This is a genomic window from Pseudoalteromonas lipolytica (genome assembly GCF_003515105.1).
GTDB lineage: Bacteria > Pseudomonadota > Gammaproteobacteria > Enterobacterales > Alteromonadaceae > Pseudoalteromonas > Pseudoalteromonas lipolytica.
In genome coordinates, this window is record NZ_CP032090.1 from 2746272 (window position 1) to 2861614 (window position 115343).

Annotated in this window: 96 protein-coding genes, 4 rRNA genes and 1 riboswitch (2 of these 101 cut by a window edge); of the genes, 33 read left to right on the forward strand and 67 right to left on the reverse strand. The window is 42.0% G+C overall.

What is annotated here, in order from left to right; translation table 11 throughout:
- The 10 genes from D0907_RS12370 to D0907_RS12415 form a co-directional block, all read right to left on the reverse strand.
- Positions 1-809, reverse strand: partial view of an FAD:protein FMN transferase gene (locus D0907_RS12370; protein ID WP_118844573.1) — the 5' portion only. The gene continues 223 nt to the left of window position 1, outside the view; only the first 809 of its 1032 coding nucleotides appear in the window; the start codon lies at positions 807-809; the stop codon falls past the left edge of the window.
- A gap of 115 nt (positions 810-924) precedes the next feature.
- Positions 925-2151 (reverse strand): NADH:ubiquinone reductase (Na(+)-transporting) subunit F, encoded by a 1227-nt coding sequence (gene nqrF / locus D0907_RS12375; RefSeq protein WP_036966491.1) that lies wholly within the window; start codon positions 2149-2151, stop codon positions 925-927.
- Positions 2152-2168: 17 nt separating this feature from the next.
- Positions 2169-2777, reverse strand: coding sequence for an NADH:ubiquinone reductase (Na(+)-transporting) subunit E (gene nqrE / locus D0907_RS12380; protein WP_016708692.1), 609 nt, complete (start codon positions 2775-2777; stop codon positions 2169-2171).
- A 10-nt stretch (positions 2778-2787) separates the two neighbouring features.
- Positions 2788-3420: an NADH:ubiquinone reductase (Na(+)-transporting) subunit D gene (locus tag D0907_RS12385; protein ID WP_036966488.1), complete on the reverse strand. Its 633-nt coding sequence runs from the start codon at positions 3418-3420 to the stop codon at positions 2788-2790.
- Entirely contained in the window at positions 3420-4172 is a 753-nt protein-coding gene (locus D0907_RS12390; RefSeq protein WP_036966485.1) for a Na(+)-translocating NADH-quinone reductase subunit C, read from the reverse strand. Before D0907_RS12390 ends, D0907_RS12385 begins: the two co-directional genes overlap by 1 nt.
- Positions 4165-5367 (reverse strand): NADH:ubiquinone reductase (Na(+)-transporting) subunit B, encoded by a 1203-nt coding sequence (locus tag D0907_RS12395; protein WP_036966483.1) that lies wholly within the window; start codon positions 5365-5367, stop codon positions 4165-4167. Before D0907_RS12395 ends, D0907_RS12390 begins: the two co-directional genes overlap by 8 nt.
- A 4-nt stretch (positions 5368-5371) precedes the next feature.
- Complete coding sequence (locus D0907_RS12400) at positions 5372-6715, reverse strand: Na(+)-translocating NADH-quinone reductase subunit A (RefSeq protein WP_036969071.1); 1344 nt, start codon at positions 6713-6715, stop codon at positions 5372-5374.
- Between the two features lie 349 nt (positions 6716-7064).
- The gene (gene fabV / locus D0907_RS12405) at positions 7065-8258 is read right to left on the reverse strand and encodes an enoyl-ACP reductase FabV (protein WP_118844574.1); all 1194 of its coding nucleotides are present in this window, start codon (positions 8256-8258) and stop codon (positions 7065-7067) included.
- A gap of 109 nt (positions 8259-8367) precedes the next feature.
- Positions 8368-8679 carry a BolA family protein gene (locus D0907_RS12410; protein ID WP_074989043.1) on the reverse strand — a complete coding sequence of 104 codons (312 nt, stop codon included), beginning with the start codon at positions 8677-8679 and terminating at the stop codon, positions 8368-8370.
- A 71-nt stretch (positions 8680-8750) separates the two neighbouring features.
- Entirely contained in the window at positions 8751-9338 is a 588-nt protein-coding gene (locus D0907_RS12415) for an alpha-ketoglutarate-dependent dioxygenase AlkB family protein (protein WP_075594431.1), read from the reverse strand.
- A 42-nt stretch (positions 9339-9380) separates the two neighbouring features.
- Here D0907_RS12415 and D0907_RS12420 point away from each other — a divergent pair, with 42 nt between their 5' ends.
- From D0907_RS12420 to D0907_RS12435, 4 genes are read left to right on the forward strand one after another with little or no spacing between them, the layout of a single operon-like run.
- Complete coding sequence (locus D0907_RS12420; protein WP_074989066.1) at positions 9381-10514, forward strand: methyltransferase; 1134 nt, start codon at positions 9381-9383, stop codon at positions 10512-10514.
- Positions 10515-10527: 13 nt separating this feature from the next.
- Positions 10528-11079: a YajG family lipoprotein gene (locus D0907_RS12425; RefSeq protein ID WP_036966471.1), complete on the forward strand. Its 552-nt coding sequence runs from the start codon at positions 10528-10530 to the stop codon at positions 11077-11079.
- Between the two features lie 2 nt (positions 11080-11081).
- Positions 11082-11699: a peptidylprolyl isomerase gene (locus tag D0907_RS12430; RefSeq protein ID WP_036966468.1), complete on the forward strand. Its 618-nt coding sequence runs from the start codon at positions 11082-11084 to the stop codon at positions 11697-11699.
- Between the two features lie 40 nt (positions 11700-11739).
- A complete protein-coding gene (locus D0907_RS12435) occupies positions 11740-13119 on the forward strand; it encodes an AmpG family muropeptide MFS transporter (RefSeq protein ID WP_118844575.1) in 1380 nt (459 codons plus the stop codon).
- 117 nt (positions 13120-13236) lie between these two features.
- Here the strand turns inward: D0907_RS12435 and D0907_RS12440 are convergent, their stop codons facing one another.
- The 4 genes from D0907_RS12440 to erpA form a co-directional block, all read right to left on the reverse strand.
- The gene (locus tag D0907_RS12440) at positions 13237-13476 is read right to left on the reverse strand and encodes a helix-turn-helix domain-containing protein (RefSeq protein WP_036966461.1); all 240 of its coding nucleotides are present in this window, start codon (positions 13474-13476) and stop codon (positions 13237-13239) included.
- A 503-nt stretch (positions 13477-13979) separates the two neighbouring features.
- A complete protein-coding gene (locus tag D0907_RS12445; protein WP_065978657.1) occupies positions 13980-17054 on the reverse strand; it encodes an efflux RND transporter permease subunit in 3075 nt (1024 codons plus the stop codon).
- Positions 17055-17056: 2 nt separating this feature from the next.
- Positions 17057-18154 (reverse strand): efflux RND transporter periplasmic adaptor subunit, encoded by a 1098-nt coding sequence (locus D0907_RS12450; protein WP_036966455.1) that lies wholly within the window; start codon positions 18152-18154, stop codon positions 17057-17059.
- 103 nt (positions 18155-18257) lie between these two features.
- Positions 18258-18596 (reverse strand): iron-sulfur cluster insertion protein ErpA, encoded by a 339-nt coding sequence (gene erpA / locus D0907_RS12455; RefSeq protein ID WP_036966451.1) that lies wholly within the window; start codon positions 18594-18596, stop codon positions 18258-18260.
- A 179-nt stretch (positions 18597-18775) separates the two neighbouring features.
- On the opposite strand from erpA, the gene D0907_RS12460 reads away from it, so the two are divergent.
- From D0907_RS12460 to D0907_RS12490, 7 genes are all read left to right on the forward strand, one after another.
- Entirely contained in the window at positions 18776-21148 is a 2373-nt protein-coding gene (locus tag D0907_RS12460) for a diguanylate cyclase domain-containing protein (RefSeq protein WP_051501723.1), read from the forward strand.
- Positions 21149-21353: 205 nt separating this feature from the next.
- Complete coding sequence (locus D0907_RS12465; protein WP_162898052.1) at positions 21354-22583, forward strand: transporter substrate-binding domain-containing protein; 1230 nt, start codon at positions 21354-21356, stop codon at positions 22581-22583.
- A 79-nt stretch (positions 22584-22662) separates the two neighbouring features.
- Complete coding sequence (locus tag D0907_RS12470) at positions 22663-24345, forward strand: chloride channel protein (RefSeq protein ID WP_036966445.1); 1683 nt, start codon at positions 22663-22665, stop codon at positions 24343-24345.
- A 20-nt stretch (positions 24346-24365) separates the two neighbouring features.
- Complete coding sequence (locus D0907_RS12475) at positions 24366-24800, forward strand: CopD family protein (RefSeq protein WP_036966443.1); 435 nt, start codon at positions 24366-24368, stop codon at positions 24798-24800.
- 105 nt (positions 24801-24905) lie between these two features.
- Positions 24906-25922, forward strand: coding sequence for an aspartate carbamoyltransferase (locus D0907_RS12480; protein ID WP_036966441.1), 1017 nt, complete (start codon positions 24906-24908; stop codon positions 25920-25922).
- Between the two features lie 72 nt (positions 25923-25994).
- Positions 25995-27275 carry a glutamate-1-semialdehyde 2,1-aminomutase gene (gene hemL, locus D0907_RS12485; protein ID WP_036966438.1) on the forward strand — a complete coding sequence of 427 codons (1281 nt, stop codon included), beginning with the start codon at positions 25995-25997 and terminating at the stop codon, positions 27273-27275.
- 519 nt (positions 27276-27794) lie between these two features.
- Positions 27795-30722 (forward strand): TonB-dependent receptor, encoded by a 2928-nt coding sequence (locus D0907_RS12490; RefSeq protein WP_118844577.1) that lies wholly within the window; start codon positions 27795-27797, stop codon positions 30720-30722.
- A 422-nt stretch (positions 30723-31144) separates the two neighbouring features.
- On the opposite strand, the gene mrcB is transcribed toward D0907_RS12490, so the two are convergent.
- From mrcB to D0907_RS12515, 5 genes are all read right to left on the reverse strand, one after another.
- Complete coding sequence (gene mrcB / locus D0907_RS12495; protein WP_118844578.1) at positions 31145-33469, reverse strand: penicillin-binding protein 1B; 2325 nt, start codon at positions 33467-33469, stop codon at positions 31145-31147.
- A gap of 94 nt (positions 33470-33563) precedes the next feature.
- Positions 33564-33725, reverse strand: a complete 162-nt coding sequence (locus D0907_RS12500; RefSeq protein ID WP_074989046.1) for a YqaE/Pmp3 family membrane protein — start codon at positions 33723-33725, stop codon at positions 33564-33566.
- 165 nt (positions 33726-33890) lie between these two features.
- The gene (locus D0907_RS12505; RefSeq protein WP_036966432.1) at positions 33891-35120 is read right to left on the reverse strand and encodes an ammonium transporter; all 1230 of its coding nucleotides are present in this window, start codon (positions 35118-35120) and stop codon (positions 33891-33893) included.
- A 9-nt stretch (positions 35121-35129) separates the two neighbouring features.
- On the reverse strand, positions 35130-35468 hold the full coding sequence (locus D0907_RS12510) for a P-II family nitrogen regulator (protein ID WP_036966429.1): 339 nt from the start codon (positions 35466-35468) through the stop codon (positions 35130-35132).
- 172 nt (positions 35469-35640) lie between these two features.
- Positions 35641-36879 carry a diguanylate cyclase domain-containing protein gene (locus D0907_RS12515; RefSeq protein WP_118844579.1) on the reverse strand — a complete coding sequence of 413 codons (1239 nt, stop codon included), beginning with the start codon at positions 36877-36879 and terminating at the stop codon, positions 35641-35643.
- 243 nt (positions 36880-37122) lie between these two features.
- Here D0907_RS12515 and D0907_RS12520 point away from each other — a divergent pair, with 243 nt between their 5' ends.
- From D0907_RS12520 to serA, 5 genes are all read left to right on the forward strand, one after another.
- Positions 37123-38640, forward strand: a complete 1518-nt coding sequence (locus D0907_RS12520) for a S10 family peptidase (RefSeq protein WP_118844580.1) — start codon at positions 37123-37125, stop codon at positions 38638-38640.
- A 117-nt stretch (positions 38641-38757) separates the two neighbouring features.
- Positions 38758-39309: a hypothetical protein gene (locus D0907_RS12525; protein ID WP_036966421.1), complete on the forward strand. Its 552-nt coding sequence runs from the start codon at positions 38758-38760 to the stop codon at positions 39307-39309.
- 13 nt (positions 39310-39322) lie between these two features.
- The gene (locus D0907_RS12530) at positions 39323-39919 is read left to right on the forward strand and encodes a 5-formyltetrahydrofolate cyclo-ligase (protein ID WP_065978660.1); all 597 of its coding nucleotides are present in this window, start codon (positions 39323-39325) and stop codon (positions 39917-39919) included.
- A gap of 67 nt (positions 39920-39986) precedes the next feature.
- Entirely contained in the window at positions 39987-40640 is a 654-nt protein-coding gene (gene rpiA, locus D0907_RS12535) for a ribose-5-phosphate isomerase RpiA (protein ID WP_065978661.1), read from the forward strand.
- 14 nt (positions 40641-40654) lie between these two features.
- A complete protein-coding gene (serA, locus tag D0907_RS12540) occupies positions 40655-41884 on the forward strand; it encodes a phosphoglycerate dehydrogenase (protein ID WP_065978662.1) in 1230 nt (409 codons plus the stop codon).
- Between the two features lie 457 nt (positions 41885-42341).
- On the opposite strand, the gene D0907_RS12545 is transcribed toward serA, so the two are convergent.
- From D0907_RS12545 to yaaA, 5 genes are all read right to left on the reverse strand, one after another.
- Positions 42342-43472 (reverse strand): alpha/beta hydrolase, encoded by a 1131-nt coding sequence (locus D0907_RS12545; RefSeq protein WP_118844581.1) that lies wholly within the window; start codon positions 43470-43472, stop codon positions 42342-42344.
- A 787-nt stretch (positions 43473-44259) separates the two neighbouring features.
- Positions 44260-44430, reverse strand: coding sequence for a hypothetical protein (locus tag D0907_RS21055; protein WP_162898053.1), 171 nt, complete (start codon positions 44428-44430; stop codon positions 44260-44262).
- A 77-nt stretch (positions 44431-44507) separates the two neighbouring features.
- The gene (locus D0907_RS12550; protein WP_118844582.1) at positions 44508-44906 is read right to left on the reverse strand and encodes a hypothetical protein; all 399 of its coding nucleotides are present in this window, start codon (positions 44904-44906) and stop codon (positions 44508-44510) included.
- Between the two features lie 529 nt (positions 44907-45435).
- Entirely contained in the window at positions 45436-46371 is a 936-nt protein-coding gene (locus D0907_RS12555) for a mechanosensitive ion channel family protein (protein WP_065978665.1), read from the reverse strand.
- A gap of 135 nt (positions 46372-46506) precedes the next feature.
- Positions 46507-47286 (reverse strand): peroxide stress protein YaaA, encoded by a 780-nt coding sequence (gene yaaA / locus D0907_RS12560; protein ID WP_036966396.1) that lies wholly within the window; start codon positions 47284-47286, stop codon positions 46507-46509.
- A 221-nt stretch (positions 47287-47507) separates the two neighbouring features.
- On the opposite strand from yaaA, the gene tal reads away from it, so the two are divergent.
- Entirely contained in the window at positions 47508-48458 is a 951-nt protein-coding gene (tal, locus tag D0907_RS12565) for a transaldolase (RefSeq protein ID WP_036966394.1), read from the forward strand.
- A 189-nt stretch (positions 48459-48647) separates the two neighbouring features.
- Positions 48648-48836, forward strand: coding sequence for a DUF3545 family protein (locus D0907_RS12570; RefSeq protein WP_036966391.1), 189 nt, complete (start codon positions 48648-48650; stop codon positions 48834-48836).
- A 30-nt stretch (positions 48837-48866) separates the two neighbouring features.
- Here the strand turns inward: D0907_RS12570 and ung are convergent, their stop codons facing one another.
- From ung to D0907_RS12650, 16 genes are all read right to left on the reverse strand, one after another.
- A complete protein-coding gene (ung, locus tag D0907_RS12575; protein WP_036966388.1) occupies positions 48867-49538 on the reverse strand; it encodes a uracil-DNA glycosylase in 672 nt (223 codons plus the stop codon).
- Entirely contained in the window at positions 49535-50356 is an 822-nt protein-coding gene (locus D0907_RS12580; RefSeq protein ID WP_227006808.1) for a cobalamin-binding protein, read from the reverse strand. Before D0907_RS12580 ends, ung begins: the two co-directional genes overlap by 4 nt.
- Positions 50357-50393: 37 nt before the next feature.
- On the reverse strand, positions 50394-50993 hold the full coding sequence (gene cobO, locus D0907_RS12585; protein ID WP_036966385.1) for a cob(I)yrinic acid a,c-diamide adenosyltransferase: 600 nt from the start codon (positions 50991-50993) through the stop codon (positions 50394-50396).
- Positions 50993-52477 carry a cobyric acid synthase gene (locus D0907_RS12590; RefSeq protein ID WP_075594444.1) on the reverse strand — a complete coding sequence of 495 codons (1485 nt, stop codon included), beginning with the start codon at positions 52475-52477 and terminating at the stop codon, positions 50993-50995. Before D0907_RS12590 ends, cobO begins: the two co-directional genes overlap by 1 nt.
- Positions 52477-53004, reverse strand: a complete 528-nt coding sequence (gene cobU, locus D0907_RS12595; protein WP_118844583.1) for a bifunctional adenosylcobinamide kinase/adenosylcobinamide-phosphate guanylyltransferase — start codon at positions 53002-53004, stop codon at positions 52477-52479. Before cobU ends, D0907_RS12590 begins: the two co-directional genes overlap by 1 nt.
- On the reverse strand, positions 53001-53795 hold the full coding sequence (locus tag D0907_RS12600; RefSeq protein WP_074989054.1) for an adenosylcobinamide-GDP ribazoletransferase: 795 nt from the start codon (positions 53793-53795) through the stop codon (positions 53001-53003). Before D0907_RS12600 ends, cobU begins: the two co-directional genes overlap by 4 nt.
- 3 nt (positions 53796-53798) lie before the next feature.
- Positions 53799-54860: a nicotinate-nucleotide--dimethylbenzimidazole phosphoribosyltransferase gene (gene cobT / locus D0907_RS12605; protein WP_118844584.1), complete on the reverse strand. Its 1062-nt coding sequence runs from the start codon at positions 54858-54860 to the stop codon at positions 53799-53801.
- Between the two features lie 3 nt (positions 54861-54863).
- The gene (locus D0907_RS12610) at positions 54864-55853 is read right to left on the reverse strand and encodes a FecCD family ABC transporter permease (protein WP_074989056.1); all 990 of its coding nucleotides are present in this window, start codon (positions 55851-55853) and stop codon (positions 54864-54866) included.
- Positions 55846-56679 (reverse strand): ABC transporter ATP-binding protein, encoded by an 834-nt coding sequence (locus D0907_RS12615; protein ID WP_074989057.1) that lies wholly within the window; start codon positions 56677-56679, stop codon positions 55846-55848. Before D0907_RS12615 ends, D0907_RS12610 begins: the two co-directional genes overlap by 8 nt.
- A gap of 168 nt (positions 56680-56847) precedes the next feature.
- A riboswitch (cobalamin riboswitch) is annotated at positions 56848-56915 on the reverse strand.
- Positions 56916-57224: 309 nt separating this feature from the next.
- Complete coding sequence (locus D0907_RS12620) at positions 57225-57842, reverse strand: histidine phosphatase family protein (protein ID WP_118844585.1); 618 nt, start codon at positions 57840-57842, stop codon at positions 57225-57227.
- A 55-nt stretch (positions 57843-57897) separates the two neighbouring features.
- Positions 57898-58326 carry an FKBP-type peptidyl-prolyl cis-trans isomerase gene (locus D0907_RS12625; RefSeq protein ID WP_118844586.1) on the reverse strand — a complete coding sequence of 143 codons (429 nt, stop codon included), beginning with the start codon at positions 58324-58326 and terminating at the stop codon, positions 57898-57900.
- A gap of 486 nt (positions 58327-58812) precedes the next feature.
- Positions 58813-58927 (reverse strand): 5S ribosomal RNA (gene rrf / locus D0907_RS12630).
- A 63-nt stretch (positions 58928-58990) separates the two neighbouring features.
- A 5S ribosomal RNA gene (gene rrf, locus D0907_RS12635) occupies positions 58991-59105 on the reverse strand.
- A 122-nt stretch (positions 59106-59227) separates the two neighbouring features.
- A 23S ribosomal RNA gene (locus D0907_RS12640) occupies positions 59228-62113 on the reverse strand.
- Positions 62114-62394: 281 nt separating this feature from the next.
- A 16S ribosomal RNA gene (locus D0907_RS12645) occupies positions 62395-63935 on the reverse strand.
- The 16S, 23S and 5S rRNA genes sit together here, the layout of an rRNA operon.
- A gap of 638 nt (positions 63936-64573) precedes the next feature.
- Positions 64574-65431, reverse strand: coding sequence for a tetratricopeptide repeat protein (locus tag D0907_RS12650; RefSeq protein ID WP_118844587.1), 858 nt, complete (start codon positions 65429-65431; stop codon positions 64574-64576).
- An 83-nt stretch (positions 65432-65514) separates the two neighbouring features.
- Here D0907_RS12650 and D0907_RS12655 point away from each other — a divergent pair, with 83 nt between their 5' ends.
- On the forward strand, positions 65515-66825 hold the full coding sequence (locus tag D0907_RS12655) for a M20 metallopeptidase family protein (protein ID WP_074988898.1): 1311 nt from the start codon (positions 65515-65517) through the stop codon (positions 66823-66825).
- An 11-nt stretch (positions 66826-66836) separates the two neighbouring features.
- Here D0907_RS12655 and D0907_RS12660 read toward each other — a convergent pair whose 3' ends face one another.
- From D0907_RS12660 to pomA, 4 genes are all read right to left on the reverse strand, one after another.
- A complete protein-coding gene (locus D0907_RS12660; protein ID WP_118844588.1) occupies positions 66837-68747 on the reverse strand; it encodes a DNA topoisomerase III in 1911 nt (636 codons plus the stop codon).
- 66 nt (positions 68748-68813) lie between these two features.
- Positions 68814-69290, reverse strand: coding sequence for a hypothetical protein (locus D0907_RS12665; protein ID WP_036966353.1), 477 nt, complete (start codon positions 69288-69290; stop codon positions 68814-68816).
- A gap of 129 nt (positions 69291-69419) precedes the next feature.
- Entirely contained in the window at positions 69420-70343 is a 924-nt protein-coding gene (locus D0907_RS12670; RefSeq protein WP_036966350.1) for a flagellar motor protein MotB, read from the reverse strand.
- A gap of 2 nt (positions 70344-70345) precedes the next feature.
- Positions 70346-71113 carry a flagellar motor protein PomA gene (gene pomA / locus D0907_RS12675; protein WP_036966347.1) on the reverse strand — a complete coding sequence of 256 codons (768 nt, stop codon included), beginning with the start codon at positions 71111-71113 and terminating at the stop codon, positions 70346-70348.
- Between the two features lie 271 nt (positions 71114-71384).
- On the opposite strand from pomA, the gene D0907_RS12680 reads away from it, so the two are divergent.
- The 4 genes from D0907_RS12680 (at position 71385) to D0907_RS12695 (ending at position 76885) form a co-directional block, all read left to right on the forward strand.
- Positions 71385-71627: an exodeoxyribonuclease VII small subunit gene (locus tag D0907_RS12680; RefSeq protein WP_036966344.1), complete on the forward strand. Its 243-nt coding sequence runs from the start codon at positions 71385-71387 to the stop codon at positions 71625-71627.
- Positions 71628-71679: 52 nt separating this feature from the next.
- Positions 71680-72519 (forward strand): (2E,6E)-farnesyl diphosphate synthase, encoded by an 840-nt coding sequence (ispA, locus tag D0907_RS12685; RefSeq protein WP_206770808.1) that lies wholly within the window; start codon positions 71680-71682, stop codon positions 72517-72519.
- An 88-nt stretch (positions 72520-72607) separates the two neighbouring features.
- The gene (gene dxs / locus D0907_RS12690; protein ID WP_065979736.1) at positions 72608-74470 is read left to right on the forward strand and encodes a 1-deoxy-D-xylulose-5-phosphate synthase; all 1863 of its coding nucleotides are present in this window, start codon (positions 72608-72610) and stop codon (positions 74468-74470) included.
- A gap of 234 nt (positions 74471-74704) precedes the next feature.
- The gene (locus D0907_RS12695; RefSeq protein ID WP_162898054.1) at positions 74705-76885 is read left to right on the forward strand and encodes a hypothetical protein; all 2181 of its coding nucleotides are present in this window, start codon (positions 74705-74707) and stop codon (positions 76883-76885) included.
- Positions 76886-76961: 76 nt separating this feature from the next.
- Here D0907_RS12695 and D0907_RS12700 read toward each other — a convergent pair whose 3' ends face one another.
- The 11 genes from D0907_RS12700 to glyA form a co-directional block, all read right to left on the reverse strand.
- Positions 76962-78074, reverse strand: a complete 1113-nt coding sequence (locus D0907_RS12700) for a hypothetical protein (protein WP_036966338.1) — start codon at positions 78072-78074, stop codon at positions 76962-76964.
- Between the two features lie 73 nt (positions 78075-78147).
- Positions 78148-81234, reverse strand: a complete 3087-nt coding sequence (locus tag D0907_RS12705) for a ligand-binding sensor domain-containing diguanylate cyclase (protein ID WP_065979734.1) — start codon at positions 81232-81234, stop codon at positions 78148-78150.
- A 33-nt stretch (positions 81235-81267) separates the two neighbouring features.
- A complete protein-coding gene (locus D0907_RS12710; RefSeq protein ID WP_036966334.1) occupies positions 81268-81753 on the reverse strand; it encodes a phosphatidylglycerophosphatase A family protein in 486 nt (161 codons plus the stop codon).
- Complete coding sequence (gene thiL, locus D0907_RS12715; protein ID WP_036966332.1) at positions 81750-82724, reverse strand: thiamine-phosphate kinase; 975 nt, start codon at positions 82722-82724, stop codon at positions 81750-81752. Before thiL ends, D0907_RS12710 begins: the two co-directional genes overlap by 4 nt.
- 44 nt (positions 82725-82768) lie before the next feature.
- Positions 82769-83179 carry a transcription antitermination factor NusB gene (gene nusB / locus D0907_RS12720; RefSeq protein ID WP_065979733.1) on the reverse strand — a complete coding sequence of 137 codons (411 nt, stop codon included), beginning with the start codon at positions 83177-83179 and terminating at the stop codon, positions 82769-82771.
- A gap of 15 nt (positions 83180-83194) precedes the next feature.
- Complete coding sequence (gene ribH / locus D0907_RS12725; RefSeq protein WP_036966328.1) at positions 83195-83659, reverse strand: 6,7-dimethyl-8-ribityllumazine synthase; 465 nt, start codon at positions 83657-83659, stop codon at positions 83195-83197.
- Between the two features lie 230 nt (positions 83660-83889).
- Positions 83890-85005 carry a bifunctional 3,4-dihydroxy-2-butanone-4-phosphate synthase/GTP cyclohydrolase II gene (gene ribBA, locus D0907_RS12730; protein WP_065979732.1) on the reverse strand — a complete coding sequence of 372 codons (1116 nt, stop codon included), beginning with the start codon at positions 85003-85005 and terminating at the stop codon, positions 83890-83892.
- Positions 85006-85047: 42 nt separating this feature from the next.
- A complete protein-coding gene (locus D0907_RS12735) occupies positions 85048-85701 on the reverse strand; it encodes a riboflavin synthase (RefSeq protein ID WP_036966322.1) in 654 nt (217 codons plus the stop codon).
- A 4-nt stretch (positions 85702-85705) separates the two neighbouring features.
- Entirely contained in the window at positions 85706-86845 is a 1140-nt protein-coding gene (gene ribD / locus D0907_RS12740; protein ID WP_036966319.1) for a bifunctional diaminohydroxyphosphoribosylaminopyrimidine deaminase/5-amino-6-(5-phosphoribosylamino)uracil reductase RibD, read from the reverse strand.
- Positions 86846-86847: 2 nt separating this feature from the next.
- Positions 86848-87297 carry a transcriptional regulator NrdR gene (gene nrdR / locus D0907_RS12745; protein WP_036966316.1) on the reverse strand — a complete coding sequence of 150 codons (450 nt, stop codon included), beginning with the start codon at positions 87295-87297 and terminating at the stop codon, positions 86848-86850.
- 108 nt (positions 87298-87405) lie between these two features.
- The gene (gene glyA, locus D0907_RS12750; protein WP_036966312.1) at positions 87406-88662 is read right to left on the reverse strand and encodes a serine hydroxymethyltransferase; all 1257 of its coding nucleotides are present in this window, start codon (positions 88660-88662) and stop codon (positions 87406-87408) included.
- Between the two features lie 294 nt (positions 88663-88956).
- Here glyA and D0907_RS12755 point away from each other — a divergent pair, with 294 nt between their 5' ends.
- Positions 88957-89325, forward strand: coding sequence for a hypothetical protein (locus tag D0907_RS12755; RefSeq protein ID WP_036966310.1), 369 nt, complete (start codon positions 88957-88959; stop codon positions 89323-89325).
- 35 nt (positions 89326-89360) lie between these two features.
- On the opposite strand, the gene thrC is transcribed toward D0907_RS12755, so the two are convergent.
- The 4 genes from thrC to D0907_RS12775 form a co-directional block, all read right to left on the reverse strand.
- Positions 89361-90644, reverse strand: a complete 1284-nt coding sequence (gene thrC / locus D0907_RS12760; protein WP_065979731.1) for a threonine synthase — start codon at positions 90642-90644, stop codon at positions 89361-89363.
- Between the two features lie 18 nt (positions 90645-90662).
- Complete coding sequence (gene thrB, locus D0907_RS12765; protein ID WP_074988905.1) at positions 90663-91589, reverse strand: homoserine kinase; 927 nt, start codon at positions 91587-91589, stop codon at positions 90663-90665.
- A 9-nt stretch (positions 91590-91598) separates the two neighbouring features.
- The gene (gene thrA, locus D0907_RS12770) at positions 91599-94016 is read right to left on the reverse strand and encodes a bifunctional aspartate kinase/homoserine dehydrogenase I (RefSeq protein ID WP_118844589.1); all 2418 of its coding nucleotides are present in this window, start codon (positions 94014-94016) and stop codon (positions 91599-91601) included.
- Between the two features lie 228 nt (positions 94017-94244).
- Positions 94245-94619, reverse strand: a complete 375-nt coding sequence (locus D0907_RS12775) for a response regulator (protein ID WP_036966301.1) — start codon at positions 94617-94619, stop codon at positions 94245-94247.
- Between the two features lie 235 nt (positions 94620-94854).
- Here D0907_RS12775 and D0907_RS12780 point away from each other — a divergent pair, with 235 nt between their 5' ends.
- Entirely contained in the window at positions 94855-96618 is a 1764-nt protein-coding gene (locus D0907_RS12780) for a sensor histidine kinase (protein ID WP_036966299.1), read from the forward strand.
- A 90-nt stretch (positions 96619-96708) separates the two neighbouring features.
- Entirely contained in the window at positions 96709-97617 is a 909-nt protein-coding gene (rdgC, locus tag D0907_RS12785) for a recombination-associated protein RdgC (RefSeq protein ID WP_036966297.1), read from the forward strand.
- 55 nt (positions 97618-97672) lie between these two features.
- Here the strand turns inward: rdgC and D0907_RS12790 are convergent, their stop codons facing one another.
- Positions 97673-98515, reverse strand: coding sequence for an HDOD domain-containing protein (locus tag D0907_RS12790; protein ID WP_036966295.1), 843 nt, complete (start codon positions 98513-98515; stop codon positions 97673-97675).
- A 269-nt stretch (positions 98516-98784) separates the two neighbouring features.
- Between D0907_RS12790 and D0907_RS12795 the strand changes: the two genes are divergently transcribed.
- Positions 98785-100488 (forward strand): dipeptidyl-peptidase 3 family protein, encoded by a 1704-nt coding sequence (locus D0907_RS12795; RefSeq protein ID WP_036966293.1) that lies wholly within the window; start codon positions 98785-98787, stop codon positions 100486-100488.
- Positions 100489-100571: 83 nt separating this feature from the next.
- Here the strand turns inward: D0907_RS12795 and D0907_RS12800 are convergent, their stop codons facing one another.
- Both D0907_RS12800 and D0907_RS12805 read right to left on the reverse strand, forming a co-directional pair.
- Complete coding sequence (locus tag D0907_RS12800; RefSeq protein ID WP_227006813.1) at positions 100572-101297, reverse strand: substrate-binding periplasmic protein; 726 nt, start codon at positions 101295-101297, stop codon at positions 100572-100574.
- An 86-nt stretch (positions 101298-101383) separates the two neighbouring features.
- Positions 101384-101788, reverse strand: a complete 405-nt coding sequence (locus D0907_RS12805; RefSeq protein WP_036966288.1) for an HIT domain-containing protein — start codon at positions 101786-101788, stop codon at positions 101384-101386.
- Positions 101789-101900: 112 nt separating this feature from the next.
- Here D0907_RS12805 and D0907_RS12810 point away from each other — a divergent pair, with 112 nt between their 5' ends.
- Together D0907_RS12810 and D0907_RS12815 are read left to right on the forward strand one after the other, a co-directional pair.
- Positions 101901-104126: a S9 family peptidase gene (locus D0907_RS12810; RefSeq protein ID WP_075594056.1), complete on the forward strand. Its 2226-nt coding sequence runs from the start codon at positions 101901-101903 to the stop codon at positions 104124-104126.
- Positions 104127-104276: 150 nt separating this feature from the next.
- Positions 104277-105914, forward strand: coding sequence for a methyl-accepting chemotaxis protein (locus tag D0907_RS12815; protein WP_036966284.1), 1638 nt, complete (start codon positions 104277-104279; stop codon positions 105912-105914).
- 272 nt (positions 105915-106186) lie between these two features.
- Here D0907_RS12815 and D0907_RS12820 read toward each other — a convergent pair whose 3' ends face one another.
- The 4 genes from D0907_RS12820 to D0907_RS12835 all read right to left on the reverse strand — a co-directional run bounded on the left by D0907_RS12820 (position 106187) and on the right by D0907_RS12835 (position 110926).
- Positions 106187-107710 (reverse strand): M17 family metallopeptidase, encoded by a 1524-nt coding sequence (locus tag D0907_RS12820; protein ID WP_075594055.1) that lies wholly within the window; start codon positions 107708-107710, stop codon positions 106187-106189.
- 95 nt (positions 107711-107805) lie between these two features.
- A complete protein-coding gene (locus D0907_RS12825) occupies positions 107806-109488 on the reverse strand; it encodes a carbon starvation CstA family protein (RefSeq protein WP_036966280.1) in 1683 nt (560 codons plus the stop codon).
- A gap of 108 nt (positions 109489-109596) precedes the next feature.
- On the reverse strand, positions 109597-110649 hold the full coding sequence (gene dinB / locus D0907_RS12830) for a DNA polymerase IV (protein WP_036966279.1): 1053 nt from the start codon (positions 110647-110649) through the stop codon (positions 109597-109599).
- A 70-nt stretch (positions 110650-110719) separates the two neighbouring features.
- Positions 110720-110926 carry a hypothetical protein gene (locus D0907_RS12835; RefSeq protein ID WP_075594054.1) on the reverse strand — a complete coding sequence of 69 codons (207 nt, stop codon included), beginning with the start codon at positions 110924-110926 and terminating at the stop codon, positions 110720-110722.
- A gap of 151 nt (positions 110927-111077) precedes the next feature.
- On the opposite strand from D0907_RS12835, the gene D0907_RS12840 reads away from it, so the two are divergent.
- The 3 genes from D0907_RS12840 (at position 111078) to D0907_RS12850 (ending at position 113622) form a co-directional block, all read left to right on the forward strand.
- Entirely contained in the window at positions 111078-111506 is a 429-nt protein-coding gene (locus D0907_RS12840) for an acyl-CoA thioesterase (protein WP_036966275.1), read from the forward strand.
- A 12-nt stretch (positions 111507-111518) separates the two neighbouring features.
- Entirely contained in the window at positions 111519-112571 is a 1053-nt protein-coding gene (locus D0907_RS12845; RefSeq protein WP_118844590.1) for an aldo/keto reductase, read from the forward strand.
- A gap of 136 nt (positions 112572-112707) precedes the next feature.
- The gene (locus D0907_RS12850; protein WP_083422886.1) at positions 112708-113622 is read left to right on the forward strand and encodes a hypothetical protein; all 915 of its coding nucleotides are present in this window, start codon (positions 112708-112710) and stop codon (positions 113620-113622) included.
- Here D0907_RS12850 and D0907_RS12855 read toward each other — a convergent pair.
- Entirely contained in the window at positions 113585-114196 is a 612-nt protein-coding gene (locus D0907_RS12855; protein WP_075594052.1) for a fumarylacetoacetate hydrolase family protein, read from the reverse strand. The genes D0907_RS12850 and D0907_RS12855 overlap by 38 nt on opposite strands.
- A gap of 317 nt (positions 114197-114513) precedes the next feature.
- Between D0907_RS12855 and D0907_RS12860 the strand changes: the two genes are divergently transcribed.
- Positions 114514-115343, forward strand: the 5' end (the start) of a protein-coding gene (locus tag D0907_RS12860) for a TonB-dependent receptor (RefSeq protein WP_244223130.1). Its footprint extends 2119 nt past the window's final position; the window shows 830 of its 2949 coding nt (coding positions 1-830); the start codon lies at positions 114514-114516; its stop codon lies off the right edge, out of view.

The window sequence follows — 115343 nt, forward strand, 5'->3', positions numbered from 1 at the left end:
ATTAAGTGGCTATAGGTTACCCCATCCATCTCGTAGAAAATGCGATAATCACCCGACGTTGCAATGCCATTCGTGCCCGGCTCAATCACTTTATGTACTTTGCGCACACCCGGCTCAGCGTCGGGTTGTTCGATAGCGATTTTCCAGGTGATATTATCTGGCTTGATACCAGACACACGAAGCTCGCCGCCAATTTCGACCATATAATTTTCTAAGCCATGGCTTTCAATTACTTGCGCAACCTTATCAATACCGTAGCCTTTTGCTGTTGCTGAAAATGACAATTCTAAGTCATCCACCGTCTTCAGAAGACCAGCATCGCTTAACTGAAGCTTATCAACACCAATTTTCGCGACCATATCAGCCAGCGCTTCATCGCTTGGGCGTTTAGTCGGTTTTTTATCTGGACCAAAGCCCCATAAATCAATTAGTGGACCCATCGTCACATCAAGGGTTTTTGTAGATTCACCCAAACGAATAGACTCCGCAACGACCTGACGAAAATCATCACTGATCGGCATAACCTGCCCTGCAGGCAAGCGATTAAATTGATTAATTTCTGAGTCTGGAATATACGTCGACATAGATTGATTAACCTCTTTCAACACTTGCTTAATTTCAGGGTGCAAATCAATCCCTTCTAGCTTAGAAGGTTCAGCAAATACTTTAATGTGGTATGTCGTTCCCATGGTCTTACCTTCAAGATAGAGCTCTTGGGCTTTATCTGCTTGGCTGCAACCAGCCATGAGTAAAGTAACAGTTAGTAGGAAAAAGGCCACAAAGCCTTGGCGATAAAACACTTTATTCATAGCAACTCACCTTTTGGATACCAATCGACAGTGGTATAGAAATAAAAAAGCCTCGTAACACGGTGTGCTACGAGGCTTGTATTCTAACCAAAACTAATTGTTTTGTGTATGGGTGTTAGCCACCGAAGTCATCTAATAAGATGTTTTCGTCTTCTACACCTAAGTCTTTAAGCATGTTGATAACAGCTGCATTCATCATTGGAGGACCACACATGTAGAACTCACAATCTTCTGGCGCTTCATGATCTTTCAAGTAGTTTTCATAAAGTACGTTATGGATGAAGCCTGTGTAACCTTCCCAGTTATCTTCTGGTTGTGGATCAGACAGTGCTGTATGCCATACAAAGTTATCATTTTCTGCTGCTAAGCCGTCGAAATCTTCAACATAGAACATTTCACGCTTAGAACGCGCACCATACCAGAAACTCATCTTACGCTTAGATTTTAAGCGCTTAAGTTGGTCAAAGATATGTGAACGCATTGGTGCCATACCTGCACCACCACCTACGAATACCATTTCTGCATCAGTGTCTTTCGCGAAGAATTCACCGAATGGACCAGAAATAGTAACCTTATCGCCTGCTTTAAGTGACCAAATGTACGACGACATTTTACCACATGGAAGGCTTAGGTCTCTTGGCGGCGGCGTAGCGATACGCACGTTAAGCATAATAATGCCTTCTTCTTCTGGGTAGTTAGCCATTGAGTAAGCACGAATTGTTTCGTCGTCTACTTTAGACTCCAGATCGAAGAAACCAAAGTGGTTCCAGTCGCCACGATATTCTTCAGGAATATCGAAGTCAGCGTATTTAACGTGGTGCGCAGGGGCTTCGATTTGAATATAACCACCGGCACGGAACGGAACTGATTCGCCATCAGGAATTTGTAACTTAAGTTCCTTGATAAACGTTGCTTTGTTATCGTTTGAGATAACTTCACAATCCCACTTCTTAACACCGAAAATTGACTCTTCAAGTTCAATTTCCATGTCGTTTTTAACATTAACCTGACACGCTAAACGGCAGCCTTCACGGGCTTCACCTTTAGAGATGTGATCAAGTTCTGTTGGTAAGATATCGCCGCCACCTTCTTTAATGTGTACACGACACTGGCCACATGAGCCACCGCCACCACATGCAGATGATACAAAAATACCTGAATCAGACAGCGCGCCTAATAGCTTGCTACCTGCAGATGTTTTAATAGCTTTTTCTGGGTCGCCATTAATACCGATGATGATATCGCCGCTTGCAACTAACTTAGATTTAGCACCAATGATGACTAAAACTAGTAGTACAACGATAGCGATGAAAACACCAACACCTAAGAAAATCTCATTCATGATTTATCCTCGCTACCTTAAAGTGAAATACCAGAGAATGACATAAAGCCAAGACCCATAAGACCAACAGTGATGAAGGTAATACCTAAACCACGTAAGCCATCAGGAACGTCTGAGTACTTCATTTTTTCACGGATACCAGCAAGTAATGTAATTGCTAGTGCCCAGCCCACACCTGAACCGATACCATAAACAACAGACTCGCCGAAGTTATAGTTACGCTCAACCATGAAAGATACCGCACCGAAGATCGCACAGTTAACTGTGATCAAAGGTAAGAAGATACCTAACGCGTTGTATAGTGCAGGGAAGAACTTATCTAATGCCATTTCAAGAATTTGTACAAGTGCTGCAATAACACCAATAAATGTCAAGAAACGTAAGAAGCTAAGGTCTGCTTCTGGGTAGCCAAGCCACTCTAATGCACCCGGTGCAAGAACAGCGTGGTAAACCAAGTTATTTACTGGTACTGAAATACCCAATACCACGATAACTGCCACACCTAGGCCGATTGATGTGGTTACTTTCTTTGATACTGCAAGGAAAGTACACATACCTAGGAAGAAGGCTAAAGCTAAGTTTTCAATGAAAACCGCTTTTACAAATAAACTAATATAATGTTCCACTGCTCGCCCCTTACGCTTTTGCTTCTACTTGGTCTTTCTTAACGGTACGAAGTACCCAAATGAATAAACCAATAATGAAGAATGCACTCGGTGGTAAAATCAATAGACCCATTGGTTGATACCAGCCACCATTTTGTACAAGTGGGATAATATCAACACCGAATAGTGAACCTTTACCGAATAACTCACGGATGAAACCAACCGTTAATAGCACGACTGAGTAGCCTAAACCATTACCGATACCGTCTAAGAAAGACATCAGTGGTGGTGATTTCATTGCGTATGCTTCCGCACGACCCATTACGATACAGTTAGTAATGATTAGACCAACGAATACAGATAGCTCTTTTGCAGTTGCGTAAGAGAATGCCTGTAAAACTTGGTCAACAACGATTACCAGTGACGCAATGATCGTCATTTGCACGATGATACGTACAGATGATGGGATCTGGTTACGAATACATGAGATAAAGAAGCTAGAAAACGCAGTTACAAGTGTCAATGCGATTGACATGATTAGTGCATTTTTTAAGCTTGATGTAACCGCTAGCGCAGAACAAATACCAAGTACTTGAAGTGCGATTGGGTTATTTGCGAATACCGGGCCAAATAGGACCGACTTCATTTCTTTAGTATCAGCCATTATTTCAACGCTCCTTCACGTACTTTCGCAAGGAATGGACCAAAGCCATGCTCGCCAGTCCAGAAGTCAACTGTATGATCAACACCGTTTGAAGTTAACGTTGCACCTGAAAGACCATCGATTTGATGTTCATTGCTCGCACCGCTCTTCATGATATTGATTGGTAACTCTTTACCTTGCCATTTAGCAGTCCATTGTGGGTTTTGAATCTCACCACCAAGACCAGGCGTTTCATTGTGCTTGAAGAAATTGATGTTCTTAACAGTTTCACCATCGCTCTCAAGCGCTAAGAAGCCATACATTACACCCCAAAGGCCGTAACCTTGGATAGGAAGAATGATTGCATCTGTAGAACCATCTGCTTTTTTCGAGATATAAACAGGTGAATTTTTCGTCATACGCTGGATACCCGCGATGTCTTTAATTCCTTCTGCTTTCAACGCAAAGCTACGCGCTTGGTCGAATTTAGATTTCTCGAAATCAAATGAGTTAGGATCAACACCCTCAACAAACTCACCTGTGCTCATGTCTACTACGCGTGCTTCAATTTTTGAGTTGAAGGTATCTGAAACAGTACCCGAAACTTCAATGTCTGCAGCCGCTAAGATATTACGCTGAATATCTTGTGTTTTGTTAGCTTGCTGTAAAGGACGAAGCTGAACTGAAGCAAACGATACGATGATTGCACACACTAAACATAGTGCAACAACAACGGTTAGCGTTTTGCCGATTGATTCGTTATTACTAGACATTACGTGCCAACCTCCGCTTGATATTAGCTTGCACTACAAAGTGATCGAATAATGGCGCAAATAAGTTAGCAAATAAGATTGCTAGCATCATACCTTCTGGGAATGCCGGGTTAACAACACGGATCATTACAACCATAAAGCCGATTAACGCACCGTAAGCGAACTTACCTTTGTCTGTGAATGATGCAGATACTGGGTCTGTTGCCATGAAGAACATACCAAATGCAAAACCACCCAATACTAAGTGCCAGTGCCAAGGCATAGCAAATACAGCGTTCGTTTCAGAACCAACCGTGTTTAGTAAGAATGACGTTGCAACCATACCTAGGAAAACACCTAGCACGATACGCCATGAAGCAATACGCACATAAATCAGGAATAAACCACCGATTAATAGTGCAAGTGTTGATGTTTCACCAACAGAACCTTGAATGAAACCGTAGAATGCATTCCACCATAGTTCCATGTTGCTGTAATCAAGTGAGCCAACAACTGCCTGACCTAGCATAGTTGCACCAGAGAATGAATCTACTGCTGTCCATACTGTGTCACCTGAAATTTGTGCAGGGTATGCGAAGAATAAGAACGCACGACCAGCAAGCGCAGGGTTTAGGAAGTTACGACCTGTACCACCAAAGATCTCTTTAGCGATTACAACACCAAACGTAATACCTAGCGCAACTTGCCATAGTGGAATCGTTGCAGGCAGGATTAGTGCAAATAATACAGACGTTACGAAGAAACCTTCATTTACTTCGTGCTTACGCACTGAAGCAAATAATACTTCCCAGAAACCACCGACAATAAATGTTGTCGCGTAGATTGGTAGGAAGAAGCAGGCACCGTAAAACATTTTCGCGCCCCAACCTGATTCAGCAGATAATTCACCGCCAAACAATTGGAACAGACCAACTTGCCATGAGTTTGCTAGTTCAAAACCTTGTGCAAGCGCACCTGCGGCCTGATGACCGATGTTGAACATACCAAAGAACATAGCAGGGAACGTCGCCATCCACACTAAAATCATCATACGTTTTAGGTCGATGTTATCGCGAACGTGTGTTTTGCCTTTATTTACGTAACCAGGCGTGTAAAAAATAGTCGCTGCAGCTTCGTAAAGCGCATACCATTTTTCGTGTTTACCACCCGGTTCAAAATGCGGCTCAATATCTTCTAGAAATTTCTTTAAACCCATCTCTCTAGCCTTCCTTCTCGATCGTAGTCAAGCAATCGCGTAGGATTGAACCGTACTCGTATTTACCTGGACAAACGAAGGTACATAACGCTAAATCTTCTTCATCAAGCTCTAGAGCACCTAACGTTATAGCACTATCAAGATCACGTGCGATTAAGTCACGTAGTAATAATGTAGGTAAGATGTCTAAAGGCATAACACGCTCATAGCTACCAATTGGAACCATGGCACGCTTAGAACCACCTGTCGAAGTCGTCATGTTGAATAGACGGCTTGGCGTTAGGTGAGATAAGAAGGTACGTGTTACTGAGAACTTGTCAGAACCTGGCGCAATCCAACCAAACAATTCTTTTTCGCGACCTTCAAGTAATACAGATACTTGAACATGGTAACGACCTAAGAACGCATGTGGACCTTGTGAAATAGAACCTGATAAAACAGAACCAGAAATAACACGGTTATCACCGTCTTCTAATTCACCAGCGACTAAATCATCTAAAGAAGCACCTAACTGAGTTTTCACTAAGCGTGGGTTTTTAACACGAGGACCTGCAAGCGAAACAACACGATCTGTGAAGATTTCACCTGTTAGGAATAAATTACCAAAGGCAATAACGTCTTGGTAACCTAAGTGCCAAACCTGCTTGCTAGCAGAAACTGGGTCTAAGTGATGAATGTGTGTACCCACTAGGCCTGCCGGGTGTTTGCCACCAAACTCATGTACTTCTACTTGAGGGATTGATGAACTAGGCACTTGGCTACCAGCGTGTTTACAAACAAATACTTTGCCGTCAGTTAAACGAGATACCACCGCTAAACCCGCTTCAAATGCTGCAGAATTCTCAGCAATAATAACTGCAGGATCTGCAGCTAACGGGTTAGTGTCGATAGCCGTTACAAAAATAGAGCTAGGATTTGCATCCAACGCAGCTATTCTGCTGAATGGGCGAGCACGAAGTGCTGTCCATTGGCCTGACTGAACAAGTACTTCTTTCACTTTTTCACGGTCTAAGCTCGAAAGCTCGTCGGCCTTGAAAGAGTCAAAGGTGATTTGCTCACTGCCATTAACTTCAATAACAACAGATTGCAGCACACGTTTAGCACCACGATTAATTTCTTTAACTACCCCAGAAGCTGGTGCAGTAAATAATACGCCTGGGTTCTTTTTGTCTTCAAAAAGTACCTGGCCTTTTTTGACTTGGTCATCCACGCGGACATGCATGGTTGGACGCATACCAATATATTCTTCACCTAGCACAGCTACACGTTTGACGGCAGAGCCATCATGAATAACTTGCTGAGGTGCGCCCTCTATCGGTAAATCCAGACCTTTTTTTATGTTGATCATACGCACTTGCATTACATTAACGGAAAGAAACTGAAAAATCGTACCAACTACGTCGCTCTTTGATATGCTCAAGTCAAATTCTTAGTATCTAAGAACAGCTTGTTTAACACCCCAAACAAGCAACGCAGTAAACTCCTCACATATATTGCCCGAATTTTAACATCAATCAGGGTGACTATGCGAGAGCAAATATTAAATTTATACGACTGATGTGATTATTTAGACTACAAAATCCATTTGAATAAAATTCAATATAGACCAAAGTGCTATTGATGCCGTTTTATTTTAGAGAAAAAACAAAAAAGTCGCTTAAAAAAGCGACTTTTATAAATTTAACGTTTTTTATCGATTAATCGATCAACTGAGAAATTTCAACAACAGGATTCACATCTTGCTCGTAATCAACGCTGTCGATACCAAAACCGAATAAACGTAAAAACTCATTATGGTAACCCACGTAATCGGTTAATTCGTCAATCGTTTCTGTATCAACGGTATCCCAAACATGTTGTACACGTGCTTGCACATCGTCTTCCAACTCTTTGTAGTTTTGGAATAAATGACCACCGTCATCAAAACGAGGTGTGGCGCCATAAAGGTTTTCAGTAAATAGCGCGTGGATTTGCTCAATGGTGCCTTCGTACGTACCGTCTGCTTTCATTACTTTAAATAATGCAGAGATATAAAGTGGCATAATTGGAATTGCCGAGCTTGCCTGCGTTACCACAGCATTTAAAGAAGACACATACGCTTCGCCATTTAAGTCTTTTGTTGACTCTTTAATCGCTTGCGTTGCACGGTCAAGGTCTTCTTTTGCTTTACCAATTGTCGCATGACCGTAAATTGGCCACGTTAACTCTTTACCAATATAGGTATACGCTGTTGTTTTGAAGTTATCAGCAAGTACATCGGCTTCTTTTAATGCATCAATCCACATTTCCCAATCTTCACCGCCCATTACTTTAATTGTATTGTCGATGTCTTCTTGGCTTGCCGCTTCAACCGTTACTTCATCAATCACACGCTTAGACGTATTTAAGTTTTTAGTCGTGATATCTGAACCGATTGGCTTTAATGTAGACGAATATGTCTCACCCGTATTTGGGTCTGTACGACGTGGTGACGCTAAGCTGTAGATAACTAAATCAACTTTACCTAAGTCTGCTTTGATAGTCTCAATTGCTTTTTGCTTGATTTCATTTGAAAACGCATCGCCATTGATGTTTTTAGACCACAGACCAGCTTCTTCCGCAGCGGCTTGGAATGCAGCGGTGTTGTACCAGCCAGCAGACCCTGTTTTACGTTCTGCCCCTTCTTTTTCGAAGAAGATACCTAAGGTGTTTGCGCCGCCACCAAATGCAGCCGTAATACGTGATGCTAGGCCGTAACCTGTTGACGCACCAATGACTAATACATTTTTAGGTGCATTGCTTAGTGGTCCTTGCGCTTTCACATAATTAATTTGTTCTTGTACGTGCTCAGCACACCCTACTGGATGCGCGTTAGTGCAGATAAATCCACGAATTTTAGGCTTAATGACCATTGATCATCCTATATCTATCACAATAAAAATTAGCGCTAGTTTAAAGGCTAATAGTAAAAATACAGGTCTGATCAGTCATATAAAATATATAACTGATCACACCATCCAATTAATCAAACTTAGAACCGCCCATACACGCAGGTGATTCAGGCGCTTGCCCTTGATGTTGTGCAAATTCATCAGGCGTAAACGTGTGTATCGCTAAAGCATGAATATGATTAGCAAGCTCATCTTTTAGTAACTCATTTATTTGACGATGACGGGCTAGTAAGCGCTTACCTGCGAACTCTTCACTCACTACAATCACTTTAAAATGTGAATCAGTGCCGCGACTATGCATATGACTTTCATTAACAACATTCAGGTGCTTGCACTGAATACCCGCGGCGAGCTTTTGCTCAATTTGTTGTTGCATTGACATCTGTCATAAACCTTTTAGCAAAATAATTGAGCGTTACTATATCAAGGGGATGGTTCATTTTTCCAATGATTTTACATTATTGATCTAAAGGTCAGGTTAATTCGAGGGTGCTTAAGCTTTTGCTGCTTAGGTAAACTATGCAGATAATCCCGTTGGCTTGTGCCATTCATTACTAAGCAACTGCCACTTTGTAGCACGATACTCTGTTGCTCATTGGTGTGTTTATGTTTTATTTTGAACACACGCTCAGCCCCCAGCGAAATAGACGCAATCGTCGGTTGCTTGCCAAGTTCGGGTTCATCATCACTGTGCCACCCCATACAGTCGTGGCCATCTCGATACAAATTAACCAATAAAGCATTAAAGGGTATCTGTAACTGCGCCGTTAAACGTTTTCGCATGGCATCCAGCACATCAGGCCAAGGTTCAACAATCAATGTTGATCCTGAGTAAGCGTAATTAACGTTTTCATCAGCAATAAAACATTGCAAGCGTGGGATAACATGACGTTTGCCATACACCGTAATTTCGGGCTGTTGCCAATGTAGGTTTTGCTCTAAGTAATAAAATAAGTCGAGGCTTTTTTGGGCACTAAGAGCTTGGGCCTGATAAGAAAAGCCATTTGGTAGATGATTAGGGTTGGCGTTTGGCTGTTGCATGTTAGAATTTACCTATACTTAAATACTTATCGTAAAAACATGATGACCACCCAAGCACAGCTCGGTGATAGCACCTATACCCTTGAACGTTTTCCTTTAGATCAAAAAAATCGTAGCCTCCAGGCCTGGGACTCTGCTGATGAGTACCTAATTGATTATGTACATGAACACCATTCACACGCAAATTCTGTCCTTATTCTCAATGACAGCTTTGGGGCATTGGCATGTGCATTTAACCAGTTAACCGTTTATTCAGTTAATGATTCGTATATTGCCCATCAGGCCACCCTTTATAATTTAAACGCCAATGAGTTAAAAGCGGATTCGTTAACGCGCTTAAACTCACTTGAGAGTTTACCAAACCACGTTGATTTAGTGATCTTAAAAGTGCCACGAAATTTAGGCTATTTGCAACATCAATTAGCAGCGATTAGTGCAGCATTACCTGCTGGTATTGATGTAATAGCCGCGGGAAAAACTAAAGAGATTCATAACTCGACAATTAAAGCGTTTAGCCAGTTTATCGGTGAAACAACAACCAGCTTAGCCGTAAAAAAATCACGCTTAGTCATAAGTAAAACAAGTGGATTAGATAAACACGCTGCATTTCCGGTTAGCTGGCCACTGGAGGGCAGCGAATTTGAAATTCAAAATCACGCAAATGTTTTCTCGCGCGATTCATTAGATATCGGCGCCCGCTTTTTCTTTAACTATTTACCACAAACCAGTAAAGCGCGCAGTATCATCGATTTAGGTTGTGGCAATGGTGTGGTGGGTTTAATGGCTTTAAAACGTTGCCCTAAAGCACAGCTTACGTTTGTTGATGAATCGTATATGGCAGTTGAGTCAGCACGACTCAATGTTGAAACTAATTTACCCGAACAACTAGCACACTGTGAGTTCGTGCAAAACGACTGCTTAACCGATTTTGCAGCGAATAGTGTTGACCTGGTGTTATGCAACCCACCTTTTCATCAGGCGCAAGCTGTCACAGACCACATTGCTTGGCAGATGTTTAAACAAGCTAAACAGACGCTTAAACCTGGCGGCGAGTTAAGAATAATTGGTAATCGTCATTTAGACTATCATGAAAAATTAAAGCGTATGTTCGGCAACTGTAAGTTATTAGGTTCTAATAAAAAGTTTGTCGTGCTTAGTGCGATTAAAAATAATTAATGGAGCAATATAAATGAGAAAAATACTTCCTTTATGTGCGGTGCTTTTGCTGGCTGCGTGCAGCAATCAACCAAATCAGTTAATTTTAAACCCCGTATATCAAAGCGGTAAAATCACTCAAATTAATAGTAATGTGAGCACCAGTGTCATTGATTTACGTGGTGACAATGTGACGTTAAAAATTATTGAATCAGATAAAACCAAAACGCTTGCAAGCCCAGGTATTACCGACTCTGTTAAAAGTGCACTTGATAGCGCGTTGAGCCGCAATGGTGTCAGTATTTCTAATCTTGCCACCACGCGTTTCGAAATTGATATTCATAAATTACAAGCAGTGGTCACTGAAAAAATGATGACTCACACCAGCGCCGCAAGCATCGAGTTTGGTGTGCGAGTTATCAGAAACGACAGTAGCTTCAGTAAAGTCTACCATGGCAATGCGAACCTTGAAGGCCCTCTAAGCCATGACCGAGCCAAAATTGAGAGTCAGCTGAATAAGTTGACTGAACAATTAATTACCCGCATTGTATCTGACCCAGAATTAATCGCCTATTTAGAAGGTTAACTATGAAGCGCATTTTATTACTTAGTTTTATTTTATTATTTGCTCACAGTTCATTCGCGGCAACTGAAGGTAAATTTATTCAAAAAGACAACATGTTTCCACGGGTCGAAATAGTGACCACGTTGGGAAGTATTGTTGTTGAAATGGATCGCTCTCGCGCCCCTATAACGGTCAATAACTTCTTAACTTATGTGGCCGACGGCAGCTATCAAGGAAGCGTGTTTCATCGCGTTGAACGTGATGAAGATAATGAACGCGACTTTGTAATTCAAGGGGGGGGTTACGATAAAGACTACGACGGTCTGCACGAAAACGACCCTATCTTCAACGAGAGCGGTAACGGTCTAAAAAATGACATGTACAGTATCGCCATGGCCTATCAAGACCGCAAACCGCACTCAGGTACACGTCAATTCTTCTTTAACATGGATGACAACGATCACTTAAATCCGGGCCGTGATTGGGGATTTGCTGTGTTTGGTATGGTTATGGATGGTTATGAGACCTTAGACAAAATCATGCGTGTTGAAACTGCATTCAATGAAAAAATAGGTTACAGCTTTGTGCCTAAAACCCCTGTCGTTATTTTAAATGTAAAAGTACTCGAAGCTAATCAATAATAATTAGGGGGCTTGGTGCCCCCACAAACACGGCAACACTATGACAAAAACCCTTTCAATTTCAGAGTACTTTTCGTACTTCAAAGACAAACGTCTGATCAATATTTTTATCTTCGGCATTAGCAGTGGCTTTCCTTGGGTACTGATTGGCTCGGTGATGTCAGCATGGCTGAAAGATGAAGGGTTAAGCCGCAGCATGATTGGCTTATTTGGCATCGTGTTTGGTGCATACAGCATTAACTTTTTATGGTCTCCGTTGGTCGACCGCGTAAAGTTGCCAGTATTATTTAATTGGCTTGGCCAGCGTCGCAGCTGGATTTTGCTTTGTCAGTCAGTGATTTTTATAGGCACCTTTTCACTGGCAGGACTAGATATCAAAGCGAACCTTTGGTTTGCTGCTGCACTGTGTTTAGTTATCGCCATTGCCTCTGCCACTCAAGATATAGCCATTGATGCGTTTCGTATTGATACGTTAAGCGAGAATGAAAGCCATAAAGCGACCGCAGCCGCCGCTATGGCGACATCAGGTTGGTGGAGTGGCTACGCACTATTAGGTGCCCTGCCCTTTTATATGGCAGATATTCCATCCATTGACTGGCCCCAAGTTTATTTTTTCTTATCCGTTGTCATGCTGCTATTAATGAGCAGTGTGTTTTGGGCAAAAGAGCCTGAATCAAACCGTGAAGTTGTCCAAGCTGAACTTGAGCACACCTACCAGCAAAAACTCGCTGGGGGACAGCAAACGCGATTGGCCAAAGTGCTTGCATGGTTAGCGGTAACCGTTTTTGATCCATTTAGAACCTTCTTTGCACGCAACGGGGTAAAAACCGCGCTCGCGCTACTAGCGTTTATCTTCTTATTTAAAATAGGGGAAGCATTTTTAGGGCGCATGTCTATCGTGTTTTACAAAGAGATTGGCTTTAGCAATAGCGACATCGCTACCTTCTCAAAAGTGGGTACCGCTTTTCTTACTATCGCTTTTACTTTCGTAGGTAGTCTATTCAATCAGCGCTACGGCATTGTAAAAGGCTTATTTATCAGTGGTATTGCAATGGCTGCTTCTAACCTAGCCTTTGCATGGATTGCCGTGGCAGGCCCTAAATTAAGCCTATATGCGTTTGCTATTATTGTTGATGGCTTTACACAAGCTTGGTCACTCGTTGCCATGGTGGCGTTTATATCAATGCTCTGTGACCGAGCCTTCAGTGCAACGCACTACGCCTTGCTTGCCTCATTAGGAAATTTAGGCCGAACTCTACTCTCAAGCTACAGTGGTGTGGTGATTGATGACTGGTTATCAGGGAATTGGGCACTGTTTTTTGTGCTTACTGCCGTTATGGTTATTCCGTCGCTGGTATTTTTATTCTTAATACGCCACAAACTTTATGCATTAGAAAGCAACTATCATAAGAGCAATTAACAAAATAAGAACGTATGTGATTAAATGTAACCAGTATTTAGAGGGGTCTTAAATAGTGCATCCATGCACTATTTGCATTACCACGCACGCTAAGGGCTGCCTGCGTGTAATGAATAATTAAGCTTCTTTAAGTAAGTTAAGACCTTCGTATGGGTCCACTTCTAGCGCATCACAATAGCGCATAAATTCGATTACATCTAAACGACGTTCTTGGTTTTCAATTTTACCAATGAACGAATGCGGCGTACCTAAAACTTGTGCTAGGCTGCGCATTGTATGGCCTTTCTCATGGCGTTTAGTTTTTAACCATTTTGTTAATTTTGAGTTTTCTTCAGAAGAAACTGTTTTACCCATCATAAAATACATCTCCTACTAGATGATTCAAGTTAATAAATTTAGAGCGAAATTTTGCCCGTCTCACTCTTGGACACATTATATACTAATAACTTTTTCTGTGAACGGTTAATTATACAAATGTCCATTTTTTAGGTATAGACCGTTTTTGTGAACAAGTCTAAGTTTAAGCTAAAATTAAAGCACAAGCTCTATTATTAGTTGCTTAACTGTACCAAAAAATCGATCAATTGGAACCTTGTAAAATTGAAAATATAACTTTAAAAATTGCATACTTATGCTTAAAGTGTATGTAAATACTGAAAAAGGCTAGGAAATGTTTCGTATATTATTTTTGTTGCCAATTGTACTCTGTGTAGCGTGGTACCTTTTTTTAAAACAAAATCGTGTACCAATTAAGCAAGGCAAAAAAGGGTTCGTCTATATTTTGATCATATCTGGAGTGGTTTTAGGCTTTTTCTTACTAATGATTAAAGTGACCCAACACTAGGGTCACTTTCTATTAACTAGCGCGCGCGATCTCGTAGCATAAGCAAGCAGGGTGTTAACACCAGCGTTAAAACTGTTGCAAATGTTAACCCGCCCGCTACGGCCGTTGCTAATTGCACCCACCACTGCGTAGAAGGTGCCCCAAAGTCGATTTGGCGATTAAATAAGTCAATGTTGACCTGTAGCACCATCGGCATTAAGCCAAGAATTGTCGTAACGGTAGTAAGCAGTACGGGCCGTAAACGCTGTGCCCCTGTTCTGAGGATTGCATCTTTTGCAGCCAAGCCCTGCTGACGCAACACGTTATAAGTGTCAATCAGCACAATATTATTATTAACGACAATCCCTGCCAGTGAAATTACGCCAATACCCGACATAACAATACCAAAGGGCTGTTGAAGTACAATTAAACCTAGAAATACACCAACAGTTGAGAATAACACGGCACTTAAAATTAAAAATGCCTGATAGAAACTATTGAACTGAGTAACTAAAATAATCCCCATCACGAACAAAGCAACTACAAATGCTTGCTCAAGAAAAAGCTCTGACTCATCTTGATCTTCAGTTTCACCCCGCACTTTAATTTTTACTCGCGGGTCGAGACCTTGCTCTTCTAATTGCGCCTGTAAGCGTGGCAGCGCTTTGGCAAGCTGCTCACCTGGCTTCATGTCGGCATTAACGGTAACTACACGCTGTGAATCAACACGGCGAATTGTATCAACTTTAGGAGCGGCTTGGCGCTCAACAAAATGACTAATCGGCACTTGTCCGTGTATGGTTTTAACACGTAACGTTTCTAAGCGGCCTAAATCTCGTTTATCGTGAGGAAAACGAACTCGAATATCAATTTCATCATCGACATCATCTGGTCGGTACTCGCCGAGCTTCAAGCCATTTGTAATAAGCTGCACATTCGCACCTAACATACTTGCATCGGCACCAAAACGCGCTGCATCTGAGCGATTGAGCTTAAGCTGCCACTCAATCCCCGGCTTAGACGCTGTATCGTCTACATTACGAAACGCCCCGTCATCTTCAATCGCTTGCCGCACTCTTTTTGCTTCGCTATTTAATACGTCTACAAACTTTGAACTTAGCTCAATACTCAGTGCTTTGCCGCCACCGGGCCCGTTTTCATCCTTGCGTAGTTCAATTTCAACACCTGCGAAACCGGCTGTTATTTCCGTTACTTGGCTAATAATATTCTCGGCTGGCGGTCGTTCATCCCACTCTTTAAGATTCATTCTGAACGTCCCCACCTGATCTTTGCCCCCAGTCCTTGCATACAAGGTTTTTATACCTGGGACTTCTAAGATCCTTGATTCTATCTCTTTCATGATCACATCTTTTTCATAAATAGATAAATCGCTGTACGAACGCACCTTAATATTGACGCCATTAGGTTCAACATCGGGGAAAAACTCAACCCCTAATTTTGATACGGCAAAAGTAAAAAACACCAAAACAGAGAATATAATCGCAGCAGTTAAGCTCCACCACGGTCGCTGCGTAGCAAAGTCAAGCATTCGGATATAACGCCCAAGCAACCCTTTTATTTGCGTTAAATCGCCCGATTCAGCCAGTGCCAAGTCAAGTTTTTGCTGTGCAGATAATGGCCTCGTTTTACCAATTAAGCCGCCAATAGTAGGAACAAATACAAGGGCCATTAACAGTGATGCCGATAACGTAGCAATTAATGTAATTGGTAAGTATTTCATAAACTCGCCCATCATTCCCGGCCAGAAAATCAATGGCGCAAATGCAGCTAAGGTTGTGGCTGTTGACGCGATAATAGGCCAAGCCATTCGCTCGGCTGCATGACGGTAGGCTATTTTGCGAGGTTTTCCTTCACTCATTTCCCGATCAGCAAACTCACTAACCACAATCGCACCATCAACCAGCATCCCCACGGCCATAATAAGTGCAAATAGCACCACAATATTTACCGTTAAGCCAAACATGGAGATAACCAAAATCCCGGTGAGGAATGAACCGGGGATAGCAATGCCAACTAAAAAAGCGGTACGAGCACCTAGTACAGCCACAATAACAATCACCACCAGCAAAACGGCCGAAAGCACGTTGTTTTGCAAATCTGACAGCATCATTTTAACGTCTTTCGACATATCACCGGTGTAGTCCACACGAACATGCTCAGGCCAACGCTTTTGAGCTTCATTAACCACATGTTTAACCTGCTCAACGGTATCAATAATATTTTCACCTGCACGCTTTTTAACTTCTAACGAAACAGCCTGTTGACCATTAATCCGCGCTATTGAGGTTGGATCTTTATAGGCTCTGCGAATTTTTGCGACATCCATAAAGCGCACAACGCGGTCACCCACGACTTTGACAGGTTGCTCCATTACATCTTGAATCGTTTCGAAAACCGACGGTATTTTTACCGCAAAACGACCTTTGCCTGTATCGAGGGTTCCTGCTGCGACCAAACGGTTATTATTCGACAGCAGTTGAATGATATCGCTTGGTTCTAGCCCATATGAAATCATGGCTAATGGGTCAACTTCAATTTCAACCATGTCTTCTCGGTCACCACCGACATCGACCTCAAGGACACTAGAAATACTTTCAAGCTCATCTTTAAGGTTTCGCGCTAATGTGAGTAACCCTCGCTCTGGCGAATTACCTGACAACGTTAAAGTAATGGTTGGTTGCTGATCTTCCATCAGTATTTCATGTACTTCTGGCTCTTCTGATTCAGAGGGTAACTTCGCTTTTGCCAAACTCACTTTATCGCGTACATCTGCCAACGCTTCTTTAGGGTCCATACCGGCAAGAAACTCAAGTGTGACCGAAGCATGGCCTTCGCTTGCCACGGCTGTCATCTCTTTAACCCCTTCGATTGAGCGAAGCTCTATCTCCATAGGCCTTACAAGCAGGCGCTCGGCATCTTCTGGCGAAATGCCATCATGAATAATCGAAACATATATAAAAGGAATGGTGACATCTGGATTGGCTTCTTTAGGAATGGTTTGATAAGTCACCCATCCCGATATCAACAATAGAATAAAAATAGATAATACCGTGCGGGTATGAGTTAACGACGCCTCAATTAAGTTTTTCATACTTACTTGCTCGCTACCTCAGCAAATACAGGCTCAACTTTATCTCCTGCTCTGACAAAGCCCTGCCCTAAAGTTATCACATTTGCTTGCTCACCTAGGCCCCACAACCACACACCTTCTTCGGTAGTTTTTGCTAAATTTACCGATTTAAATTCTACCCTATTATCATCATTGACTATTTTTACCCCGATATTGCCTTGCTCATCCAATGCCATAAAAGCAGGGCTTAAAAGCATGGCAGGTTCTGCGGGTAACTCGATATTTAATTGTGTCGAAAACCCGGCTTTGTAGTGCATACCTGGGTTCGCAAATGCAGCCTCCACTCTGAATGTATTTGTGCTTTCATCTGCGACGGAGGCGATGTAACGAATTTTTCCTGGGTAGGTTTTATCATTAAGAACATGGGCAAACGTGGCTTGACCAACCTGTAAACCTTGAATTTCTTTTTGTGTCGCATCGGCTCTCACTATCAGAGGGTCTAGGTCAACCAATTGCAGAATTGGGTCACCAATGCCAACATAATCACCGATTTGTACTAAGCGTTTGTTGATCACACCATCAAATGCCGCTCGAATATCTGTGCGCTGATACATCAGCTCTAAACTCGCAAGCGCCGCTTTAGCTTGTTGCAATAATGCTTGAGCACGCATCGTTTGTACTTTATTTTGCAGCCCTTGCTGATTCAGTTTTAATGCGCCTTCATATTCAGTTTCATATTGAGCAACCAGCGCTTTGGCCGAGGTTATTTGAGCTTTTAAATCTGATTTATCAAGCCGTAAGATAATCTCATTTTGTTTTACAAACTGCCCCTCTTCAACCAAAATTTCAGTTACTTGGCCTGCTTGTCTGGCACTAATATTGGCGGTTTTATCTGGCTCTGATTTACCATAAAAAGTAAGGTTTTTATTTATATTTTGTGCGGTTAACCGCACCACCTGTACTTTGGCAATTCGGTCTGAATTTGTAACTTGGTGATTATTTTCATCATCGACTTCCGGTGACTCAGTCATGCCAGAAAGCATCCAAAGTACAATCACAAGTACAATAAAAATAGCTAAAATATAAGGTTTCTTTTCGAGTGCTGTTCTTAGATTTAGCAACGCAAAATTCCTTCTAATGATGCGTAAGTATAGTTAGGCTGGGATAATTAGGAAGTGTAAGCAATAAAAAAGCCACATCAAGTGGCTTTTTTCAAATTATTTTTTAAACGCTGAAGCTAGCGCCGCAACCGCAGGTTGTTGTTGCGTTGGGGTTGTTGACAAAAAAGCGTGCTCCTTCAAGGCCTTCAGTGTAATCCACTGTGCCATCGACAAGGTATTGAATACTCATTGGATCAACAACTAAGGTCACCCCGTTTTTTACAATTTCTAAATCGCCAGGGTTGGCTTTTTCATCAAAAGTAAAACCATATTGGAAACCTGAACAACCACCACCTGTTACATAAACACGTAATTTTAGATCTGGATTCTCTTCTTCTTCGATTAACTGTTTAACACGAACAGCTGCTGCATCGCTGAACTTTATTGGCAACTCATCCGACATACCAAAACCCTCAAAACCTATGATATGACGATTATCTAATACCCGAGTGTTTTAATCAAGTATCGCCTCAAAGTCATCATATTTTACGAGACCGAATTGGCCAACCCATTAGCATTGAGCTAATGTTTATTTGTACTACTTTTGAATTAAGCAAAATTTAACGATGAGGGATCATCATAGTGATAGATCATTTAAGGCTCCATTTTATTAATGCCAATATAGATAGCGCACCGGTTATCCCCGCAAGCTATGATGGTTTATTGGTTTTTGCCTCGATACTTACTGCGGTGTTCGCATCGTATGTGTCTTTTTTACTATCTAGTCGCATTAAAAGCTCACACTTAAAAAACGAAAGCTTAATATGGACAATACTGGCTTCCTGCTTTTTAGGGATTGGCATTTGGGGCATGCACTTTGTTGGTATGCTGGCTTATACCCTCCCCATTGCCATTGAATACAACACCACCATTACTTTACTCTCGGTACTACCCAGTGTATTTGCAAGCTACATTGTATTGTCACCGGCACTTAGCCACGGTCGAAGACTCATATTCAGAAGTATTTTAATGGGGGCTGGGATCGGCTGTATGCATTTTGTTGGCATGATGGCCATGATGATGCCAGCTCATATGGCTTATGAGCCTTGGTTATTCTCTTTGTCTATTTTGGTTGCCATTGTTCTTTCGGGTATTGCGTTAAAAATTAACGATTTGAGACAATCTCGAGGCATTCATCACACCCGCATTAATCTGCTTGGCGCAATTATAATGGGCAGTGCTATATCGGGCATGCATTATATTGGTATGATTTCGATGTCTGTATTTGAAACAGAGCACACCGTATATATAAACACACACGACAACTCCACCCTTGCACAACTTGTGATGACTGTTTTATTGGCGCTGAGCCTTCTTGTGCTGGGGATTGTTGAATTAAGAGCCCGAAGTTTATTATCCGCCAAACTCAAAGCCGTGCTTAACACTGTTCAAGATGTCGTTATAAGCTTTAATAGCACGGGAATTATAGAATTTGCGAATCCAGCCGTGTTACCTGTATTTGGCTACCGGTCCGATGATTTAATTGGTAAACATATTCACCTTCTTATCCCTGAAAAATCAGCTGAACTCAGCGATATATTTAACGGCTCTCAACTTAACATACCAAACGCAAAAAAAAGTAAAAGTCGACTGTTAAAAGGACAAAGAGCAAATAAACAGTTGTTTCCCATCACACTCACAATCAGCTCGATAGGCAAACAAGAAAAAGGCCCTTATGTCGCCACGATTAAAGATTTAAGTGACATCCAAAATCAGGAAGCATTCACACAAACCATTTTTGATAACTTGCCCATCATGCTGTTTGTAAAAGAAGCTGAGCATTTAAGTTTTAGCCATGTAAATAAAGCTGGCGAAGAACTGCTTGGCAGACGTAAAGAGCAATTAATAGGTCTGAATGATTTTGATATTTTTAGTAATGACGAAGCTGCAAACTTTGCCCAAACAGACCGAGACGTGCTTAATAAAGACGGAATAATCACATTAGATGAAAAGCCAGTAACGGTTGACGGTAAAACACATTACTTACGTACTCGTAAACTGGCTATTAAAGACAGTAATGGAAAAGCACGATATTTACTCGATGTATCAGAAGACGTTACAGAGCTAAAACAAGCCAAAACAGAACTTGAAAACTTGCATCAACGCATGTCGATGGCTGCCGATGCAGCGCACATTGGTATTTGGGAGTGGAACTTTGAAACCAACGAATTAATTTGGGATGACTGGATGCATACCCTGTTCGAAATACCCAAGTCACAGTTTAAAGGCGATTACGCAACATGGGCTAATACTCTGCACCCTGATGAATATGAGCGAGTTACCAATAAACTCAAGCTTGCTCTATTAAACAACGAAGAGTTTCATGCTGAATTTCAAATAGTATTACCCTCTGGGCAAACTCGTTACCTAAATGCCGATGGACGTATTTATGGCAACCGTATGATTGGGGTTAACTTTGACATTACTAAACGGGTCATGGCAGAGAAGAAAATAAGGCAGTTAGCACAAACAGATCATTTAACAGGCCTTGCTAATCGAAATGCTCTCAGTAAGTTCATAAAACACGAATTTGATCGCAGTGAACGCACCGGGGCAAAGGTGGGATGTTTATACTTTGACTTAGATAAGTTTAAACCTATTAATGATACCCACGGCCATTTAATGGGTGACTTTGTTCTTGTTGAAGTAGCCAAACGATTACAAGATACGGCTCGTAAAACAGATTGTGTCGCGCGTATTGGTGGCGATGAGTTTGTTGTTGTCATAACCGATATCGAAAACCTTAGCCAAGTGAAACGGGCACTTACGCGGTTTATCAATGCTATTTCGGCTCCTATCGCCTCTGAAGTTGGCTATTTAAATATTGCCACGAGCGTTGGCTATGCCATCTATCCTGATGATGCTAAATCACTTGATGAACTACTTCATAAAGCCGATGAGCGCATGTATAAACAAAAACGCAGTAGCCATGAAAGCATACCCCAGTACAAATGAATAATTAAAAAGATAAAATGTCTGCAACATGTTTTTTTGCGTATACTTATTAAACGATTAATAAAAAATATTTTCCATGCGCGCACCCTATTTATCCGTCACTCTATTTCTGCTTTGCATATTTCATGCTGCTTTCACGAGCGCTAATGAGCAACAAACATGGAAAATAATCTCGTTAGAATGGCCACCTTATGCGAGCAGTAAAATGGCCAATGGCGGAGATGCAATCGCCTTATTAAGAGACTCACTTGCCGCAGAAGGGATAGCGCTAAGCGTGGAATATTTACCGTGGCAAGATGCACTAAAAAAAGCAGAGCAACCGGGGTATCTAGGTTACTATCCCGCGTGGCTTTCTGAGATACAAGCAGGGTTTATTGCTTCATCCCCCATTTTAACTTCACAACTTGCTGTGATGACCAGCCAAAGTAGCGTGCAACACTTTGAAAGCATTGAGCAACTATTTAGTAAAAGTAAAGTGGGTATCGTTGGTGCTTATATTTACCCTGATGAAGTTGAAAAAGTCATCCAAGCTTACGAAAGCAGTATTATTCGCGCCGCAAATGATGAAGAGCTTTTTCACTTACTTCAGACAAACCAAATAAACTTTGCCATTGCAGCCCCTGAAGTATTCAACTACTTTGCCACGCAGCAAAATGTGTCTAAACCCCATATTGTTAGCCAGTTTGTCGATTCCCCTTTAGTGATAGGCATTCGTAATGCGCCTGAAAACCGCGAAAAAGCCACGCGTTTACAATCGTTATTTAACATCAATAACCTCGAAACGATGGTCTACACAAAACCAAAAAAGCTGCTATTAACCTATATAGACATACCGAGTATCTCACCGTTTAATGAGTTCATTAGTCAAATATATGATGACATTGGCATTAAAACCCAAATACAAGCAACCCCAGCACGAAGAGGGCTTTTGTTGCTAAACGCGGGGATCATTGATGCAGACGTTGTCAGAGCTAAAAGTATTATTAAAGAGTTTGAAAATGTCGTTGTAGTAGAGCCAAGTCTCAGCGTGATAAACATTGTATTATTATGCCGACAAGCGTTACCTTGCAGTCGAGAAATATTGTACGATCCTAGCAAGAATATTATCAGCACCACTGGCAATACTGAGCTTTTAAGTGAGTTTGATATTCAAGCGCGTATTACGCACAACGAAGCGCTCAATCACAGCCTTGATTTATTAAGAAAAAAACGAATAAATTATATTCTGTATCCCGCACTTGAAAATGAACTTGCCTCTTTAAAAAAAGAATTTCACGTAATCGTATTACGTCAGTTAGCAGTCAATACCGTGATAAATAAAAAACACGCAGCGCTGATACCTGAACTCTCAAAAGCAATTAAAGCACGGCTACCCGAATTAAAAAGGCAACTAGACAAAGACAACATAGAACAGCCAAATTTACCCAAAAACTAGATAAATTTATAAAATCCCAACGACTTAGCGAGTTTGATTTGCTAAACTTCAGGCTCAAAAGTGCTGTGAGGAAGAATGCATGTGGCTTGAAAGGCTAAGGCGTCGATTAGCAAAGCCTAAAACATCTGTGCAATTGTGCTTACTTGGTGTAAGTGCGGGACTAATTGCGGCAGTGTTGATCATATTATTTCGCCTCACGATCATGTTTTTCCAAAGCTTATTTTTAGAAAAACCTGACGACTTTACGACTCTTCCCACACTTGAACGTGTATTACTCCCTGTCGGCGCCGCCTTATTAATTGCTTTATTTGCCGCATTAACGGGTTTTAAACACTACCGTTTAGGGATCCCCTTTGTAATTCACCGAATCAAAAAGCATTATGGCCAAATGCCACTGTACAACACCGTTAACCAATTTGTTGGTGGAGCGTTGGCGTTAATTAGTGGTTTTTCGGTGGGTCGTGAAGGTCCTTCTGTCCACATGGGAGCAACGGGTGCAAGTTTGCTTGCCGATAAATTGCATTTACCCCACAATGCCATGAGAACCCTGACTGGCTGCGGTGTTGCAGCAGGTATCGCAGCCTCATTCAATACCCCACTTGCTGCAGTAATCTTTGTAATGGAAGTCGTACTTAGGGAATACAAAGTACACATATTTGTACCAATTATGCTTGCCGCGGTGACAGGCGCACTCGCCACCCAATTTGTGTTTGGTGATGCATCTGAACTGGCGCTTATTACCATGAACCCACTCAGTGGCTGGCATTACCCATTTTTAATCTTATTTGGTATGGCGCTGGGAGCAGTTGCGTATGCGTTTAATCAAAACTTAATGTTGATCATTCGCACTTTTAAACCATTAAGCATGTTTCCACGTTTATTACTTGCAGGGTTAATTGCAGGTTTAATTGCCTACATGGTGCCGCATGCGATGGGCTCTGGTATGAGTGCAATTACCATTGCCATTGAATCACCCGATGATGTGCAGTTTTTGACGACCATTTTAATTGCCAAGCTATTAGCAACTTTATTTGCTATTGGCTTGGGGATACCCGGCGGTATTATTGGCCCCGTGATTGGATTAGGCGTACTTATGGGCACGTTAATGGCATTTTTTGCGCAGTTTATTAGCCCAGGGGTTGATATTGCAGGTACTTACAGCATGCTTGGAATGGCAGGCTTACTTGCGGCCACCTTACATGCGCCGCTTGCCGCACTTACAACCGTGATGGAGCTAACTTCAAGTCCTGAGATTATTGTGCCTGCCATGCTCGTTATCTCAACAGCGTATGTTACCGCGCTGCAATTCTTTGGTAACCGCTCTATCTTTATGCAACAACTGGATTTCCAAGGACTTGAATATCAAATTTCGCCAGCAACCGAGGCGTTGCAAAAAGTGGGTGTGATGGAAGAAATGGATGAGCATTTCAAACTGCTATACAGCGATGATAAAGAACAAATAAAAGCATCTCTCGATGCCATTGACAGTCAAACACCATTAATTGTTCACGATGACGAAAATGGCTATCGCCTAGCAGAATATGACTTGAGCTTGATGTCAGATCAAAACAGTAATATTAAATATGTCAGTCTCGCAGGTTTAAGTAGCCAAGCCACACTCGCGGATGCCTTTGACTTGCTTAAAGATAAACGAAGCGGTGCGGTGTATATATATAACTTACTTGATAATCAGCAAATTATGGGGCTTTTGCGTTGGGACCAAATTAGACATATTCTGACCATACGCAATAGCCTGTTATAACAATTAAAATGGATCAATAAATGAGTGCGCTATTAATTTACAAAACGTTTCATGTATTTTTTATGATTGCTTGGTTCGCTGGTATTTTCTACTTACCACGATTATTTGTTTACCACGCCATGAGCGAAGAAAAAGCCTGTAACTCAATGTTAAAAGTAATGGAGCGACGCTTACTGTTATTCGTTACCCCTTTTGCGGTATTAACACTGGTTTTTGGGGTACTGACAATTGTTGAATATGGCCGTGAATGGTTCAAATACAGCATGTGGCTGCACTATAAGTTAGTGCTCGTTATTATCTTATATATCTACCATGCCTACTGTTTTAAGTTATTGGCTGATTTTAAGCATGATCGCAACACACGTAGCGATCGTTTTTATCGCATTTTTAATGAAATTCCGGTGCTGATTCTATTGGCGATTGTCGCATTAGCAATTATTAAACCTAGCTTATAATTTGCTGCTGTGTACGCTAAAAATTTGCTATAGTACGGCGCAAATTTATGCGACCTCCCATACAGAGTGTCAGCGCCTTTATAAATGTGATTAGGAACAAGCCCCATGTTAAGTTTCCAAGGTGAAAATATCCTGTCGGTCAATCAACTTGATCGCGATTGTATTGAACGTATTTTTGCAGTTGCTAAGAAAATGGAGCCCTATGCTAAAAAGCAAAAGCGCACCAATGTGTTAGAAGGCGCTATATTAGCTAATTTATTCTTCGAGCCAAGCACGCGAACACGTGTCAGCTTTGGCACCGCCTTTAATCTACTCGGTGGTTTAGTGCGTGAAACTACGGGCATGCAAAGCTCAGCGTTAGCCAAAGGTGAATCACTGTACGACACAGCACGTGTTATTTCAGCTTATGCTGATGCCGTTGCAATGCGTCACCCAGATGCAGGCTCGGTAGCCGAGTTTGCAACAGGCTGTGATGTACCTGTCATTAACGGCGGTGACGGTCCTAATGAACACCCCACTCAAGCACTACTCGATTTATTAACTATCGAACGTGAACTGGGGCGTTTTAATCAACCAATAGACGGTATGCACATTGCCCTTGTTGGTGATTTAAAATATGGCCGTACTGTTCACTCGTTATCTAAATTACTGTGCCACTATAAAGACATTAAATTTTCAATGGTCGCGCCTGACGGCTTACAAATGCCAGACTATGTTTTAGATGCTGTTGATAATGCGGGTCATAAAATTCAACTGGTTGACAAAATGGAAGGCAACCTTGCGGCAGATATTGTTTATCAAACCCGCATCCAAGAAGAACGCTTTCCTTCGCAAGAAGAAGCAAACAAATACCGTGGTGGTTTCCGTATCAGCCAAGCAATTTACAACACACACTGTAAGCCAAATTCAGTACTGATGCACCCACTTCCACGTGACAGCCGTTTAGAAGCAAACGAGCTTGATAACGATTTAAACAGCAACGATAACCTTGCAATTTTCCGCCAAGTTCAAAACGGCGTATTAATTCGCATGGCCTTGTTTGCTCTGACCTTAGATGTTGCTGACAAAGTTGAGCAATATGAAGTCAACGTACCGTGGTTTAGCCGTAAACGTAACAGCTAATAATCTACGTTTAGGGCTCGCTTGAGCCCTTGCAAACCTCTCATTTAACGTGACAACCAAATAGGACTATTCATGACAATTAGCCAAGATCTTTTTAATCGCGCGCAAGAATCAATCCCAGGCGGTGTTAACTCACCCGTTCGTGCATTTAATGGCGTAGGCGGCACCCCTCTTTTTATCACCAAAGCCGAAGGTCCGTTTACGTTCGACGCCGATGGTAACCGCTACATTGACTATGTCGGTTCTTGGGGCCCAATGATCATGGGGCATAATCACCCAGCGATTAAACAGGCAGTACTCGACGCAGTTGAAAATGGCTTAAGCTATGGTGCCCCCACTGAAGCCGAAATTTTAATGGCCGAAAAAGTAAAAGAGCTTGTTCCATCAATCGAAAAAGTACGTATGGTGAGCTCAGGCACTGAAGCAACAATGAGTGCGATTCGCCTTGCTCGTGGCTTCACTGGCCGTGACAAAATATTAAAGTTTGAAGGCTGTTACCACGGTCACGCTGATTCACTGCTTGTTAAAGCAGGTTCAGGTGCACTGACTATGGGCGTGCCTAACTCACCGGGCATTCCAGAAGATTTTGCTAAACACACATTAACGGTGTCGTTTAATAACTTAGACGAAGTAAAAGCCATTTTTGCCAAATACGCCGACGAGATTGCCTGTATCATCGTTGAACCAGTTGCTGGCAACATGAACTGTATCCCACCAGTACCAGGCTTTTTAGAAGGTCTACGTGAGGTGTGTGATGAGTACAAGTCAGTGCTTATTTTTGATGAAGTGATGACAGGTTTCCGTGTTGCTTTAGGGGGCGCACAAGCATATTACAACATCAAACCAGACCTTACTTGCCTTGGTAAAGTTATTGGTGGCGGTATGCCAGTGGGTGCTTTTGGCGGTAAAAAAGAAATCATGGATTATATCGCGCCCGTTGGTCCAGTTTACCAAGCAGGTACTTTATCAGGTAACCCAATAGCCATGGCTGCCGGCTTAAAATCGCTTGAGCTATTAAGTGTTGATGGTTTACATGATGAACTTGAAGCTAAGAGCAAAGCGTTATGTGACGGCTTTGAAGCAGCAGCGAAAAAAGCAGGCATTCCCCTAACAACCAATTATGCTGGCGGCATGTATGGTTTCTTCTTTACTGATAAAGAGAAAGTAACCAGCTACCAACAAGCAACAGAGTGTGATTTAGAGCGCTTTAAAAAGTTCTTCCACTTAATGCTTGATGAAGGCGTATACCTAGCACCTTCTGCATTTGAGGCAGGCTTTGTATGTGCAGAGCATTCTGAAAAAGAAATTGCAGACACCATTGCAGCAGCAGAGCGAGCTTTCGCTAAATTATAATATCTGAACAGACCACCTTATTTAAGGTGGTCTTAATCCTAATAGTAACTTCATCTCTTTTGTCACATCATGATCCGCTTAATAATCAGATAAGTAATACAAAAAAATCAGATAAAAACACATTATAAATTACAAATAAAACATATTTTATACATAAAAACCTTCTTCTTCCCGATTGTTACCTTTATAAAAGAATCTACTCGCAAACTTGAACCTAAAACCTTACTTTAAAATAACTTAAAGTATAATTAAGAAAAAATTAAAGCAATTACATATAGTTACACATGTTTATTTTATGTATAAATAAACATCATAAATAAAAATTAGATCGTTCCAAGGCGTTTTTTTGTTGATTTATCGTATTTATAATATAAAAGATTGATCTGTATGTTCCCGCCATGTTACCAATTTGTTTCACCCTTTTATTTAAAGTGAAAAACACAAATAAACAAATACAAGGCGTGAAAGTTATTAACAAATAACAACAATTTACAATTAAATTTTCACAGGGAAATCTCAATGAAAAACAACTTTTCAAAAACATTTAAGCGTTCGTTCACGGCTGCAGCCGTTGCGATGACCTTAAGTGCAGCTATGCCTGCTATGGCTGATAATGTTAATGGGGCAATAAAAGGTAATATTACAACTCAATCAGGTGTTTCTTTAGCTGGCGCAACAATTACTATTAGTGATAAAAGCAAAGGTTATGAAAAAACACTTACTGCAGATGCAAATGGCCAGTTTAACCTTAACCAAGTACCTGTTGGTAAATATGATGTAGTGGTGTCACAAGCTGGGTTTGAAAAAGCACAGATAAATGATGTAATCATCGGTGTAGGTAAAACAGCCCTTCTCGAAATTCCATTAGTCGAAGGTAATATTGAGCGTATCGCCGTTGTAGGTGGTGCAGTTCGTGCCGTTGATGTTTCTGTTACTGAATCATCATTAAACATTAGCTCAGAAGAACTTGAATTATTACCAGTTGCTCGCTCATTAACATCGGTTGCTTTACTAGCGCCAGGTGCAACTGAAGGTGATAGTCGCTTTGGTGATCAAGCATCATTTGGTGGCTCATCTGTCGCCGAAAATGCTTATTACGTAAATGGCTTGAACATGACTAACTTTCGTAATGGCTTAGGCGGTGCAACCATCCCATTCTCAGCGTACGATAGTTTTCAGATAAAAACTGGCGGCTATTCTTCTGAATTTGGTCGAACAACGGGTGGCTTAATCTCTGCAGTTACAAAATCAGGTACTAATGACTTTCACTTTGGTGTTGAATCAATTTATTCGCCTGATTCATTAAGAGAACAAGCACCAAATTCGGTTTACTTACAAAATGAGCGTTGTGAGGATGCTGATGGCCACTGTATCGGTGACTTATTTGTTAACAACCAAGATGACTATGCAAACTCATTTGAAACAAATATTTATGCATCAGGTGCCTTGATTGAAGATACACTTTTCTTCTATGGTATTTATACATTCCGTGATAATGAAACAGAGTACGGTAACGCTTCTCAAACCTCTCTAACAAAAGAGAAAGATGATGACCCTTATTATCTAGCGCGTATTGACTGGAACATTAATGAGGATCATCAATTAATGCTCTGGGGATTTAGTGATGAACGCACATACTCAGAAAGCACAATCGAAGATCCTAATGGCACTGGTAACTACACTTTAGACGGCGGTACAGCTTATCACAAGCGCGGTGGTGAAAGTTTTGCAGTACGCTATACAGGTAACTTGACTGATGACTTAAGCATGTCTGCAATGTACGGTGAAGTTAAATTTTCAGAAACTGATTATTCAGATTTTGACGACTGCCCTACTGGCTATGATGCAGACTTAGGTGTTGATACTACTTGTTATGTAAACTTCACTGTTGGTGCTAACGAAGATAAGCGCGAGCAATTGCGCGTCGACTTTGATTGGTACTTAAATGATGAGCATACGCTAAGATTTGGTTATGACTCAGAAACCAATTCATCGAATGCAACGACAATCAACTCAGGCGGTATTTACTACTACTACAGAACATACGAAGAAGGTGCTCGTCTCCCAAATGGTTATGTTCTTACTGAGGATATGAAGACAACCCGCGTACGTAATTATAGTAATGGCGGTGAATTTGAAGTTGAAAACTGGGCTATTTATCTTGAAGATCAATGGGCCGTTACTGAAAACTTAACGCTTACCTTAGGGCTTCGTAATGACAGCTTCACAAACTATAATGCTGATGGTGACGAGTTTGTTTCTATTGATAACCAAATTGCACCAAGATTAGGTGCATCTTGGGATATCAACGGTGATGGTGACAGTAAGTTATTTATTACTGCTGGACGTTATTATTTACCTGTTGCAGCAAACACGAACATTCGTTTAGCTGGCGCAGAAACCTATATTCAAACTTGGTATGAATATGAAGGTTTAAATGCTGACGGTACTCCAGTTGGTCTAAGTAACCAGTTAGGTGAACCTGCGATTTCAAACGGGGGTGACGGTACTGCAAAACCATCAAATACCTTAGCAGATAAAGATCTTGAGCCAATGTACAATGATGAAATTATTGTAGGTTATCAAGCGGCTATAAATGATGACTGGTCTTGGAGCATCAAAGGGACATACCGCACACTTGGCAATCAAATTGATGATGGCTCATATATCTTCACTGATGAAGATGGTGAAAAACTTGGTGAAAATTGGTTCTTATTTAACCCAGGAAATGGTGCAACATTTAACTTTGACCTAGATGGTGATGGAGTAACTGAAGAATACAGTTTCACCGCCGAAGAGCTAGGTTATCCTGAAGCTAAACGTCGATACGCTGCCGTTGACCTATCTATTGAGAAAAGCTGGGACAGTGTTTGGTCTTTAAAAGCACTATACACTTGGTCACATAACTACGGTAACACTGAAGGTTTTGTTAAATCTGATAATGGTCAAGATGATGCTGGTTTAACACAAGATTGGGATTACCCTTACCTTATGGATGGTGCTAACGGTAACTTACCTGCAGACCGTCGTCACAATATTAAAGTTTACGGTGCATTCGCAGTTACTGAAGACTTCTTAGTAGGCGCAAACTTAAATGTTACTTCCGGTCGCCCTTGGACAGCATTAGGTGCGGGCTATACACCAAACCCAGACTTATATGATTATGGCGATACCTATTATGTAGGTGATAAACGCTACCCTCGCGGTAGCATGGGAACAACTCCCTGGACAGCTCGATTAGATCTTAACTTTACGTACAACTTGCATTTCAATGACCAAAAAGTGCGCTTCGCATTAGATATTTTCAATGTATTTGATGCAGCTACAGCAACTCGTTACGACGAAGTCGCTGAAATAGCGGCTGGTGATGACAGTGCAACATTCGGTCTACCGCAAAGTTATCAATCTCCTCGTCGAGTCCAAATATCTGCTTCTTACGACTTTTAACCTCAGTTAATTGAACAAGATAAGTAGATAACCTAAAAGCCTCTCAATGAGGCTTTTATTTCATTTTTAATGTTTTAAGTGACTCTGTATTCAATAAAAATATGATTTTCCCTGTCTATTATGAGTATGAATTAACTACTCTATATAGTTTTAAGCTAGTACTTTTACAAAGAGGCTGGTGATAAGCGTATCTAAGTTTAACTATTTAACTCTATTAAACTTTTCTCTATTTCAAATTACTCGTCTTTAAAAACTAATTTAGGTAAAACAGCATTCATACGAAACTCTTAAAACTCTGCAAGTACTCTTTAAAATGCTGTATACCAATTTGCTTAATTAAAAGAGCTATTTTAAGCCAAGTTCCAGTAATTAGTTACTCTTGGCAGTTGCTCTGCATCCATTTTGCCACCAATGAAAAACTTTTAACGCTGGCAGTTCGGCCGTGGTTCAAATTCACTAGCGCGAATTGGTAACTGCACTACTTTGCCGCAGCCTGGCGGTGCTTGTAGTCCGGTTTCTTCATTAATGAATGCCCAGCGAACTGATGCTGGACGCGTGTCAGCTATCGCTTCAGGATTGAGCGGTTTAAGATAACGAATATAGGCTTCAAGTGCGCCAACACTGCCCGTTAACCCCGTGTTCTTGTTATCATCGCGACCAATCCATGCCACCGTCACTGTATTTTGATCGAAGCCTGCAAACCAGCTATCACGTAAATCGTTACTTGTACCCGTTTTACCAGCCAGTTGAATAGATGGAAAGTGGGCATTCAAACGTTTAGCAGTGCCATCTTTTGTTACCCGCTTCATGGCATATTTTGTCATGTATACAGAGGCATCATCAAAACGCTTCTGCGATTCAACATCATGTTTATAAAGTACTTTACCAACCGAGTCTGTTAACGCTGAGATAGACGTAAGCTCACGATATTGCCCATCTGCCGCAAGCGTTGTGTAAAGCTGAGCCACTTCAAAACTTGAAAGCTCTAACGCCCCTAATAACAGTGACGGGTATTGTTCGATACGTTCATCAACGCCTAAGCGCTTCAGTGTATCAGCCACTTTATCAACACCTACATCTAACCCCGTATTGACCGCTGGGATATTTACACTGTTACTAAACGCTTTATAGAGTGGCATTGGGCCTCGGAATTGCTTATCGAAGTTTTCAGGCTGCCACACTTTCCCTTGTTCATTTGTTACTTGTAGTGGTGAATCATCCACTAAGGTTGCTACATTAAATTTTCCGCTTTCAAAGGCCGTTAAATAAACGGCGGGTTTCACTAACGAGCCAATATTACGTTTTGTATCAAGTACACGGTTAAAGCCAAAGTAACGCACATCTCGGCCTGCTACGAGTGCCGATACTCCCCCCTTCTCAACATTTACAGAGATCATGGCAGCTTCAAGTTCTTCTGTTTTAGGGCGTTTTTCTAAGTAGGGTAGACTTGCTTCTATCGACTCTTCCATCGCCGTTTGTTTTTGAAGGTCAAAATAGGTAAAAACTCGCACACCCGCATCTAATACCTGTTGATCGGGCAGTAATCGTTTTAGTTCACGATTAACCAGTTCTAAATAACCTGGATACGACTTTTGCAGGCTGTCTTTCATAGGTGCAATGTCGATTGGACGCTTTAAAGCGGCGCGATATTCACGCGTATCAATGAGTTTGTTCTCCACCATTAAGCGCAATACTAAATCTCGTCTTTCCATGGCGCGTTCACTGTAACGACGAGGGTTGTAATACGATGGGCCTTTTACCATGGCAACAAGTAACGCTATTTGGTCGTACTCAAGTTCATCGACAGGCTTTGAAAAATAAAAATCAGCGGCAAGCCCCATACCGTGAACACCTTGGTTATAAGACTGACCTAAGTAGACTTCGTTTAAATACGCTTCGAGAATTTCATCTTTGCTGTAACGGTAATCTAAAATCAGTGCTATTAATGCTTCATTAAATTTACGCACTAATGAACGCTCACGCGTTAAATATATATTTTTTGCTAATTGCTGAGTCAGCGTACTGCCACCCTGCACGGTTCTACCCGCTTTAATATTACTGTATAAAGCGCGCATTATTGACCAAACAGACACACCGTGATGTTGATAAAAATTACGATCTTCGACCACCAGCAGCGTGTCTTTTAACATCGCTGGAAACTTATCTAGCGGGACAAATTCACGGTCTTGTTTTGAGTCGTTACCAATGCGCGCAATTTGCACCGGCTCTAGGCGTGCGGTGTTTAAACGACGACCGAATTTATCTTTAATGGTTGCTAACTTTTGCCCAGAAAAACGCAGCTCAATAACATGAGCCTCTTCAAGGCCATCGTAAAACTCAAATTCACGGCGATATACTTTAATGGTGTTAGCAGATTTTACATACTGACCTGTACGACTTAGTTTATTTACTGACGAATAATTTAAACGATTTAACTCCCAAACAACCTCTTGTTGAGACAAGAACTGTCCTGGGTAAAAGCTCATTGCGCGCGCATAGACTTGGGCGGGAAGTTGCCATTTGTTGCCTTCAAACTGACGGGTAATTTTGGCATCTAAATAAATAAGATAAAGCACCATGGTAATGACCACAGCCAACGAAAGCTTCCAAAAAATTGACCACATTTTTCGAAGCACGCGTACTTTAGTTGTCGGTTGAGATGCGTTTGAACGCTTTGCAGTTGAACGTTTCGTTGCCGTCGTTTTTTTACATGACGACTTTTTTGCAGGAGTTTTTTTATCAGCCATTGAGTTCGCTATTGGTCAGTTAATTTTACAGGGTTATATTTTGCATAACAGCGCAATACTAACACCTGCAAAATTAACAGTCACTTAAACTCGGTTAGCGTGTACACAACCAAAGTGAGTGAATGACAGCGGGGATGAAAAAGATAAAACACAAAATAATATTGATGATTAAATCTTTACCTACGCCCGCTTTCAGAAATACCGCAACAGGCGGTAAAAATAACGATAAAATGATTAGTAACAGTTTGTTATCCATGTTTTTCCCTTTTTAGTTAAGTGTTATCAGCATAGTCAATAAAACCACCTCTCGCCTATAAGAAAACACTTATTTTTAACGCAAAAAAGCTCTACCAATAGTAGAGCTTTGATTTGAACACACAATGATATTATTTAGCGTGTGCACTGGGCACACGCATTAAAATTAGTTACTGCGAACTGATACAAACTCAGGGTAAGCATCAATACCACAGTCATGTTGATCCATACCGCTTAGTTCTTCTTCTTCGGTAACACGGATACCCATGGTATTTTTCAGAATTGCCCATACGATTGATGACGTAATGAACACAAAACCTAAGATACACACTAAACCAATTAACTGATTAACAAAGGTTGCATCTGAGTTTGATAAAGGCACTAACATGATACCTAATGCACCACACACACCATGAACCGAGATAGCGCCAACTGGGTCATCAATTTTCGCTTTATCAAGTGCAACAATGCTAAACACCACAAGTGAGCCACCTAATAAACCAAGTAAACATGCTAGCAATGGAGAAGGTGACGCTGGCTCAGCTGTAATCGTTACAAGACCTGCTAATGCACCATTTAGCACCATTGTTAAATCGGCTTTACCCCATAACACTTTACAGACAACCAATGCGGCAATTGCACCACAGGCAGCGGCAGCATTTGTATTAAGGAAAATTTTACCTACAGCGGTGGCGTTTTCAGCATCAGAGATCAGCAGTTGTGAACCACCGTTAAAACCAAACCAACCCATCCACAGAATTAATGTACCCAGTGTTGCCAGTGGTAGGTTTGAGCCTGGAATTGGGTAAATTTCACCGTTTTTACCGTATTTACCTTTACGAGCGCCTAAGAAAAGAACCCCTGCTAATGCAGCTGCAGCGCCTGCACCATGTACAATGGCCGAACCTGCGAAATCAACAAAGCCCATTTCTGATAAGAACCCGGCACCCCATGTCCAATAACCTTCGATTGGGTAGATAAAACCAGTTAAAATAACCGCGAAGATTAAGAATGCCCATAGCTTCATACGCTCAGCTACGGCACCCGATACAATAGACATCGCCGTTGCAACAAATACCACTTGGAAGAAAAAATCAGACTCTAAAGAGTGATTAGCATCTGACGCTTGCGTGCCAATTAAAGCACCAAACGAAGGAACAAAACCCCCTTCTGCGTTATCAACATACATAATGTTGTAACCCACCAGTAAGAACATAGTGCAAGCAATAGAGAACAGTGCAACGTTTTTAGTTAGTATTTCTGTTGTATTTTTAGCACGAACTAAACCTGCTTCTAGCATGGCAAAACCAGCTGCCATCCACATGACTAATACACCCGACATTAAAAAGTAAAATGTGTCGAGCGAGAACTTCAACTCTACTATCGTGTTTTCCATAAATCCCCCTTAAATTGCTTCTTCGTCTAGTTCGCCCGTTCGGATACGAACAATTTGGTCTAGGTCGTAAACGAAAATTTTGCCGTCACCGATTTTGCCTGTTGAAGCAATTTTTGTGATGGTATCAACGACGCGTTGACAATTTTCGCTACGCGTTGCAATTTCAAGTTTGATCTTTGGAATAAAATCGACTTGGTATTCAGCTCCACGATATAGTTCAGTATGACCACGTTGACGGCCAAAGCCTTTAACGTCGACAACTGTCATCCCCTCAATGCCTAAATCAGCCAACGCTTCACGTACATCATCAAGTTTGAATGGCTTTATTATTGCACTAATCATTTTCATAGTGGCCCCCTTCGGACGCTTATTGTTATCCTGTTGGTTTATGTAATCCAACCTTTGTGCCACTATTTTTTATTAATTAATTTCAATAAGTTAAGAGATAACCACGACGTTCAAACAAAAAAAATGCACCCTCATGGTGCATTTTTTTAACAATTTACCAGCACTGGTGCACTTAATTGGACTGTAAGCTAACCACGCAATTACGTCGTTGCTGTTTTGCCTGATATAACGCTTTATCTGCTAAGCGCATAGCACCAGTCAGTGATACTTTAGAAAATGGCGTAATCCCTATACTCATGGTTAATGAATAAGGCTCGCCATTGATAGAAAACGCGTGCTCGGCCAGTTGCTCTCTAAAGGTATTCAACCTCAGCTCTGCTTTTTCAAGCCCCATATTGTCCAGCACAACCGCAAATTCTTCGCCGCCAATACGTGCAATCGTAAAGTCATCAAATTTTGTTTTTAAGAATGAAGTGACCTGTTTTAATGCTTGGTCGCCCGCCTCATGACCAAACTGATCATTAATATTTTTGAAAAAGTCGATGTCTAATAAGGCAAGCACATTGTCTTGCTCAACATGTTTCAGTACTTTTTCTGCATATTGATAAAAATAACGACGATTATACAAACCCGTTAAGTGATCTCGGTATGCGCTTTCTTTTATGTCGGCAATTAAAGCGAGCTGCTCCATAGTTTGCATAACACGGCAATGGAACTCTTCGTTCATAAAAGGTTTTGTTAAGAAGTCATTTGCACCATATTTGATAAAGCGTGCAGATAAGCCGTGTTTGCCCGCCCCCGATAACCCAATAATGGCTAAATCATCACGGCCTCTAAAGTTACGTACCGCTTTAACAAGCTCAAAACCGTCCATTGTTGGCATGGCATAATCTGTGAGCAACAATTTAATTTCAGGATCGTCTTTGAGCATTTGCAATGCTTGTTCACCGTCGTGGGCATCACTCACTTCAAACAACTGTTTTTCGAGCATTTGTTTCATTAACGTGCGGCTAAGTACAGAGTCATCAGCAACCAACGCCTTACAACCATGATTACGCAGTAACTGCGCAACGAGTTTAATAGCGTAGTGATAAGAGTCTCTATTATCTTTCACAACGTAATCAACCACACCCAGCTCTAACATTTGTTGGCGAATGTATTCGTCAATCTTTGAGGTTAAAACCACTGTTGGGATATTTTTTGATAGTGTGTATTTAGCCACCTCACCATTCATCGCGTCGGGCAAGGTTAAATCGACCAGCGCCAAGGTATATTCATGCTTAGCAATTAAGGAAATGCCTTCTTTTAGAGACCACGCAAAGTCGACATCCACATCTAAATAGTGGGCAGCCAAGTGACGTAACACCTGCTGTACTACTTTACTGTCTTCAACCACTAACACTCTTTGCATCGCAACTTCTCTTTTATAAGCATGTATTACAAATCATAAAACTTGCTAAATATACGTTATTTTTCAATTTAGCTAAATATTTAACCAAACTATCTTTAATAAAAAAACGCGCTTTTTGGTATTTTCTCAGCCATTCTCATTATTTCTCTGTTTAACGACTAATATTGGTGACTAGTCTCAATAGTTTGTCATCGCGCGCGCTTTTCTTTTTAATGACCGCAATTCGAATAATAAGGAATCAACATGAAACTCGTTAGTTTTATTGGTTTGTCTGTGACCGCCCTAACATTGACCTTTAGTACGCCTAGTTTTGCTGAGAACGAACGTCGTATCGACGTAGACAGCAATGTCGTGACTGAACACAAAGCACGTATAAACGGTGAGCGCTTCTCTTACACTGCAACCACTGGGACCCAGCCTGTTTGGGATGAACAAGGAAATGCCGTCGCCACGTTACAATACACCTATTATCAGCGCGATAAAGTAGACGATCGTACAAAGCGCCCGCTGGTGTTTTCGTTTAACGGTGGACCGGGCTCTGCGTCAGTGTGGATGCACCTTGCTTATACTGGACCACGCGTATTAAAAATTGATGACGAAGGTTACCCTGTGCAACCTTATGGCGTTAAAGATAACCCATATTCAATTTTAGATGTTGCAGATATTGTTTACATCAATCCCGTGAATACAGGCTACTCTCGCGTATTAGAGAACGAAAAAGGCGAACTACCAAGTAAATCTGATCAACAAAAAATGTTCTTTGGTGTTAATGCCGACATAAAATACTTAGCGGAGTGGTTAAACACCTTTGTATCGCGCAATGAACGCTGGCGCTCACCCAAATTCTTAATTGGTGAAAGCTATGGTACAACCCGTGTTTCAGGCCTAGCTCACGAATTACAAAACCGTCAATGGATGTATATCAACGGCGTTATTTTAGTCTCACCAACTGAAATTGGTATTAAGCGCGAAGGCCCTGTAGAAGCCGCTAACCGCTTACCTTACTTTGCAGCAACTGCGTGGTATCACAAAGCTTTAAGTGCTGATTTACAAGCTAAAGACTTAGATGAGCTACTACCAGAAGTTGAAGACTTCACGGTAAATAAGTTCCTTCCAGCGATTGCTAAAGGGGGCTTTTTAGCGGCTGATGAAAAACGCACTATTATCAAGCAAGCAGCTAAATACGCTGGCTTATCAGAGAAATTTGTTGAGCAAAACAACCTTGATATTCCAACTGATTTTTTCTGGAAAGAGCTGCTACGTGACCGCGGTCAAACGGTGGGTCGTTTAGATTCACGCTACTTAGGTATCGATAAACGCGATGCGGGTGAATCACCAGACTACTGGGCAGAGCTCACGTCATGGTTACACTCATTCACACCCGCAATTAACTACTACCTACGTGAAGAGTTAAATTACAAAACCGATATCAAATACAACTTATTTGGTAATGTTCACCCTTGGGACCGCTCAGGTAATAACACTGGCGAAAACCTGCGTTTAGCAATGGCACAAAACCCGTACCTGAATGTCATGATCCAATCTGGTTACTATGATGGTGCAACAAACTACTTTGACGCTAAATACACAATGTGGCAGTTAGATCCAAGTGGTAAAATGAAAGATCGCTTAAGCTTTAAAGGCTACCGCAGTGGTCACATGATGTATTTACGTCATGCCGACCTTGAATCATCAAACAATGACTTACGTGAATTTATTTTGAAATCGCTGCCAGCAGAAGGCAAAGCCGCAAAATACTAATCACGCAAAGTAAATTCCAAAAAGAAAAAAGCCCGTTTTTACGGGCTTTTGTTTATCCATTGATCTATTTAGGTTTATACTTTCAGCCATACACTCTAGAGATTTGGAAATCACAGCATGGCAGAAAAATTTCGTGTGATGTTTGCCGGGCTTGAATCAGGCATAGATCAAACACAAGCGACTGAGCAACTTGCCGCAAAATTAAAAACCAGCACAGACAAAGTTGCAGGGCTTTTTGAGCACAAACCTTTGTTTGCTCCGAGCGATCAAGAAAAAGCACTTAAGCAAGCTAAACTACTGGCCAGTGTTGGCATAAAAGCTAAATTACAACCAGTTAGTCAGCAGCCAGCGAGTATTGGCCTTGACGCAAAGCAACGTGATGAGCGTATTTTTGATGCGCTTGACTACATAACCAGTAGTCTCATTCGCTTAGAAGAAAAGCTAGACGACCTTGAGCAACGGCTCCCTGAACTTGAAAACAGCAGTGAACTAAGCAGCACCGATAACTGGCAAGAAGAAGATTTGCTTGATGAAGAAGCATACTGCGAACCTGTTAAAAAGCGTTCAAACACCCTGCTCTATTCATTGATTGCCATGGTGGTTGTGTTGTTAATTGCGCTGGGTATTGTGGAACTGTTTCCTGACCTATTCTCATTTTTAGAAAGTTAATATACCTATTGACATGAGCAACATACGAGCAGAAATAAGACAATCTATTCGCAAAAAGCGTAATTCTCTTAGCAAAGAGCAACAAAAAAATGCAGCAATTGCGCTGAAAATGAATTTTACTCAACACCTAAAATCATTAAATACATCCCAAAACCCCCGTATAGGCATTTATTTTAGCAATGATGGAGAACTAGATACCTCATTGTTAATTAAAGAATTATGGCACAAAAAAGCGCCCCTTTTCTTGCCTATAATCCACCCGTTTAATGGCACTACTTTGTACTTTCAAAGGTATGAAGAAAATTCACCCATGACTGCAAATCGCTATGGTATCTTGGAGCCCAAGTTGAATTGCAGTCAAATATGTCCTTTAGACAAGCTTGATATTTTATTAATGCCACTCGTGGCATTTGATGATCAAGGTAACCGTTTAGGTATGGGCGGTGGGTTTTATGACAAAACATTAGCACGATACTACCAAGAGAACTGGCAAAAGCCGATATTAATCGGTCTGGCGCATCAATGTCAGCATGTGCCTTCTTTACCAATAGAATCTTGGGATGTTCCGCTAAAACACATCATCACCCCAGAGAAAATCTACCAATGGTAGCACTTCTCTCTGTATACTATGAACACTTGAATAAGTATCTCTCTGACAGCCAACTGAGCACATAATTATGACGCAAGATGAATTAAAAAAAGCCGCTGCCTGGGCAGCACTCGAATTTGTAAAAGAAAACACCATTGTTGGTGTTGGCACAGGTTCAACAGTAAATCATTTTATTGATGCACTAGACACGGTAAAAGACACCCTTGTGGGTGCTGTTTCAAGTTCAGAAGCTTCAACTGAAAAGTTAAAAGCACTTGGTATTGAAGTATTTGAGCTTAATGATGTGCAAAGCCTTGATGTTTATGTTGATGGCGCTGATGAAATCAACCCACACAACGAAATGATTAAAGGCGGTGGCGCAGCGCTAACACGCGAGAAAATAGTCTCTGCGGTAGCAAAACAATTTGTATGTATTGTTGATGAATCAAAAGAAGTTGAGACATTAGGGGCATTCCCACTGCCAGTTGAAGTAATCCCAATGGCTCGCAGCTACGTTGCTCGTGAACTCGTAAAACTTGGGGGTGATCCAGTGTACCGCCAAGGTGTAGTGACAGACAACGGCAACATCATTTTAGATGTGCATAACCTTGATATCAGCAATGCCAAAGAATTAGAGCTAACAATCAATCAGATTGTTGGGGTAGTCACAAACGGCTTGTTTGCCCATCGCGGTGCAGACAAAGTTATTATCGGCACCAAAAATGGGCCGCAAATCAAGTAAATAGGAATGAGGATATGAGTAAGGTATCGTTAGCAAAAGACAAAATTAAAATTCTCTTGCTGGAAGGCGTGCACCAAAGTGCTGTAGAAACGCTAAAGCGTAATGGTTACAGTAACATTGACTACGTGAAAACGTCCTTACCTGAAGACGAGCTCATTGAGCGCATTAAAGATGTGCACTTTGTTGGCCTTCGTTCTCGTACTCATATTAATCAAGCGGTATTAGAAGCAGCTGAAAAGCTTGTTGCAGTAGGCTGCTTCTGTATCGGTACAAACCAAGTTGATCTGCAAGCTGCACGTGAGCGTGGTATTGCTGTATTCAACGCACCATTCTCAAACACGCGCTCTGTTGCAGAGTTAGTGCTTGGTGAAATCTTATTACTTCTTCGTGGTATTCCACAGCGTAACGCCCTCGCTCATCGCGGTGGTTGGTTAAAATCAGCCAACGGTTCATTTGAAGCCCGTGGTAAAACGTTAGGTATTGTTGGTTACGGCCACATTGGTACACAACTCGGTATCATGGCTGAAAACATCGGTATGAACGTAGAGTTCTTTGATATCGAAGACAAACTATCGCTTGGTAATGCGACACAAGTACATAACCTTACCCAGTTATTGCAACGTGCCGATGTAATTAGCTTACACGTACCAGAAACGCCGCAAACTAAAAACCTAATTGGTATGGCTGAGCTTGAAGTCATGAAGCAAGGCGCGATTTTAATCAATGCATCACGCGGTACAGTGGTTGATATTGATGCGCTTGCAGAAGCACTGCGCGAGAAAAAGCTAAGCGGTGCTGCCATCGACGTATTCCCTGTTGAACCAAAATCGAATGACGAAGAATTTGTTTCACCTCTGCGTGGTTTTGATAACGTTATTTTGACCCCACACATTGGTGGCTCAACGCAAGAAGCACAAGAGAACATTGGTATTGAAGTTGCGGGTAAACTTGCTAAGTACTCAGATAATGGGTCAACAATTACAGCCGTGAACTTCCCTGAAGTATCACTGCCTGAACTCGCTAACCGCAGTCGCTTATTGCACGTACACCAAAATAGACCCGGCGTGTTAACGCAAATTAACCAAGCGTTTGCACAGCACGGTATCAATATCGCAGCACAGTACTTACAAACTGACGAAGCGATTGGTTACGTAGTAATTGATGTAGACACAGACCATTCAGAAGTCGCACTTAAAGAACTAAGTGCAGTTGAAGGTACAATCAGAGCACGTATCTTACACTAATCGCTCACACAGCGAATAAGCAAAAAGCGCAACCAGTTTGACTGATTGCGCTTTTTTGATGTTGAGCTTAAGCCACCCTCTCTCAGTTGATTTTGTGTGAAGATAAGAGCGGAGCGAAACCCAGCAAAGTAAGCCTCGCTGTAAGCCGTAAGTTTTAAGCGCCAAGTCAAAAATAGCTCAGCGTAGGCGTAAATTTATTTCGCGCGAGGCGGTTACTTATAAGTAACCAATACCAACCATTCTTGAGTAAACAGCAGATGGTAGTTCAAGCCAATTTTGGACAAAAACACGTTAGAGACTAAGGACAGCTTTGTGCCAATTGTTGATAACTAAGCAACGCCTAAATTTAGCGTGAGAATTCTCTCAGCGGGTTAAAGTCACAACCAGCGCTATTTGCTTTGCTGGCGATAAGATTTAATTGTGAGCTGTATTACTTTACAGGCTACTTAATGACCATCTATTTTTTGCTTAGCTTCAAGTCCATATTTTGCGCCTTGATCTCAGCGATATAAATTGAATTATTGGCGATAGCCAGTTCCAGCGCACGCTCAGATGCAATTAACGCATCAAGAAAATTCTTATTCAAATTGTAAGCTGTTGCTAAACTATCCCACAGTATCTCAGAATTAGGAAAAGTCTCAGTACCTTTTTCCAAAATTTCAACGCCCCACGCTGGCTTACCCTCATACGTAGCTTTGAGCCCATAAACATTATACTGATGTGCCGATAAAGGAAATGCATAACCGAACTCTTTAGCTTTATCCTCATAAAACTTTATCAGGTTCGACAGGGGCATGATATCAATCTCAGGTACCGCATTCCAATGATAAAAAATAGCTTGTAACCCTTTTGCCATTCCTACTATGGGAGTGGTATCGTGTGTTTCATTGGGGAACCTTGCATAATTATAATAAAGCCCTGATTTTGATTTTTTTTCCAATGCCAATAACATGCGATCAAAAGCTTCGGGCATTTCATTCGGTTCACTTGCCATACTTAGAAACCATCGAAAAGTTTTTTCTCCACTGGTTAAGTGCTTCTTTTCAAAGTCAGTAACTATTATAGCTTTATCCCACCAAAGACTTGGGCTAATCGATATCGCAGCATTAAATTTCGTATTACCTTTAACAGCTAGGTAACTGGTATATAGACCTGAAAGTGAGTGGCCTGCGATAACATAATAAGGCGCAACTCTATATTGCTTATTAAGTTTGTTTAATAACTCTTCTTGTAGGAAACGCGTGAGTAAGTCAGCTTTACCTGCTCGACCGACAAATGCTTCAGGCTCAGTATGAGTAAAAAATGCTAATCTATTTTTTAGACTTACACCTACAACAATCATTTCCGGTATTGCAGCATAAGTGCTATAAAAATGCGCGCTAGCTGCCGCGTGATTGAATTGAGTGGCGCCATCTAATACAACCAGAACAGGGTATGAAAAGTTATCAGAATGTCGGTAAGTATCAGGTAACGATACCTGAACGGTAACGGCTTTCCCTAGGAACTCAGAATTTAGACTCAAACGGTCATACTGCGCAAGAGCTTGAGTAGAATTAAAAAAAAATAAAAAGATTAATATAAATCTCATTGTATACCTTTAAACTTAACGGCTTATTCAACACCATTTAGGTGGCTTATAATGTTATTAGTTAAAATTAGGAGCCATCTCACCAAAGCAGGAATAAGGTTAACTTTTTCAGTTTCCCCTTCACGCCCTGAGGCATTCGCCTAAACACGTCTATGGACAAAAGCAAGTTAGAGTATTTAGTCAGTAAAGCCGCATTAAGGTGTGAGCAACGCTACCACGAAACTTAACCATACCACCTTAAACACAAAACCCAACGATGGAATGAAAAATGCCAAGCGCTGGGAATCACTCTTAAATGCTTTGTTAGCCCTAGCTTGACGTAGCCGCTAATATCATTGAACCGATACTAGCTATGCTACCCGCATGCGGAAGTAAGCTTGTGAGACCATTTAGCATCGAACCTAGAATGGTTTTGTTAGGATTTGCTTGCTTAGATTGAACCTCTATTACATCTACAACCTCAAGAGCTTCATTGATGACACTAGATTCAACATCTTATGACCGAATTTCATCTCTTAGTTGTGCGAATAGAGATTCAAGGTCGGTATTTGCCTGAACACTCATATTTGTTGAGTTGTCGACGGAATGATTATTAACACGAGCATGAGGACCACTCACGTTTTATGTAATATTCTGCACAGATCTACTATTAGTTTCAGGTTTCTTTGCACCCAACTTTTCTACATAAGCGGCGAAATGTGAAAAAGTGCCTTGAACTAAAACATCCTCTACATCTGTAACTTCCCTGCGATCTCTAGCTCCTGTCTGAACAATAATGTGTCCAATCTCAATGTTTTGAGGCTCTAGAAATTGGAACACTACCTGACCCGTCCCTTTTCGAGTTCTTTAAAGCACGTTCAGTAAGCAAAGGAGAACCGTCTAAAGTTTCATCGCTATATACACTGACATCACTACCACGACCTCTAATAAAATTACCAGCTACTTTTGCCAAATTCATTTAATTCTCCTTTAGGGCTAACGCTTTAAACAGCGGAAAACGCGAGCGTAGCGAGTAGGTTTCCGCTGTTTAACTTGTTAGTTTTCAACTGCCGCTACCAATTTACCGTCAATTGAAAGACTGCCATCGCGAATTAAGACATCTCCAAGCCACACTGAACCGTAAAATTTATTGTCCAAATACAGTTCTTTACTGTACCGACCAACAATTTCCAATTTATGCTGACTCGATTGTGTGCCAAATATTACGGTATGCCGTAAAGGTGAAGGTGACGTTTTGCCTACAGTCGAAATTGGCATAAGTTCCTCACTATAGGGTTCCATAATTTTGATGGTTAGCCCTGGGTGATTGACATTATATTCCACCCAATCACCAACTCGCTTACCTGTATCTGCGCCGGTAAATCCAATCAAGTTAGCACAACCTGATACAAAAAATACAACACCTAACATGCTCAATTTGAAAAACGTACTCATAAAATCCTCTAAAAAACTAACAATTTTATAGTGCGCTCGTCGCGCATCTTTGTGCCGATGTTACGCGCATGTATTAATGAATCTATTTTTAACAAATAACGTAATGCATTGCCAACTTTAATATTTTTATGACACTAAAGGTATTCAGAAAAAGAAATTACGCTCGTCGCTCATTTTCTTGAATATGGGAGCACAACAACAAAACAGTATATTAATACAGTTATTTATGTCATCACCAACATAAAAGTTAGTGGAATATCAGATTATGGAGTAGAGCCAATATCATTAGATGAATAAAAATGTACCTGATAGCTCATAGCCGCCCTTAGAGCATTTGCTATGCATTATTTTGGGGCAAAAACGGTTTACTTTGGTTAAGCGAACAAGAAAGCGGGAACAAAAAAATCCCCCTCAATAACGTAAATAAACCACACAGAACGACTAGATGTCCTTCACCCATAATAAAACCTAACAACCACCCGCTCACGTACACTTCCCTGTGTAAATCACGCCGGTGAGTCAGTAAATTTTACTTATCGGCTGGCTTTGCATCCGCGGCCTTATCTTGCTGTTTTTCGCTGATCATGGTGTTTAATTTTTCGCCGCCTTTAATACCAAAATCTAACGTGCGGATTGGGAATGGAATGGTCATATTAGCTTCGCTTAAGGCGTTTCTAACAGCCACAACAGCTTTGTGGCGTACAGTCATAAAGTCAGCTTCACCGGGGTACTTAATCCAAAACCACACCAGTAAATTAATGCTGCTATCGCCAAAGCTTTCGGCGTACACGGCGGTCTCTTCTTGCTTGATCACAAAATCAAATTCATTGATTTTTTTAACGATAACCTCTGCAGCTTGCTCTGGGTCATCGGCATACGAAATACCCACAGGCACCTCAATACGGCGAACGCCTAACGTACTGTAATTACTAAGTATGTTTCTAAATAAAATTTTATTCGGTACGAGAATTAGTTGTCCATAAAAATTCTCGATAAGGGTGTTTCTGAGGTTAATCGCGCGCACTGTACCAAATACACTTTCCGTTCGAATGACATCACCTGCTTTAAAGGGTTTACGAATACCCATGGCAATACCTGCGATTAAGTTTTCGGTCATATCCTGAAAAGCAAAACCGATAGCAAGACCAACAATACCAGCACCTGCGAGTAATGAAGTCACGGTGCCTCTGAGGCCTAAAAAATCGAGCGCAACAAACAGCCCTACACAAAGAATAACCACTTTTGCAATAGACGACATCAAATCAGCAATTTGCGTTGATTCCAAAGAGCGACGTAAGATTTTACGCAGCATTGAGCCACACACTCGCGCTAAAAGCGAAAATAAAATGGTTATTATGATTGCGACGATGAAGTTAGGAATATGACTTATAACAATATCAATCCAACCACCAAGCTTCTCTTCAATGAGCTTTTCAGCTTCACTAACGGATGGAATTTTTAGCATGTTTATACCTTGTTATCTTATATTAACTAACTCGGTAATTTGCAAAATGAACGCCATGTTTAATCAGACAAATAAAAACCATAAAAAAAGCCGTGCATCGCACGGCTTTTAACACACTAAAGTAGGCTCTTTTTTCTAGTGCTGTTCTTCTCGCAGAAAAACAGGTTCGAGCTCTTTCGCGGTTGCATCGCTACTGAAGTAATAACCCGCTACTGTGAAATCTTTTAAATCACTCAATTGAGTAATTTTATTCTCAATAATGTAACGCGCCATCATGCCGCGGGCTTTTTTCGCGTAAAAGCTGATCACTTTATACTGGCCGTTTTTACAATCTTTAAAATGAGGTGTTATAATTTGTGCATTCAAGGCTTTTTTATCAACTGCTTTAAAGTACTCATTTGAAGCAAGGTTTACTAAGTACTTACTGTCTTGCTCTGCCAAGACTGTATTGAGTTTTTCGGCTATCACACTCCCCCAAAACTCATACAAGTTTTTACCGCGTGGATTTTCAAGCTTAGTGCCCATTTCTAGGCGGTAAGCTTGCATTAAATCGAGCGGCTTAAGCACACCGTAAAGGCCAGATAAAATTCGTAAGTGAGACTGTGCATAATCTAAGTCAGAGTGTGTTAACGACTGTGCATCTAAACCACCATACACATCTCCATTAAATGCAAGGACGGCTTGTTTTGCGTTTTCTGTTGTAAACGGCTGTGACCACTGTGCGAATCGCGCTGCATTTAAACCGGCTAGTTTATCGCTGATTTTCATTAAACTGCCAATTTGAGCAGGGGTTAAATCACGGCAAACTGACATTAACTCTTCGCTGTGCTCGAGTAATTCAGGCTGAGTGAATTTGTCGGTCGTGGCTGGTGTTTCATAATCTAAATTTTTTGCAGGTGAAATAACTGTGATCATAGATAGCTATTGACTTGTAATTTGTTTGATGTCAATTTCAACATTAAATGAATCAAAATGCACGTTTTGTTTCGCCCCGCCTTAATTCGCTGCATTTTCACATCTAATGCCTTAGTTTTCTTAGTTAAGGACATTTGACCTATTAAACACTGTCATAGTGTTGCAGCATTAAGGTGGCTATAATGGATTTTCTTTTAACTTGCTTGGAATGAGGAAAGCAAATGACTTCAGCACTACAAAGGCTTAAACAGCATTCATCTATTGTTGCAGATACAGGTGATATTGAAGCTATCAAAAAGCACCAACCAGAAGATGCAACAACTAACCCATCTTTACTTTTAAAAGCCAGTGAAATTGAAGCGTATAAACCTTATCTAGACAAGGCATGGCAATACGCAAAAGAAACAGAGCAAGATGCAGCCAAGCAACTTGAACTTGCTTGCGATTATTTTGCCGTATTAATTGGTAAAGAAATCAGCGAAATTGTACCGGGTTATATCTCGACAGAAGTCGATGCGCGTTTATCTTTCGATACACAAGCGACGATTGATAAAGCACATACTTTACTTAGTCTTTACGAAAAAGAAGGGGTAAGCAAAGATAAAATTCTTATTAAAGTTGCATCAACGTGGGAAGGCATCAAAGCTGCCGAGCAATTAGAAAAAGAAGGCACTAAGTGTAACTTAACGCTGTTATTCTCAGAAGCACAAGCACGTGCCTGTGCCGACGCAAATGTATTTCTAATTTCACCGTTTGTTGGCCGTATTCTTGACTGGCATGTAGCGAATGGTATGGAAAAACCGACTGATCCAATGCAAGATCCTGGTGTACAGTCTGTTCGTAGTATTTATGAATTCTACAAACGCCATGACTATAAAACAGTCGTGATGGGTGCAAGCTTCCGTAACACGGGTGAAATCATCGCGCTTACTGGTTGTGATAAATTAACAATCAGCCCTGCATTACTTGAAGAGCTTGGTGAGCTTACAGACGCACAAGAGTACTTACTTGAAAGCGACTTTACCGTTGAACCAAAACCAGCACCACTGACTGAAAGTGAGTTCCGTTGGTTACATAATCAAGATGCCATGGCGACAGAAAAACTAGCTGAGGGCATTCGCTCTTTTGCCGAAGCGCAGCTTGAATTAGAAGCACGCTTTAAAGCAATGTAATCTGCAAAAATCATTGTAAATGAACGCCACCGCTCTCGGTGGCGTTTTTGTTTATATACCATACAAAATTTTGATCTATTCATCTAGCAATCACATTCCTGTAACAATATCGTCACTTTTTTATTCTATTTTTGTCTAGCCTGTGGTATAGGTATTTCCGAGGTTCAAAATAATCAATAGGAGAAGTTCATGGATAGCCTAGACGATATTTTAGAAATATTAGAAGGTCCTAGTACAACAAAAAAGACCTCTACAAAAAATAAAAAGAGAAAATGGCGCGAAATCGAAGCTTTGAAAGATAAGCACAGATTACGTAAAGAACTACAGGAGTTAGACTACTTTACAGACAGTATAGCGATTGATGAGCTAGACTTTTAAATCAAGGCCCGCAAGGGCCTTTTGTTTGCATTAAATTTTAGGAAGGTGCCAATTAATCGGTGTTTTATGCTGTTCGCTCAGTCGCTGATTAATCGTTGAAAAATGCTTACACCCAAAAAAACCTCGATGTGCAGACAAAGGTGAAGGATGTGGGCCTTGGATCACGTGATGACGCGATGTATCGATGTGTTTACCTTTCTTTTGTGCATGTGCCCCCCACAAAACAAACACAACTCCCTCACATTGCTGATTGATCAGTGCGATAACTTGGTCTGTAAACTGCTCCCATCCCAAATGCTTATGTGAATGCGCGTTTCCCTGCTCAACGGTCAGTACTGTATTCAATAAAAACACGCCCTGCTCTGCCCAGCTTTGTAAGTAACCATGCTCAGGTATTTCGAATCCGTCGATATCTGTGGCCAGTTCTTTATAGATGTTTTTAAGTGAAGGCGGCAGTTTTTTAACCTCAGGTTGCACTGAAAAGCATAATCCATGTGCCTGCCCTTCACCGTGATAAGGGTCTTGCCCTAAAATAACCACTTTCACATCGTTTAAAGGGGTGGCGTTAAAGGCTGAGAAAACCTGTTCTTCAGGTGGGAATACAACAACACCCGCAGCGCGTTTATCAGCAACATAGGTTAGTGTGTCTTGCATATAGGGCTTGGCTAATTCAGCCTTTAAAAAATCTTGCCAGTTGGTCATTTTGAAGCCTGTATTTGCTTTCTTGAAATGTCTATTTTACCACACATCTCGCTCAAGCCATCAAGCATGCGGGTTGTAAAGCGATGTAATAAATCAGCGTTAACACTTATAAATTGGTTATGCTGAACGGCCGGTAATTCAGGCCATTGTCGCCAATCTATTTGAGGTTGCGGCTTTTTCGATTTTTCATCGGGGATAATAATCACCTCGGGTTTACTTACCAGCACATTTTCAATACTGATACGCGGATAATCGGTTTCACTGTTTGCAAATACATTGTCAGCATGGCAAATCGTTAATAACTGATTAATCCATGTGTTACCCCCCACCGTCATCATCGGCTCTGGCCATAACTGATAAAACACACTCACTGGGAGTTTATCCTGCTGTGAAGCACGGATGGCAGCAAGCTTTACTTCAAACTCAGTGGCTACTCTATCGGCTCGCGTTTTTAAATGGGTTAACTCACCTAATTTACGTAACTCATCAGCCACATTATCCACTTGGTCTGGGTTACTGTAAGCAACCGGAATACCTAATTTCTCAATGTAAGCAAGATCTTCAGCTTTATTACCGGTCTTCCATGCAAGAACAAGATCAGGTTTCAGCGATAAGAGCCTTTCCATATTGATGCCGTAGTAACCACCCACTCGTTCAATTTCATTGGCTTGTGCAGGGTAATCGGCATAATCGACAGTTCCAACGATGCGATCTCCAGCACCAATTGCAAACAGGTTTTCGACTATATGCGGAGCCAAAGCAACGATACGCTGAGGCTCTTTAATTTCATGTGCGTAAGAAAACTGAGCCAACCACATCAATGCCCATAAGCAACTAAAGGTCAGTGCTTTCATATTAGTAATCAAACCCTTTTTGTGCCTTTATGCCAGCATCAAATGCATGCTTCACGTTACGTACTTCACTCACGGTGTCTGCAAGTTCTGTGAGTTTTCGGTGCGCGCCTCGCCCTGTAATAATCACTGATTGCATTGCAGGTCGCGAACTAATTGCAGCAATGACTTCATCTAAATCAATGTAGCCATAGGTAATCATATAAGTGATTTCATCGAGCATCACTAAATTAATAGACTCATCTTTTAGCATTCGTTTTGCTTCTTGCCATGTTACTTGCGCTGCCGCTGTGTCAGAGTCTTTATTTTGAGTCTCCCAAGTGAAACCCGTATTCATAATGACAAATTCGACGCCTGCTTTTTCGAGTAAATTACGTTCACCGCACTCCCAAGTGCCTTTAATAAACTGACAAACAGCTGCTTTCATGCCATGACCCACAGCACGCGCTACAGTACCAAAGCCTGAGGTTGATTTTCCTTTCCCGTTACCTGTAATGACCTGAAAAATACCTTGCTCTTTTTGAGCCGCGGCGATGCGCTCGTCTACTTTTTGTTTTACTTTTTGTTGGCGCTGTTGGTGCTTATCTTGGTTGTTTTCGCTCATTATTTTTCCTTACTAAAGGTGTCATAAATATTGATAATTTGCTCAATATCCATATGTTTTTCCACTACGTCTGCGAGTCTATTTAACTGCTGTTCGCGGTGTTGATTAAGATCGATAGGTGTCAATTTCGTCTCAGGCTCTAGCCATCTGACCAACTGATTTACTGCATCAGGTGTATCAAAAAGCCCATGTAAGTAAGTACCTGCTACTTGGTTATCATCGCTAATAAAGCCGTCATGGGTAAAGCCATTCGGATGCTGTTCAAACGTTATAAAAGGCTGTTCAAGCGCTGGCCCCTCACTTATTCCGGCATGTATTTCATAACCACAAACTTGCTGTTCGCTGCTGTTTAAATGCAATATTCCAGTTACTTGTGTCAGCACTTTTTGTTGGCCTAACTGAGTTTCAAAATTAGCGATTCCCAACCCTTTTGCTTCCCCTAGTCTAGACTCGACAGAATGAGGATCGGCAATTCGCATCCCTAACATTTGTAGGCCACCACAAATCCCCAGCACTTTGCCTGAATACCGAAGATGGCGGTGTATTTGTTTGTCCCACCCTTCATTTTTTAGAAAGGCTAAATCGCTTAACACATTCTTACTACCTGGAATAATAATTAGATCAACATCAGGAATCGATTGTGTATGACGGACATAGTGAAGGTCTATTTCTGGTTGCAGTCTGAGGACATCGAAATCAGTGTGATTACTAATATGAGGTAAAAGAAGAACAGCAATGTGTAACTGTGGCTCAGCAACTTTATTAGCAATAGCCACGGCATCTTCGGCATCTAAGGCTAAATCATGTAAGTATGGCAAAACCCCCAATACAGGTTTATTCGTGTATTGCTCAAGCCAATCTAAACCACTTTGTAACAGTGCTATATCACCACGAAAACGATTTATTACAAACCCTTTTACGCGCGCTTGCTCTGATTCAGATAACAACGCTAACGTCCCAACCAGGTGAGCAAAAACCCCGCCTTTATCAATATCGGCAATAATGATCACTGGGCAATCGACAGCCTCAGCATAACCCATGTTAGCAATATCATTTTCTCTGAGATTAATTTCTGCTGGACTGCCTGCGCCTTCAACAACTAATAGCTCAAACCGTTCGCTTAAGCGCTTTTGAGAGGTGAGTACGGCGTCCATAGCGACCTTTTTATAATCGTGGTAACTGCCAGCTTCCATATTCGAAAGCGCTTTTCCATGCACAATAACTTGTGCACCTGTATCGCTATTTGGTTTTAGTAAAATAGGGTTAAAATCAACCTCAGCGGGCACATTAGCTGCCACTGCTTGCAGTGCTTGTGCACGCCCTATCTCGCCTCCATCGGCGGTTACAGCACTATTAAGTGCCATGTTTTGCGGCTTAAAAGGCGCAACCTTAATGCCGCGTTTAGCAAAAATGCGACACAATGCCGCCACTAAAGTGCTTTTACCTGCATCAGATGTCGTGCCTTGCACCATAAGGGTTTTCATCATTGCTCCCTCTTTAATGTTTGTGCAAGGCCAGCAATAATAAACTCAACCCGAGCAACCTGCTTGGCAAGCGATTGGTGTAACCAACCCGAATGATCAACAAACTGGCGGCTCAATTCACCCAATGGCACAATACCATGGCCTACTTCATTGCTAACAAAAATAACCTCGCAGGGAAACTCTTTAAGCACATCAAGTAGTGCTGCTTTTTGCTCTAGCCAATATGCTTCACCGTGCTGACATAAACAATTACTCAGCCAAAGTGTTAAGCAATCAACCAAAATACAGCGGTCTGCTTTGCCATGCTCTTTGAGCACTTTAGCCAATTGCAGTGGCTCTTCGATAACTTGCCAACGACTATCGCGCTCTAATTGATGACGAGCAATGCGTTCAGCCATTTCATTATCGCCCGCATTGGCTGTCGCAAGATAAATAATCGATTTGCCTGAATTGCTAGCTAGTTGCTCTGCAAAGCGGCTTTTACCACTGCGTGCGCCACCTAAAATCAAGGTATGTGGTTGCTTCATAACATGCTCACTAAGGTTAAATATACAGCCAGCTCAGCAATTTGTTGTGCGGCACCTAGGCAGTCTCCGGTATAACCTGATAACTGTTTTTTGAACCAGTGAATTAATATAAAACGCGTTATAGTAAGTACAAGGATTACAGTGAAGATGTGCCAAATACTGAGCACTGAAAATAACCATGCGAAAAGTATCACTGCCCCGCCTGTCGCAAGCAGTATTTGGTAACTTTCGGTGCTTAAATACATCGCAACGGGTTTTACTTTGCTGGTTGCATCGTGACTAACATAATCCATGTCAGCAATTAAACTCGTTGCGACAATTCGGCTTAAACTCTGCCCTAATAGCAACGCAATGAGTAGCAAATTTAGTGACTCAGACAACACAACTAAACTTTGAAACTTAATAAGCAGCACAATAATAAGCGCAGCCGCTCCGTAAGTTCCTAAACGGCTGTCTTTCATAATGGTCAGCTTATCTTCAACTTTCCAGCCACCACCAAAGCCATCCCACACATCTGCTAACCCATCTTCATGAAATGCCCCCGTCAAAATTAACCCTAAGGCCATAACAAGTGCCACGGAAATTGAAGCAGGAAAAAAGTAACTAAACACGAGATAACCTAAACTTAAAATCCCCGCAAGTAGAACCCCTACCAAAGCAAAATAGCGACTGGCTTGGTTCAATGCCGTCGTTGATACCTCAAAATTGAGCGTCACAGGTATACGTGTTAAAAAACTAACAGCTAGCAATAATAGCTGCTTTTGAGAAGGCGATGGGTTGTGTGTATTCATTGCTTAAACAACCTGCTCAACATGTGCATCTGCAAAACTTGCCATTTCGTTATAAAATGCAAGCGATGATTGTAATAATGGTAACGCCAAGGCGGCACCACTGCCCTCTCCTAAGCGCAAATTAAGGTTTAATAATGGCGATGCGTCTAACGCTGCCAGCATGGCTTTATGTCCTTGCTCATCTGAGGCGTGAGCAAAAATCATATAATCACGTGCATGCGCGTTTATACGTGTCGCAACCAATGCTGCGGCACTGCAAATAAAGCCATCAATAACCACCACCATGCCTACTTCTGCCGCGGCTAAAATAGCACCTGTTATTTGAACTATTTCAAAGCCACCCAGCGCCGCTAATGTCATTAATGGATCGTTAAGATGCGCCTGATGCAAATTAACGGCTTGTTCAACAACCGCAATTTTTTTAGCTACCACCTCATCCGTTACGCCCGTGCCCTTACCCACACATTGAGCGGCAGGTAATGATAATAGAGCAGCCATTAATGCTGCCGCACTGGTTGTGTTACCGATCCCCATTTCACCGAATGCTACGGTATTACACCCTGTATTTTTTATTGCATTCACACGCTGCTTAGCAAACTTAAAGCCTTGTTCAACTTGCGCTGGCGACATCGCCATTGAGGTATTTATTGACTCAGTAATATGCCCTAAACGTTGATTATGAACACTAATATGATGCTGTTCTGACAAAGTGCCTGCATCAACGACCTCTAGCTGCCATCCAAGTTGACGACAAAATACATTAATTGCCGCTCCACCATGCGCAAAATTAGCAATCATTTGTGAAGTCACACTGCTTGGCGCAATCGAAACCCCTTGGCTAGCAACACCATGGTCACCTGCAAAAACGACGAGTGTCGGCGCGTTAATAACAGGTTTAAATTCATCTACAGCGTGCTCTGAGTTAAGAGATTGACTTAAAATGAGTGTCAACGTTTTTGCGCACTCTTCTAATTGACCAAGCGCTCCTAAGGGTTTGGTTTTAAGATCTATTTTTTGTTGAATTACAGATGCATACTGCGAGTTAAGAGGTGCGATATTAAACATGGGCTACCTGCGCTGTTTACGAAAATAAAGTAAAGATAAAAAGAACACACTGCCTATAGCCGCAGTGATCACACCCACAGGCAATTCTTGATTAGTCAGTAAAGTACGACAAAGCACATCGACCCATACCATAAATGTACCACCAACAAGGCTCGTCATTAAAAGGTTGTGGCTTGAGCCTTGCGACGTAAAGTAGCGGACAATATGCGGGATCATAAGCCCAACAAAGCCAACCCCCCCACACATAGCGACCAAAACAGCAGTAATTAACGAACTAAGCAGTAACATTAAAATACGAAAACGTTGAGCATGAATCCCCAGTGTTGCCGCGCTTTCATCACCAAGCAACATAGCGTTTAACTGACGACGAAAAGCGATCATTAACGTCATACACGCAATGATTACGGTGAGCGGGATCCAGAGCGTTCCCCACTCAGCACGTGAAAAACTTCCCATAGTCCAAAATAAGATAGCTGTAATCGCTTGAGGATCGCTAAAATAAAGTAATAAACTGGTTAAAGCACTAAACAGAAATGACAGTGCGACCCCCGCCAATAACATCGCTTCAACTTGCCCTACATGGCGACGCCCAGCAATGCCAATCAACAAAAACATAGAGAGTAAGCTGCCCAAAAATGCAGCAATCGACATACTAAAGCCAAAACTCACACCGGTAAGCGATATAAAGCAAACCACACCAAATGAGGCACCTGAAGAAATACCAAATAAGTAAGGGTCTGCCAACGGGTTTCGCGTTACGGTTTGTAATATAAGCCCAGCAAGCGCGAGCCCAGCTCCAGCTAAAAACGCCAATATCATACGTGGCATGCGCAGTTGCAAAATAATACGCTGGATAAATTCATCACTGCCCTGGCTGATTAAACTATGCAGCACATCACTCATTGATGTACTCGCGGCACCAAAACTGAGTGCTAAAAAGCAACTAACAAGTGCAACGCATACACAGAGACTAAAGCGCACCCTATCAGTCATCTTGATGCTCCTGTCTGTTATAGCCGTAATAGTAGGTAATATGTGGCACGAACTCATCAAACGAGGTTGACTGAGGATGAGCAGACACTCTTGCACAAACACCAAAAACATCACTTAACAGCTGCTCTGTAAGCACCTCTTTTGGTGTGCCTTGCGTAATTAATTGACCTTCATCGATAACAAGTAACTCATCACATACGCTAGCAGCTAGATTTAAATCATGAAATGAAGCGAGCACAGTGACATCAAGTGACTTAGCAAGCTCCATAATTTGAATTTGATACTTAACGTCAAGATGGCTGGTTGGCTCATCCATAATCAATAACTTTGGTTGCTGAACAATTGAGCGGGCTATAAGTGCACGCTGTTTTTCTCCACCCGAGAGTGAATCAAAGCTTTGCTGTGTGTGATGACTTAAACCAACCTGCTCGATTGCTTGATAAATACGCTTTTTATCATCGGCATTAGTCGCACTAAACAGGGTTTTATGTGGGGTGAGACCTAAACTAACTACATCGAAAACAGATAAATTAAATTGCGAAGGAGACTCTTGTAAAACCACAGCAACATTTTTAGCGAATTCATCAGCACTGATTTGCCAAATATTATCGCCAGCTAAAAAGACTGCACCTTGTTGTGGTTTTAAATAGCGATATAAGCAACGCAATAAACTTGATTTACCGGCGCCATTAGGTCCCAGCAAACCAATAAATTGACCTGCATTTAACTGCAAATTGATTGATTTAAGAATTGTTTTATCAGCAATTCCCCAGCTTAAATCAGATACTGAAATTAAAGGGGTTGTGCCTTGGCTTTTTAATTGCAAATTACACTCTCTTGGCGAGTTTTATCAACGCACCAGAAAGCACTGACCTATATCAGTAGATAACGTGAGTTGACCCGCTCAATGATACTAATTAGTTTGAATATTAAATCGCTCAAATCGATAAACACTCTACTGTATTAGCATAATAAGACTAATTGTTGTTGCTAAGTATCTGGCTGACCATGTTCATCATGGATTACAGTTGCGGGAACAGCTGGAGAATCTCACCCCATTCCATAGCATATAGATATACCTAAACGACCTCATGATGCGAGTTTCTGTTGGAATTAAAGCAATATAGGCAAGAAATTGATTACACAGAATGGTTATTCCTTTCCTAAAATCAATAACGCGGAATTAATCGCTTTAAACCAACCCGCAGAACGTTGTTCAAAAACTTACTTTCTAAGTTGTTACTTATATACGTGCTGCAAAGTAACGCCTTGATATAAAGCCCCTGTAAAACGCTGAAATCTAAATTTTGAGGTAGTTCGGTATATTATGGCGGGCTAAGTAAATAATTCAATGAATATCACTCTAGATGGCTAAAAAACTATTTTAGGCCACGCTTGCCCTTGTTCATCTATATATACATCTAACGTTATTAACCCTGCATAAGGTAAATGAAAAACATTAAGGTGAGTATTCGTTTGTTTAGGCATATGACAAATAATAGCGAGGATTTGTTTAATTACACCCGCGTGGCTAATCACTAATGAATGCGTATGTTTGGACTCTGTAAGCGAAACTAAAAATGCCTGCCACCATGCTTCGACTCGCGCGTAAAAGTCAGCCATTAATTCACCATTGGGCACTTTAACCTGCCACGGATGTTGCCAAAAATCACCGACATGAGGTTTACCATTTTGTTGCCAAAGTTGTTGGTAATCTTGGCCATCCCAGTCACCAAAATTAAACTCTTTCAATGCATTGTTATATTGCACATTGATTGTATGCTGACGAGCTAAGAATTCTGCATGCGTTGAACAACGTTTTAGCGGAGAGCTATAAATAGCATCGAAGCGAGATAATTTTGCGCTTGCTAGACGCATCTGTTCATAGCCTACATCTGACAAAGCAACATCAACGTGCCCACAAAGAATGCCCGGAGTTGCAATTTCGCCATGCCGTAGTAAGTAAACCCGTGAAGTAAATGCGTCCATAAATATCCTTAATCAGCCATACAATACGGTAACGCGTTTCTAGCTCAGTGTCGAGTTAGGCTAAACGAATTAAGCGAACATCAAAATGCAGCACTGCATTTGCACCAATTTTACCACCATTCCCCTTTTTACCCCACGCAAGCGCAGGAGGGATCACAAATTCATAGCGAGATCCTATATTCATCAACAAAAGCCCCTCTCTTAGGCCTTCAATCGCTTCTGATAAAGCAAACACCTCCGGCATACCCGCTTTATAGCTATCGGCAATAACATGACCGTCAGCGAGAATAATTCGTTGATTAATAACAACAGTATCAAACTCTGTGAGCTTGTCACCTGCCGCATCCTCTACAACTTTATACATCAAACCCGATGGGCACACTTGTGTATCTGGATGAGCTGAAAATTTGCTGATAAATGCTTCACTATTCTTACGGTTTAAACCTGATGAGCCTTTCGATTTTGTTGTTTTCTTACGAGACACAAAACACCTTAATTGTATTACAAATATAAAGCGCTTTATCGCATAACAAAGATAGGGAAGCAAGGAGTTTAAAGTAGAGTAGCAAGCGCTAAAAACTCAACAATGTCTTAATCTGAAAGATACACTACAGTGGCAATTCAGAGACTTTTCAGCACTAAAGTGCCTTTTACGTCCTAATTATCTCAGCGTGAGGTGAAATAAGCAATTTAAGAGAACCTTTCAATCTGTGTGAACATACCAATCCGCAAAAATACTTAATCATTTTGAGTGATCAAACCAGTCGCTACCTGCGTTAAAAATTTCTGATTTAGAACAACTAAATAACTAAATTTTTGCCTTGTTATCAACGCGGTTTTATTGCCTCAAAATAGACCACTTAATTAAGCGTAATGGTATCAGACATCTATTTTCTGACATCCGATATAGTAGAAAGCATTAAACACAAAAAAGCCCGATTCTTTCGAATCGGGCTTTCTTTAATTAGGATCCTGGCGATGTCCTACTTTCACATGGCAAATGCCACACTATCATCGGCGCTGTTTCGTTTCACTACTGAGTTCGGCATGGGGTCAGGTGGGTCCAAAACGCTATTGTCACCAAGAAAATTCTTTTCAATTTTCTTATTATTAATTTTTAAATTTAAAGTCTTTCGACTGAATTAGGAGCCTGGCGATGTCCTACTTTCACATGGCAAATGCCACACTATCATCGGCGCTGTTTCGTTTCACTACTGAGTTCGGCATGGAGTCAGGTGGGTCCAAAACGCTATTGTCACCAAGCATATTCTGGTCGTTAATCGCATTCGCAATTAACTAAAATCTGGAAATCTGATAATCGTAAAATCTACTTTAGTATATTAACTTCTGTCTGTTACGCTGTCATAAAACGCGTTTGGCGTTGTATGGTTAAGCCTCACGGGTAATTAGTACAGGTTAGCTTAATGGCTCACACCACTTCCACATCCTGCCTATCAACGTTGTAGTCTTCAACGGCCCTTCAGAGACTTTAAAAGTCTAGTGAGAACTCATCTCGAGGCCTGCTTCGCGCTTAGATGCTTTCAGCGCTTATCAGTTCCGAACGTAGCTACCGGGCAATGCCATTGGCATGACAACCCGAACACCAGCGGTTCGTTCACTCCGGTCCTCTCGTACTAGGAGCAACCCCTCTCAATTCTCAAACGCCCACGGCAGATAGGGACCGAACTGTCTCACGACGTTCTAAACCCAGCTCGCGTACCACTTTAAATGGCGAACAGCCATACCCTTGGGACCGACTTCAGCCCCAGGATGTGATGAGCCGACATCGAGGTGCCAAACACCGCCGTCGATATGAACTCTTGGGCGGTATCAGCCTGTTATCCCCGGAGTACCTTTTATCCGTTGAGCGATGGCCCTTCCATTCAGAACCACCGGATCACTATGACCTACTTTCGTACCTGCTCGACGTGTCTGTCTCGCAGTTAAGCTGGCTTCTACCATTACACTAACCGTACGATGTCCGACCGTACTTAGCCAACCTTCGTGCTCCTCCGTTACTCTTTGGGAGGAGACCGCCCCAGTCAAACTACCCACCAGGCACTGTCCGTAACCCCGATTAGGGGCCAACGTTAGAACATCAAAACTACAAGGGTGGTATTTCAAGGACGGCTCCACAAAGACTAGCGTCTCTGCTTCAAAGCCTCCCACCTATCCTACACATGTAGGTTCAATGTTCAGTGCCAAGCTGTAGTAAAGGTTCACGGGGTCTTTCCGTCTAGCCGCGGGTACACAGCATCTTCACTGCGATTTCAATTTCACTGAGTCTCGGGTGGAGACAGCGTGGCCATGGTTACACCATTCGTGCAGGTCGGAACTTACCCGACAAGGAATTTCGCTACCTTAGGACCGTTATAGTTACGGCCGCCGTTTACCGGGGCTTCGATCAAGAGCTTCGTCCGAAAACTAACCCCATCAATTAACCTTCCGGCACCGGGCAGGTGTCACACCGTATACGTCATCTTGCGATTTTGCACAGTGCTGTGTTTTTAATAAACAGTCCCAGCCACCTGGTCACTGCGGCTCCAATCAGCTTAAAGAGCAAGTCTCATCACCAATCGGAGCGTACCTTCTCCCGAAGTTACGGTACGATTTTGCCTAGTTCCTTCACCCGAGTTCTCTCAAGCGCCTTAGTATTCTCTACCTGACCACCTGTGTCGGTTTGGGGTACGATTCGGTATAATCTGAAGCTTAGAGGCTTTTCCTGGAAGTATGGCATCAACAACTTCACCACCTTAGTGGCTCGTCTCGTGTCTCAGTCTTAAGAGTCCGGATTTTCCTAAACTCTCAACCTACTCACTTTCACATGGACAACCAACGCCATGCTTGCTTAGCCTGCTCCGTCCCCCCATCGCAATTATACCAAGTACGGGAATATTAACCCGTTTCCCATCGACTACGCCTTTCGGCCTCGCCTTAGGGGTCGACTTACCCTACCCTGATTAACATGGGATAGGAACCCTTGGTCTTCCGGCGTGCGGGTTTTTCACCCGCATTATCGTTACTCATGTCAGCATTCGCACTTCTGATACCTCCAGCATACCTCCCGGTACACCTTCAACGGCTTACAGAACGCTCCCCTACCACTCAAAATAAATTTTGAATCCGCAGCTTCGGTGCATAGTTTAGCCCCGTTACATCTTCCGCGCAGACCGACTCGACCAGTGAGCTATTACGCTTTCTTTAAAGGGTGGCTGCTTCTAAGCCAACCTCCTGGCTGTCTGGGCCTTTCCACATCGTTTCCCACTTAACTATGACTTTGGGACCTTAGCTGGCGGTCTGGGTTGTTTCCCTCTTCACGACGGACGTTAGCACCCGCCGTGTGTCTCCCGGATAGTACTTTACGGTATTCGGAGTTTGCAAAGGGTTGGTAAGTCGGGATGACCCCCTAGCCTTAACAGTGCTCTACCCCCGTAAGTATTCGTCCGAGGCTCTACCTAAATAGATTTCGGGGAGAACCAGCTATCTCCCGGTTTGATTAGCCTTTCACTCCTAGCCACAGGTCATCCCCTAACTTTTCAACGTTAGTGGGTTCGGTCCTCCAGTTGATGTTACTCAACCTTCAACCTGCCCATGGCTAGATCACCGGGTTTCGGGTCTATACCTTGCAACTCAACGCCCAGTTAAGACTCGGTTTCCCTACGGCTACCCTAATCGGTTAACCTCGCTACAAAATATAAGTCGCTGACCCATTATACAAAAGGTACGCAGTCACCCAACAAGTGGGCTCCTACTGCTTGTACGTACACGGTTTCAGGTTCTATTTCACTCCCCTCACAGGGGTTCTTTTCGCCTTTCCCTCACGGTACTGGTTCACTATCGGTCAGTTGGGAGTATTTAGCCTTAGATGATGGTCCACCTATATTCAGTCAAAGTTTCACGTGCTCCGACCTACTCGATTTCACTTAAGATGCATTTTCGTGTACGGGACTATCACCCTGTATCGTCATACTTTCCAGAATGTTTCACTAACACATAATAAGCTTAAGGGCTGGTCCGGTTTCGCTCGCCGCTACTTCCGGAATCTCGGTTGATTTCTGTTCCTACGGGTACTTAGATGTTTCAGTTCTCCGCGTTCGCCTCTTACACCTATGTATTCAGTGTAAGATACCTGCAAGCAGGTGGGTTTCCCCATTCGGAAATCCTAGTCTCAAGTGCTTTTTACTAGCTTGACTAGGCTTATCGCAAGTTAATACGTCCTTCATCGCCTCCAACTGCCAAGGCATCCACCGTGTACGCTTAGTCACTTAACCATACAACCCAAACGGGTCTTTGTTAGTGACAGCTGTTAACTTCGCCAGAAGTTAATTCATCAAATAATGATGAGAATACTAAAGTAGATACCGATTAATCTGTCGATTAATTGGCATATTTTTACTTTTGAAAACTCTTGATAAATAACAATTGTTATTCATCAGAATTTTATTATCAGCTTTCCAAATTTTTAAAGAGCATATTAATTAGTGAAGCCTGCGGCTTTACTAACTAACAATCATCTGTGTGGACACTACGAACAAATAAGTTCTAAATCGTATAAGGAGGTGATCCAGCCCCAGGTTCCCCTAGGGCTACCTTGTTACGACTTCACCCCAGTCATGAATCACTCCGTGGTGAACGTCCTCCCGAAGGTTAGACTATCCACTTCTGGAGCAACCCACTCCCATGGTGTGACGGGCGGTGTGTACAAGGCCCGGGAACGTATTCACCGCGTCATTCTGATACGCGATTACTAGCGATTCCGACTTCATGGAGTCGAGTTGCAGACTCCAATCCGGACTACGACGCACTTTAAGTGATTCGCTTACCCTCGCAGGTTCGCAGCACTCTGTATGCGCCATTGTAGCACGTGTGTAGCCCTACACGTAAGGGCCATGATGACTTGACGTCGTCCCCACCTTCCTCCGGTTTATCACCGGCAGTCTCCTTAGAGTTCCCGACCGAATCGCTGGCAACTAAGGATAGGGGTTGCGCTCGTTGCGGGACTTAACCCAACATCTCACAACACGAGCTGACGACAGCCATGCAGCACCTGTATCAGAGTTCCCGAAGGCACCAAACCATCTCTGGTAAGTTCTCTGTATGTCAAGTGTAGGTAAGGTTCTTCGCGTTGCATCGAATTAAACCACATGCTCCACCGCTTGTGCGGGCCCCCGTCAATTCATTTGAGTTTTAACCTTGCGGCCGTACTCCCCAGGCGGTCTACTTAATGCGTTAGCTTTGAAAAACAGTTCCGAGGAACCGAGCTTCTAGTAGACATCGTTTACGGCGTGGACTACCAGGGTATCTAATCCTGTTTGCTCCCCACGCTTTCGTACATGAGCGTCAGTGTTGACCCAGGTGACTGCCTTCGCCATCGGTATTCCTTCAGATCTCTACGCATTTCACCGCTACACCTGAAATTCTACCACCCTCTATCACACTCTAGTTTGCCAGTTCGAAATGCAGTTCCCAGGTTGAGCCCGGGGCTTTCACATCTCGCTTAACAAACCGCCTGCGTACGCTTTACGCCCAGTAATTCCGATTAACGCTCGCACCCTCCGTATTACCGCGGCTGCTGGCACGGAGTTAGCCGGTGCTTCTTCTGTAAGTAACGTCACAGCTGAATGCTATTAACATCCAACCTTTCCTCCTTACTGAAAGTGCTTTACAACCCGAAGGCCTTCTTCACACACGCGGCATGGCTGCATCAGGCTTGCGCCCATTGTGCAATATTCCCCACTGCTGCCTCCCGTAGGAGTCTGGGCCGTGTCTCAGTCCCAGTGTGGCTGATCATCCTCTCAAACCAGCTAGGGATCGTCGCCTTGGTGAGCCATTACCTCACCAACTAGCTAATCCCACTTGGGCTGATCTTATGGCGCGAGGCCCGAAGGTCCCCCGCTTTGGTCCGAAGACATTATGCGGTATTAGCAGTCGTTTCCAACTGTTGTCCCCCACCATAAGGTACATTCCCAAGCATTACTCACCCGTCCGCCGCTCGTCAGCAGAGTAGCAAGCTACTCTCTGTTACCGCTCGACTTGCATGTGTTAGGCCTGCCGCCAGCGTTCAATCTGAGCCATGATCAAACTCTTCAATTAAAAGTTTTTTCTGCCCTTCCCATTAAGGGAGCGGACATGCTCAATGAATTCTGAATTTATTTAACATCTTTCGATGTTGAATTGACTGTGCTGAAATAAGTAAACTTATTTCCGTTGGTCACTCAGTTTAAATTGAGACTCTAAATTTGTTTGTCTTACTACCTAAGTAGCTCGACTGTTAGAACTCAATCTGTACGAGTGCCCACACAGATGATTGCTTTATATTGTTAAAGAACGTTTCGAGCTGCTTTCGCGTCTCGAGGGATGCGTATAATACATCCTTAATTTTTCGAGTCAACACTTAATTTTAAACTTTCTTTCGAAGACTTAAAACCGAAGTTTTACTTAACTCTCTGCTACGTTGTTCAGCGTCTTTCGTTGCTGCCCGCCGTGTCAGTGGATGCGCATTATAGGGAGATGGATTTTTTACGCAAGCACTTTTTTGCAGAAAACTACTAAAAACTTACCTTTCGCGCAAAAAACAAGCTAAAGGCAGTAAAAAACACAGTTTACTGTACAAAATACAGCCAACTTTTCTCGAGAGGATCTTAAGTATTATCGAAATTAGGTAATAAGCAAGTTTTAAAAATAAAAAAAGCGCCCTTATTTAAATGACGCTTTCTTTCATTTTCTAAATATTAATACAAGATACTGTAGAGTTTACGACGATACTTTGAAGCTAACGCATCACCATCTGGTAATGAAGCAATAATTTCTAGGTATGTTGGTTTTGCATCTGCAAAGTTTAGATCTTTCTTAAGTACATTAAACAATAACTCTAATGCTTCTTCTTTGCGCCCTGCTCCATTAAATGCATTACTTAATTCCAGCTTTATTTCTAAATCGTTCGGGTACTTTTCTACTTTTACTTGTAACGCTTTTATCTCTGGTGAGTCTGTTGCTGCCAATGCCTGCTCACATTTAGCTTTAATGTTTGTAAAATAAGCATCGCGCTCGCTTTCATCAACTGAATCTAATAAAGCTTGCGCATCATCTAATTTATGAATTTGAATACAAATATCCGCGAGCACTAATTTTACGCGCGTATGACTTGGGTCTAGCTCATACGCTTTCTTGGCATAATTAAAAGCATTGTTTAGATCTTGATTAATTAAGGCTTGTTTAGCTTGCTCAAGTAATAACTCATGTTGTGCAGGTAAATGCTTTGCAAGCGCATCACGAATTTGCTGCTCAGACTGTGCGTCTGGCAACATATCAACAGGAGCAGCATCTTTTAGCAATACTAATGTAGGCAAAGCTTGCAAGCCAATTTGTTGTGCCAATTGCGACGCCAGCGCTTGTTCCACATCACAGTCTAGTGTTGCTACTAATAAATGCTCACCATATTCACTGGCTATTTTCTCTAAAATTGCAGCTTGCTGATGACATTCTGGGTTTTGTGCAGAATAAAAACTAAGTAGCACTATTTTTTCTGAAGATGTTTCACCCAATGCTTGCTGCAGATTCTGCGGTGTAAGATTTATCATATTGTTCATGTGATCGATTGCACTATATATTCATTTAGGTTTTTATATGGTGACGAACATAACAATTACAAGCCCACTCAGTCGAGGTCATTATGAAATTATCGCGCATATGTGCTGCATTAGTACTCCTTAGTCCACTTGCTCACGCCGCATCATTGGATTTAAATCTAACGCAATCAATGCCAAATATCGAAAAGCTTTATTTAGATTTACATCAAACACCCGAATTGTCTTATCACGAAAAGCAAACAGGTCAAAAACTAGCAAAAGAACTTAAAAAGCTTGGTTTTACTGTGACTGATAATGTGGGTGGTTACGGGGTTGTAGGCCTTTATAAAAATGGTGAAGGCCCAACTATCATGATCCGCACAGATACTGACGGATTACCTATTGTTGAACAAACGGGAAAGCCTTACGCTTCTAAAGTCACTGTGAAAAATGACAGCGGTGCGACTGTTGGTGTGATGCATGGTTGTGGCCATGATATCCATATGAGCTCTTTTATTGGGACCGCAGAGCAATTAATATCTCACAAAGATCAATGGCAAGGCACGCTAATGATGGTAGCACAGCCCGCTGAAGAAGTTGGTGGCGGTGCAAAAGCCATGCTAAAAGAAGGACTATTCTCTCAATATCCGACCCCAGATCATGTCATTGCGCTGCATGTTAGTGCGAGCGTCCCTGCGGGGAAAGTGAGTATGAAAAATGAATATACCATGGCCAGTGTTGACTCTGTAGATATCACTGTAAAAGGCAAAGGGGGCCATGGTGCTTACCCACATACAACAATTGACCCCGTTGTTATCGCTTCGCGCATTGTTTTAGCATTACAAACAATAACCAGTCGCGAGCTTTCTCCATTAGAACCCTCGGTCATTACTGTTGGCTCTATTCATGGTGGTTCTAAACATAATGTCATTTCTGATGAAGTGAAACTGCAATTAACACTTCGCAGCTATAATCCCGAAGTACGTTTACAGCAAATTGCGGCGATTAAACGAATTAGTAAAGGTATTGCACTGAGTGCTGGTTTGGATGAAAGCTTAATCCCAGAGGTATACGTTCATGAAGATGAGTCTATTCCATCAACTTATAATAACCCCGCACAAACAAATGTTGTACGTAATGCGATTTCCAGTGCACTTGGTGAAGAAAATGTACTTGATGCAGATGCAGTAATGGCAGGTGAAGATTTTGGTTTGTATGGCCGTACAGAGCACCATGTCCCTATCACGCTATTTTGGTTAGGGGGTGTCGAACCTAACCAGTACAATGATGCAATAAAATCGGGTAGCACTTTACCTTCACTGCACTCCAGTAAATTTGCGCCAGATTATAAAAAAGCCCTACCCACAGGAATAACTGCGATGAGCAACGCCGCTGTCGCATTATTCAATCAATAACTATTTTAAGGCTAAGCTGGCTTAGCCTTAGATTTTGCTTTTCTTTTAAAACGCCGCTTAGGTGGCGTTTTTGGTAGTTGCGCAAATACCTGGCTATCGCAGTGTTTGGCTTGTTCTACAAGTTGTTGCAATTCATCAAGTAGCGGTGTTAAAAATTGCTGATAACTCATTTGCTGTTCAGCAATGTTACTCAAAGAAGCTTCCCACTTCGCTGTTAAATCAGGACTCGCTAACGCAAGAGGTAAGGCACTTATAAGCGCTTGCCCTGTTTCTGTAGCAATAATACTTTTACCTTGGCGTTTTAGAAAACGTCGTTTAAAGAGTAACTCAATAATGCCCGCTCGCGTGGCCTCTGTTCCAAGTCCATCAGTTTCTTTCAGTATTTTTTTTATTTCTGAATCTTTTACATAACGACTAATGCCCGTCATAGCACTTAATAGAGTGGCGTCTGTGAAATGCGCGGGCGGTGACGTCATTTTGTCAACGAGCTGAGCTTCGTAACAATGCAGTTGCTGGCCTTTTTCTAATGGAGGAAGTGTTTGTTCGTCCTTTAATTCTGTTTTACCCATTAATGCTTTAAAACCCAGACTAACATCTTGCTTAGCTGTTGTTTTAAAAAGCCCGCCCGCAATCATCACACTCACTTTGGTTTCATTAAAAATATAATCTGGATAAAACTGAGCTAAGTATTGGCGACAAATAAGTCTATAAACCTTTTGCTCATCGGCATTTAAGGCTGCAGTACGTAATTGTTTAACTGTTGGCACTATCGCATGATGCGCAGCGACCTTGCTATCATTAAAACATTTACTTCGCTTACTGCTATCGGCTTTATTGCATGCTTCATTAGGTTGTCCATCATTATGCGCAATTGCAGCAATAATGCCCGCAGCCTCACTGTGATGATCTTTTGGTAAGTAACGATTATCTGAACGAGGATAAGTAATTAATTTATGGCGCTCGTATAAATTTTGGCAGATATCGAGCACACTTTGTGCTGGCATCGAAAACGCTTTTGCTGCATCTATTTGTAAAGCGGATAAGTTATAGGGCAAAGGTGCTTGTTGTTTTTTTTGCTTTTGCTCAAGCTCTGATACCGTTGCTGGCTGGTCAGTTATTCGCGATACAACATTTTCTGCAAGCCCCCGGTGCAACACGCGACCTTCGTCATCTTGATACGGCTCACACGCTTTACTCGGTTGCCACTTAGCTGTAAATGTTTGCTGGTTTTGGGTTTTTAGATGGGCCAATACTTCATAAAAAGGCTTGGCTGTAAAATTAGCAATTTCATTATCACGGTTGACGACTAAACCTAAGATAGGCGTTTGCACACGGCCAACAGATAACACATTACCAAATCCAGCTTTTTGACCGGCTAATGTATAAGCACGAGTCAAATTCATGCCAAATAACCAATCAGCGCGTGAACGAGCCAAAGCAGAGACACTTAATGGAATAAACTCGCGATTAGACCGCAAATTATTGAGTGCTTTTTTTACTGCATTTAAGTTTAAATCGCTGATTAGTAAACGTTGTATTTGCTGCTTTTTTGCTTGGCTAAGTTTAACTTGATCGATCACTTGATCGACAAGTAATTGCCCTTCGCGGTCAGGATCACCTGCGTGTACAATCTGAGTAGCCTGTTTGATTAACTTTTTTAAAACGGTAAGTTGTTTGCGCGTTTTTGGTTTTGGCTTTAGTTGCCATTGCTCTGGCACGATAGGTAAATGTTCAAAACGCCATTTTTTAAAGCGTTCATCGTACTCATCAGGTTCTGCTTGCTCAAGTAAATGACCTATACACCATGAAACACAATCACCATTGGCAAGTTCAATAAAACCATCCTGCTTTTTTTGAGGTTTTGGCAGCGCATCTGCTATAGCGCGTGCTAAAGAAGGTTTTTCGGCAATGTAAAGTTTCATAAAGCAACACTAGATACTGTTTATATGAACAGTAGTCTAGCATAGGGTTTTTAACTTAGGAATAAGTTAAGCGTGCTTTGCTCGCCGTGTTAGTAAGTAAATCAGTGGTAAATAACACACAATAACAGTAGCAATATTAATGAGAGGCAGCAGCGTCTTATACATATATGTGCTGTACGATAAGTCCCAAAGATGGCGATCGACTAAACGAAAGAGTTGTAAAATAGGAGCCATAATAACAACAAGTTGACCCAACACACTCTGCCACAAATAAACTTTATCTTTGATCCCTAAATACGCAATTACAGCCATCCAAGCAATATCATTGAAAGCCCACACTACATAGCGCCAGACATAAATATCATCAAAACCACGTAAATGGTCATGAATCAACGTGCCGTATAAAAAGAAGCAGGCTGTGATTAGTGCAAACCGAAAGGCAAACCAGTCTTTTTGTAGATAGAAAACGAAAATAGCTGGGCTCAACATGAATACCCAGCTATTATTTAATATTGATATGATGGAGCCAAACCAATCAGGCAAAATTACCTACCTTAATCAGTTTTATCATCATCATCACCACTACCATTACCTGGCATGTAGCAGTATTTATCTATTTTTTTCATTTGTATACTCCATTACATCTGTTAACGAAGTTTTACTGTAATGGATTTATGGTCTCACATCAATAGGGTCTGACTCGTGCGCTTTACCCTGCATTATAGAGATCTCGACACGTCGATTACGTCGGCGATCTTCATCGGTCACATTGGGAACAAGCGGCCGTGTTTCAGCATGCCCGACAACCACCATACGCGACTTATCAAAGCCGGAGGCTTTTTCCATTTCACTGGCAACCGCCACCGCTCTTTTCGAAGATAAATCCCAATTATTGGTGTATAGCTCATTAGAAACCTGAAAATCATCAGTATGGCCAGACACCGTAATTTCACCAGGTACGTCTTTAAGTAAGGTCGCTATATCACGAATGATAGGTTTAAATTTAGGCTGTAAAAATGCGCTGCCCGATGGGAACGAGCCATTTTCACGAATACGGATAATAATTTGCTGACCAAGCGACTCAAGCTCAATCGCCCCATCCATAATCTGTTGCTCTAATTGCTGAGCAATTTTTTTCACAAGCTCATTAGTTTGCTCTTGATCAGCCGCTGAAATTGACTGCTCCATCGCTTGCTCTTGCGCAGTACTTTGCGATTCACCACCGCGCTTGTTGCCTCGTTGCTCTTGGCGACCACCAGCAGAGCTTTCATCACCCGCTTGAAACTCTAACATTTGCTGAGTCATTTCAACGGTTTGTTGTTGAATCGTTTCAATCGGCGTGGGCTCAGGTTTACCTGGCGTGAACTCCATTGCAATCACCGAGGTTCCTTTGGGAATATCTTTTACTTCAATCTTATTTTGCACACCAAAAGCAAACTTCATCGAGCCTGCTATTTGCTTAAACTTAAGTACATCCATTTCTGAGAAAGCAAGTAAGAGTACAAAGAAGCACATTAATAACGACATTAAGTCAGCAAACGTGCCCATCCAAGCTGGCAGGCCAGGGGGCGGACATTTGCACTCTTGATCAGACATGCCTACTCCTCAGTATCTACTTTACGTTTAGATTCGGCTAAATAGTTTTTCAAAATCCCTTCAATTACTTTCGGGTTTTGACCATCTTGTATGCCTAAAACCGCATCCAAAATGAGGCGCTGGTTTAGTGCTTCTTCGTCTTTACGAAGCTCAAGCTTTACCTGAATAGGAATAGCAATAACATTCGCTAGAAATGCACCGTATAAGGTGGTAAGTAGGGCCACCGCCATAGCAGGACCAATCGCTTTAGGGTCATCCATGTTTGATAACATCGCAACCAACCCTATCAGCGTACCAATCATACCCATTGCCGGGGCGATATCAGCAAGCGATTTAAATAAAGTGGCACCATGTTCATGACGTGCAGATGTCAAAGAAATATCTTTTTGTAGCGTAGCCCTCACAACATCGGCATCATGACCATCAACCAGCATATCAACCCCTTTTCGCATGAACGCATTGGGGATATCAGCCTCTTCAAGCGCGAGAAAGCCACCTTTACGTGCAGAGTCAGCTAGTTCAACTGCTTTTTCAATTAACTCTTCTGGAGATTCAATTTTGAACATGAAGGCTTTAGCTGCAACCTTCCCTATCCCCAAAAACTGTCCCATGGTGAAGTTTGATAACACAATAAAAATCGAGCCACCGAATACAATGACCACCGAAGGTGTGTTGTAAAACATTGCAACTTGGCCGTCACTACTTAACACCATCGACATAGCAATTAAGCCTATGGCACCAAGAATACCTATTATGGTTGCTAAATCCACATACCCCTCCAGAGGAAAATAACACGACACCCTCAGGCATCAAATTTTTATTATTAACTGCTTATCGGCAAGCAATTGAATTACTTAAATCATTAAATGAATTAATTTTATTTTAATGTAAGATTTTTAAGCTACAAGTTTAAGCTGTATCTAAAAGCGTAAAAATAGCATATCGAAATCGCTTTATGCGTAAAAAAACACATCATTCTTTGACCTAGTTTAGCATTCCCCCTAAAATTGGCCTCACTTTCTAATAGCTATCGAGGCCACAATGGCGGCAAAGAAACCAGAAAACTTAAGCTTTGAAGAAGCGCTGGATGAATTATCTCAAATAGTTGTGCAAATGGAGCAAGGTGAACTGTCTTTAGAACAGTCACTTAAACAGTTTGAACGTGGTATTGCACTGGCAAATGCCTCATCGGGTAAATTACAGCAAGCAGAACAAAAAGTGGCCATTTTAATGGGCAACGATAGCCAAGCTCCTCTGAGCAACTTTGATTCAAACCTGGACTAATTCAGTGCAATTAAAAGAACAACTACAACGTGCTCAACACGATGTTGAAGCCATGTTAAATCGCTATTTTGATCAGCCACTTAATACCGAACAAACAATTAAAGACGCAACCCATTATGGTGTTTTAAATGGGGGGAAGCGTTTACGGCCGTACCTTGTTTACGCAACCGGTCGTATGATGGGAGCAAACAAAGCCGATTTAGATGTACTTGCAGCAGCCATTGAGTGTATCCATAGTTACTCACTTGTACACGATGATTTGCCGGCAATGGACGATGATGATTTACGCCGAGGCCGACCAACTTGCCACATTGTTTATGGCGAAGCACAGGCAATTTTAGCCGGCGATGCACTGCAAACGCTTGCATTTGATTTAATTGCTAATCATCAATTTACGGTGCCAGCGACACAACAGGTTAAAATGATAGCCTCATTAAGCAAAGCCTCAGGTATTGAAGGTATGGTTGGGGGACAAGCACTGGATATTGTCTCTACCGATCAAGTGATCAGTGTTGAGCAATTGGAACGTATCCACCAACTGAAAACCGGGGCGCTTTTAAATTGTGCAATTACACTGGGAGCTTTGTGCGCGACTCACTGTGATCAGCATACATTGCAGCAACTAAATCTATTTGGTCAAGCGATAGGTCTGGCTTTTCAGGTACAAGACGATATCCTAGACGTTGAAGCTGATACTGAAACATTAGGAAAGCCTCAAGGGTCAGATATTGCGGCTAATAAAGCAACCTACCCTGCTTTATTAGGCATGGCAGGTGCTAAACAAAAAGCGCAAGATTTACTTGCCCAAGCTCATCAGGCTCTTGAGGCAATAGATTACGACACAAATGAGTTGGCAAGCCTTGCCAGCTATATAGTTGAACGTAAATATTAGTGCCTACAAAAGAAAGACAAAATAACTAAAAAATCAGAGCCGCTATGGGCTATAATGCACTCTGGTTAGCGAAGGATGTATAAAAAACATGACACTTGATAGTAGCAAGTATCCATTATTAAGTTTGGTTGACGAACCAGCACAACTGCGTGATTTAGCGCAAGACAAATTACCTGCGTTTAGTAAAGAGTTACGTGAATACCTCTTGAACTCAGTTTCGCAAAGTAGTGGTCATTTAGCATCAGGATTAGGCACTGTTGAGTTAACTGTTGCGCTGCATTATGTCTATAACACCCCTGAAGATCGTTTAGTATGGGATGTGGGTCACCAAGCATACCCACACAAAATCTTAACGGGTCGTCGTGACCAAATGCATACGATTCGTCAAAAGGATGGCTTACACCCTTTCCCATTCCGTGAAGAAAGTAAATACGATACATTCAGTGTAGGTCACTCTAGCACCTCTATTTCTGCAGCCCTAGGCATGGCAATTGCGGCAGAAAAAGAAGGTAAAGATCGAAAAACAGTTGCCGTAATTGGTGATGGTGCCATTACTGCGGGTATGGCATTTGAAGCGATGAACCACATGGGTGATGTAAACCCAAATGTGCTTATTATCTTAAATGATAACGAAATGTCGATTTCAGAAAACGTGGGCGCATTAAACAACCACTTCGCTCGCATTTTATCAGGTAGTTTCTATACCAATATCCGAGAAGGCAGTAAAAAGCTACTTTCGGGTTTACCGCCCGTAAAAGAACTTGCCAGCCGAATGGAAGAGCACTTGAAAGGCATGGTCATTCCAGGCACTTTCTTTGAAGAGTTAGGTTTAAACTATATCGGCCCAATAGATGGCCACGACGTGAATATGTTGGTCGATACTCTGCGTAATATGCGTAACCTTAAAGGGCCGCAATTACTGCATATAAAAACGCAAAAAGGCAAAGGTTATAAACCTGCTGAAGCGGATCCTATTGGCTACCATGGGGTACCAAAATTTGACCCTAGCATGTCAAAATTGCCTAAATCAAAACCGGGCGCAGCCACATTCTCGAACGTGTTTGGTGATTGGCTTTGTGACATGGCAAAACAAGACGACAAACTCATGGCAATTACTCCTGCAATGCGAGAAGGCTCGGGCATGGTACGCTTTTCAAAAGAGTTTCCTAACCAGTACTTCGATGTTGCCATTGCAGAACAACACGCCGTGACACTCGCTGCAGGTTTTGCGTGCGAAGGCTTAAAGCCTGTCGTTGCTATTTACTCTAGTTTCTTACAACGTGCCTATGACCAACTAATTCATGATGTTGCACTGCAAAACCTCCCTGTTTTATTTGCCATTGACCGTGCAGGTATTGTTGGCGCCGACGGTGAAACACACCAAGGAGCTTACGATTTAAGCTTTATGCGCTGTATACCAAACATGATCATCATGGCACCGAGTGACACCAATGAATGCCGCCAAATGCTTTATACTGGCTATCAATGTAATCAACCAGTTGCGGTACGTTATCCGCGCGGTAGCGCTGGCCATTGTGAAGTGCAAGCACAGATGCATGCAATTGAACTTGGTAAAGCCCGTACAATAAAACAAGGAAACAAGGTGGCCATATTATCATTTGGAACCTTGTTAGATAATGCACAGCTTGCCGCAGAAGCATTAAATGCAACTCTGCTTGATATGCGCTTTATTAAGCCACTCGATACACAGGCAATTAGCGACTTACTAAGCGAGCACGATGTGATTGTAACTCTCGAGGACAACGCGATTGCTGGCGGTGCAGGTTCTGCAGTTAATGAATACCTTGCTACCATTAAAGCCAATGCATCTATCTTGAATTTGGGTATCCCTGATGAGTTTATAAAGCACGGTACGCAGGAAGAAATGCATGCCGAAATGGGCCTAGATGCAAACGGTATTTTAGCCAGCATTAAAGCCTTTATTGCTTAACTTACACAATCAGTTCAAATAAAAAGGAGCATAATGCTCCTTTTTTTAATTTTAAAATCAATAATATAAAAACAAACACTAAAAAAGTTATTTTTTCCTGCATCCAATCTCCCTCCTTCCCCGTTTACTCAATGAGGTTAACTCGTGAGCAAGGGTTATGCTTTTGAAAGCGGTTCTGAGCACTACACGTTGTCTGTTCACTTTTTGATGGATTATTAAATAAGGTATGAACAAATGAAAGCGTTTAAAAATGATGAAATAGCACTACATACTCACACAGATTCAACACTAACAAAATTTACTCTTTGTGCATTAACACTAGCCGTGTTACTCGGCGTAAGTGGATGTAGTGGTGACGACGGTAAAGACGGTGCGATGGGTGCTCAGGGTGTTGCAGGTCAAGATGGTGCTGACGGAGCCAATGGCGTTGACGGTCAAGATGGTACAAATGGCACTGATGGTTCAGACGGTATGGATGGTAACGATGGTGCACCCGGTTTTGCAGCTGCCACCTTTATTCTCGCTAATAATGGCCAAGAAAATGCGGGGACAGTCAATGTTATCAATCAAAATGCCGCTAAGCTTTCAAGTTTTAACACTGGGGCAAATGAAGGTGTCGTATTCGACAGTTTAGGTAACCTTGTACAAGCAGCCGATTCGGGCAATGGGGCAATCAGCACAGTGTGTCAGATTCTCAGCCGAGGTGATGGCGGGATGTATAACAGTGACGTTGATAGAATGATATCAGGTACAAACAGCACCTTAGTCAACCCCAAAGGCATCACTATTTCAAACAAGCACGGGCTAATTTTTGCTGCTGACTTTAATGGTATGCAAGTAACAGTGTTCGGTAAAGAAGCCGCAGGAGATGTTGCACCACTGGCCAGCACAGTGACAGACGCAAAACCGTGGGATTTAACCTACGATGAAATTAACGACCGATTATACGTTGCACTCACTAATGGTGATGTGGCCGTATATGATAACTATGTGATGGGCGGCTTTGCAGCTACACCCGCGCGGACAATTACCCCTAGCGATGAAACCGGCGCCAAAATATCAGTGAACCTTCATGGCATCTCGCTTGAATCACATACTAATAAATTAGTGCTCTCTGATGTAGGAAGTGCATCTGATGCAACCGACGGTGCACTCTTTGTTATTTCAAATGCATCACAGGCTGATGGCATGGTCACAGTTGACCGCCATATCGCAGGCCCAATGTCTATGCTTGGCAATCCGGTTGATATTAGTCTGACAGGCAGTGATTTACGTGTTGCCGAAAAATCAAATGATGCCGTACTCGTGTTTAGCAATATTTTCGCTGGTGACAGCGGTGATATTGCTCCTGACTTAGTGACAGCAACCACAAAGCCTGAATCAATCACACCTACAGTCATGCACAATGGTATGCAAGATAGCTCTGACAGCGTCATGATTAACATGCCATTATTGGGCGTTGCTGTCAGTAGTAACCCAGCTGTACTAGGCGCTACAACCGGTCAAATTAGTCGTATTAATGCCCCCTTGACTGCAGAGCTTGCCAGCTATAATGCAAGTCAAACCATTGAAAGTGTCGCCTTCGACAAATCAGGGACAAGCTATGCCACGTACGATAATGCAACGACATCAATAGGCGGTCTCGTTATCTCGAACAAAGTAGCAACCCATCGTGATGGCGACACATTTACAACCAGCCAAGACAGGCTAATCACTGGAGCAAATACAGGTATCATTTCACCTAAAGGTATCGATGTGGCCTCTGATAATGGCATGGTATTTGTGGCTGAATTTAATGCCACAACCCCTGGTATTTTAATCTTTTCGAGCTGTGCAACGGGCAATGTTAGCCCACTCATGACTTTAACAGCCAACGGCGGTGCTCGCCCATGGGATGTTGATTATGACCCTGCAACAGACAAAGCATTTGTTGCCCTGACTAATGGCACAGTTGCAGTATTTGACGAAGTGAAAAGCAAATTAATGGCAGGCATGACAACCATCACTGGAGAAGACCGTTTGATCACACCAGCATCCGGCGGTACGGCGTTTGCAGCGCCAACTAACCTTCATGGTATTGATTATGATCCTCTAAGTGATTCATTGATAGTGTCAGATGTAGGCAGTGCAGCCGATGCTACCGACGGTAAAATTTACGTGTTAAATAACGCATCAAAAGCAAGCGGCTTAACCAATGTAAGCGTCAACATTGCAGGGCCTGCTAGTCAGCTTGGTAACCCCGTTGATATTATGTATACAGGCAACCATTTATATGTCGCTGAAAAGTCGAATGGTTTGGTAATGCGCTTCGATAATATTTTAAATAGCCCAAGTGGTGATATTGCCGCGACTGTGAGTTACTCATTCACGGCACCAGAGTCAGTGGCTATTTTACCGGCTTGGCTTAACCATTAAAACTAAAAAGGGGGCTTAGGTAACAAGCGCCCTGGTTAGCCTCACAATGCCTTCTCTAGTAATAGACAAGGCATTTTTAATTACACATTGACCTAGGAACACGAAATACTATAGTGTCACCAGTTCCATATTGCTGAAAAAAGATTGTGCATGTTCTACCGCTTCCAGCACCGTTAATTACAGTATTTGTAGCCCCATCTGAACCATTAAAACCTAAAACATCTCCATTTGAATTAGTGAACATGCCTGTTTCATTCAATTCTGCTAACTTATCTAGAGTACATTCATTGTCAATTACTGAAGGTCCTGCATCATGCCCTTTTAGAGCTGAAAGAGTCATGCCTGCAACTCTCGATGCTTCATCAATAATAGTGTAACGGGCACGTGGCGCGCCATTAGAATCATGAAGGTAGATTTCATAATCAAAAACTAAACCATCTTTGAACGAACTTTCTTTTTCGCTTTGTTCAAACTCCCAAATTAGGGTAGGCTTTTTCGTTTCATCAGTGTATTGTACGGTGAAATTTACACCCATTAGGTTAACTCCAACACTAGTGGAGCTGACTCGCCCTGAATTGTTAATACGATCTAAGACGTCTGCGCTTGGAGAACTTTCTAAGTTAAACATTAGAGATAAATTCATCAACTCTTTGAGCTGATTTATTTTATTCGGCTCGACTATGATGGATAAAGCTGAATTATCTGGGCAAGATGCCGATGAAGATGTACGCGTAGCCTTTGCATTAAAAGTCATTAAATACTGAGAGTTAATTGCTTTATAATTTTGAATATTGCTTACTGCATAATTAAGCGCAGCATTGTAATCAACAACAGCTTGGTAGCCTTCAATTTGATTCTGGCTCAGTGTCATGTCTAATGCTAGGGTAGGAAAAATTGGAGCAACGTTACTGTGCCCTAATAAAAAACTATAAACAGCTTTCGTGTCAGGGTTAACTAAAACCACATTTTTCTGAACAGAGCTACAAATCATATTAGCATCGTTCATTGGACGGTTAGGGTCTTCTGGGTAACACTTCTTAGGGTTTACGTACTCATTTTTTGCTATTGTTCTAGCAATGTCTTTACTTGTACATTGCTTGCAAAAAAAAGCCTCAGATTGAATATCTGCTACACCACTAAACGAATAAAGACACAAAAGGGAAATTAAAATTACTTTCATTGTTTTCATATTTCATTCCTTTTAAATACAACTCCAACAAAATGTTATCACCACTATATATTAGTAAATCAAAAAATCATATCTAGCGCATCCAAATCTTGATGTCTGCTAGGCCATTCTCTTGTAAAACACTGAGTTGCTGATCAACATTATTGGTTTGTTCAAACTCAAATGCATCTAGCTGCTCATCAAAGGTAATATTAGCCACACCATCACCCCCGCGCTTTTTAACTTGATGCAGTGCAATATCAGCTAAATTGACAGACGTTTCCCAGCCAATTACTTGGCCGCCTAATAAAGGCAATGGATAAAACGACCAACCGATTGATGCGGTGATTGTTGTCGACTCACCATTTGGTAACCTAAATGAGTTACTCGCCACTGCTTCACATAATTCTGCAACATAATCATCTATCGCGGTGCGTTTAAAATCGCGCAGTAAGAGTAAAAACTCATCGCCGCTCCATCGAGCCACGTAGTCGGAACCTTGAGTACGGCTATTAAGCAACGTAGCCATTTGTTGTAAACAGCTGTCGCCTGCAAGCGGACCATACGCGTCATTAATACGGCTAAAATTATCAAAATTAATAATTAACAGTACCAACGATTTACCTTGTGCCTGCAATGACTGTGAATTTCGCTGAAAGTGTTCAATGTCTTTCGGTAATTGATCAAATAAGAAGCGACGACTACGAAGCCCCGTTAGCTCATCAGAGTGGCTGACTAACTTAAGCTGCGAGTTCACTTGGTTAAGTTTATCGTTAGCCTCACGAAGCTCTACGGTACGCTCAGTAACTAAACTTTCCAGCGCCAATTGCTTACGCTTCTCTTGCGCTCTAAACACCCAGAATACAAGATAAAACAATAGAATAAAGCTGCTGGTGATCAGCAACCTAAAGTAAATAGTCTCATCAAAGCGGCGCGGTACAATAAATGAATACTCTGTTCGGCGTGCTTTTTTCCAATCTTCACCCCGGCGTTTTGCTTCAAGCTGAAATAAAAAAGAACCAGGGGGTAAGTTAGTATAAATAGCTTCACGTCGCGTATTCGCGTATCGCCAATCATTGTCTAATCCGCTTAATCGATAACGAAATTCAATACTTGAAGGCGCATAGTAATCAATCGCTGTGTACTTAATCGTTATGTCACGCTCATCTATTTGCAGCTCAGGTTTGTTACCTAATGTTGCGGTGCTCAAATGGCGCAATGGAGTAACAATATTTTCAATGCGTGGCTTTAATGCTTTCACTCCGAAAAGCTCTACACTTTTCGGAATCTCAACAACACCCTGCAAGCTTGGATACCAAATTGAATTTCCTGTATCTGCAACCGCATCATGGCCAAGCCCCGCACAACATTGACTCGCTTTACCATCGAGTTGACGATCAAACGATGAGATAACCTGCTCCACTTTCAAGCTTTCAATATCAGTACCAAACTGTTCAACCGGCATACGGTATACGCCTTTCATGGTACTAACCCAAATACGCTTCAACTGCTTGTCATACACTAGACTAAAAATAGAGCCATAAGGTAAACCATCGGTGGCATCAAGCTGCCGCCACTGCCCTTTTGTACTGCGATAAAATAAGCCGTCATTTAATGAGCCTATTAAAATGCCAACCCCTTCAATGTTTAAAATACTGGTGACGTAGGCACTTTCTAAGCTTGTTTGGTCGCCTATTTTTTCAATACCGCGGTCGGTAAAGTAGTAAGCTCCTTTACTGGTTCCGATAAGACCAAAGTTCTGTTCATCAAGTACATAAGTAATAAATTTACTACCAAGGAACGCGTTATAGGCAAATGGAGTAAGCCCCCCGTAACTTAAACGATACATACCGCGCCCAGTCCCTAACCAAAATCCTCCTTTATTGGAGCGACTAATAGCAAACACTGGGTTGTCTCGTAATGCACGGCCGGGCACCGTATATAAACTTTGGTTCTCGTAATAAAAAACGCCACGACCTGTTGCGATATAAAGGCGATCACCATCAAACTGCAAATCGTGCACAGCGGCACGACCAAATTGATTACTAGGGATTTTGTTAACAAAGTTTTTATTGTAATCGAAATAGCCAACACCACTTCGGTTAGCAACCCACAGCTTGCCGTCGGGGGCTTGGCTTATCGCCATTACCGCCTCGGTCATGTTAGAAATTGCTGAGTGGCGCTCAATACGCCCTTCATGTGCAAGCCATAAACCTTCACTAAAGCTTGCTAACCAAATATTATTTTGGTTATCGCGGAAGATATCTGCAAACCAAATACTTTGATCAAGTTGGCTCGGCTCTACCCATTGCCAGTCACCCGAGTTATCACGGAACAAGAGTCGCCCATAGGTTGAGATCCACAATGCCCCATCGGAGTCACTCATGAATTTATACACCGCCGAGTTACTCGCATTAGGCAAAGGAAATGGGCGTAGTTCATCGTCTAAATCAAGAAAGTAAGCACCCAGCTCAGAAGCAAGATACAAGTTACCTTCAAGCCAAGCCATATCATGAATAATCGTTTGTGCTAAACGCTCGGGAAGTGAGACTTTTGCGGTTAACTCTAAGCGCAGTTTCGCAAAATCAGATGAGGTATTGGTTAAGCGCAGTAAGTGACGTTCATTTACCAGCCAAATTCCTTCAGGAGAGAGCGCCATTTGACTGACAGAACCCACAATTTGCGTGATTGCGGTCGCGTTAGACACCGGAACACTTAACGCTGAGTTCTGTTGCAGTGCTACCTGGTTACGAGCGACATAATAAAGACCATTCGCAGCAATCCAAATACTGCCCTTTGAGTCTTCTAAAATGTCCCGCACGGGGCCTTTCACATTGAAAGTTTGCGACATCATGGTTTCGGGGTCGAGTGTGACTAACCCATTTTTGGTGCCAACCCACAGCAAACCATCACTATCAACTAATAGCTTGTTGATACCATTGCTTGGTAAAAAATCGCTATTTTGTGTATTAAAGTTAGTAAATGTATTACCGTCAAAACGACTAAGACCAAACTGGGTGCCTAGCCACATATAACCCTGTTCGTCTTGCGCAATGCTTTTTAATGATTGTGATGGCAAGCCATTTTGGATATTCCATTGTTTGACAACGTACTCAGTGATAGATGCAAACACCGACGTGCTGCAAAACATCAACAAACAAACCACTAGAAATCGCATCATACCTTTGCCACCAAGAAAACCTTAATTCATTGCTTAAAAAGGTAAAAGGCCACTTTTAAACAAAGCTTGAACACAAATCAATGAAAATACACCTGCTAGAATATCATCAGCCATGATGCCCAGACCACCATGTAAACGTCTATCAAGAATACGTATTGGGCCTGGTTTAGCGATATCAAAAAAACGGAACAATAAAAAACCAACTAACAGTGACTGCCAACTGAGAGCAGCACCAATCATGGTGATATAATAACCAGCTACTTCGTCCCATACAATGGCAGGATGATCATGTACCCCTAAGTCATCAGCTGTTTTACCGCATGCCCAAATACCAAACACACTAATCACCACAGCAAACACAATTTGCAACCACAGTGGAAAGTACATTGTAGTAAAAATTAGTGGCAACGCAGCAAAAGTACCAAATGTACCCGGCGCTTTAGGCGCTAAACCTAAACCGAAACCCAAACCAAAAAATTGATGTGGACGTTTTAAATTGAATAAACGGTTACTGCTCAAACCGGCTCCTTCGTAAAATGCTGAAATCCTTTACCTTGATAGTTAAATTTTTCACCATCAAGTAAAAGTTCAATTTCGCCTACGCCATTTTTGATTTGTCCAATACAACTGGCTTCAACGCCATACTGACGAAGCTTCATATCCACCATGCTTTTATTACTTTCTGGCACAGTGAAAAGTAGTTCGTAATCGTCACCATAATTTAAAATATAATCAAACTGCTCAGCACGCGGAATTGACGCATTCACGGCGTCAGACACCGGAACTTTATCAACATTTATAACCGCGCTTACTTGAGAAAGCGCTAAAATATGCCCTAAGTCAGCCAACAAGCCATCGGAGATATCGATTGCAGCAGATGCTGCACCACGCAATACTTGTCCTGCGGCAACACGAGGAGCGGGGTAATCAAAGCGGTTATTTAAATACGATAAATGCTCTGGTGCGATATTGAAACCTTGCTTGCGCGCTTCAATCGCCACACCTGCATCACCTAAGGGGCCTGTCACGTAAATCCAATCACCCACTTTTGCACCACTGCGACGCAGAGCTTTGCCTTGCGGTACGATACCTTTTGCACAAATAGTAATGGTGAGAGGCCCTTGCGTGGTGTCTCCCCCTATAATTTGCACATTAAAGTATTCGGCAATTTCATGCATCCCTTCAGTGAACTCTTCAAGCCATTCAACGTTTGCTTCTGGCAAAGTTAAACCAACCGAAATCCACGTAGGCTCTGCACCCATCGCCGCTAAATCACTTAAGTTGACGGCCAGTGCTCGATGTCCAAGTGCACGAGGAGAGATATCATCAAAAAAGTGAACTCCTGCAACTAGGGTATCAGTTGTCACGGCTAACTGACAGTTTTCAGGCACGGTGACCAACGCACAATCGTCACCTATTCCAAGGTTTACATCACGGCGGATAATACCGCGACCTTTAAAGTAACGATTGATTAATTCAAATTCCTTCATACACAAAAAAGCCGGCCCAAGCCGGCTCTCCTCTACGGGGTTACTTACTTACGCAGTTCTTTAACTGCTTTATCAAGTACACCGTTGACAAATTTATGACTGTCTTCAGCACCAAACATTTTCGCAAGCTCAATACCTTCATTGATTGCTACTTTATAGGGTACGTCTTCACGGAACTTAAGCTCATAGGCAGACAGACGTAAAATTGCTTTTTCGACCATATCTAACTCATCAGCAGGGCGTGCTAAATGTGGTGCAACAATCTGATCAAGTTGCTTACAGTTAACAACAACACCACGTGCTAGGTCTTTGAAATATTCGACGTCGATTTTAGTCACATCATTTTCAATTAACATTTGCTGTTCGATATCAGCAATTGGGTTGGCACTTAACTGCCAAGAATATACGGCCTGAAGTGCTAAGATGCGTGCTTTACGTCTTGCTGCTGGTTTCACAGAGATTCCTTAAACTTAAATTTTGTCTAACACATTAACCATTTCGAGCGCGCCTAAAGCAGCTTCGCCGCCTTTATTGCCCATTTTGGTGCCTGCGCGTTCGATTGCTTGTTCAATGCTTTCAGTGGTTAATACGCCAAATGCAACCGGGATATCGTACTCAAGTGATACTTGTGCAAGACCTTTGTTTGATTCGCCAGCGACTAAATCAAAGTGTGGTGTACCACCTCTGATCACGACACCGAGGGCGATGATTGCATCATGTTCTTTCTTTGCTGCAACGCGTTTCGCTGCTAAAGGTAATTCAACGGCACCTGGTACGTAAACAACAGTAATGTCGTCGTCAGATACACCACCTGTGCGCTTAAGCTCATCAACAGCACCTGCTAAAAGGCTGCTACCAATAAAGTCATTAAAGCGTGAAATGACAATGGCAAATTTTTTGCCCGGTGCGTATTTGTTACCTTCAATAATTTTCATTTAATAACCCTAAAAAATAAGTTTAAGCGGTTGCGATTGCGCAAAAATTACGGCGCATAATACCACAAAAATATAAAAGTCGCCTAGTTAACCTGAACTCTGGATAATAAATCTATCTCCAGCGGTTACTTTCAACGCTTACTGCCTTGAATTTACATGCAATAGGCCAAGAATACCTTGGCCTTAAAATTAGCTTGCTAGTAAATTTTGTTAACTAAGCTGTGCGTTAATTAAGACTGCGGCTCAACGTAATCAACCACTTCTAAGTGGAAACCAGACAATGCATGATACTTCTTCGGACGACTCATCAAGCGCATTTTCTCAATGCCAAGGTCTGCTAAAATTTGTGACCCCACACCCACTGTGCGTGACGTGCCTTGGAATTTACGATGACTGACATTTTCACCCGCATCTTCTGCTGCAAATGCTTTGACCGTTGCTTCAAGATCTTCGGTTGATTCTTGTTTACCTAAGATAACCAATACGCCGTTATGCTCAGCAATATAGGCCATTGCATCTGATAAACTCCAGCTACGATCTGCGCTGCGGTCTGACAGTAAAATATCGTTAAACGTACTTTGTAAGTGAACACGTACTAACGTAGCGTCATCTTTCGATACGTCGCCTTTTTGCAATGCATAGTGGAGCTGACCATCAATGGTGTCTTTATACGTTACTAAATCGAATTCACCGTGATCGGTTGGCAACTTACATTTTGCAACACGTTCAATGGTGGTTTCGTTTAGATTTCTGTACTCGATTAAATCAGCAATTGTACCAATCTTCAGACCATGCTCTTTAGCAAACACTTCAAGGTCGGGACGACGGGCCATGGTGCCATCGGCATTGAGAATTTCAACAATAACAGAAGAAGGCTCAAGACCAGCCAAGCGCGCTAAATCACAGCCCGCTTCAGTGTGACCCGCACGGGTAAGAACGCCACCAGGTTGTGCCATAATAGGGAAAATATGACCCGGCTGTACGATATCACTTGGCACAGCTCCTTTCGCGATGGCCGCTTGCACTGTGCGTGCACGGTCAGCAGCTGAAATACCGGTTGTTACGCCTTTTGCAGCTTCAATCGACATTGTAAAGTTTGTTGAGAAAGCCGCTCCGTTATTTTTAACCATTAACGGTAATTCTAACTGCTGACAACGCTCTTGAGTCATGGTTAAACAAATTAAACCACGACCATGCGTTGCCATAAAATTGATAGCATCTGCACTTATGTGCTCTGCTGCGATAATTAAATCGCCTTCATTTTCTCTATCTTCATCGTCCATTAAAATAACCATTTTACCGGCTTTAATGTCATCGATAATTTCTTGCGCGCTGTGTAAATTCATAATGTGCCCATGAGAGTATGATTAATAATGACGTATCTTCGCTTATTTAATAAAACCAGCTTGCGCTAACAAGCTCATAGATATGTCTGAACGGGAAGGTTGTTCAGCCCCTTTGATCAGGCGCTCTAAGTAGCGAGCAATTTGATCAACTTCTAAGTTAACCTGCGTGCCCACTTGAAATTCTGCAATCGTCGTTTGCTCAGCGGTGTGTGGAACAATGGTCAGCTTGAAGCGATTTTGCTCGACCTCATTCACCGTTAAACTAATTCCATCTATACATACCGACCCTTTATACGGAATGTATTTCATTAAATTATGGTCGGTACTTAGCCAGTACTCTGTTGCTCTGGCATTGGCGGTAATGCTTTCAACTGTCGCGATGCCATCAACATGGCCTGACACTAAATGCCCACCAAGGCGAGAAATTGGCTGCATAGCCTTTTCTAGATTCACGGTTTGGCCTTTTTTATAGTGCGCAAACCCTGTCAGGCTAATGGTTTCATTTGATAAATCAGCACTGAAGCCATCGCTATGTTTAGTAACCACTGTTAAGCACACACCATTTGTTGCAATACTGTCGCCTAATTTTACGTCTTTCATATCCAAATCATTACTTTGAATACGAATAGCGAGATCACCTTGTTTTTGTGTTAATTCAACAATTTTACCTGTTGCTTCAATTATTCCAGTAAACATAATGCTACTCTTTATCTTCAGTGTGTGTGGCTTGCTTTGCTTTGTACGCTGTTAAGCGGATATCGTCGCCAATTATCTGTGTGTCGGTAAACGTTAATTGAGTGACATCACCCATGGCTGTTACTTCTGCAAAGTTTAGTAAGCTTTTGCCCATATCACCTATTAACTTTGGGGCAATATAAACAATGTATTCGTCAATTAGGTCTTGCTGTGCAAAAGCGCCCGCTAAGGTTGCTCCTGCTTCAAGCCAAATATGATTAAATTGTAATTCGGCTAACCGTGCTAAAACGGCCGATAAATCAACTTTATTTTTGTTAGCTGCCACCACTTCGTGTTTTACAAAATGTGGCCATTGCTGCTGATTATCAAGCTGTGTTGTGAAAATAATCACCGGACTCTCAATACTAAATAAAGCGAGATCTGGGGTGAGTCTGTTTTGCGAATCGATAATCACACGTGTTGGCTGACGTATCGGCAATGATGTTGGCATTGCAAATGGCAGCTCTTCAGTACGCACATTTAATTTGGCGTTATCACTGATAACGGTATCTGCACCACTCAAAATTGCGCAGCTTTGTGCGCGAAATGCTTGAACGTCTTGGCGTGCTTGCGGACCCGTGATCCATTTACTTTGGCCGTTATTAAGTGCCGTTTTTCCATCTAAACTACAGGCCATTTTACAGGTAACAAAAGGCAACCCTGTTTCCATTCGCTTCAAAAAGCCTTTGTTTAAATCGCGCGCCTGTTGCTCAAGTAACCCAGAGGCAACGTCAATACCTGCATCAGCCAATATTTGTAAGCCACGGCCACTGACTGCTGGATTTGGGTCTACCATTGCAGCAATCACTTTACTCACACCGGCCGCTTTTAGACCTTCAGCACAGGGCGGAGTACGACCATAATGACTGCAAGGTTCAAGCGTCACATAGGCTGTTGCCCCTTTGGCATTATCGCCAGCAACGGCCAGTGCATTCACCTCGGCATGACCCTGCCCGGCAAGTTGATGAAAACCCTCACCAACTATATGGCCGTCTTTAACAAGTACACAACCCACATTAGGGTTTGGCGTCGTGGTAAAACGGCCCTGTTTGGCAAGCTCAATAGCGCGTGCCATATAAATGCTATCAAGTTCAGTGAACGACATGCTTAATCACCTAAACGGGCAATTTCTTCGCCAAACTCACGAATATCTTCAAATGAGCGATATACTGAGGCAAACCTAACATAAGCTACTTTATCAAGCTTTTTGAGCGATTCCATAATACACTCGCCGATTAAATGGCTTGAGATTTCACGCTCTCCGGTGGCACGTAGCTGTGATTTAATCACGTTGACGACTTCTTCGATTTGCTCTGTACTCACTGGGCGTTTTTCTAATGCGCGGTGCAGACCATTTAATAATTTGTCTTCGTTAAAAGGTTCTCGACTACCGTCTTGCTTTATCACCCTTGGCATAACAAGTTCAGCACCTTCAAAGGTGGTAAAACGCTCGTGACATTCGTTGCATTCGCGACGGCGTCTAACTTGGTGACCACCGCCAACAAGTCGTGAATCGATTACTTTAGTATCTTTTGCTGTGCAAAAAGGGCAATGCATAAGGTTAAACTTCCGTTTATAAAAAACAAAAAAAGACCGCTTAGTAAGCGGCCTTTATAATAGCAAAAAACAACACTATTGTTATCTTAATTACGGTTTAACCAGCAATTAAGCGTAAACAGGTAGTTTTTTACAGATTGCTTTAACTTTCTCTTTTACTTCTGCTTGTACTGATGCATCGTTGATGTTGTCTAGTACGTCACAGATCCAGCCAGCAAGTTCTTTAGACTCAGCTTCTTTGAAACCACGGCGCGTAATTGCCGGAGAACCAATACGAAGACCCGACGTTACAAACGGTGAACGTGGGTCATTTGGTACTGAGTTTTTGTTTACTGTGATGTTTGCATTACCAAGGGCAGCGTCAGCATCTTTACCTGTGATATCTTTATCAATTAGGTCTAGAAGGAATAAGTGGTTGTCTGTTTTACCAGAAACAACTTTATAGCCACGCTCTTGTAACACTTCAACCATTGCTTGTGCGTTTTTAACCACTTGCGCTTGGTATGTTTTGAATTCAGGCTGTAATGCTTCTTTAAACGCAACCGCTTTAGCAGCGATGATGTGACATAAAGGACCACCTTGGCCACCCGGGAATACGGCGCTGTTAAGCTTTTTATAGATCTCTTCATCACCACACGCAGAAACAATTAGACCGCCACGAGGACCCGCTAATGTTTTATGAGTTGTTGTTGTAACAACATGCGCGTGAGGGATTGGGCTTGGGTATACGCCAGCCGCAATAAGACCTGCAACGTGTGCCATATCTACGAATAAGTACGCATCCACTTTATCAGCGATTTCACGGAACTTAGCCCAATCAACGATACCTGAGTATGCAGAGAAACCCGCAATGATCATTTTTGGTTTGTGCTCTAGTGCTAGTGCTTCAACTTGAGCGTAATCAATTTCGCCCGTTTCTTCATTTAGGCCATATTGAATTGCGTTGTACGTTTTACCAGAAAAGTTAACGTGTGAACCATGCGTTAAGTGGCCACCATGAGCTAAGCTCATACCTAGTACGGTGTCATGTGGCTGAAGAAGCGCTTGGAAAACAGCCGCATTAGCTTGTGAACCAGCGTGCGGTTGTACGTTTGCGTAGTCTGTGCCGAATAACTCGTTTGCACGGTCAATTGCTAATTGTTCAACAACGTCAACGTGCTCACAACCGCCATAGTAACGTTTGCCTGGATAACCTTCAGCATATTTGTTTGTAAGCTGAGAACCCTGTGCTTCTAGCACGCGTGGGCTACAGTAGTTTTCAGACGCGATCAGTTCGATGTGCTCTTCTTGACGAGCCGTCTCTTTAGTGATGGCTGCAAATAACTCTGGATCGAAATCCGAAATATTCATGCTACGTTCTAACATGGGGTCTCCTAAGGCAACGTGTATGGTGTTTTTTTGAAGGCTATATTGTACGCTGAAAACGCACATTTGCCTATCGTGTAAAGATGAACATATTTAAACAGGGATTGAATTTATTTCACAGTGTTTTAATAATGATATTTTTTTATTGATACATAACGAAAATTTATGAATTTAAAATATTACATAGGTTTTTAAAATGTCATTTGCATAAAAAATAGCACACAGGCATTGCTTTTTACTATTTTCAAACTACCCTAATAGTCTTAATAAATATCAAGGATGGTATAAAATCTCATGTTAGCAAAACCTCTTTACGAAGCCGCCCCCTATGGCTACTTTATCCTCGGCATCAGTTGCATCACATTAGCGAATAATGTGGTGCCTACAGTCATTGGTATCGTACTCTTTTTACTGGGTGCAAATATTTGGCGAATGCGCTCAAATGCAAGACGCACAGATCATTCGAGTCAACGAGTAAATCAAAGAAAGCTCTATTATTACTATGAATTTAAACCATTTATTGTTTTTATTGCGGCATATACCTTGATCCAATGGACACAAAATGAACTTGTTTCAGTGATTGGCGTGTTACTGTGTATTACCGCTGTGGTGATTCTTGTGATGCGGATTTTAAACCGGCATAGTCATTCAATATTGCATTAAAAAAGAGCGGCTTAGCCGCTCTTTTTTATGGTTTTTTACGCCAGTTTTTTTAACAGCTCAGTACGCAAAAGCTGGTAATCACACACAATATCTTCTGCAAGACATTGCTTTGCTAACGCATCTGCTAAAGGCTTTGGCATCGGTAACTCAATCTCGAGTATTTCTTCCACGCTTTCTTTAAATTTAGCGGGGTGTGCCGTCGCTAAAAAGATACCCGCACTGCCCGGTGCAATGTTTTCTTTTAAGCCTTGGTATGCAATCGCAGTATGAGGCTCTGCAACATACCCTGTTTGATGAATTTTTTTCATCACCTCTTTGGTTGTCTCTTCATCGACACAGCTTGAATAAAAGTCATCATAACTAAACCATGCATTATCTAACATGTGCTGAACACGCGGCCAATTGTTTGGTTTACTCACATCCATCGCGTTCGATAACGATTCAATCGTTGCGTTAGGAGCCCACTCTTTATTTTGCAAGAAACGAGGCACCGTATCGTTTTGGTTGGTTGTTGCACTAAGTTTTGCCACTGGCATCCCTAGTACAGCGCCAATCATCGCAGCACACACGTTACCAAAGTTTCCACTTGGTACAGAGATATGCGCTTTAGCACGTTGCGCTTTTGGCAATTGTGCTATTGCTTCAAAGTAGTAACACACCTGTGCAACTAAACGGCTGATGTTGATTGAATTCGCTGAGTTTAACCCTAGCTTTTCTTTTACTTCATCATCGAGAAACGCTTGTTTTACCATGCTTTGGCAATCATCAAAGCTGCCATCAACCGCATAGCAATGAATGTTGTTGCCTAACGTAGTGAATAGTTTTTGCTGTGCTAGCGAAATTTTGCCTTTCGGATATAGAATAACCACATCAATATTCGGTTTGTTGTAAAAGGCATGCGCAACCGCAGCACCTGTGTCACCCGACGTTGCGGTTAGAATGGTAACTTTTTCTCCTTGGCTAAATTGTGCAAGACACTCTGCCATGAAACGCCCACCAAAATCTTTAAACGCTAATGTTGGCCCGTGAAAAAGCTCTAAACAGTAAATATCCTTTTCGACTTCAACAAGTTTTACATCAAAGTTAAACGCATTTTGTACCATCTCAGCAACGGTGTCTGCGGGTAATTCATCCCCAATCAAATGGGATAAGATTTTGCTACTGCGAGTAACAAAGTCCAAATCTAATAAAGCATCAATATCAGCAATAGGCGCCAAGCTATCTGGAAAGAAAACGCCTTGGTTACGACCCAAACCCGTTTTTACAGCTTCAATAAACGACACCTGTTGTGTTGCATCTTTTAAATTATGTAATTGCATTGTAGTTCCTTAAATTCTTTATAGCTGTCGTGTGCCAAGCTGATCAAGCTGGCAAATATGGCAAAAACCATGTTCATTAATGTAATTATCATTAAGCCACGCTGCGCATTGCTTAGCGGCTTCTAGACTTTTACACACTGTAAAAAGAGTCGGTCCAGCACCCGAAATACTCACAATCTCAGCGCCAAGTTCTGGTAAAGCATGCTTCGCCTCGCTAAACCCGTTTATAAGTGGCGCTCGGTGTGGCTCAGCAATTTCATCACGCATAATTGATAAGGCATCATCAAAACGCCCCGTCAGTAACAAGCTACTAAATGCAGACAATCTTTGTGCGAACTCGACACTGTCATGCATTGATAGTTGCGTGGGTAAAACCGAGCGAGCTTTTGCCGTATTAAGAGAAAAGCCAGGAAAAGCTGCCACGTAATACCAGCGCTCATCAACCGGTAACGCAATGGATTTATTGGGAATAAGATCGCCTGTTAACTGTAAACCACCTAGGTAACATGGCGTGATGTTATCGTAATGACGACCACCACTCACAATCGCCTCAAAATCAGCCATAAGTTCAATCAACTGCTCTTGCGATAAGTCAGTTTTAGCAAACTGATCAAGCGCAGCAAATGTGGCAACCACCGAGCATGCACTTGAACCAAGCCCAGAACCGATTGGTAAGTTCTTTTTAAGCTCTAGTTTCACGGTGGGCATGGCCGGTGCAACATGCGCTTTAAAATGAATAAGGCACTGATAGGCAAGATTTTCTTCTGCGTTAGCTGGTAACTTACTTGCATACTCTCCTGAGCACACAAATGTGTCTTGCTCAGCTGCAGATACCTCAACCACATCACCAAGTAGGCTGCCATCAATAGGTGCCAATGCGGCACCTAAAGCATCAAATCCAACCGCAAAGTTACCGATAGAAGCCGGTGCGTAAATACGGATCATAACCTTCTCCTAGCGTGATAATGTTTTTAAGATATCAGCAAATACACCTGCGGCAGTCACTTCTGCACCCGCACCATAGCCACGGATAACAAACGGACGAGGCTGATAATATTGGCTAAGAATCGCCAGTGCATTTTCACCATCACGAATATCATAAAGTGCATGCTTACTATCAACCGCTTCAATACCTACTTTGCAGTGACCATTTTCAATAATGCCAACATAACGCAGCACTTTACCTTCGCTTGCTGCACTTTGGATACGGTCATTAAAAGCAGCATCAAGACTGGGCAGCTTTTCCATAAACTCAGCAACCGAATCTCCCTCTGCAAACCCTGTTGGTAATACAGATTCAACTTCAATATCGCTTAACTCAAGTTCAAGTCCAGACTCACGCGCAATGATCAGCAGCTTTCTAGCAACATCGGTCCCCGATAAGTCATCACGTGGGTCTGGCTCAGTGAAGCCACTTTCTTTTGCCTTTACAGTTGCTTCGCTCAACGAGAGGCCATCTTGCAAAGCACCAAACATGTACGACAACGAGCCTGATAATATGCCGCTGAACTTAATAAGTTCATCACCCGCGCCAAATAATGACTTTAAATTATCAAGGACTGGTAAACCTGCCCCTACGTTGGTTTCGTATAAAAACTTACGGTTATTCTTTTGTGTCGCAGAAATCAAATCTTGATAGTACGCAAATGAGCTGGTATTTGCTTTTTTATTCGCAGCCACAACATGGAAACCAGCATTTAAGAAATCAACATACTGCGCGGCGAGTTTATCGGCTGAGCTACAATCAACAATAACAGGGTTGATTAAATGGTTTTGTTTCACAAATTGCTCAACGAGTTTTAAGTCAAAACCTTGCTCCGATATCGCTAATTTTTCTTGCCAATCACTAAAGGCAATACCGTCACTGTCGAGGTAGAGTTGTTTTGAGTTAGCAACACCGTACAAATTAAGCTTAATATTGCGCTTTTCAAGCCATGCTTGCTGGCGCTCAAGTTGCTGGATAAGCTCTTGGCCAACTAAACCACAGCCTAATAAGAACATATCGATTGATGGAATATGTGTAAAAAAGTTCTCGTGGCACACTTTCACAGCATCATTGCACAGCTCACCATCAATAACCGCAGAAATAGCACTCTCTGTTGAATCTTGGGCAATCGCCACAATGTTGACTTGCGCTTGCGCTAATGAAGCAAAGAATTTTGCTGCAAGACCCTTGTGCGCTCGCATATTGTCGCCCACTAGAGTAACAATCGCTAAATTACGTTGTACTTGAACGGGTTCAATAAGCCCAGCTTGCGACTCAAGTTCGAAAGCCGTTTGCAACGCTTCTAAAGCCAGCGCTAAATCACTTTCGTGAACACAAAAACTGATACTAAATTCACACGACGATTGTGTAATTAACACAATCGATACATTGTCATGAGCAAGGGCATTAAACACCTTTGATGCCATACCCACTTTACCTTTCATGCCGGGACCTGAGACCGTTAGCATTGCAAGGTTTTGTAAGCTTGATAACGCTTTAACCGGTTCTGATGATACGCTATCGTTACTGATCACAGAGCCTTCAGCGCGAGGGTTATGAGTATTTTTGATCTCGCAAGGTACGCCAGCTTTAGCACATGGCAAAATTGTTTTTGGGTGTAACACCTTGGCACCAAAGTAAGAAAGTTCCATCGCTTCTTTATAAGACAGCGAATCTACTTTAGAGGCTTTTTTGATATAACGCGGGTCCGCATTGTAAACACCGTCAACATCGGTCCAAATTTGACAAACATCGGCTTCTAAGCAGGCTGCAGCAATTGCTGCTGAATAATCAGAGCCATTACGGCCAAGTGTTGTAAGCTCGCCTTGCTCATTAGCCGCAGTAAAACCAGGCATGATGTAAATGGTACTTGGTGCTGCTTTTAATGCTTCACGAAAACGCAACTTACTCGCGGCTAAGTCTGCTTCTGCATCAATATATCCACCAACAGAAGCAATACAGTCAGTTGCTTCAAGGTAGTGCGCATTACTCTCTTTTAACATACGCTGCATGAGCGCTACACTCACTCGCTCACCAAAGCTAATAACATAAGCTTTAACTTGGTCTGGGCAGCACGTTAATAATGCAACACCATCCAATTTATTTTTTAGGTCATTTAAATTAGGCCAATTATCAACTGCGCCAAACTCTGCTTCTACATCCGCCTTTAACTGCTCACAACGATTAACCAGTGCATGCCATAACTCACTATAATCACGCCCCTGCTCTGCTGCACTCGCTAGCGCAACGAGTGAATCAGTCATGCCGCCCGGTGCAGAAAGCACTAATAGCATTTCATCTTTAAGTTCTTGTTTGACTAACTGAGCTACCTGTTGCAAACATGCGAAGTCAGCCAAGGACGACCCGCCAAATTTTAATACTCGCATTATTTATGTTTCCTCATCCCATAAACGAAAAAAGGCCTGTGTTCTAGTGAACACAGGCCTTTAATTTTGTTGCACCGACCTATGCCACTATCCCGTAAGGATGATGGTTGTAATAATAATGGTCGTTGCGTGATTAAATGTTTTCATAGCCCCTAGACTGCCTTAAAAACAGCCAGTCTGTCAACCCTTAATAAAAAGATAAATTATGCAATTAGGTTATATAAAGACTTAATGAATACCAAATTTATGCAAAGTTGTTTTTAAGCGGACAAGTTCTATCGGCTTATCAATAAAATCAATGGCACCAAGTTTTGCGACTCGTTGCTTCATTTCTGTTTGAATATCCGCCGAAATAACCAACACAAAACACTCTATTTTTTCGGCTTTAATCGTTTCAAGTACAGCAACACCATCAACTTCTGGCATGGTTAAGTCGAGGCAAAGCAAATCAAAGTTTTGCTGCCGCAATAAAGCAAGTGCCTCACGGCCGTTACTGGCTTGTTTAATGTCGGCACTGATGCAGTCACCTAAACAGCGTACGACCTGTTTTCGGGCAACGTTTGAATCATCACAGACAAGCACTGAAAAATTAGAATTACTCATGAAATATACATCTTCGCTGTTGCAAACACAGCGTTAATAGAGGATAAATTAAAGATGACTAATTTTATATCACACTTTTTAAAAGGCAGTAAGGTCAAGTTTTTTCATGATTTAGTTACAATCTGTAAATGATCCCGTAAAAAAGGATATATTTATTTATTTTTAATCATTTATTAGCTAACTTTAGATTTAGCTGAATGTATTACAAATCTCACCAAGGAGCTATGGATAATCCATGCTACAAAAAAGCCTGTCAAAAAAATTATTAACCAGTGTGCTCTCGGTTTATTTTTTATTAACGTTTGTCGTTACGTGTGGGCAGGTTATTGCTGAGTACGTTAATACCAAAGATTACATTCGCGATGAATTAACCACGTTGCAAAAAACATTCAGTCGCAGCCTCACACGCGCCATTTGGGAGCTGAACACTAAGCAAACGATCACCACTGCTGAGGGGTTACTTGCGATCCCTATGATTGAAGGCATTATTGTGCGAGATGACAGTGGTGAAGTGTTATCACAATTAGGGCGCTCTTTAGACATACATGAGTTATACAGTCAGCAGCTAGTGCAAGAAGAGGCGATTATTGAAGACACCCCGTCAGGTTTATTTGGTTACACTTTCCCGCTGATTTTTGAGTTTTCAGGCAGAGCCACCCAAGTGGGTGATGTCACCCTATTTTCAAGCAGAGACGTCGTATTTAGCCGTATTATGATCTCGATTTATTTCTTAATCGGTAATGCGATGATCAAAACAACATTTTTGATCATCCTATTCTTAATTGCCTTTAGAAAACAGTTAACAGAACCCTTAGCCCAGCTCACAGAACAAATAGAAGATCTTGAACTCAATGATTTAGAAGGTCGCCATATCGACATTCAAACCAGTGAGCATAACGAATTAAAAGTGATGGAAGAGTCATTTAATCGCCTGATTGATAAAGTGGTACTGTACCGAGAAGAGCTTGAACATACACAAAAAGAATTACTGATAAGCAACGAAAAACTGGATCAACAAAACCTGCAATTAGAGCAGGAAGTCGCTCGTAAGACATCAAACTTGAGCCAAGCAATGATGGACTTACAGCAACAAAAATACGAGCTAGAAAAACAAAAGTTCACCTTAACTGAAGAAATCGATTTACGTAAACAAACCGAACAAGAGCTCATAACAAAGCAAACTGAACTACAGCGTTACCTTGATGAACTGAACATGGCCCAAGAGCGGTTAGTAGGCTCAGAGAAAATGGCCGCATTAGGCGGGCTTGTTGCCGGTATTACTCATGATGTAAACACCCCGATTGGTATTGGTGTTACAGCGACCTCTTTTTTACAAGAGCGCCTGAATCAAATTGAAGCAGCCTATAAAGACAAAACCCTTTCGCCGAAAGCATTAGAAGAGTTTATAAACGACGCAAAACAAAGCACCAGCTTATTAACCAGTAATTTAGACCGTGCTTCTGAGCTGGTCGCCAGCTTCAAACAAATCGCGGTAGACCAAGCCAGTGAAGCGGTGCGTACAATTAATTTTAAAGAGTATTTAGGCGAGGTGATCCGCTCGTTACACCCTAAACTTAAAAAAACATCGCACCATATAAACCTAGATTGCCCTGAAGACTTAACACTCAATTTACCTGCGGGGGCAATTAGTCAAATTTTCACGAACTTAATCATGAATTCACTCATTCACGGTTTCGAAGGCATAGAAAGCGGCATCATAGAGATTGTTATAAAAGAAGAAGACGATGAGGTTATCATCGACTTTAAAGATAACGGTAATGGTGTAACTCAAGAGCAGTTAGAAAAGCTATTTGACCCATTTTTTACTACCAAGCGCGACCAAGGCGGCAGCGGTTTAGGCACACACATTACTTTTAACTTAGTAAAACAAACGCTCAGTGGCGATATAGAAGTAACAAGCGAGCCTGGACAAGGGTTGCATTACCACATTAGTTTCCCTAAAAACATGCCAAAGCCACTTTCAATGTTTAATACATAAACAAAACCCCCTGATGCCGAAATCATTCATTTCGGCATCACTTTTTTATTGCTATGATTGGGCAAATTTAATGAAAGGATTAGCCTAAATATGTGGTTTAGTAACCTTATCTGTTACCGTTTTAAACAAGACGTATCATACAACCAAGAAGACTTCGATAAAGCCCTAGAACAAGACCTGTTTCGCTCATGTGGTGGTCAAGAGTTATCAACGTTTGGTTGGACCAAAGCCTTTGGTAAACATGGTCAAACCCTATCGCACTTTTCTCAAGATAGCATTTTAGTGTGCGCAAAACGTGAAGAAAAAGTATTACCCGCTGCGGTTATTAACGAACTGGTTGCTGAAAAAGTAGAGCAGATTGAAGCGGAAGAAAACCGCCCAGTTAAGAAAAAAGAAAAAGACGAACTAAAAGAAAATATTCTGCATACCCTACTTCCTCAAGCATTCAAAAAGTCGAGCTTACAGTTTGCATTTATTGACCAAAAGAATGGCTGGGTGGTTGTTAACAGTGGTAGTTTTAACAAAGCCGAAGAACTTCTTGCCTTGTTACGTAAATCGTTAGGGTCGTTACCTGTAGTGCCCGCATTTGCAAACTATGATCTGGATGTGTTTCTAACCGATTGGCTAACACAATTTAATGCGCCTGAGGGGTTCGCTATTGGCAACGATGCAGAACTTGAAGAAGCAGACGATAGTGGCGCACAGGTTAAACTTAAAGGCCATGATTTATCGTGTGATGAAGTGAAATCGCATCTAGAAAATGGCAAGCGCGTGACTAAGCTTGCACTTGATTGGCAAGAGCGAGTTAAGTTCATGCTGCAAAACGATGGGTCAATAAAACGACTAAGCTACTCAGAAACACTTAAAGAAGAAAACGCCGATATCCCTAAAGAAGATATGGCCGTAAAATTAGATGCAGACTTCATTTTAGCATCTGAAGAAATTAAGCAATTACTTGAAGAACTAACTCAAGGATTAGGAGATGCAAGCGATTTATAATCAGCTTGTTGACACTAAAAGCGCAGATTAGTCGTAATCTGCGCTTTTTAATGCGTTATTCAGTAAACACCGCTTTTACATCATTTAACATGTCGTGATATTCATCTGAATTAAACATATCAAGTGACGAAATAACACCTTTATCTAAATAGGTCTGTAATGCTGAAGACTTATCTGATACTTGCAGGATGCCCTCTAAGATCGCGCCTATGCGAATAAAGTCAACATAGCAAATATGCTCAGGACGATAGTTAGGGTTTGCCCAGCTCTCAGCAACTTCAACAAATTCATCAGTGAAGCCCCACGCTCGCATAATCGCTCCCCCTACTTTGCCTCCCAATTTTTGAATTGCATGCGCAAGAAAGCTGGGGTTCGCAAATACTTCGGGGTGTTTTTCGGCTTCCGTTAAAATGGGTAACACGCCAATGTTATACACTAAAGCCGCTAGCGTAATGGTGTCGCGATTTAATGACGTCTTCTTATTATCGCGTAGGAAAAAATCCATTAAGGTAATTGAGTGGCAAGCCACCTTCAGCGTTTTTTGCCACGCTTTGTCCATGTAGCCTTTAATTAACTCATTGTGCGATACAAACAGTTGCTCCATTGCCATGGCCGTTGCAATGTTTTTAATTTGCCGTAAACCTATCCGCGTTACAGCTTGGTGTAGGTTTGTCACCTTAACCGAGCGCCCCATAAAGGCACTGTTCGCCACCTTAATCATGCGGGCTGAAAGCGCGGGGTCGTGTGAAATCACATCGGCCATTTGCATCAAATTGACATTAGGATTGTCTGCAGCTTGTCTGACTTTTACAGCCACTTCAGGTAAAGTAGGCAACACTAGGGTGTCATTATTAATTCGGTCGACCAAAATGGTCAGTAGTGCATTTTCTGTTGACATATCTTTGCCATCCTCTTGAATTAGCTTGCTTTTATAAAATCAAACTAATGACTGACATTGTTAGATTAATTATTGTTTTAGTATTGTCTAAGTTAGCGCTAAAGTTAAGAAATTCACAGTAATAATCTACTTTTATATTTTAAGACACCGATTTAATTGCTTAAAATCACATACTGCGCAGTAAACTTGCCATTTATATGTTAGGTTTGCTTTAATGCTTACACATTTATTTTCAAAGCAACGACTCTCTCTTTTTAACGGGCAAAAAAATGACATTAAATAAAATTAGCCACGCACTTATCTTATCTGGTGCAGTTTTTCTAGGTGCATGTTCTGACCAACAAGCGACCCCTTCTCAAACAAAGCCTGCTGCAGAGCAAACGACTCAAAATACTGAAGAAAATAATCCGCAACTAATCAATGCAGACAGAAACCGCTTAGATATCTATACAGACTTTACATTAACCTCAGACTTGAGCCACTTAAGCGATAACCAAAAGCAAATGGTTGGCAAACTTATTGACGCATCAAAAATCATGGATGCATTATTTTGGCGTCAAGCATTTGGTGAAAACAAAGAAGCATTTTTGGCAAAAATTAATGACGAAAAAGTGCAAAAATTTGCAGATATCAACTACGGCCCATGGGACCGTTTAAACGGCGATCAGGTGTTCTTATCTGGTTATGAAGAAAAACCACTTGGCGCAGAGTTTTACCCAAGCGATATCACTAAAGAAGCGTTAAACAACGCAACAGTTGAAGATAAAACAGGCCTTTATTCAGTTATTAAACGTGATGAAAATGGCAAACTATACAGCGTGGCTTACTCAGTAGAATACGCACAGGAACTAGAAAAAGCGGCAAACTTACTCCGTGAAGCAAGTAAACTCGCCGATGACAAAGAATTTGCAAACTACTTAAGCATGCGTGCTGATGCACTTGTTAGTGATAACTTCCAACCCTCTGACTTCGCATGGATGGACATGAAAAACAACCCAATTGATGTTGTTATTGGTCCAATCGAAACCTACGAAGATCAACTCTTTGGTTACCGTGCCGCTTATGAGTCTTACGTATTAATTAAAGACCTTGCGTGGAGTGAGCGTTTAGCTAAGTTTGCAGCTTTCTTACCAGAGCTACAAAAAGGCTTACCCGTAGACGATAAGTACAAGCAAGAAGTACCGGGTTCAGACGCTGACCTTAATGCATATGATGTTGTTTACTATGCGGGCCACTCAAATGCCGGCAGCAAAACAATTGCTATTAACTTGCCTAATGATGAGCAAGTACAGCTTGAAAAAGGCACCCGCCGTTTACAGCTTAAAAACGCGATGCGCGCTAAATTCGACAAAATCTTAGTGCCAATTTCAGAGCAATTAATTGTGCCTGAGCAGCGTAAACACATCACCTTTGATGCGTTTTTTGCAAACACCATGTTCCACGAAGTCGCACATGGCTTAGGAATTAAAAACACCATCACCAACAAAGGGACTGTGCGTCAATCACTGCAAGAGCATGCCAGCGCGCTTGAAGAAGGTAAAGCAGATATCCTTGGTCTTTACATGGTTGAGCAGTTACTTAAAAAAGGTGAAATCACTGACGGTACGCTAGAAGATTACTACATCACCTTTATGGCTGGTATATTCCGCTCAGTGCGTTTTGGTGCATCAAGTGCACATGGTAAAGCAAACATGATCCGTTTTAACTTTTTTGCCGAAGAAGGTGCATTTTCTAAAAATGCAGATGGCTTATACAGCGTAAATATGGAAAAAATGAGCTTAGCGATGGCAAAACTATCGCGCCTTATCTTAACGATTCAAGGTGACGGCGATTATCAAAAAGTCGACCAATTAATCGCGACTCATGGTGAAATTAAAGCCGAGCTTGCTAAAGATTTAGAAAAGCTAAGCCAAGCAAACATCCCTGTTGATGTGACCTTTAAACAAGGTAAAGAGGTATTAGGTTTAAACTAAACGCACTCTCATCTGAGTAATAACGAGTTTAAACAAAAAACGCTGCTTTCGAGCAGCGTTTTTTTATGCTTAAACAACAGTCATTAATGCGCCACAAAGCTCAGCCCATATTTATTGTTTAGTTTTACGATTTCCCCATTTAGCAACATTTTTTGAAACTCAGCATTAAACTCATCAATAAATTGCGCTAAATCTCGCTGCTTAGTAAAACCAAAATAACCTTGATTAACCGTTAAAATAGGAGAAAGTATGATCACCTTATCGGCAATACCCAAACTTTCTATCACCGGCCTTGCTGCGCGGGGGTGAGTTAGAATTAAATCAACCCTGTCATACATTAATTGTAAAAAACTTGCCCGCACATTGGCGACTTCTGATAACAGTAAACTCGATTCATGGCGCTTAAATTCAACCCCATAATCCCAGCCACGAATAACCCCTATTGCATCTTTTTTTAAACTGGCGAAGTTTCCTCGCCAAGTAACTTCATTATTCGGTTTGGTATAAAAAACAATAGGGTCTTCATAAAAGGGTAATGCACTAAAGAGCATGTATTGGTTACGCTGAAACGATTTATAAGGGCCAATAATGGCATCGGCATCACCTTGCTCAACCATTTTTAAAGCCCGTTTAAGCGGCATAATATCAATCACAATAGTATGCCCCAATCGCTTGCCTATTTCATAAACGATGTCAGCTCCGAGTCCTGTAGGAGAACCGTGCTGATCCTGTTCTAAAATGGCAGGAAAATGACTTCCTACAAAATAATAACTTTTTGCCACACTCTCAAAGGCACTCAAAGATAACATCGTCACAAAAAAACAACGTGTTATTATTGCCGCGCTAACGTGCCACTTTTTCATATTTGCTGGACTATATTTTCGATATTCACCGTTTAAAAATACGCTTTAAGCGAAGTAATCTGCTCATCAGAATACGGAACCGCCGGTAACTTACCCCACACAGGTGCAGGCCAAGCAGCATCTGTTTTAAAGCGTGCGATATGATGAATATGCAGTTGTGGCACCATATTTCCCAAAGCAGCCACATTGAGCTTGTCTGGATTAAAAACCTGCTGTAATAATTTACTTAGTTTGGCCGACTCGCGTAAAAGTGTCACTTGCTGCGCTTCACAAAGGTCGATAATTTCTTTTAAACCCGCTTCTCTCGGGACTAAAATAAACCACGGATATTGGCTGTCATTCATTAGCAATACTTTACACAGTGGCCAATCTGCTAATTCAATACAATCACGCTGTAATTCAGGTGCCAAGGAAAATGGCATATCAGCATTTTTCATCAATAAGTCCTTAAATCTAAGTTGTACCCTTGCTACTTTATAGCATTTAGTTGCAGTTGCCTAAGCTTACCATTAACATCGTGGCAGTTTTTATTCGAGCGAAGGTACCCCTGTGCTAAAAAAAATTAAATCTCTCTCACTTGCCTTACCAATAGTGGCAACAGCACTGAGTGTGAATGCTGAACCACTATCACTAGAGCGTATTTTTGACGATCCTAGTTTAGCAGGTAAAGCACCTGTACAACTTAAATTCTCACCCGATGGTAGCCGCGTTACCTACTTACAAGGTAAAACCGACGACTACAACCGTTATGACTTGTGGGAATACAATTTAAAAGATAACAAAAACCGCTTATTAGTTGACTCTGCGGCACTATTCTCAGGCCCAGAAAACCTATCAGATGAAGAAAAAGCACGACGTGAGCGTCAGCGTATCTTTGGTAAAGGGATTTTAGAGTATAAATGGTCAAAAGATGGTAAAGCACTGCTTTTCCCACTGAATGGCGACCTTTATTACTACGAACTTGCCTCAGCTAAAAGCCGCAAACTGACCGATACCGAAGCATTCGAAACCGATGCACGTTTTTCACCGAAAGGTCATTTTGTATCGTTTATTCGCGAGCAAAACCTTTACGCACTGAACTTAAAAACGGGTCAAGAAATCCAGTTAAGTAAAGACGGCGGTGGCGTTATTAAAAACGGCATGGCTGAATTCGTGGCTCAAGAAGAAATGGGCCGCATGACGGGCTACTGGTGGTCAGGTGATGAAACAAAAATTGCCTATACGCGTGTCGATGAAAGCCCTGTAAAAGAAGCGATTCGAAACGAAATTTACGCTGATGAAGTAAAGCTTTTCAACCAGCGTTACCCGTTCACGGGTACAGACAACGTTAAAATTAAACTCGGTGTTGTTAGCATTAACAACCAACAAACTGATTGGGTTGATTTAGGCGAAGACGAAGATATCTACATTGCTCGCGCCAACTGGTTAAAAGATAACAAAACGCTATCTTATCAATGGCAAGACCGCTCACAGCAAACGTTAGAGCTGCGTTTTTACAACAGTGAAACGAAAAAGCAAAAGGTCTCCCTAACAGAAACAAGCGATACATGGATTAACTTACACTTTGATCTACAGTTCCTAAACGATAAAAAACACTTCGTGTGGGCCTCTGAACGTGACGGCTTTAAACACCTTTATTTGTACCGCACAAATGGCGAAATGATCCGCCAAATCACGCAAGGTGACTGGGTGGTTGATAGCTTAAAAGGAATCGATGAGAAAAAAGGCATTGTGTATTTTGCAGCGCGTAAAGACACCGATCTTGAAAGCCATTTATACAGTGCACCGTTATTCAAAAAAGGGGATATTAAGCGCATAACAGAGCTCGGTGCTTATCATAATGTGGTTATCGCCAAAGATAATAAAACCTTTATCGACAACAGCTCATCGGTTAATAAACCAGGTTCAGCCGCACTTCGTAAAATTAACGGCGAGTTTATTACCTGGCTTGAAGAAAACAAACTCGATAAGTCGCATCCACTTACACCGTACTTAGACGATTTAATCACTCCTGAATACGGTACATTAACAGCTGAAGACGGCCAAATAATGCATTACCGTTTATTCAAGCCGACTAACTATCAAGATGGTAAAAAGCACCCTGTTATTGTAAACGTATACGGCGGCCCACATGCCCAACGAGTGACAAATAGCTGGCGCAGCAAAAACTTGTATTTCCAATACATGGCACAGCAAGGCTACGTTATTTTTCAACTCGATAACCGTGGTTCTTACAACCGTGGTAAAAAGTTTGAAGACGTTATCTATAAACACTTAGGGGTTGCTGAAGTCGCTGACCAAATTAAAGGGGTTGAGTTCTTACGCACTCTTGATTACGTTGATCCTGAGCGCATAGGTATTTACGGTCACAGTTACGGTGGCTATATGGCACTGATGACCATGTTTAAAGCCGGTGATTATTTCAAAGCGGGTGTATCGGGCGCGCCAGTGACCGACTGGGCACTTTACGACACACACTACACAGAACGCTACGTAGGCCACCCTGCAACAAATGCAAAAGGCTACGAAGCAAGTGCCGTTTTTCCTTATGCTGAAGGCTTAAAAGGACCGCTAATGATTTACCACGGCATGGCTGATGACAACGTGTTATTTACTCACGCCACGAAGTTATTTAAACAACTGCAAGATCAAGAAAAGCAGTTTGAGATGATGACGTACCCAGGTTCTAAGCACAGTTTACGTGGTAAGAGTGTGCAAACACACTTGCACCAAACTATCACAAGCTTTTTCAACCGTCACTTTAACGTACAATAGTTAAATTTAAATTCGGTAACTTAGACTAAAGGCTGATTGTCCAATCAGCCTTTTTTTTGTCTCAATGTATTCCATCCACAACTAGATTTAATACCTGTTTTAACTACACTTAACATATTGCTTTTAGACAAGCATGACCAAGGAATACACATGAACTACTTACGCCGTTTTACAATCTTACAACGCCTTGCCATGTTGGTTAGTGTAGTGGTGGTTGGATTGATCTTTTTAAGTATCTCAAGCTTAATGAAGCAATATGATTCTTTAGAACAAGAACAATACACCAAAACTCAAAACCTAGTGGAGTCAGCCCACAGCATTATTGAACACAATTATGCTTTATTCCAACAAGGTAAACTCAGTGAACAACAAGCAAAACAAGCTGCGCTGGATACTATCGCTGCACTTCGCTATGACAAAAGCAATTACTTTTGGATAAACGACTATCAACCTGCGATGGTTATGCACCCATTCAAACCAGAGCTTGAAGGTAAATCACTTGCCAACAATAAAGACCCCGACGGGGTACACCTGTTTGTTGACATGGTGAACGTGGTTAAACGACAAGGCGAAGGGTTTGTTCCATACAAATGGCCTAAGCCTGGAAAGGATCAACCCGTTGATAAAATTGCCTATGTTAAGGGTTTCACACCATGGCAATGGATTATTGGTTCGGGTGTCTACATTGACACCATTGAAGATGCATTTGCTTCACTACGAAATCACGTCATTATCACTGCGGTGGTTATTATTGGTCTGTTAATTGCGCTCAGTTATTTAATTGCAAATAGTATATTACGACCAACTCAATTGGCTGCTGATATGATGAAAGACATTTCGCAAGGTGAAGGTGATTTAACCCAACAACTTGATGAAAACGGCAATGATGAGGTCTCTCGGCTATCGCGTTACTTCAACCTATACACTGCAAAAATGCGAGAGTCACTCAAGCAAGTCGCGCAAAATGCTCAACAGGTCAATCAGTACGCCCACAATGTGGATGATGCCACTAAAACCAATCATTCTTTTATTGAACTGCAAAATGACAGCTCAACACAAGTTGCCACCGCAATGGAAGAAATGACTCATCAAATTCATGATGTTAGCCAAAATGCAGATCAAGCTGAGCATGCAGCAAACGACGCGGCGCAAAATGCTTCAACCGGTAAACAGGTGCTCAACAAAACCATTACCGCTATTGAAACTCTGTCGCATAATATTGAGCAGGTTAGTAAGGTAACCACTGACCTTGCAGCAGAGAGTAACAATATAGGCTCTGTACTGGATGTTATTCGCAGCATAGCAGAGCAAACAAACTTACTTGCGCTTAATGCCGCGATTGAAGCGGCTCGCGCGGGAGAGCAAGGGCGCGGCTTTGCTGTCGTAGCCGATGAAGTGCGTACACTGGCTAGCCGTACCGGTAAAAGTACTGATGAAATTCAGGCCATGATCAGTAAGTTACAAGCAGGCGCTAAAGCTGCGGTTGATGCGGTATCTGCCAGTCAACAACTGTCGAGCGAAACCGTCTTACAAGCAGGTGAAGCAAGCAGCTCACTCAGTGAAATTGAGCGTTTGGTCACAATTATTAAAGATATGAATAGCCAAATAGCCCGCGCCACAGAACAACAAACGAGTGCGGCAGATGAAGTTAACTTACGTATCAATGAGCTGTCACAATCAACCGAACAGTCACTATCAAATACCCAAGGGCTATCAGATGCCAGTGAAAGCTTAAAACAAAGCTCACAAGCACTAAGCGATGTGGTAAATCGCTTTAGACTTGATTAATACCATTCCGCTTAATTAAGTGGTCTATTTTGAGGCAATAAAACCGCGTTGATAACAAGGCAAAAATTTAGTTATTTAGTTGTGCTCGGCAATTGCTCCTGCATTGCTCTACCTCCTGCATCCATGCAGTCGTAAATCAGAAATTTTTAACGCAGGTAGCGACTGGTTTGATCACTCAAAATGATTAAGTATTTTTGCGGATTGGTATAAGCTAAATTTTAACGAAAAAAAGCCCCGCTTCATTTTTGCGGGGCTTTTTTAATGCTTAAATATTACAAGCAATAACGTGCAAATAAACTGCTGACAGCTGCTGCGGTTGGCTTACCATGTTGCCAATCACCGCCTTCTACACCACTGCCCGCGATGTCCATGTGAACATACGGTAATGGGTGTGCTGATTCAGTGCCATGCTTATCTAAACCACCTACAATCGCTAAGAATGCCATTGGGAACTGGTGTCCACGTGCAGTCACAGCTGACGGTGCATTGTTACTCGAAAGTACATCATCGGCTAATGTACGAGGCTTAACAAAGTCGTAGTCTTCACGACGGCTGCGAGAGACCTCTGCGCCATCAGCCCATAAATCACCTAAATCAGCAATTTTACGTGAAACCTGCGCTTGACGAGCGGGCCCATTTTCAACATAAGCGCTGTAAGGACCCATCGCACGTGCTGCGTGACCTGTTAGCGTTGCAACAGTGAATAGCTCTGGATTTACTTCATTTAATGCGCGGTCTTTCATTTCACTGAGTAAATCACCCATTGCTAAACGCCCCTCTGCGTCGGTATTACCGATGCGTACACGAACGCCTTCACGGCACGTAATGATTTCGTCAGGCACGAAACAATCAGAACCAATTGAGTTTCGAACCACGGCTAAGTAAGCAATCACTTTGACACCTTTAGGTGCATAATCAGCCACTGACTTCATAAAACCAGCGACCGATGCTGCGCCACCTTTATCGCGGCTCATACCCGCCATAAAGCCACCCACTTTAAGGTCGGCACCACCGGTATCATAAACAAGCCCCTTACCAACGAACATTAACGTACGCTCAATGTCACCCTCAGGAACATATTCAAGCTTAACAACACGTGGATGATGACGCTCAACAGCGTATGATGCACGCGCTACAGTGCTCATCATTGGGTAATCTTTATCGATAGTGTCGATATCTGAGATCACATCAACAGACACTTTACTGCCCGCAAATAACTCAACACAATAATCGGCAAAACGTGGCGGTGCCATGCGCTCAGGCTCTGTACCGCATAAGTCACGCGCAGCATATTGGCCTGCGGCAATTGCATTCAATGCTTTAACCATGGCCTCATCAGCACCCACTAAGCTAATTTGACTGATTGGCTCAATCGCTTGGCCATGAAACTCACGCGCTTCAAGTGGCTGCCATAATGCTTGGCAAGCACCTAAAAAGGCAACTTCAAGTGCATGTTTGTAACGCGCATCGTGGTGTGCACTCGCAAGTAAAATAGCAGGCTTGGTGCTGCCCGAAGCTTTTGCTTCTAGCACGGCTAATTTAGCAGCATCAAAATAACGACGTACATCGTCATAATCGCGATTAAGCGGACCTGTAGGCGCTAAAATAACGCGCTTTGAGTCAATCACAAGTAATGTGACTTGCTTAGAGATACGTGCATCAACGGCTTGTTGAGCACTGATAGCGTGGCTTAAGCTTGCATCGGCTAAAGACGAAAAATTATCACCGATAATAATCAATGCATCGTGATCTGCATCAGCTAATTGAGAGGCGACAACTGCATGAGGGTATGCCATAAAAAAAGGTCCTGCTGTTAGAAACATAGGACCTTATTATCATTGATTTAACGCGCTATTGCCAGCCGTGCAAATGAGCGGCTGGCAAGCAAAGTTTACTGCTCTGACACAGATTGGTTGTCTTTGCGATGTTTCACAATGACAGACCATGCTTCTAGCATCACCAAGACACTGATCACTAGTACCAGTAAATCGAGCGTTACAAGTAACCAGTTGCCTTGTTGGTAATATTCACCTAGCTTAATCACACCCGCGAAAAATGCCATTACCAGTACAAAGCTCATCGGTATTAACGTGTACTTCGCAGGACGATTCGCTTTGATTAACATTACCGAAATAACCAGTAACGTTAAACTTGCAAGGATTTGGTTGGTAGAGCCAAACAGCGGCCAAATGATCATTCCGCCGCTGCCATCGGCACCACCTGCACCAAAGGCAAGTAGCAAGCAGCACAGTACAGCGACAAGCGTTGCGACAATCCCATTGCGAATAATACTGATATTATAAATATCACCCCACTCTTGAATAATGTAGCGTTGTAAACGAACGCCAGAGTCCATTGTCGTGCCTGCAAATAGCACCACCATTACCGCAAGTAAGGTCGACGCGACTTCTTGTGAAATACCCCAACCACTTTCGATTAAGTTTGCACCCCCATTGATAAAGGCACTCACGCTCCCCGCTCCTAAGTGGCTGTAAATTTCATGCCATTCTTCAGGTGATACAGCCAATGCGACACCACTTACCGCCACCAGCGTAATAAGTGCAAGCATGCCTTCACCCACAGCACCTAAATACCCAACAAAGCGACCGTCAGTTTCTTTGTTTAACTGTTTAGAGCTGGTACCCGATGACACGATTCCATGGAAACCCGATACTGCACCACAGGCTATGGTGACAAACAACAGCGGAATAATACTAGGCGTATCCACTGCCGTTTGCGTATTAAATGCAGGTGCGGTGATATCTGGCATTGAAATAAAGACCGCGCCATATAAAAGCACTAAACCAACCAGCAACTGCATACCATTAATAAAATCGCGAGGTTGTAATAACATCCACACAGGCAGTAAAGAAGCAATTGCAGCGTAGATGAACAAGATAATGATCCAGTTTGCGTTTGCACTTAAGCCAAACATCTCATCTGGCAACGCAATGGGCATACTACTGCCAAGATAAATAGTGTAATAAAGGATACCGACACCAATTAAACACAGAGGAATTAAAGAAACTTTACGGCGCAGTAACTGGCCTATAACAAGGGCCACAACAATGGCTGACCAAGCAGGAAAAACCGCATTTGGCTGGGATACAAAGGATTTAGCAATAACAACCCCAAACACCGCATTCACCATCAGTAGCACTAAAAATACCACAATCATAAATAACGCACGGGTACGCTTACCGATGACGCTTTCAGACAAAGCCCCCATCGACTTACCTTTGTTGCGAGCACTGGCCCAAAGAGCCCCCATATCATGGACGCCAGCAAAAAAGATTGTTCCAAATACGACCCATAACACGGCAGGCACCCAGCCCCAATAAACAGCAATAGCAGGACCGACTATCGGTGCAGCACCTGCTACAGACGTGAAATGGTGGCCCCACAATACGACCTTATTGGTGGGTACATAATCCACACCATCCTCAAGCTCATGAGCAGGTGTGACGAAGTTATCATCCATTTTAAAGATTTTTTCGGCGATGAATTTCGAATAAACAAACCATCCGAATAACATACCGACTATTCCGAGCAGCACGATCACGACCGATTGCATAGTCATCTCTCTTATGTAGTTATAATGTTGTCTAGAGGCCGTGAACACAAATGGTTCAACACCCCACACTGAACACTAACAAACTTTAAACAACCTAGGTGTTAACCTTTAGTCTAATATACTTAACTGAAAATGCTCGTGGGCTTCACTCTTTATTCCCACACCAATGCCCAAGAGTCTGACGGGTTTATTATTTCCGCGTTCATACGCTTTACTCATTAACTCTGTAAAAATGCTGTCATCTAACTGATGATGGCTTTGGTCGGCACTGGTCACTGTGAAATTTGCAAACTTCACTTTAACTGATAATTTGTTGATTCTGTTACTCAGTTGCTGCCTTTCTAAACGGCGTACTAACTCTGTCATTAAACGGGGTAACTCAGATAAACATTCAGCTAAGCTATTTTTGTTGAATTCATAAGTGTGTTCCACACTCAGCGATTTACGTACGCGTTCCGTAGACACCTTACCTACGTATTCTCCTGCGCATTTTTGATAAAGCGAAACACCAAAGTTCCCCACGTGTTGCTGCATCCAATTAACCCCTTTTTCGCGTACATCAGCTCCCGTGTATAAGCCTTTAAGTTGCAACTTTTCAAGCGTCACCTTCCCTACACCTGGGATCTTGCCTAGCGGCAGCTTGGCTAAAAAGCTATCCACTTGCTCAGGCAGTACCACGCACTGACCATTGGGTTTATTCTCATCACTGGCTATTTTGGCAATAAATTTAATCGGTGCGATACCCGCCGATGCAGTTAGGCCTGTTGTGGTAAAAATTTCTTGTCGAATTTGCTCAGCCATAAGAGTCGCACTGCCTCTGCATGCACTGCTTTGGGTAACATCTAAATAAGCTTCATCAAGCGATAAGGGTTCAATCAGGTCAGTGTATTTAGCGAAAATTTCACGGATTTGTTGAGAGACTTCTTTGTATACATGCATTCGTCCAGGCACAATGACTAAATCAGGACACAATTGTTTAGCATGGTAGTTAGACATAGCTGAACGAACGCCATATTGGCGCGCAATATAGTTGGCCGTAGAAAGCACACCACGGCGACTGTTCCCACCAATCGCAAGAGGCACACTGGCAAGTGCAGGATTGTCACGCATCTCTACTGCAGCAAAAAAGCAATCCATATCAATATGAATGAATTTTTTCATCAGGCATACAACAACTGTTCATTTATACAGTTATTATTATTTAATCTACCTGATAGTGCAAGCGAACATACTAAGAGGTTTGACGTGTTTGCTCGCGTGTTTTTTTGCGATTAAACAGCCGTGCTCCAAATAACCAAAAGGCGGCTTCGAGAAAAAGTCCCAAGACAATTAGTACGATAAACCCAGACATTGTGCCCATACTGTAGCACAGTAGAGCCAGAGCCAGTAAGATGAATAATACTGCCCACTTTATCATTTTCGCTGTTAGTTGCTGCATAACTAGGTCCTTCATGTGTGTTCGATTTACTCACACTTTACGTAAGCGTGAACTTATAAAGTTAGCACAATATACTTAGTTTTCTAATTTTCTTGAGCTAAAAGCAGCATGTTGCTAACCTAGCTTTTCTCACAATTAACCTGGATTTGCTATGCAATCGTTTATAGAACAACACCCTATCAGAACAAAAATTAATGTAGCATGGGGTGAAATGGACGCCCTTCAGCATGTGAATAATGTGGTCTATTTTCGTTACTTTGAAACCGCACGTATCGACTTTTTTACACAATTAGGCTTTCTTAAAGATTTACAAGCAACAGGCGTGGGTCCGGTGATCAGCGAGAACAATGCTCGCTATAAACGCCCCGTGACGTTTCCAGATTCCGTGCATGTTGGTGTAACCATAAGTGACATTGAAAAAGACCGCTTTATGATGCACTACACCGTATTCAGTGAAAGCCAAAAGGCAGTTACCACTGTTGGCTCATCACACGTTGTCATGTTTAACTTTACTACGGGTAAAAAAGCAGAGCTAAGCGATGAGCTTTTAGCTGCACTTAAAGCCCACTCTAACGATTAACAAGGAACTAATATGCTTTATAGCCCACTTGGCCGAAGTGGTATTGACGTCTCCCGTGTTTGCTTAGGAAGCATGACATGGGGTATGCAAAATAACCAAGCTGATGCCGATGAACAAATTGCCTATGCGTTAGATAAAGGCGTTAATTTTATCGACACGGCAGAAATGTATGCCGTACCGCCCTCGCCCGACACCTATGGTAAGACCGAAGAGATTATTGGTCATTGGCTTGCACGTAATAAAGATAAACGTGAAAACCTCGTTATTGCGACTAAAATTGCCGGTAATGGTTTACCTTGGGTTCGTGAAGGCGAAGATATCACTCGTCAAGCGGTGGTTAACGCCGTTGATGCCTCATTAAAACGATTACAAACCGATGTTATCGACTTATATCAGCTTCATTGGCCTAACCGCATCTCGCCGCATTTTGGTAAACAATGGCCCGGCATTGTGCGTTTTTCAGATGCCGACACCGAGCAAAATATTGCAGGTATGCTCGATATTCTTGAAGGCCTGAATGACTGTGTTAAAGCTGGTAAAATTAAACACTGTGGTCTTTCTGATGATAGTCCATGGGGTATTAGCCAATACTTGCGTTTAAGTGAGCAACATAATTTGCCGCGCATGGTGTCTATTCAAAACGAATTTAGTCTACTGCATGCCAAAGACTGGCCTTACTTAATCGAGCAATGTATTCACGAAGATATTGCGTATTTACCTTGGTCACCCCTCGGTGGTGGTATGTTAAGTGGTAAATACCTTAATTGTGCGCGCCCTGAAGGTAGCCGCTGGACACTGGTACAACGCAATGGCCTATTTAGAGACACGCCTCAGTCGCAACAAGCTATCGCAGAGTATGTAGAGATAGCGAGTGCCTTTAATCTAACCCCTTCACAACTTGCGCTTGCATGGTGTGATCAGGTCGATGGTGTCAGTTCAACCATCATCGGTGCCACGTCAATGTCGCAGTTAAAAGAAAATATTGATGCTTTCTCAGTGACGCTCACCGATGAGGCACTTGAAAAAATAGCACAGGTATTTAATCGCTACCCAATGCCATTTTAATGCTGTAAAGCCTATCGTTTGATAGGCTTTAATCCCGCCAAAACCGATACTATATGACCATTTTTAATTGCTGTTTATTTTATTTTCAATACTTTGGTGTATAGTTAATCATCGTTATTGAGTTGTAAGGTAAACGATGAGAAAACATCTAAAAAAAGCATTCTATGTTATTTCTAGCTTATTACTTGGCTCGTATGTGCATGCTTCTGAACAACTATCAATTACATGGCTCGAAAACGATAGCGGGCCTTTTTATATCGAAAAAAATGAAACAACTCCTCACGCGGGTTTATGTAACGAAATAACCGATTTACTCATCACCGCCCTGCCACACATAAAACATACCAAGGTGACAATCCCACAAAAGCGAGCAAATAAATATTTAGATGAAGGCCACATGGCTTGTTATGCGTGTATGATTCATCGTGAACAAAAAACACATCGCGTTACTTACTCTATTCCGACCACGGTTTACCCGCCGTTTACTGTCTTAAGTAATAGCGAACAAGCTGAAAAAATTTATAAAGCTCACGGTAATCCCGTGTCATTAATTTCGCTGTTAACGGATGCACACTTTATGTATGGTCAAAATGATGCACGCAAGTTTGGCAACCCCCTGGATAACATTGCAAAAAACATTAAGCTTTATGACTATGCAGCACTGAGCAGTACCGGCAGTCAAGCAAGTTATGCACTACTCACGCAGCTTGAGCACGGCTATATTGACTACACCATTGATTACCCATTTGTGGCAGACTATTACAATAAAAAATACCAGCAAGATATAAAGAAACTCGCCATCGGTGACCCTGAACAACATGTTGTGCTGGGTGCGATTGGCTGCTCAACCAGCGCCCCCAATAATTATGCACAACGCGTGCTAGTCGACATTAATAACGCGCTTAAAAACACCGTATTACCAAGTGAAAAATATCAACAAAACCAACGAGCTTGGTTAGAGGAAAGTTTTCCTGATTTTTTAAATTACTACCAACGATTTATCTTAGCGCCACTTAAATCGCCTGCCATTGATGGGTTAGAACTTGAGTAGTGTCATCTTTTAGCGCCACATTAAAAGTGGCACCTGAAATAACTTTACCCACTCCCTCAGGGGTGCCTGTCATAATGATGTCACCATCCTGTAAACTCATAAATTCATTGATCTCAGCTAAAATCTGCTGAGCAGTGTGGATCATCAACTGAGTGTCGCCAAGCTGGGCTAATTTACCATCAATGTGTAGACTAAATTGATACTGCCCTGACTCATTGACTGGCACAAACTCTGTAAAAAGTGCCGCTCCATCAAAGGCTTTAGCACGCTCCCAGGGTAAGCTTTTTTGTTTTAGCTGAGTTTGTAAATCGCGTTTGGTTAAGTCAAGTCCAAGGCCAACACCAGCAAGCTGTTTATTTTTAACTAAAAAACACAACTCTGCTTCGTAATGTAATTGCTCAGAACCGTGCTTAGCATACAGCGACTGCGTTAATGCGCTGTTCGGTTTTACAAATAACACCATACTGGTCGGTGTTTCGTTATTGAGCTCTGCGATATGAGCGGCATAGTTTCGACCAACACACACCACTTTACTTGGTGTCACTATTTCGTTAACAAATTTGACTGAGTGCATTGTGGGTTCCTTATAATCTACAACACCTTTTGTACTATATTAACATTAATTAAATTATCTAATTTTACCTAAAACAGCTGCAAAACCCGTTAAAAAGCCAAAAAGTTACACTTAATTATTCCTTATAATAACATGAACATACATATTAATTGCCAACTAAAAAGTGATTTATATTGACCATTGTTTAACTTTCTAATAACTTATTGTAAGCGGTTACATTTATAAAAATCGGGTTCGGCGATTTTTTTTGCAATAGAATGTAAGCGCTTACATTTAGACAACAAACACGAAAAATAAAACCAAATCTGGAGATTTGCATGAACCACACACTATTCAAGAAAAAGCAGCTTGCCATTAGCCTTTCCATGGCAATGGGATTAAGCACGCTAGTTCCTCACTCAGCTGCTGCCGAAGAAAAATCCGAGAAAGCGAGTGATATTGAAGTAATACAAGTATCGGGGATCCGCGGTAGCCTTGTAAAATCAATGGATATCAAACGTCAATCTGCAGGTGTTGTTGATGCAATCACGTCAGAAGATATCGGTAAGTTTCCAGACACAAACTTAGCAGAATCTCTGCAACGTATTACAGGTGTGTCTATAGACCGCAGTAACGGTGAAGGCAGTAAAATCACTGTACGTGGCTTTGGTCCTGAGTTTAACTTAGTCACGTTAAACAACCGCCAAATGCCAACAACGGGCGGCCGCTCATTTGATTTTGGTGATATCGCGACTGAAAGCGTCAGCGGTGTTGAAGTCTACAAAACAGCTCGTTCAGACATACCTAGTGGTGGTATCGGTGCAACCGTTAATATCACTACAGCAAAACCATTATCGAACCCTGGTCTTAAGGCATCAATTGGTGCAAAAGCGGTTCATGATACATCAAACGAAACTGGCGATAATATTACACCTGAAGTTTCTGGCATTTACAGCAACACTTTCAATGATGACCGTTTTGGTGTTTTAATTTCAGGTTCAGTGCAAGAGCGTAACAACCGCGAGCAAGCAATGGCGGTTGATAACTGGATCCCGAATGTTGATATTTCGTCATCTCCAGATTTAGCATTAACAGACAACAATCAACGTGCCGATGGGGCAACATGGTATCCACAAAATGCCGGTTATGCCTTCTCGGACAACACACG

Excerpts from the sequence above, each read along its gene's own strand:
- ribBA (WP_065979732.1), bottom strand. The coding sequence starts at position 85,005 with ATGAATTTACACAGCGCGCAAGAAATTATCGATGACATTAAAGCCGGT.
- D0907_RS12525 (WP_036966421.1), top strand. The coding sequence starts at position 38,758 with ATGGCAGAAAAATTTCGTGTGATGTTTGCCGGGCTTGAATCAGGCATA.
- D0907_RS12790 (WP_036966295.1), bottom strand. The coding sequence starts at position 98,515 with ATGTCAACAGAAAATGCACTACTGACCATTTTGGTCGACCGAATTAAT.
- D0907_RS12510 (WP_036966429.1), bottom strand. The coding sequence starts at position 35,468 with ATGAAAATGATTAGTGCAATAATAAAGCCATTCAAACTTGATGATGTA.
- yaaA (WP_036966396.1), bottom strand. The coding sequence starts at position 47,286 with ATGATCACAGTTATTTCACCTGCAAAAAATTTAGATTATGAAACACCA.
- thrA (WP_118844589.1), bottom strand. The coding sequence starts at position 94,016 with ATGCGAGTATTAAAATTTGGCGGGTCGTCCTTGGCTGACTTCGCATGT.
- D0907_RS12440 (WP_036966461.1), bottom strand. The coding sequence starts at position 13,476 with ATGATGGGTAAAACAGTTTCTTCTGAAGAAAACTCAAAATTAACAAAA.
- D0907_RS12735 (WP_036966322.1), bottom strand. The coding sequence starts at position 85,701 with ATGTTTACTGGAATAATTGAAGCAACAGGTAAAATTGTTGAATTAACA.
- rdgC (WP_036966297.1), top strand. The coding sequence starts at position 96,709 with ATGTGGTTTAGTAACCTTATCTGTTACCGTTTTAAACAAGACGTATCA.
- D0907_RS12530 (WP_065978660.1), top strand. The coding sequence starts at position 39,323 with ATGAGCAACATACGAGCAGAAATAAGACAATCTATTCGCAAAAAGCGT.
- D0907_RS12855 (WP_075594052.1), bottom strand. The coding sequence starts at position 114,196 with ATGCACTCAGTCAAATTTGTTAACGAAATAGTGACACCAAGTAAAGTG.
- D0907_RS12825 (WP_036966280.1), bottom strand. The coding sequence starts at position 109,488 with ATGCAATCGGTCGTGATCGTGCTGCTCGGAATAGTCGGTATGTTATTC.
- erpA (WP_036966451.1), bottom strand. The coding sequence starts at position 18,596 with ATGTCGGATGAGTTGCCAATAAAGTTCAGCGATGCAGCAGCTGTTCGT.
- fabV (WP_118844574.1), bottom strand. The coding sequence starts at position 8,258 with ATGGTCATTAAGCCTAAAATTCGTGGATTTATCTGCACTAACGCGCAT.
- D0907_RS12650 (WP_118844587.1), bottom strand. The coding sequence starts at position 65,431 with ATGAACAATATGATAAATCTTACACCGCAGAATCTGCAGCAAGCATTG.
- thrB (WP_074988905.1), bottom strand. The coding sequence starts at position 91,589 with ATGATCCGTATTTACGCACCGGCTTCTATCGGTAACTTTGCGGTTGGA.
- ispA (WP_206770808.1), top strand. The coding sequence starts at position 71,680 with ATGTTAAATCGCTATTTTGATCAGCCACTTAATACCGAACAAACAATT.
- D0907_RS12385 (WP_036966488.1), bottom strand. The coding sequence starts at position 3,420 with ATGGCTGATACTAAAGAAATGAAGTCGGTCCTATTTGGCCCGGTATTC.
- hemL (WP_036966438.1), top strand. The coding sequence starts at position 25,995 with ATGACAATTAGCCAAGATCTTTTTAATCGCGCGCAAGAATCAATCCCA.
- D0907_RS12795 (WP_036966293.1), top strand. The coding sequence starts at position 98,785 with ATGACATTAAATAAAATTAGCCACGCACTTATCTTATCTGGTGCAGTT.
- cobT (WP_118844584.1), bottom strand. The coding sequence starts at position 54,860 with ATGTTTAATATCGCACCTCTTAACTCGCAGTATGCATCTGTAATTCAA.
- D0907_RS12670 (WP_036966350.1), bottom strand. The coding sequence starts at position 70,343 with ATGTCTGATCAAGAGTGCAAATGTCCGCCCCCTGGCCTGCCAGCTTGG.
- rpiA (WP_065978661.1), top strand. The coding sequence starts at position 39,987 with ATGACGCAAGATGAATTAAAAAAAGCCGCTGCCTGGGCAGCACTCGAA.
- D0907_RS12655 (WP_074988898.1), top strand. The coding sequence starts at position 65,515 with ATGAAATTATCGCGCATATGTGCTGCATTAGTACTCCTTAGTCCACTT.
- D0907_RS12705 (WP_065979734.1), bottom strand. The coding sequence starts at position 81,234 with ATGATGCGATTTCTAGTGGTTTGTTTGTTGATGTTTTGCAGCACGTCG.
- D0907_RS12580 (WP_227006808.1), bottom strand. The coding sequence starts at position 50,356 with ATGTGGTTGGCTCAGTTTTCTTACGCACATGAAATTAAAGAGCCTCAG.
- D0907_RS12600 (WP_074989054.1), bottom strand. The coding sequence starts at position 53,795 with ATGAATACACACAACCCATCGCCTTCTCAAAAGCAGCTATTATTGCTA.
- tal (WP_036966394.1), top strand. The coding sequence starts at position 47,508 with ATGACTTCAGCACTACAAAGGCTTAAACAGCATTCATCTATTGTTGCA.
- nqrF (WP_036966491.1), bottom strand. The coding sequence starts at position 2,151 with ATGAATGAGATTTTCTTAGGTGTTGGTGTTTTCATCGCTATCGTTGTA.
- ung (WP_036966388.1), bottom strand. The coding sequence starts at position 49,538 with ATGACCAACTGGCAAGATTTTTTAAAGGCTGAATTAGCCAAGCCCTAT.
- D0907_RS12470 (WP_036966445.1), top strand. The coding sequence starts at position 22,663 with ATGTGGCTTGAAAGGCTAAGGCGTCGATTAGCAAAGCCTAAAACATCT.
- D0907_RS12680 (WP_036966344.1), top strand. The coding sequence starts at position 71,385 with ATGGCGGCAAAGAAACCAGAAAACTTAAGCTTTGAAGAAGCGCTGGAT.
- D0907_RS12420 (WP_074989066.1), top strand. The coding sequence starts at position 9,381 with ATGACCACCCAAGCACAGCTCGGTGATAGCACCTATACCCTTGAACGT.
- D0907_RS12780 (WP_036966299.1), top strand. The coding sequence starts at position 94,855 with ATGCTACAAAAAAGCCTGTCAAAAAAATTATTAACCAGTGTGCTCTCG.
- dinB (WP_036966279.1), bottom strand. The coding sequence starts at position 110,649 with ATGAAAAAATTCATTCATATTGATATGGATTGCTTTTTTGCTGCAGTA.
- D0907_RS12475 (WP_036966443.1), top strand. The coding sequence starts at position 24,366 with ATGAGTGCGCTATTAATTTACAAAACGTTTCATGTATTTTTTATGATT.
- D0907_RS12545 (WP_118844581.1), bottom strand. The coding sequence starts at position 43,472 with ATGAGATTTATATTAATCTTTTTATTTTTTTTTAATTCTACTCAAGCT.
- D0907_RS12500 (WP_074989046.1), bottom strand. The coding sequence starts at position 33,725 with ATGGATAACAAACTGTTACTAATCATTTTATCGTTATTTTTACCGCCT.
- D0907_RS12425 (WP_036966471.1), top strand. The coding sequence starts at position 10,528 with ATGAGAAAAATACTTCCTTTATGTGCGGTGCTTTTGCTGGCTGCGTGC.
- D0907_RS12850 (WP_083422886.1), top strand. The coding sequence starts at position 112,708 with ATGAGAAAACATCTAAAAAAAGCATTCTATGTTATTTCTAGCTTATTA.
- thrC (WP_065979731.1), bottom strand. The coding sequence starts at position 90,644 with ATGCAATTACATAATTTAAAAGATGCAACACAACAGGTGTCGTTTATT.
- ribD (WP_036966319.1), bottom strand. The coding sequence starts at position 86,845 with ATGTCGTTCACTGAACTTGATAGCATTTATATGGCACGCGCTATTGAG.
- D0907_RS12400 (WP_036969071.1), bottom strand. The coding sequence starts at position 6,715 with ATGATCAACATAAAAAAAGGTCTGGATTTACCGATAGAGGGCGCACCT.
- D0907_RS12820 (WP_075594055.1), bottom strand. The coding sequence starts at position 107,710 with ATGGCATACCCTCATGCAGTTGTCGCCTCTCAATTAGCTGATGCAGAT.
- ribH (WP_036966328.1), bottom strand. The coding sequence starts at position 83,659 with ATGAAAATTATTGAAGGTAACAAATACGCACCGGGCAAAAAATTTGCC.
- D0907_RS12505 (WP_036966432.1), bottom strand. The coding sequence starts at position 35,120 with ATGGAAAACACGATAGTAGAGTTGAAGTTCTCGCTCGACACATTTTAC.
- D0907_RS12800 (WP_227006813.1), bottom strand. The coding sequence starts at position 101,297 with ATGTTATCTTTGAGTGCCTTTGAGAGTGTGGCAAAAAGTTATTATTTT.
- mrcB (WP_118844578.1), bottom strand. The coding sequence starts at position 33,469 with ATGGCTGATAAAAAAACTCCTGCAAAAAAGTCGTCATGTAAAAAAACG.
- D0907_RS12480 (WP_036966441.1), top strand. The coding sequence starts at position 24,906 with ATGTTAAGTTTCCAAGGTGAAAATATCCTGTCGGTCAATCAACTTGAT.
- D0907_RS21055 (WP_162898053.1), bottom strand. The coding sequence starts at position 44,430 with ATGAATTTGGCAAAAGTAGCTGGTAATTTTATTAGAGGTCGTGGTAGT.
- D0907_RS12805 (WP_036966288.1), bottom strand. The coding sequence starts at position 101,788 with ATGAAAAATGCTGATATGCCATTTTCCTTGGCACCTGAATTACAGCGT.
- D0907_RS12835 (WP_075594054.1), bottom strand. The coding sequence starts at position 110,926 with ATGCAGCAACTAACAGCGAAAATGATAAAGTGGGCAGTATTATTCATC.
- dxs (WP_065979736.1), top strand. The coding sequence starts at position 72,608 with ATGACACTTGATAGTAGCAAGTATCCATTATTAAGTTTGGTTGACGAA.
- D0907_RS12410 (WP_074989043.1), bottom strand. The coding sequence starts at position 8,679 with ATGTCAATGCAACAACAAATTGAGCAAAAGCTCGCCGCGGGTATTCAG.
- D0907_RS12395 (WP_036966483.1), bottom strand. The coding sequence starts at position 5,367 with ATGGGTTTAAAGAAATTTCTAGAAGATATTGAGCCGCATTTTGAACCG.
- D0907_RS12390 (WP_036966485.1), bottom strand. The coding sequence starts at position 4,172 with ATGTCTAGTAATAACGAATCAATCGGCAAAACGCTAACCGTTGTTGTT.
- thiL (WP_036966332.1), bottom strand. The coding sequence starts at position 82,724 with ATGAAGGAATTTGAATTAATCAATCGTTACTTTAAAGGTCGCGGTATT.
- D0907_RS12590 (WP_075594444.1), bottom strand. The coding sequence starts at position 52,477 with ATGAAAACCCTTATGGTGCAAGGCACGACATCTGATGCAGGTAAAAGC.
- cobO (WP_036966385.1), bottom strand. The coding sequence starts at position 50,993 with ATGAGCGAAAACAACCAAGATAAGCACCAACAGCGCCAACAAAAAGTA.
- D0907_RS12520 (WP_118844580.1), top strand. The coding sequence starts at position 37,123 with ATGAAACTCGTTAGTTTTATTGGTTTGTCTGTGACCGCCCTAACATTG.
- D0907_RS12430 (WP_036966468.1), top strand. The coding sequence starts at position 11,082 with ATGAAGCGCATTTTATTACTTAGTTTTATTTTATTATTTGCTCACAGT.
- D0907_RS12550 (WP_118844582.1), bottom strand. The coding sequence starts at position 44,906 with ATGAGTACGTTTTTCAAATTGAGCATGTTAGGTGTTGTATTTTTTGTA.
- D0907_RS12840 (WP_036966275.1), top strand. The coding sequence starts at position 111,078 with ATGCAATCGTTTATAGAACAACACCCTATCAGAACAAAAATTAATGTA.
- D0907_RS12445 (WP_065978657.1), bottom strand. The coding sequence starts at position 17,054 with ATGAAAAACTTAATTGAGGCGTCGTTAACTCATACCCGCACGGTATTA.
- D0907_RS12695 (WP_162898054.1), top strand. The coding sequence starts at position 74,705 with ATGAAAGCGTTTAAAAATGATGAAATAGCACTACATACTCACACAGAT.
- D0907_RS12435 (WP_118844575.1), top strand. The coding sequence starts at position 11,740 with ATGACAAAAACCCTTTCAATTTCAGAGTACTTTTCGTACTTCAAAGAC.
- D0907_RS12660 (WP_118844588.1), bottom strand. The coding sequence starts at position 68,747 with ATGAAACTTTACATTGCCGAAAAACCTTCTTTAGCACGCGCTATAGCA.
- D0907_RS12755 (WP_036966310.1), top strand. The coding sequence starts at position 88,957 with ATGTTAGCAAAACCTCTTTACGAAGCCGCCCCCTATGGCTACTTTATC.
- nrdR (WP_036966316.1), bottom strand. The coding sequence starts at position 87,297 with ATGCATTGCCCTTTTTGCACAGCAAAAGATACTAAAGTAATCGATTCA.
- D0907_RS12415 (WP_075594431.1), bottom strand. The coding sequence starts at position 9,338 with ATGCAACAGCCAAACGCCAACCCTAATCATCTACCAAATGGCTTTTCT.
- D0907_RS12555 (WP_065978665.1), bottom strand. The coding sequence starts at position 46,371 with ATGCTAAAAATTCCATCCGTTAGTGAAGCTGAAAAGCTCATTGAAGAG.
- serA (WP_065978662.1), top strand. The coding sequence starts at position 40,655 with ATGAGTAAGGTATCGTTAGCAAAAGACAAAATTAAAATTCTCTTGCTG.
- D0907_RS12610 (WP_074989056.1), bottom strand. The coding sequence starts at position 55,853 with ATGACTGATAGGGTGCGCTTTAGTCTCTGTGTATGCGTTGCACTTGTT.
- D0907_RS12490 (WP_118844577.1), top strand. The coding sequence starts at position 27,795 with ATGAAAAACAACTTTTCAAAAACATTTAAGCGTTCGTTCACGGCTGCA.
- D0907_RS12775 (WP_036966301.1), bottom strand. The coding sequence starts at position 94,619 with ATGAGTAATTCTAATTTTTCAGTGCTTGTCTGTGATGATTCAAACGTT.
- D0907_RS12570 (WP_036966391.1), top strand. The coding sequence starts at position 48,648 with ATGGATAGCCTAGACGATATTTTAGAAATATTAGAAGGTCCTAGTACA.
- D0907_RS12845 (WP_118844590.1), top strand. The coding sequence starts at position 111,519 with ATGCTTTATAGCCCACTTGGCCGAAGTGGTATTGACGTCTCCCGTGTT.
- D0907_RS12815 (WP_036966284.1), top strand. The coding sequence starts at position 104,277 with ATGAACTACTTACGCCGTTTTACAATCTTACAACGCCTTGCCATGTTG.
- glyA (WP_036966312.1), bottom strand. The coding sequence starts at position 88,662 with ATGTTAGAACGTAGCATGAATATTTCGGATTTCGATCCAGAGTTATTT.
- D0907_RS12700 (WP_036966338.1), bottom strand. The coding sequence starts at position 78,074 with ATGAAAACAATGAAAGTAATTTTAATTTCCCTTTTGTGTCTTTATTCG.
- cobU (WP_118844583.1), bottom strand. The coding sequence starts at position 53,004 with ATGAAGCAACCACATACCTTGATTTTAGGTGGCGCACGCAGTGGTAAA.
- D0907_RS12515 (WP_118844579.1), bottom strand. The coding sequence starts at position 36,879 with ATGCAAAGAGTGTTAGTGGTTGAAGACAGTAAAGTAGTACAGCAGGTG.
- D0907_RS12465 (WP_162898052.1), top strand. The coding sequence starts at position 21,354 with ATGGCCAATGGCGGAGATGCAATCGCCTTATTAAGAGACTCACTTGCC.
- D0907_RS12620 (WP_118844585.1), bottom strand. The coding sequence starts at position 57,842 with ATGGACGCATTTACTTCACGGGTTTACTTACTACGGCATGGCGAAATT.